Origin of the sequence: Rhodococcus sp. 06-462-5, assembly GCF_002258315.1 — a bacterium.
Classification (GTDB): Bacteria; Actinomycetota; Actinomycetes; order Mycobacteriales; family Mycobacteriaceae; genus Rhodococcoides.
On sequence record NZ_NOYD01000038.1, the window covers coordinates 115343 to 230685 of the forward strand.

Genomic DNA, 115343 nt, shown 5'->3' on the forward strand with positions numbered 1-115343 from the left:
CTGGACGAGATGACCTACGAACACCCGCAGTACACCCCGGAATCGGTTGCAGCGCAGCGTCGACTTCCTGAATTGGATACCGACACAGTGGCCTTCGCCGGTGCCTACCATGGCTGGGGATTTCACGAGGACGGTGCGCTCTCGGGAGCGCGGGCCGCACAGCGGGTGGGTGCCACATGGCTCTGACATCCGTTCTGCCGACCACCCGCGCACACGGGGCGGCGCTGTATCGCACTCGAATCGACCACGTTCGGCGCGCGCCGATTCGAAACACGTTCTCGTACAAGAGTTACAGCTGGTTCGTCGACCTCGACGCGCTCCCCGAGCTGCCCCGGATACTGCGACCGCTGGCCTCGTTCGACCCCCGCGACCACCTCGGTGACCCCGACGCCACCCTTCGCGAGAACGTCGATGCGTTCCTGGCGGAGAACGGTATCGACCTCGGCGGCGGACGAATCACGATGTTGGCCAGCGCGCGGGTGTTCGGGCACACCTTCAACCCACTGAGCGTGTACTGGTGTCACGACCACGACGGAGAGCTCCGCTGCGTCGTCGCGGAGGTGCACAACACCTACGGCGAGCGATACCGATATCTGCTGCACACCGATCATCGCGGCGCGGCCCGCACGCCCAAGCAGTTCTACGTCTCGCCGTTCAACGACGTCGACGGCGAATACTCCATGCTGCTACCCGAGCCGGACGCCGCACTTCGGCTCTCGATCGTCCTCGAGCGTGCCGGTCGGCCCCCGTTCGTGGCGACCGTCGACGGCCGTCGACGAGAGGTGACGACGCGGTCGATTCTTCGCACTGCACTCGAGATCCCGTGTGCGCCGTTGCGGGTGGTGATTCAGATCCGCTGGCAAGGCATTCGGCTCTGGGCGCGCGGTCTGAAGATCGTGCAGAAACCTGCCCCTCCCGGGGCGCGAGAATTCCAGAAGGAAGGGGCCAACCGATGACAACTGTGTCGAAGGCCGATTCTGTGTCGAACCCGTACGGTGGTTCCACTGGCGGTCCGAACCCGCTGGTCGATCCGCAGGTCTGGCCCCAGATCGCCCATGTTCCCGGTGGTATGAAGGTGGCGGCCGCCGCACCCGTTGCCGACTTCCTCTTCCGCCGCGCGGTCGCGCGACTGCAGGTTCGGGTCGCCATGCCCGACGGCGAAGTGATCGGAGCCGGCTCGCCCGACGCACCGTTGATGACCGTCTATCGGCCACACGACTTCGCCGCGCGAGTCGGCGACAGCGGACTCATCGGATTCGGTGAGGCGTACATGGCCGGTGACTGGGATGCCGAGGATCTCACTGCCGTGCTCGAGGTCTTCGCCCGCCGAATGGCGTCCCTGATTCCGAAATCGCTGCAGCGCCTACGAGGGCTCTATATCCCCAAACCTCCACGGAGCGAGCGCAATACGACGAAGAACACTCGATCCAACATCTCTCGCCACTACGACTTGTCGAACGACCTCTTCGAGCTCTTCCTCGACGAGACGATGACCTACTCCAGTGCGTTGTTCGCCGAATCGGGGAGCGGTGACGACAGTGTGGAGCTTGCCGACGCTCAGCGCCGCAAGATCGATCGACTACTCGACCGTGCGGGCGTCGGCGAGGGAACCAGAGTGCTCGAGATCGGTACCGGATGGGGCGAGCTGGCCATCCGTGCGGCCGCTCGTGGTGCGACGGTGCGGTCGGTGACACTGTCGACCGAACAGCAGGAGCTGGCGCGTAAGCGCTGCGCCGCTGCGGGCTACGGAGATCGAGTCCGGATCGATCTCCTCGACTACCGCTTGGTCGACGGCGAGTACGACGCGATCGTGTCGGTCGAGATGATCGAGGCCGTCGGGCATCAGTACTGGGCAACGTATTTCGAGACGATCGACTCACTGCTCGCACCGGGTGGGCGGGTTGCCCTCCAGGCGATCACGATGCCGCACGATCGCATGCTGGCTACCCGGAACACGTACACCTGGGTGCACAAGTACATCTTTCCCGGCGGATTCCTGCCGTCGGTGCGGGCCATCGAGGAGGTGACCGAGCAGAGCACTTCGCTTCGGGTCCGGGAGAGACTGTCCATGGGCGATCACTATGCGCGAACCCTCGCTCTGTGGGACAGGCGCTTCGGTGAATACCGCAGTGAGGCAGAGCAGCTCGGTTTCGACGAGGTGTTCGCACGAATGTGGCACTTCTACCTGTGCTATTCGGAGGCGGGATTCCGATCCGGATACCTCGATGTTCAGCAGATCGTGCTCGACCGAAGGGACAACCGATGACCACCTCGACACTTTCCGCGGGCCGGACCGATCGCAGTGTCGGTGTCGCGCATCGGATTGCCGAGTTGATAGAACCCTTGGTCGGCGGTCCTCTTCCCGTTCGGCTGCAGGCGTGGGATGGATCCGTCGCAGGCGATGCCTCGGCACCGCGAGTGCTGTTGCGGAGCCCGAGCGCCCTTCGTCGATTGCTGTGGAGCCCCGGTGAACTCGGCGCTGCGCAGGCGTACGTCACCGGGGAGCTGGACGTCGAGGGCGATCTCGCCGCGGCTCTCGATCACGTCTGGGGTGTGGTGCGTGAGCGCCGACTCTCGGCGATTCGGCCGGGGCCGGCAGCGCTCCTGCGGTTGGCGAAACTGGCGAAGGATCTCGGAGTGTTCGGTCGCCCGCTACCGCCGCCCGCGTCGCAGGCCTCGGTGAAGGGGCGGCTGCACTCGATGCTCCGTGACCGCGCTGCGATCAGCCACCACTACGACCTGTCGAACGACTTCTACCAATTGGTGCTCGATTCGCACATGGCGTATTCGTCGGCGTACTGGACCTCCGATTCGCCGGACTACACCCTCGACGATGCTCAGCGCGACAAACTCGACCTCGTCTGTCGAAAGATCGGCCTCGACAAGCGCCGAGGGCAACGCTTTCTCGACGTCGGCTGCGGCTGGGGGTCCCTGAGCCTGCACGCGGCTCAGGAGTACGGAGCGCAGGTCGTCGGAGTGACCATCTCGCGCGAACAGAAGGCTTTCATCGACAAGCGAATTGCCGACCGAGGACTGCAGGACAAGGTCGAGATCCGAATTCAGGATTATCGAGAGATCCCGGACGGGCCCTTCGACGCGGTGGCGTCGATCGAGATGGGCGAGCATGTGGGGGAGGCCAACTACCCGACCTACACCGCCGCACTGCGTTCGAACGTCAGGCCGGGTGGGCGCGTGCTGATTCAGCAGATGTCGCGGAGGGAGGGCGACAATCCCGGCGGCGGAGCGTTCATCGAATCGTTCATCGCACCGGACATGTACATGCGCCCGGTCGGGCGGACCGTCGCGATGATCGAGGAGGCCGGACTCGAGGTTCGTGACGTCCACGCCCTTCGGGAGCACTACGTGCGAACCGTGGACGTCTGGACGGAGCGTTTCGAAGCGCGCTTCGACGACGTGGTGGCGATGGTAGGGGAAGAGGTCGCTCGTGTGTGGCGGCTGTACCTGATCGGCGGCGGAATGGCGTTCCGGGACAACAGGATGGGCGTCGACCAAATTCTGGCGGTTCGGTCCGAGAACGGACCGTCCGGGATGGAATCGGTCCGACCGGTGTGGGTGTGCCCGCGGTGAACTGGTCCGACTTCCTGACCGTATCGCTGGCGAGCCTCGGCGGGACCGCTGTTCTGATGATCTCCACCGCCCTCATCGGCGCGCGTATCGGACGCCACAACGTCGTGGACGTGACGTGGGGCGGGGGATTCGTTCTGATCGCGCTGATCTCGGCTGCGACCGGAACAGGTGACTTGTGGCGTCGAGTACTACTGCTCGTCCTCGTCGGTGTGTGGGGGCTTCGTCTTGCCGTGCACGTCTTTCGACGCTCGCGCGGTCACGGTGAGGATCCGCGCTACACCGAGCTGCTCGCCAAGGCCACCGGCAACGAAACCCTGTATGCCCTTCGAAAGATCTACCTGACGCAGGAGGCTGCATTGTGGTTCGTGTCGCTGCCGCTGCAGGTATCCGCTGTCGCACACGGATCCGTTCTGCCGGTGGTCGTACTCGGGGTACTGGTCTGGATTCTCGGATGGACGTTCGAGGCAGTGGGCGATGCGCAGCTGAAAGCCTTCAAGGCCGATGCGTCGAACAAGGGCAGGATCATGGATCGCGGATTGTGGTCGTGGACCAGGCACCCCAACTACTTCGGTGACTCGGCAGTGTGGTGGGGATTGTTCCTCGTGTGCGCCTCGGCGTGGCCCGGGGTGTTCACCGTGCTCTCACCCATCGCGATGACGTACTTCCTGGTGTTCGCCACCGGTGCGCGGTTGCTCGAACGCAGCATGGAGAAGCGGTCCGGCTATCGCGAGTACCAGCAGCGAACCAGCTATTTTCTCCCGCGGCCACCGAAGCAGCACAGCAAGTAGCTCGCGGGTGCGGCGGCGGCGCTAGGGTTGGTCGAGAAGTTCGGTTTCGTCGATCAACGAGGAGGCGCATCGTGGCGCACGAGAGAGCTGGAACCACTGCACTGCCGGAGGATCTGGTGGATCTTTCGCAGCTCGTGACCGCGTACTACTCGCGGGTTCCCGATGTGTCGGAACCGAGTCAGCAGGTGGTGTTCGGCACCTCGGGACATCGAGGGTCCAGTCTGGACTCGGCGTTCAACGAGGCGCACATCGTGGCGACGACGCAGGCGATCGTGGAGTACCGGTCCTCACAGGGCATCACCGGGCCGCTGTTCATCGGTCGGGACACTCACGCACTGTCCGAACCCGCCTGGACGACGGCGTTGGAAGTGTTGGCGGCCAACGATGTCGACGTATTGGTCGACTCGGGCGATCGGTACACGCCCACCCCAGCGGTCAGTCACGCAATTCTTCGCTACAACGAGTCCGGCCCATCGGCGCAGGCCGACGGCATCGTGGTGACTCCGTCGCACAATCCGCCGCGGGACGGCGGATTCAAATACAACCCTCCGCACGGCGGTCCGGCCGACAGTGATGCCACATCGGTCATAGCGGCGCGCGCGAACGAGCTTCTGCGCGATGGTATTTCGGGCATCAAGCGGGTCACTCTCGCACAGGCGCTCGCGGGGAGCGTCTCGCACTACGACTTCCTCGGCACCTACGTGGACGACCTGCCGAACGTGCTCGATCTCGACGCGATTCGTGCGGCCGGAGTGCGTATCGGAGCAGATCCGTTGGGCGGTGCGAGTGTCGATTACTGGGATGCGATCGCCGAGCGGCACAATCTGGACCTGACCGTGGTGAACCCGTTGGTGGACGGCACATTCCGCTTCATGACTCTCGATACCGATGGCAAGATCAGGATGGATTGCTCCTCGCCGAACGCGATGGCGTCGCTCATCGCTGCCCGTGATCGGTTCGACATCTCGACGGGCAACGATGCCGACTCCGACCGACACGGCATCGTCACCCCCGACGGTGGCCTGATGAATCCCAATCACTTCCTCGCCGTCGCCATCGATTATCTGTTCACCCACCGACCCGATTGGTCACCCACCGCGGCAGTGGGCAAGACGCTGGTGAGCTCGTCGATGATCGACCGGGTCGTCGCAGGTTTGGGCCGTCGCCTGCTCGAGGTGCCGGTCGGTTTCAAGTGGTTCGTTCCGGGTCTGCTCGCAGGCGAACTCGGATTCGGCGGCGAGGAGAGCGCAGGTGCGTCGTTCCTCCGACACAACGGCCGAGTCTGGACCACCGACAAGGATGGAATCGTGCTCGCGCTGCTGGCATCGGAGATCACCGCCGTCACCGGATCCACACCATCGCAGCGCTACGGCGAGTTCACCGCGAAGTTCGGCAATCCGACGTATGCCCGCGTCGATGCACCTGCCACTCGCGAGCAGAAGGCGGTACTCGGCAAGCTGTCGCCCGATCAGATCACCGCCACCGAGTTGGCAGGCGAACCGATCACGGCAACGCTGACCGAGGCTCCGGGCAACGGAGCCGCCCTCGGTGGCCTGAAAGTGACGACGGAGAGCGCCTGGTTCGCTGCGCGCCCGTCCGGAACCGAGGACGTGTACAAGATCTACGCGGAGTCTTTCCGGGGCGAGGAGCATCTGGCCCGGGTTCAAGCCGCAGCACGTGAACTGGTGTCCTCTGCACTCGAGAGCTCGTGACCGACTCACTTCCACCCGATCACGACAGTTCGGCTCCCGAGCCCGCATTCCGACCCGGAGGAAAGCTCCCACCGGAGATCTGGGTGCTGGTGTCGGCGGCGTTCGTCATCGCGCTCGGATTCGGTATCGTCGCGCCCGCTCTGCCGCAGTTCGCCCGGGAATTCGGCGTCGGATACACGGCGGCGTCGGCGGTCATCAGTGCCTTCGCGCTCATGCGGTTGCTGTTCGCACCCGCCAGTGGTGCTCTGGTTCAGCGGCTCGGCGAGCGGCCCGTGTACCTGATCGGACTGCTCATCGTCGCGGTGTCCACGGGTGCGTGTGCTCTGGCCCAGACGTACTGGCAACTGCTGGTGTTTCGCGGGCTCGGCGGCATCGGCTCGACGATGTTCTCGGTGTCGGCTCTGGGCTTGCTGATCAGGATCAGTCCTCCGACCAGTCGAGGCCGCATCTCCGGCCTGTATGCGACTGCCTTCCTGTTGGGAACCATCGGCGGCCCGCTCGTCGGCGGCGCACTCGTCGGATTCGGTCTGCGGGTGCCGTTCGTCATCTATGCCGTGGCTCTCGTGATCGCCGCGGCCGTCGTGTACTTCACCCTCGGCAATTCGGACCTGGTCAAGCCGGAGAAAGGCTCGGCACCGCCGACGATGTCGCTGCTCGCCGCGCTGCGGATCCCGTCGTATCAGGCTGCGTTGGCGTCGAATTTCGCCAACGGTTGGGCAGTGTTCGGTGTTCGGGTGGCCTTGGTTCCGTTGTTCGTCGTCGAGGCGATGCAGCGATCCGAGGTGTTCGTCGGTATCGCGCTGACCGTGTTCGCAGCGGGAAATGCCCTGGTGCTCACCAGTGCCGGTCGGCTGTCCGATGTGCGCGGACGCAAGCCCTTCATGGTGGGTGGGCTGGCGGTGTGCGGCCTGGGAACCGTGGTGATGGGGTACGTCCACGATCCTGTGCTGTTCCTCGTGGTGTCTTTGATCGCCGGAATCGGATCGGGTCTGATGAGCCCCGCCCAGCAGGCCTCGGTTGCCGACGTGATCGGCTCGAAGGCGCGCGGTGGTCCCGTGCTGGCCGCGTTCCAGATGGCATCCGATGTCGGCGCGGTCATCGGCCCGATCGTGGCCGGGATGATCGTCGAACAGGTCTCGTTCGGTCCGGCTTTCGCCGTGACGGGGGCGCTGCTTCTCCTGGCAGGACTCTGGTGGTCGCGAGTTCCGGACACTCTCGGGCGCGAGCGCACCTGACGGAACCAACCGTAGTATTCGCTGTGTGAGCCAGAAGAAGATATCGAGTACGAAACACACACCCGAGGCAACCTCCAACACGATGACCTACGTATTGGGCGGCATCGCATTCGTCGTAGTGGTGGTTGTCATCGGAGTGGCGATCATGTGGCAGAGCGGAAGCGATGCTCCACGCAACGACGGCTACGGAGCGGTCAAGAATCCGGCGGTCGAATTGTCGTTGCCGGGTGACGGGGTGGTGCAGCTGTCGCGTCCGGATGCGTCGCGGGTCATCGATGTCTTCGAGGATCCGATGTGCCCGTTCTGCGGCGACCTCGAAGTGAAACACGGCCAGGAGTTGGCTCAGAAAATCGACGACGGTGTCGTCTCGGTGAATTACCACCTCGTCAATTTTCTGGATCCACAGTCGGCGTCGGGTGACTATTCGACGCGTGCGGTCGCGGCGTCGCACTGCGTGGCGGCGACAGAGAACGCGCGGGTCTACTCCGCATTTCATGCTGGGCTGTTCGACCCGGAATTTCGCCCCGAAGAAGGCAGTGACTCCGACCGGAGCGATGCCGAACTCGCAGAACTCGCCCGCTCCGCAGGGGCGAGCGATCTGGCGACGGACTGCATCTCCAGCGGTGCGCAGCGCGACGCAGCAGTAGCGGATGCGAACACCGGACGGGACGCGCTGGCGGCGTCGGGTGCCCGCGGAACACCAGGGGTCCTCGTCGACGGTCAGGTTGTCGATGCGCTCGGTGACTCGGAATGGCTGGCGTCGATCAACTGATCTCGGTGCGTTCGTGCGGCCGGCCATCGAGGATTCGGTACCGGCCGCACCAGGTGATTTGTTGCTGCTGCGACCGATGGTGTAACTTCGTTCGAGCAACCGCATGAGCGGGAGCACGCAGTAACTCGGGGCTATGGCGCAGCTGGTAGCGCACCACACTGGCAGTGTGGGGGTCAGGGGTTCGAGTCCCCTTAGCTCCACCGAGAGACGAGCTCCACCGAGAGACAAGCTCCACCGAGAGACGAGCTCCACCGAGAATCAGAAAAAGCGTCGCCCTCGGGCGACGCTTTTTTGTGTTTCGGTATCACCGACTGCCGAATCGGCATCCGTGCGTAGTGCCCGGAGCCGATTCGGCTGTCGTCGACTCAGTGTGCGGCGTCGAATGCCTGCTCGACCTCGGCGGGGATTCTGCCTCGCGCCGAGATATTGTGGCCGTTCGCCTTGGCCCATTCTCTGATGGCTTTGGTCTGATTGGCGTCGCGCTTGGCACCGGTTGCAGGAGTGCTCGACTTCTTCGTTCGCTTTCCACCGACCTTGGTGGAGTGCTCGATGTAATAGTCGAGCTTGCGGTGAAATTCCTTCGCGTTCTTGTCGCTCAGGTCGATTTCGTAGCTGACTCCGTTGACCGAATAGGTTATGTGTTCGCCACCGGATTCGATCGGTTTTTCGTCGATGTCATCGACTAGTTGCACATAGACTTTTCTGGCCATGCTGAAGCTCTCCAATGATGCAGGGGATGATGCGGGGATGTCCAGATCGAACTGAAGCGACTATACGGCTGAACAATGTGTTTATCCATGCGGGTCGGGGGATTGTTACTCGATTCGCAGAATTCCCACAGAAATGACCTCGTCCCTTCGAGGAAACCGACGAGGTGATTGTCGGAAGCATTCTCTCGGCGGTCCTGTTCATCGTTATCCGTGAGAAAGACGAACTGTCCGGTTTGAATACGCATTGCCGTCCCCGCGTCGGTTCGAGTTCGATCGAATGGCAATCTGCCGGTATCGGATCGGTGCGCTCCGGCAACGAATCGGTCACGAAACGCAATCGTTTCACTAACGAAAGATCACTCGGTACGTGTCGAACGCGATATCTGCTTCACTTGAGGCGCAAGTGCCTGTTGTGACGTCTGGTGTCCCGTGATGCGGCGACCCGTTCGGATCAGCGGTGTCCGAGGGGCCGAGAGGGGAGTTGCGCAGCGAGTTCCACCGCCTGCGCCAGACGATATGAAATCTGCACCGATGACCAGGTCGGCATTGACGGCGCTGATGTGTGCCGGAATTCTCGGTGCCGGGGTGCTCGTGTCTGCGCCGGCCATCGCCGCACCGGCCGGCACGGCACCCGCCACAGGTACCGAATTGTCCGGCAAGACGGTCTTCCTCGATCCGGGCCACCAGGGCACCGGGCATTCGGAGAATCTGCAGCGTCAGGTGAACGACGGGCGGGGCGGCACCAAGGACTGCCAGACCACCGGCATGACCACCCTGGACGGCGTGCCCGAGCACACCATCAACTGGAAAGTCAGCGAACTCGTCCGATCCAGCCTGGAGAGTCTGGGTGCAACGGTGAAGACGAGTCGAGCAGACGACACCGGCTGGGGCGGATGCGTGGACGACAGGGCGCGGGCCGCCAGCGAGTCCGGGGCCGACGTGGCAGTGAGTATCCACGCGGACTCCACGAGTACGACCTCCGACGCCGACAAGCACGGGTTCCATCTGATCGTGCCCACGCTGCCGATTCCGAGCGCGGCGGCCGATGCTGCCCAGTCCGAGGGGGGACGTTCGGCATCGACGCTGATGCGGGACTCCTACGTGCGCGCAGGCTTCGAGCCTGCCAACTACGCAGGAGTCGAGGACGGGATACAGGAGCGATCCGATGTCGCCGGGCCTGCACTGACCACGGTTCCCCTCGTGTTCGTCGAAATGGGCAACGGATCGAACCCCGACGATGCAGCGCTCCTCGAGAGCCCGGACGGTCAGCTGAAGCATGCGATCGCCATCTCGACGGGGCTCATCGACTACCTCCTCGGGGCCGAAACCCCGTCCACGACAGCGGACACCGCCACCACGCCTGCCGCCACCACGCCTGCCGCCGCCGCCACGGCCTCGGTTAACCCCGACCCGACTGCGCCGACCGGCACCGCCGCCCCCGCAGCGACGGCACCCAGCGGCGCAGGCCCCGCCGCCGAGGGGCGTAGCGCATTGTCCAGGTTGCTCGAGAGCGTCTCCCCGTACGTGAACGCCCTCGGCGTCGACGGCCTGAAAGGACTCGTGACACCGGACAACGTGAGCAGTGTGTCGACGTTCGCTCGAGGCCTGCTGAAGCAGATTCTCGCCGACCGGTAGTCTCGGACGCCGTGGCGCGTCGACGAATTCCGGTGGTGATAGTTGCGGGCTTTCTCGGCGCGGGCAAGACCACGCTCCTGAACCACCTGCTGCGCAACGATTCCGGCATCCGAATAGGGGTTGTGGTCAACGACTTCGGGGCGATCAACATCGACTCGATGCTCGTGGCGGGCCAGGTCGATTCGATGGTCTCTCTCGGTAACGGCTGTATCTGTTGCGCCGTCGACATCAGCGATATGGACGCGATGTTCGACGCCCTCGCGCACCGCCGGTCCGCGATCGACGTGATCGTGGTGGAGGCCAGCGGTCTGGCCGAACCCCGCAATCTCATCAGAATGGTCCGGGGTAGCGAGAACGAATTCATCGTCTACGGCGGGCTCGTCGGGGTCGTCGACGCGGTCGAGTTCCCGCAGACCCGCGCGCGGCATCCCGAGATCGACCAGCACCTGCAATTGGCCGATCTGGTGGTGCTGAACAAGTCCGATGCGGTGAGCGAGTCCGAACGCTCCTCGGTGCGCTCGACGGTGCAGTCCGTCGTAGCAGATGTGCCCGTCGTGCCGGTGGCTTTCGGTCGCGTCGACCCGCTGCTGCTGTTCGATCGGCGCGAGGATCGGTCGGTGGATTCGGCAATGGCGGTGCAGCTGTCGTTCGACGAACTACTCCGGGAGAACCACGATCACGATCACGATCATCACCTGCACGCGCAGTACTCGCACACCGAGTTCGTCAGTACGGATCCCGTCGAACCCCGACGACTGATCGAGTTCTTGGAAAATCCTTCCGGCAATCTCTACCGCATCAAGGGATTCGTACACTTCGGCATCGCCGGCCACACCCAGAAGTTCGTCCTGCACACGGTGGGGCGCCACATCCGATTCGAGGCCGCGTCGTGGGCCAGGGGTGAGCCCGTGCAGACCTCACTGGTGCTGATCGGTACCGAGCTCGATGCACCGGCCGTCGAGCAGCGGTTGCGTGCCTGTGTACGAGGACCGGACGACGCCGACGACGCCTCCGCCATGCTTCCGGTCCATCGCTACCTCGAGACCGGTTAGTTCTCTAGAGCCCGACCCACTCGGTGCGTCCGCCCTCGAATCCCTGACGCTTCCAGATCGGGACCTCGGCCTTGATGCGCTCGACGAGTCGCGCGCAGGCCTCGAACGCCTCGGCGCGATGAGCGGAGCCGACGGCGGCCACGAGTGCAAGGTCCCCGACCCGCAGATCGCCGACGCGATGCACCGCGGCCACCGCCAATCCGGTCTCTGCCGAAACCTCCGAGCAGCACCGGCTCAGGAAGCGTTCCGCGTCGGGGTGTGCGCGGTATTCCAGTGTCTCCACGGCATGTCCGCCGTCGTGATCGCGTACGATTCCGCTGAACAGTACGACGGCACCGTGACGCGAATCCTGTACTGCTGCTTCCACTTCGGCAGTGCTCAACGGTTCGTTCGAGATGCGGGCGACGAGCTCACTCATCGTGGGGGCCTCCTCCGGCGATCTGGGCCAGCACATGGTCGAGGAGCGGGTCGAGAACGGAGAGTCCGTCCTTCACGCCACCCGGCGAGCCCGGCAGGTTGACTACGAGCGTGCGTCCGATCAGACCCGAGACACCGCGGCTGAGCACCGCATGAGGCGTCGCCGATGTTCCGCGGGTTCGGATCGCATCGGCTATCCCCGGCATGTCGATGTCGAGTAGTGCTGCTGTCGCCTCGGGGGTCGCGTCGGTGGGGGACACACCGGTGCCACCGGTGCTGACGATCAGCGACGGTTCGCCGCGTAGGGCGTCCTGCAACCCCGCAGCGATGTCGGCATCGGCGTACACCAGCGGGCCGCGCACGGCGAAGCTTCGATCGGTCAACCACGACGCGATGGTGGGGCCGGTGGTGTCCGGTCGAGTTCCGTTCGCGCCGCCGGTCGAGGCCACCAGAACCACTGCGGACCGTGAGGAGTCGAATATCGGTGCGGCCGAGGCCTCGGCGGACACCTCGGCGTCGTCCCGTTGCCAGTGCCCGTGCTTGCCACCGTCTTTGGTGAGCAACCGGACACCGTTCATGGTGGCACCGGGGTCGACGGCCTTGACCATGTCGTGCAGGGTCAAGCCGGCGACGGCGACGGCGGTCAGGGCTTCCATCTCCACGCCGGTGCGTCCGGTGGTGCGGGCGGTCGCCTCGACCGTGATGGACGACTCGGTGAACCCGAACGAGATCTTCACCGAGGAGAGGGCGAGCTGATGACACAGCGGAATCAGTTCCGACGTCCGCTTCGCCGCCGAGATGCCGGCGATGCGGGCGGTGGCGAGAACGTCGGCTTTGGGCATGTCGTCGGCGCGCACGAGCGCGATGACCTCGGCAGTGGTGACGAACTCACCGGCGGCGACGGCCGTGCGCGAGGTTTCCTTCTTGTGCGCCACATCGACCATGCGGGCGCGGCCCTGATCGTCGAGATGGGACAGCTGGGCATCGGTGGTCACAGCGGCCACACCTCCACGTCGGATCCTGCAGCGAGTTCGGTTGTCTCGGAATCGATGTCGATCAACACATCGGCCCATGCCAGTGCGGCGACCAGGTGCGAGCCCGGGCCCGCGACGAGCTCGACCCGACCGTCCTCGCGCACTCGGCCACGGAGCAGCTGTCTTCTCCCGGGCGGAGACACGATCGATTCGTGCAGGGCTGCGGTGGTCGAGAGCACCGGAGGCAGACCGGCCGCTCGTCGAACGATGTTGCGCGCGAACATGATGTACGAGACGACCGTACTGACGGGATTGCCGGGAAAGCTGAGCACGGGAACACCGTCGAACATCGTGATGCCCTGCGGTCCGCCCGGCTGCATCCGAACCGATCCGAATTTGCCACCGAGCGGCCGGAGCACGTCCTTGACCACCTCGAAATCGCCCATCGAAACGCCGCCGGACGTGATGATCAGCTCGGCCGATTCCGCTGCCGCGTCGAGGATCTCGCGAAAGCGGCTCGGCTCGTCGGAGCTGCGCGAGACGGAGACCACCTCGGCGCCGCTGGCGCGCAAGTGCGCGGCGAGGGTGATGCCGTTCGAGTCGTAGATCTGACCGGGCGTCAACGTCGAGCCGGCGTCGGCCAGTTCTGCGCCGGTGGTCACGACGGCCACGCGAGGACGTGAGCGTACCTCCAGCTCGCCCAAGCCGACGGCAGCCAGCACGGAGATGTGGCGGGGTTCGAGCACCCGGCCCGACTCGACCAGGACTGTTCCGACGCGTACGTCGCTGCCCTGTTCGCGTACGAATTCACCTGCTGCGCGGCTTCTTTCGATGGTCACCGATCCGGCCGCAGGTACGGAGGTGTCTTCGACGGGGACGATGGCGTCCGCTCCGTCCGGAATGGGGGCACCGGTCATGATCTTGGCGGCGCTGCCCGAGGCGAGAACTGCCGACTCCGTCGGGCCTGCGGCGATGATCGTCGAGACCGGAAGCGTCACGGGGGTCGTGGCCACGGATCGAGAATCCACGGCGTAACCGTCCATCTGCGAGTTGCGGAACAGCGGCAGATCGACCGGCGATCGCACGTCGTGGAACGACACGCGTCCCAGCGCGTCGTCGAGAGGAATTCGCTGAGCAGTTCTCGTGGTCAGTGTCGCCAGCAGAGTCTCGACCGCGGCGGCATGTTCCTCGACCGATACAGCGGTCACCGTGCGGATCCAGTGATCGCGTGCGTGTGCTCAACCGTCATGGGTGCCAATCCTAAGCACGCCGATCCGGCCACTCGGTGTGGGCTGCGGCATAATGGGTAGACACACTTACGACAGACGTGATTTTCGACGGAGACGAGGTACGAGGTGACGGTGGACAGTGTCACCTCGCTCGGCATTCCCAGGTTCGGCACCACCCCGGGTTCGATGGCAGGCAGTACGAACTCGGTGTCCGACCGGCCGGACGTGCCGCACCTGATCGATCGTTTCGGCCGAGTGGCCCGTGACCTGCGTATCTCGATCACCGAGAAGTGCTCGTTGCGCTGCACCTACTGCATGCCGGAGGAGGGGCTTCCTGCCATTCCTGCGTCGAACCTGCTCACGCCGGCCGAGATCGCGCGAGTGGTGTCGGTGTCGGTACGTCTGCTGGGCATTCGGGACGTGCGCTTCACCGGAGGCGAGCCGCTGATGCGCCGCGATCTCGACGACATTCTGCGGCTGTGCGCCGAGGTGGCCGAGGGTGTTCCCCTGTCGATGACCACCAATGCCGTCGGTCTCGAACACCGGGCGCAGTCCTTGGCCGACGCCGGGTTGACCCGAGTGAACGTCTCGCTCGACTCCGTCGACCGCGAGGATTTCGCGCGCTTGACCCGACGCGATCGGCTGCCGTCCGTGCTCGCCGGAATCAGGGCGGCGCAGCGAGCCGGGATCGGACCGGTCAAGGTCAACGCCGTTCTGATGCGCGACACACTGTCCGGTGCCGTCGATCTGCTGCGCTGGTGTCTCGACGAAGGCGTGGCTCTGCGCTTCATCGAGCAGATGCCGCTCGATGCCGACCACGAATGGGCTCGCGCGAACATGATCGATGCCCAGACCTTGCTCGACGAACTGTCCACCGAGTTCGACCTGCGTGAGGTGGGGCGCGTCGATCCGTCCGCCCCCGCCGAGGAATGGAGCGTCGACGGTACCGACGCCACCGTCGGCATCATCGCGTCGGTGACGCGCTCGTTCTGCGGTGATTGCGACCGAACCAGGATCACGGCCGAAGGAACGATTCGGTCCTGTCTGTTCAGCGACGACGAGACCGATCTGCGGGCAGCCCTGCGCGGCGGTGCCACCGACGACGAACTGGCAGCGGTGTGGCGTGGGGCGATGTGGAACAAGTGGGCGGGTCACGGCATCGACGCCGACGGTTTCGTACCTCCCACCCGCAGCATGGGAGCCATCGGTGGGTGAGACCCAGGTGGAGGTGCGGTACTTCGCTGCAGCGGTCGACGCGTCGCACTGCGAGTCCGAGTTCCTGGCCGTGCCGGTCGGAGCCACCCTTGCCGATCTGCGAGAGCTGATCCTGTCCAAGCACGGCGCGCCGATGGAGCCGATTCTCAGGGTGTCGGCGTACCTGGTGGGAGAGGATCTGACCCGCGACCTCGGACGCGTGATCGGCGGCAGGGTCGATGTGCTGCCTCCCTTCGCCGGCGGCTGAGCGCACCCGGTTCGACGCGCCGCCACCGACAGGGGGGGGGGGGGCTGCCGAAGGTTCAGCTGCTCCTCTTCCACCAATCGTCGAACGGCGTCACGGGCACCGTGCGCTTGTGCCGAGTTGCGAGGAACATCTTCTCCAGCTTGTCGGCGATCTCCTCGGTAACGTCCTTGCCCTCCAGGTAATCGTCGATCTGTTCGTACGTCACTCCGAGCGCTTCCTCGTCGGGTAGCGCAGGTCGGTCGTCTTCGAGATCGGCGGTGGGAACCTTGCGCCAGGTGCTCTCGGGGGCTCCCAGCTCGCGCAGCAGCGCCGCACCCTGACGCTTGCTCAAGCCGGTGAGCGGAGTCAGATCGACCCCGCCGTCACCGAACTTGGTGAAGAAGCCGGTGATCGCCTCGGCGGCGTGGTCGGTGCCCACGACGACGTAGCCGAGTTCACCGGCGAGGGCGTATTGCGCGACCATCCGCTGGCGAGCCTTGATGTTGCCGCGGACGAAGTCTCGGATCTCGGCACTACCGAGTGCTTCCGCCGTCGCGGCCGCTGCGGCGTCGGCGGCGTCCTTGATGTTCACCGTCACCGTGCGGTCGGGATCGATGAACTTCAGAGCGATCGATGCGTCGTCCTCGTCGGCCTGCACGCCGTAGGGAAGGCGAACGGCGACGAACTCGGCCTCGTGGCCGTCGGCTCGCAGCTCCGTCGCTGCCTGTTGAGCGAGCTTGCCGGTGAGCGTGCTGTCCTGACCGCCACTGATGCCGAGTACGAATCCCGAGGCCGGAGTCGATGCCAAGTAATCCTTGAGGAAGTCCACTCGCCTGCGGACTTCCGTGATCGGGTCGATGGTCGACTGCACGGCCAGCTCGCGCATGATTCCCGTGCGCAATTCCGAGTTGATGTGTCCCATCACGTCATCCTAATGACGAGCGCCGGTGCCGGTCTCTCGCCGTGCGTAGTGTCGGTGGTCGTGAGTGGATCCTCCGATACCTTCGTCAAGCGAAACCCCCAGGCGCATCCCGACTTCTACGCCGCCGAGGCCACCGGGCTTCGATGGCTCGGCGAGGCGGCGGCCCCTGTCGTCGGAGTCCTCGGGCATGGCCGGACGCACATCGAACTCGAACGGCTGGTCGCGACCCGTCCCACGCCGGGCGCAGCCGAACGATTCGGACGCGCACTGGCCGCGATGCACTCCGCCGGAGCCGCCGGCTTCGGTGCGCCACCGGTGGATGCAGACGGCGTCGGCTTCTCGGGTCGGCTGTTCATCGGTGCTCGGCCCATGAGCAGCACCGTCCACGCATCGTGGGGAGCGTTCTACGCGGCCGAACGAGTGTTGCCGTTTCTCCGAATCGCCGTTGACGCGGGCACGGTGACGCCCGGGGAGGCCGCGGCAGTCGAATCGGCGTGCCGACGCATCGCGGACGGCGACTTCGACGACGCGGAGCCGCCGAGCCGTATTCACGGTGATCTCTGGAACGGCAACGTGTTCTGGACCGACGCGGGAGTGGTGCTGATCGACCCGGCAGCACACGGTGGGCACCGCGAGACCGACCTGGCGATGCTGGCGCTGTTCGGCTGCCCCCACCTCGACGCCGTCGTCGACGGCTACGAGACGGTGCGGCCGTTGCGAGCCGGGTGGCGTGAGCGCACACCTCTGCACCAGTTGCACCCGCTCGCCGTTCATGCGGCCGGCCACGGCCGCTCGTACGGCACCGCGCTGCACGCGGCGGCCGCGGCCGTGCTCGGGCTCTGAGCGCCCGAGCTACCGAGTGCGAGTTGCCCGGCGTACCAAGTCTTCCCAGCCGTCGGCAAGTCGATCCATCGGCATCCCCAGATCTCGGTACTGGTGGAGTACCAGGGTGGCTTCGAGAGGGGTGAGCAGCCAGTACGCGAGCAATTCGAGATCCCCGTCCACGCCGGCTGCACGGAGCAGCGACAGGACGTGGGTGAAGTTGACCATGTGCGCCGGGGCGGAATAGCGTGCGTCGTCGGCGCTCTCCGCGGCGCGCAGAACTTCGCCCTGGACGTTGACGAATTCGAGCCGAGCTCGACCGAAGGCGACGAGACGATCGATGGGGTCGGCTCCCGGGCCGAGCGGCGGGTCGCCGAACATGAAGGAGTGCTGCAGTTTCTTCTCGGTGTGGTCGAGCAGCGCACGCATCAGCCCGGCCCGGTTCCCGAAGCGGCGGAAGACTGTGCCCTTGCCCACTCCGGCCTTGGTGGCCACTGCGTCCATGGTGATGGCGTCGGCTCCGACCGTCGCCACCAGATCCGTTGCGGCGTCGAGGAGCAGGCGACGGTTGCGCGCTGCGTCGCACCGTTCGGATTCCTCGCCCGCTATGGGCAGCATCGGGCCGGTCACAGTGGAAGCCTACCTTGCCGGGAACATAAATGGACCACGGTCCGTTTGGATGGTAGGAATTGACACGACGATCACGTCATCCGAACTTGCGAAGGAATAACCTCATGTCAGACGCTCATGTACTCGTTCTCGTCGGAAGCTTGCGCGCCGAGTCGGTGAACAAGCGGATCGCCGAGACTGCTGTCACCGTGGCTCCCGCCGGCGCCGAGGTAGTGGTGTACGACGGACTCGGAGATGTCCCCTTCTACAACGAGGACATCGACGTCGAGGGGTCGGTGCCCGCGTCCGCGCTCGCTCTGCGGGCCGCAGCCGAGAAGGCTTCGGCGTTGTTGCTGGTCACGCCCGAATACAACGGCACCATCCCGGCCGTGTTGAAGAACGCCATCGACTGGCTCTCGCGCCCGTACGGTGCGGGTGCCATGGTGGGCAAGCCGGTCGTCGTCATCAGCGCGTCGCCCAGCGGCAACGGAGCCAAGTGGGCGCACGAGGACACCAGTAAGGCCGTGCGCATCGCAGGCGGAACCGTCCTCGAGGATGTCCAGCTCTCCATCGGCGGCACCATCGACAAGTTCGGCTCGGCTCACCCGCGTGAGAACGCCGAGGTCTCCGGTGAGATCGGCCACGTCGTCGCCGAGCTCGTCAAGGCCGCCGACGAACTCGTGAGCGCGTAACTCCCGTCGTTTATGAGAATCGTTTTCATGTAGGATGGCTGCATGAAGGTGAGAAACTCGTTGAAATCGCTCAAGAACAAGCCCGGCGCACAAGTGATACGACGTCACGGCAAGGTGTTCGTGATCAACAAGAAGGAACCTCGATTCAAGGCGCGCCAGCGCTGACGATCGGGTGATCGCCGACAAGGGCCCTCGGAGAAATTCGAGGGTCCTTCGTCGTGCAGGGGGAAGGTCGGCGGTCGTCGGCACCGGTCACCGTCCCGGCCGAGTTCCGTTGTGATGAACAACATGGTGAGTCTGTGACGTGCGACACGCCGATGTTGCCCGATATTTGCGGGTCGACAACGCCGTGACCAGCGAATACCAAGCGTGTTGTTCGCAACATCTCGTGTTCTAGGCAGATGTCGGACACTAGGTGTAGTGTTTGACCGACCGAGAGGCCACAACTCGAAGAACGTGCACAAACGGGTTCGAGCAGGTCGAAGTCGCCCTGAGCGGGAGATGTTCTCGGTGCCACACGCAGAGCACATCGGTCGCGTCGGTGCACCCGATGGCGACAACGGAAAGAGGGACACCATGAGCATCACCGTTTACACCAAGCCCGCCTGCGTTCAGTGCAATGCCACCTACCGCGCCCTCGACAAGGCCGGTATCGAGTACTCCGTCATCGACATCTCGCAGGATCCCGAAGCGCGTGACTACGTCATGGCCCTGGGTTACCTGCAGGCTCCGGTTGTCGTCGCCGGTGACGACCACTGGTCCGGCTTCCGCCCGGACCGCATCAAGACCCTCGCGGCGAACGCTGCTTGAACAGAACGAGAAAGTGAGTGAGCGGTGAGTTCGCAACCGCAGTCCTCCCACTCACTGGTCTATTTCTCCAGCGCGTCCGAGAACACCCATCGCTTCGTTTCGAAGCTGGACATTCCCGCGACACGTATCCCTCTGCGTGATCCGGAAGGCACCTTTCGTGTCGACTCTCCGTACGTTCTCATCGTGCCGACGTACGGGGGAGGAACCACCTACTCCGGGCGCGACACCAACTACGTCCCCAAGCGCGTGATCAAGTTTCTCAACGACGAGCACAATCGTTCGCTGATACGAGCTGTCATCGCTGCCGGAAACACGAACTTCGGTGACTCGTTCTGCTTTGCGGGAGATGTCATCTCGCAGAAATGCGCAGTTCCGTACCTGTACCGATTCGAATTGATGGGCACCCCCGAGGACGTAGTGCGGGTCCGCGAGGGGCTGGAGGACTTCTGGGAACGTGAAGTCCGACGCGCCGCCCACACGCACTAATGCACCACACACCACATACCCAGTAGGAGCATCGCCGTGGCACCGACCATCACCGACGCAGGACCCGTACCCACCACCGTCCGCGGCGATGGCGACATGGACTACCACGCGCTCAACGCGATGCTCAATCTGTACGGCCCCAACGGTGAGATCCAGTTCGAGAAGGATCGCGAGGCTGCCAATCAGTACTTCCTGCAGCACGTCAATCAGAACACCGTGTTCTTCCACGATCTGGACGAGAAGCTGGACTACCTGGTCGAGGAGAACTACTACGAGCCCGAGGTTCTGGACCAGTACTCTCGCGAGTTCGTCAAGTTCCTGATCAACCACGCGTACTCGAAGAAGTTCCGGTTCCCCACGTTCCTCGGCGCGTTCAAGTACTACACCTCGTACACGCTCAAGACGTTCGACGGCAAGCGTTACCTCGAGCGTTTCGAGGACCGGGTGTGCATGGTGGCGCTGACGCTGGCCGCAGGCGACGAGGGGTTGGCCACCGATCTGGTCGACGAGATCATCGCCGGGCGCTTCCAGCCGGCGACGCCCACCTTCCTCAACTCCGGCAAGAAGCAGCGCGGCGAGCCCGTGTCCTGCTTCCTGCTGCGTATCGAAGACAACATGGAGTCCATCGGCCGCTCCATCAACTCGGCCCTGCAGCTGTCCAAGCGCGGTGGCGGAGTTGCGTTGCTGCTGAGCAACATTCGCGAGGCAGGTGCGCCCATCAAGCGCATCGAGAACCAGTCGTCCGGCGTCATCCCGATCATGAAGCTGCTCGAGGACTCGTTCTCGTACGCCAACCAGCTCGGTGCACGTCAGGGCGCAGGCGCGGTGTACCTGCACGCGCATCACCCCGACGTCTACAAGTTCCTCGACACCAAGCGTGAGAACGCGGACGAGAAGATCCGCATCAAGACGCTCTCGCTCGGAATCGTCATCCCGGACATCACGTTCGAGCTCGCGAAGAAGAACGAGGACATGTACCTGTTCTCGCCGTACGACGTCGAGCGCATCTACGGCGTCCCGTTCGCCGACATCGACGTATCCGAGAAGTACTACGAGATGGTCGACGACAAGCGGATCCGCAAGACCAAGATCAAGTCGCGCGAGTTCTTCCAGACTCTCGCCGAGCTGCAGTTCGAGTCCGGCTACCCGTACATCATGTACGAGGACACCGTCAATCGCGCGAACCCGGTGAAGGGCAAGATCACTCACTCGAATCTGTGCTCGGAGATCCTGCAGGTCTCGACGCCGTCGACGTTCAACGACGATCTCTCGTACAGCCACGTCGGCAAGGACATCTCGTGCAACCTCGGCTCGCTGAACATCGCCAAGACGATGGACTCGCCCGATTTCGGTAAGACCATCGCCGTGGCCATCCGCGGCCTCACCGCGGTGTCCGATCAGACGCACATCTTCTCCGTGCCGTCGATCGAGCAGGGCAACAACGATTCTCATGCGATCGGCCTCGGGCAGATGAATCTGCACGGCTACCTGGCGCGCGAGCGGATTCACTACGGTTCGACCGAGGGAATCGACTTCACGAACATCTACTTCTACACCGTGCTGTTCCATGCGCTTCAGGCGTCGAATCAGCTGGCGAAGGATCGCGGGCAGTACTTCAAGGGCTTCCCCGACTCCAAGTACGCGTCGGGTGAATTCTTCGACAAGTACACCGACCAGGTCTGGGAGCCGGCCACGCCCAAGGTTGCGAAGTTGTTCGCCGACTCGGGCGTATCGATTCCCACCCAGGCGGAATGGACGACGTTGAAGGCGTCGGTGCAGGAGTACGGGATCTACAACCAGAACCTGCAGGCCGTTCCACCGACGGGCTCCATCTCGTACATCAACAACTCCACCTCGTCGATTCACCCGGTGGCGTCGAAGATCGAGATCCGCAAGGAAGGCAAGATCGGTCGCGTCTACTACCCGGCACCGTATCTCGACAACGACAACCTGGACTACTACCAGGATGCGTACGAGATCGGCTACGAGAAGATCATCGACACCTACGCTGCCGCAACACAACACGTCGATCAGGGCCTGTCGTTGACGCTGTTCTTCAAGGACACCGCCACCACCCGCGACATCAACCGCGCGCAGATCTACGCATGGCGCAAGGGCATCAAGACGCTGTACTACATCCGCCTGCGCCAGTTGGCTCTCGAAGGCACCGAGGTGGAGGGTTGCGTGTCCTGCATGCTGTAGCCGACTCGGTCGGTCGTCCTGTGGTGAATACCGCGATATCACGGTGCGCCGCGGAGCATAATCGGGCGTGGACACCGACGCGGACGACGAGGTCGAATCCGATATCGATGTGAAGATTGCTCGGAAGGATGCACGTCCTTCCGAGCAATTCTCGCGTGGTCGTCACGCCCGTCGGCGCGTACCCCGCAGTGGGTTGGGCGAATGGGATCCGGTCTCGCGTGGTCACGACGCGCTCGACACGGTGCTCGCGCAGAACATCATTCGGGTGCCGGAGCTGCTGCCGATCCGCTACGCCCGAATGTCCGCGTCGCCGTGGACCTACTTCCGCGGTGCCGCGGCCGTGATGGCAGCCGACCTCGCGTCGACTCCGCACACCGGCATCGAGGTCCAGCTGTGTGGCGACGCCCACGTGTTGAACTTCGGATTGTGGGCCACTCCCGAACGAAACCTGTACTTCGACCTCCGCGACTTCGACGAAACGCTGCCCGGCCCGTTCGAGTGGGATCTCCAACGGCTGGCGACCTCTCTCGTGGTTCTCGGGCGAGAGAACGGGGTCGATGCGCGGCGTTCCGATCGAGCGGTGTCGGCGATGACGGCCGCGTACTGCAGAAAGATGAGGGCATACGCGAACACGCCGGAGATCGACATCTGGTACGACCGCATCGACGTCGCAGGTCTGCTCGGTCACTTCTCGTCGGGCATCGCTCGCCACGCAGAGAAGCTCATCGAAACCAAAGCCGAGCGTCGTACCAGCCGTGGGGCGTCCCGCAAGTTCACCGAGACCAGGGACGGTCGTCGACGGATTCGCGAGGACGCACCCTTTCGCACTCACGTGGGTGATTCCCAGATCGAGCTGGTGCAGGCGGTGATCGCCGGCTACAGCGAATCGGTCGACGACCACATCTGGAGTCTGCTGACCCGGTTCCGAGTTCTCGACGTCGTTCGGCAGGTGGTCGGCGTCGGGAGCGTGGGGATGCGGGTGTATCTGGCCTTGCTGGAAGAGCGGCGAACGTGCGACCCCTTCTTCCTGCAGATCAAGCAGGCAGGGCCGTCGGTGTTCGAGCAATTTCTCGAACCGAGCCGGTACGACAATCACGGTGCCCGCGTGGTCAACGGACAGCGAATGTTGCAGAGTGCGACCGACATGTTCGTGGGATGGACGGCAGTGGGGGACATGAACTTCTACGTTCGGCAGTTCCGTGACATGAAGGTCATTCCCGACGGCGAGATCATCGGGCCGTACCTCACCGAATCCGCTACCGCGTGCGGTGAGGTACTCGCGCGAGCGCACGCTCGTAGTGGTGACGCGGAGGCGATCGCCGACTACCTCGGCCGCGGAGACAACGTCGATCGGGCGATGGTGGCTTTCGCCGACGCCTACGCCGATCAGAACGAGCGTGATCACGCGCAGTTGGTCGCTGCCATCGAGGCCGGAACCGTACCGTGCTCGGTGGGGTGGTGACAGACCGAAGCGCGCACAGGGGTCATCCCTGCAGGCAACACTCCCGGCACACTTTGTAGTGCCTACCGAAGTTGTCGGACACAACGGGTAGTGTTCGTATCAGCGACTTTTCACGTAGCTTCGTCCCCACTTCTCGCTCATCGACCTGTAGGTAGGCACCCATGGTAAAGCTCATCGATCGTGTCTCCGCGATCAACTGGAATCGGGTCCAGGACGACAAGGACTCCGAAGTCTGGGAGCGCCTCACCAGCAACTTCTGGCTGCCCGAGAAGGTGCCGGTATCCAACGACATCCCGTCGTGGGCAACACTGACTGCCGTCGAGAAGCAGCTGACGATGCGTGTGTTCACCGGGTTGACGCTGCTCGACACCATCCAGGGCACGGTCGGCGCTGTCAGCCTCATCCCGGATGCCATCACTCCCCACGAGGAAGCGGTGTACACCAACATCGCGTTCATGGAGTCGGTGCACGCGAAGAGCTACAGTTCCATCTTCTCCACCCTCAGCTCCACCCGCGACATCGACGATGCATTCCGCTGGTCCGAGGAGAACGTCAACCTCCAGCGCAAAGCCGAGATCGTCCTGAACTTCTACCACGGTGACGATCCGCTCAAGCGCAAGGTCGCGTCGACGCTGCTCGAGTCCTTCCTGTTCTACTCCGGCTTCTACCTGCCGATGTACTGGTCCTCGCGGGCCAAGCTCACCAACACCGCGGACCTGATCCGGCTGATCATCCGCGACGAGGCCGTGCACGGGTACTACATCGGCTACAAGTACCAGAAGGGTCTCGAGAAGGTCAGCGAGGCGCAGCGCGAGGAGCTCAAGAACTACACGTTCGAGTTGCTGTTCGAGTTGTACGACAACGAGGTCGAGTACACCCAGGACCTCTACGACGAGATCGGCCTGACCGAGGACGTCAAGAAGTTCCTGCGCTACAACGCCAACAAAGCACTGAACAATCTCGGCTACGAGGGCCTGTTCCCCAAGGACGAGACGGACGTCAACCCTGCGATCCTGTCGGCCCTCTCACCCAACGCCGACGAGAACCACGACTTCTTCTCCGGCTCGGGTTCCTCGTACGTCATCGGCAAGGCCGTCAACACCGAAGACGAGGACTGGGACTTCTGAGCCCATTCGTGCCGTTCCGGGACGCTCACGAATTCGGTGGGCGTCCCGGCGGGCGAATGTCCTCGGCGTCCTTGGGCATTCGACCCTTCTCGCTCAGAGCGCGGCGCAACAGGAACTCGATCTGAGCGTTGGTGCTCCGCAATTCGTCGGAGGCCCAGCGGGCGAGGGCGTCGTGCACCGCTGGGTCCAACCGCAGCAGAATCTTCTTACGTTCGACGGCCATGGCTCACTGATACAGCGATCCGGTGTTGACGACAGGTTGTGTGTCGCGATCGCTGCACAGCACCACGAGCAGATTCGACACCATCGTGGCCTTGCGCTCCTCGTCGAGCTCGACGACATGCTTCTCCTCGAGCTTCCCGAGCGCCATCTCCACCATTCCGACGGCGCCTTCGACGATCTGCTGACGGGCAGCGATGACCGCACCGGCCTGCTGACGCCGCAACATGGCCTGGGCGATCTCCGGGGCATAGGCCAGCCGGTTGATTCGAGTTTCGATCACTTCGACACCGGCCGAACGCACCCGTGCGTGCACCTCCTCCGACATGGCGGCGGTGATCTCGTCGGCGTTCTCCCGCAACGACATTCGCCCTTCGGCGTCGTACGGGTAGCTGCCGGCGATGTGCCGGACGGCCGACTCGGTCTGGACGGCGACGAACTCCTCGTAGTCGTCGACCTGGAACGATGCCAGTGCGGTATCGGCAACCTGCCAGACCACGATGGCGGAGATCTCGATCGGATTGCCGTCGGCGTCGTTGACCTTCGATTGGCCGGTCTCGTGGTTGCGGATTCGCGTCGAGATGGCCCGGCGGTAGGTCAACGGATTGGTCCAGCGCAGCCCCGGTGTCCGCAGGGTGCCGCTGTACGAACTCCCCAGCAGCTGAAGAACTCGAGCCTGATTCGGTTGCACCAGCGTCAGACCCATGAGCGCAGGCAGGGAGAGGACGAACAGGACGACCCCGGTGACGACGAGCCCGACGACGGCGAACACGAGTCCGAATGCGAACGCGGCGATTCCGCCGAGGAACAGCGCGAGTCCGATGCCGAGCATCGACCAGCCGGGCAGATCCCAACCCGGGCGCTCGGCGATGGTGGTCGTCGGGGTACCCGTCGGCTTCTCGGCGACGGTTGCAGGTGCGGACATGGGAACCTCCCTCTCGATGGTGATATTAAAGTGATATCACATTCAGCGTCGACGAGTGCTGCATCGGAGGAATCCGTCACTGTCGTTCGGCGGGTGAGTCAGCGCCGGAACCACGCCGACGGTTCGTCGGCGATGGCCTTCTCGATTCGCAATCGCGAAGTGGCCGTGAGGTTTTCCGGCAGCGCGTCGAGTGCGAACCAGGCGACGTCGAGATTCTCGTCGTCGGCCACATGAGGAGTGCCGCCGACGTACCGAGCAAGAAACGTGATGTCGAGATACTGCGCGACGTCGCCGTTGGGATACGTGATCGGCTCCGTCACGTCGACGCTCGTCAGCCGCACGATCGAGGCGTCGACTCCGGTTTCCTCGCCGATCTCACGCAGGGCGGCCGGGGCGGGTTCCTCGCCCGGTTCGAGAATTCCGGAGACCACGGCCCAGGTGTTGTTGTCCGCTCGCAGGGTCAGCAGTACGCGCCGGTCGTCGTCGAGAACGACAGCGCTGACACCGGACAACCACAGCGGCGACGTACCGACGACACTGCGCAGGGCGCGGACGAACTCGGGAATCGGCATCGCGTCAGGAGACGTAGGCGTTGAGGGAAGCGGACAGATCGCCCAGAACGGCCCGCGCCGCGACGACGCCGCTGCCCGACCACACCGTGTCGTTCACGGCGAAGACCCGACCGTCGGTGACCGAACCGAGGGCGTGCCACGCGTCACTGTCCATCACCTCGCGGCCGAACGTCTCGCCGTCGGGGCCGGCGAATCGCACGTAGACGATGTCTCCCTCGACCGGCGACAGATCGTCCGCCTCGACCGAGAAATCGGCGTCGCGCTGGCTCTGTGGCCTGCCGACACCGACTTCGCTGAGCACTTGGCCCGCGAACGAATCGGGTCCGTCCACCTCGATGGAGTCCGCATCGAATCGAACGACGGACGCCTGGGTCTGGGTGGCATCGATCTCGCGACCGACCCGCTCGGCATCCGCGGAGAACGACGCGAGTGCCTCGAATCCTGCTTGGCCGCGGCCGAGCGCCGCCGCGGACTGGAGGAAGGTGTCCTTCCAGCCCTGCCCGGTGGCGGTGAAGACGGTCGGGGCGATGGCCGTCAGTTCGTCGTAGGTGTTCGATCCGAGTGAATCTGCACCCAGGATCAGATCGGGATCGAGGGCGGCGATGGCATCGATGTCGGGCGAGCCCACCGGGCCGACGGACGGGACGGACGCCAATCCGGTGCCCAGATACAGCGGTTGATCGCCGTCACCGCGGAAATCGGGGTCGATCGTGGCCGCCCCGACGACCCGCTCCCAGATTCCGACCGCGCAGCTCGCGTCCAGGCCTGCGGCATCGAGCACGACGATGCGCTGCGGGTCGGCCGGAAGGGCGCTGATTCCCTCGGCATGTCCCACGGGTCGGGTGTCACCCTCGATTCCGGTCGGGTCGAGTGGTGCGAGCGCGGGGCACAGGCCCACGGTGTCCCGGTTGTTTCCGACCACTCCGGCACCGGCGATGTTCGTGGTGGTGCGGATGATGGTGGATGCGTCGTCCTGCACCTCGGAATCGGAGCAGCCGGTCAGCGCCATGGCGGCGGCAAGGCACACGGCGGCGACGGCGCCGGTCCTGCGCGGCGCACACGAACGGGGGAGTCGTGGGTGGAGTGGCAACGCGGGACTTCCTTCGACGGGTCGGGTGGTCTCACACAGTATCGGAAGGCGGCCGTCGCAGAACACCCGAACGGACGCCGTCGAGCGTCCGGAATCGGTGACTCTCGCGGCGTTCCGGACTGCGTCGGAAAGGCCGACAGCGCAGGCAGATCGCGCGATGCGGGCATGCTCGATTCGGCCCAATACGACACACGGTAGGACCGGTTCGGCAAGCGTCGGTCCGACGGTCTACGATTCGAGGAGCGCACGACTAGATGACGTCGCCTCGTGGTTCGAGGTCCGACGCGCAATCAGGAGGATCTGTGACTGCCCTAGCGCCTAGGCCCGCTCCCGCGGTGGATGCTGCTCGGCCGTTCCCGCCGCGGACGGGACCGAAGGGGTCGTTCCTGCACAAAGCGGTGACGACCACCGATCCCAAGGTGTTGGGAATCATGTACATCGCGACATCGTTCGCGTTCTTCCTGATCGGTGGACTCATGGCGCTGCTGATGCGCGCCGAGTTGGCCATTCCGGGAATGCAGTTCCTGTCCAACGAGCAGTACAACCAGCTCTTCACCATGCACGGCACCATCATGCTGCTGCTGTACGCGACGCCGATCGTGTTCGGATTCGCGAACTACATCCTTCCGCTGCAGATCGGCGCTCCCGACGTCGCGTTCCCGCGGTTGAACGCCTTCTCGTACTGGCTCTACCTGTTCGGTGCGTTGATCGCGACGGCCGGATTCATCACCCCCGGCGGTGCGGCCGACTTCGGATGGACCGCGTACACCCCACTCACCTCGGCCCTGCACTCGCCCGGTGTCGGTGCGGACCTGTGGATCATGGGCCTGGCCGTCGGTGGTCTCGGTACCATCCTCGGTGGCGTCAACATGATCACCACCGTGATCTGCCTGCGCGCTCCCGGCATGACGATGTTCCGTATGCCGATCTTCACCTGGAACATCCTGGTGACGTCCATCCTGATTCTGCTGGCGTTCCCGCTGCTGACAGCTGCGTTGCTCGGCCTGGCGGCCGACCGACATCTGGGGGCGCACCTGTTCGACCCGGCGACCGGCGGAGTGCTGTTGTGGCAGCACCTGTTCTGGTTCTTCGGCCACCCCGAGGTCTACATCATCGCGCTGCCGTTCTTCGGAATCGTCTCCGAGGTGTTCCCCGTCTTCTCTCGTAAGCCGATCTTCGGCTACTCGGGTCTGATCTACGCAACCATCGCGATCGCAGCCCTCTCCATCGCTGTGTGGGCGCACCACATGTACGCCACGGGCGCAGTGTTGCTGCCGTTCTTCTCCTTCATGACGTTCCTGATCGCGGTGCCGACGGGTGTGAAGATCTTCAACTGGGTCGGCACGATGTGGCGAGGCCAGGTCACACTGGAAACACCGATGCTGTTCTCCATCGGGTTCCTGATCACCTTCGTCTTCGGCGGACTGACCGGTGTTCTGCTGGCATCGCCGCCCATCGACTTCCAGGTCACCGACACGTACTTCGTGGTCGCTCACTTCCACTACGTGGTGTTCGGCACCGTGGTGTTCGCGACGTACGCCGGCATCTACTTCTGGTTCCCGAAGATGACGGGCCGGATGATGGACGAGGCGCTGGGCAAGTGGCACTTCTGGCTGACGTTCTTCGGATTCCACGCCACGTTCCTGGTGCAGCACTGGCTCGGAAACGAGGGCATGCCGCGTCGCTACGCCGACTACCTGCCCTCGGACGGGTTCACCGAGTTGAACATCATCTCCACGATCGGTGCCTTCATCCTGGGTGCCTCGACACTGCCGTTCGTGTGGAACGTGTTCAAGTCCTACCGATACGGCGAGGTCGTCACGGTCGACGACCCGTGGGGCTACGGCAACTCGTTGGAGTGGGCCACTTCTTGCCCGCCGCCGCGACACAACTTCACCGAACTGCCTCGGATCCGTTCCGAGCGTCCGGCCTTCGAGTTGCACTACCCGCACATGGTCGAACGGATGCGCGCGGAAGCGCACGTCGGGCCGGGAGCGCACGGCGGTAAGACCACCGCGGTCCTCGAACAGGCCCGCCGGGCTCCGATCGCCACCAGCGATCACGAAGGATCCGGAGACCCGGACCCCAAGTAGTCCACAGCAGCAGCGAGAGCCCCTCCCGGCTACCGGGTGGGGCTCTTCGCTTGCGACAATCTCGTGGCGTGTTCGAGCTTGCTCGTCCACGACAGGTGACACGAAGACCCAACCGGCCGCTGGCCGTGCGCGAAAGGGAGATCCGGTGACTTCGAGCGACACCGCAGTGCTGGTGACGGTGACGGGACCAGACAAGCCGGGCGTCACATCGGTGCTGTTCGCGGCACTGTCACGGCACAACGTCAGCCTTCTCGACGTCGAGCAGGTGGTCATTCGCGGCAGACTGACTCTCGGCGTTCTCCTGTCCTGCCCTCGCGACCCCGAGGCGCTCCAGGAAGAACTCGAGGACGCGATGGCGACGGTCGGCGTTCACGTCGACGTCGAGATCGACACCGCGCGTAGCGGCGGTCAGAGCTTGGCCACCCACGTCGTCGTCGTTCTGGGTCGACCCGTGACGGCTCGCGCTTTCAGCACCATCTCCCGTGAACTCGCCCGACAGGGCGCGAACATCGATTCCATTCGCGGTATTGCCGACTATCCCGTCACGGGCCTGGAACTGCAGGTGACCGCGACCGACACCTCGGGGGATGCCGACCTGCAACTGCGGACCGGCCTCGCGGCCATCGCAGCCGGAATCGGTGTCGACATCGCCGTGCAACGCGGCGGCATCGCGCGGCGATCCAAGCGACTGATCGTGTTCGACGTCGACTCCACCCTCGTTCAGGGCGAGGTCATCGAGATGTTGGCCGCCCGCGCCGGGCGCGAGGACGAGGTACGTGCGGTCACCGAAGCTGCCATGCGCGGAGAGATCGACTTCGCGGAGTCGCTCGAACAGCGGGTCGCCGTGTTGGCCGGACTCGACGAATCCGTCATCGACGAAGTGGGCGAAAGCCTGGAACTGACGGCAGGGGCCAGGACCACCATCCGCACCCTCCGACGGCTCGGGTTCGCCTGTGGCGTAGTATCCGGTGGATTCCGCCAGGTCATCGAGGGTCTTGCTCACGAACTCGAACTCGACTACGTCAAGGCCAACACCCTCGAGATCGTCGACGGCAAGCTCACCGGCCGGGTGATCGGGGAAGTGGTCGATCGTGCTGCGAAAGCGACCGCACTGCGTGAGTTCGCGGCCCAGTCGGGAGTGCCGATGGAGCAGACCGTCGCCGTCGGCGACGGAGCGAACGACATCGACATGCTGACGGCCGCGGGCCTCGGGGTCGCGTTCAACGCCAAGCCTGCGTTGCGAGAGATCGCCGACACGGCCATCTCGCATCCGTATCTGGATGCGGTTCTGTTCATCCTCGGCGTCACCCGCAACGAGATCGAAGCTGCGGACGCAGTCGACGGCGGAGTCCGCCGCGTCCCGATCCCATGACCGGCGACCACATGACCGGCGATGACATGATCGACGGTCCCATCTTCGGCGAAGCACCGGATGACGTGGCCGCTGCGACTGCGGCCGAGGAATTCTCACCGGACAACACGTTCGCCTCGCGCCACGCCGAGCTCGCTCGCGGGTACGGCGGAGCGGAGGACCCGGAAGATCCGTCACAGGTTCTGGCCATGCCGTTGGTGCTGCACATCCCCAAGGTCGATCCGCCCCTCCGTAGCGAGTTGCTCGAGGCAGCTGCCAGAGCAACCGTGGCGCTGTGCCTGGACCAACGAGTGGGCGTCGGCGCGTCGTGGAACGAGGCCTTCACCGAGTGGACGTCGGCTCGCATCCGGAAAGTTGCCCGACGTGCACGTGGTGCACAGTGGCACGCGGCGCAGGAGGTTCCGGGTGTGACGGTCGACGTCGGGGGAGCGTCGGCACGCGCTTTCGTGCCCGGTCGGGTCGGAGATCTGGATCCGCGGATCAAGCGGCTGCAGATCGGTGGGACCGACGTGTCGGCCGAGGACGAACCTGCGGTCTCGGCCGGCCCTGTGCTGTGGATCGACGCCTCCCTGTCGATGACGGTGGGCAAGGCAGCCGCTCAGGTGGGGCATGCGTCGATGCTGCTGGCCGGTGCGATGAGCACAGCGCAGTGCCGCGAGTGGGCTGCGTCGGGTTTCGCATGTTCGGTCCGATCCGCGAACCCTGAACAATGGACGCGCGCGTCGGACGAGGTTCGCGCCGGACGTGCCGTCGCGGTGCGGGATGCAGGCTTCACCGAAGTGGCACCCGGTTCGACGACCGTGATTGCTGTTCCCTAGATCTGGGGTCCACTGTCGCGTAAGTGGCTATGCCGAACATATCCAGTAGCCCCGAGACTGGAAACATGTTCATCTCACCACGTCGTGTTGTCGCCGGTCGCCGGCTTCCTTCTCGGTTGGCCGCCCTCTACGTGGGGCTGTGGCTGTACGGGGCGTCGATGTCGTTGATGATCGCCGGTGGACTGGGCGTCAACCCATGGGACGTCTTTCATCAGGGTCTCGAGAGTCACCTCTCGCTCAGCTTCGGAACCATCACCGCGATCACCGGCGTGGCCGTACTGCTGATGTGGATCCCGTTGCGACAACGTCCCGGCCTGGGCACCGTGAGCAACGTGGTGGTGATCGCCGTTGCGGTGGACGCGACGTCGGCGGTGTTGCCGCATCTCGACGGGCTCCTGCTCAGGACCCTGGCCATGGTGTCGGGCATCGTGGTCAACGCGTTCGCCACCGCGCTGTACATCGGTGCCGGGATGGGGCCGGGGCCACGAGACGGACTGATGACCGGTCTGGTGGCCAGGACCGGATGGTCGATTCGCCTCACCCGCACCGGAATCGAGTTGACGGTGGTGCTCACCGGTTGGTTGCTCGGCGGGACGCTCGGCGTCGGGACGGTTCTCTATGCGCTCGGAGTCGGTCCGCTCGTGCAATTGTTCATGACTCACCTGCCTGCGCTGCGCAGTACCAGGACTGTCGATCCGGTCACCGATATCGTCGAACCCGGTTCCAGCGCAGTGGTATCCGCGGGTACTCCGTCCACACACGAGGAATCGAGGACCGGAACGAACCGCGACGACGACCAACTCGGACACGCCAGAGTGATCTCGGCTGGACCGCCGGAATGGAGGACGAGGAGCGAGCTGGCGTCGTCGACCTGCCCGCCGTCGGAGGCGTAGGAGCGGACGTCGGAGCCGTCCACCCAGGCCTGAATGGTGCGCACCGAGTCGTCGTTCCATCGTTCCGTGTCGAATTCGATTCCGGCGGAATCGAACCAGACCAGATCGGGTCGGCCGGTCGGTGTCGCGCGGCCGGTGAAGAACTCCTGCTGACGTAGTGTCGGAGCGCTCGCTCGGACGCGGAGCAGTCGGCCCACGAAGCGAATCATGTTCTGATCCGCACCGTCCCAGTCGATGGCCCAGGCGTCGGCCGCCGGTGCATCCTCGGCGACGCAGTACGCGTTGTTGTTGCCTCCCTGACCGTGTCCCAGTTCGTCGCCGGCCAGCAGCATCGGTGTACCGGTGGAGAGCGTCAGGGTGGCCAGCAGGGCTCGGACATGTCGTCCCCGGGCCTCGACGACGGACGGATCGTCACTCGGCCCCTCGACGCCGTGGTTGACCGACGAGTTGTTGTCGGTACCGTCCCTGTTCTCTTCGCCGTTGGCCTCGTTGTGCTTCCGCTCGTAGGACACCAGATCTCGGGCGGTGAACCCGTCGTGCGCGGTGACGAAGTTGATCGACGCCCAAGGAAGGCGTCCGCCGCCCGCGAAGAGGTCTTCCGAACCGGCCAGGCGCGAGGCCAGTTCGCGGACGCCGTGCTGGCCCGCCCAGAAGCGTCGCACCGTGTCGCGGTAGCGATCGTTCCATTCCGACCACGCCACTCCGAAGTTGCCGACCTGATAGCCGGCACCGGTGGCGTCCCACGGCTCGGCGATCAATTTGACCCGAGTCAGGACCGGGTCCGTGGCAATGGCCGTCAACAACGGTGCGCGAGAATCGAATCGCCAACCGCCGGGCCGGCCGAGAGTGCTGGCGAGGTCGAATCGGAACCCGTCCACACCCATGTCCTCGACCCAGTACCGAAGGCTGTCGCACACCATCCGCACGACCGCGGGCGACGCGGAATCGAGAGTGTTGCCGCAGCCGGTCAGATCGACGTCCGATCCACGTCCGTCCAGCAGGTAGTAGCCGGGCGCATCGAGCCCACGCCAGCTGATCGAGGGGCCGTCGACCGCGGATTCGCACGTGTGGTTGTAGACGACGTCGAGGATCACCTCGATCCCGGCAGCGTGCAGCGCGTCGACCATGGTGCGAAATTCGTCCACCTCGGCACCGGGAACAGCGGCGAAGCGTGGATCCGGTGCGAAGTACGCACCCGTCGAGTACCCCCAGTGGTTTCGCATGCCCCGGGCGCGGACGCCGGGTTCGGTGAAGGTGGTGTGTACGGGCAACAATTCGACCGACGTGATGCCGATGCGTGCGAGGTGTTCGAGGACCGCCGGCTCGGCGAGCCCGAGGTATGTACCCCGAAGATGCTCGGGGACAGCAGGATTGCGGGCCGTGAACGATCCCACGTGCAGCTCGTAGAGAACGGTTCGGTCCCAGGGCACCTCGGGGCGCGCGGGGCGGCCGACGCGATCGGCAGTTGCGCGGACGACGCCGAGCGGGAGGTGCCCGAGCGAGTCACGAGAACTGGGCGCCCCGAACGGGTCGTCCTCGTAGGCGAGCAACGCCGATGGGTCTCCGAATGCTCCGGCCACCTGACGCGCCGCGGGATCGAGCAGAATCTTCGCGCCGTTGAACCGTCGTCCGGAGTGCGGATCCCACGTCCCGTGGGCACGGAAGCCGTATCGGTCACCGGGCCGCACTCCCGGAACGAAGGCATGTCGAACTCCGAACGTGTGGGTGGTCAGTTCCACCCGACGTTCATCGCCGTCCGGATCGATCAGACATACCTCGACCCCATCGGCCTCGGGTGCATGGACTGCAAATTGAGTGCCAGTCGACAGTGCAGTGGCACCCAGCGGGAACGGTGATCCGGGTGGGTTCGATCCGGATTCCCGGTCCGCGGTCCGGTGGGAGGTGCGAGGTAGATCGTCATTGGGCGACACGCGTGCACATCCTGCCGTGAATGCACGGTCGATGTGCGGGAAGATAGGCGTCGTGTCTGAACCGGATCCCGACCTGCTCGTAGATTTCACCGACGTCGTCGTCCGCCGCGGCGGTGCGACCCTGGTGGGACCCGTCACCTGGAAGGTGGAACTGGACGAACGGTGGGTCGTCCTCGGCCCGAACGGTGCCGGGAAGACGTCCCTGCTGCGTGTCGCTGCGGCCGAGATCCATCCCACGTTGGGTGTCGCCCATGTTCTCGGCGAGGTCATGGGTAAGGCCGACGTCTCCGAACTCCGACCGCGGATCGGCCTGTCCTCCTCCTCGTTGGCGCAGCGCATTCCGGCCGACGAACTCGTGTCCGATCTGGTGGTGTCCGCCGGTTACTCGGTACTGGGCCGCTGGCGAGAGAAATACGACGCGGTCGACACCGAGCGCGCAGTCGAAATGCTAGAGAGCCTCGGTGCCGAACATCTCGCCACCCGCACGTACGGCACTCTCTCCGAGGGAGAGCGGAAGCGGGTTCTCATCGCACGCGCCCTGATGACCGATCCCGAACTGCTGCTGCTGGACGAGCCGGCGGCAGGCCTCGACCTCGGTGGACGCGAGGAACTGGTCGCACGCCTGACCGACCTCGCGGCCGATCCCGACGCCCCCGCCACCGTGCTGATCACCCATCACGTGGAAGAGATTCCGCCTGGCTTCAGTCACGCGCTGTTGCTCAAGGAAGGCGGGGTGGTCGCCCAGGGACTGGTGGACGACGTCATCACCGCGGAGAACCTGACCGAGGCATTCAGTCAGTCGATCGCGCTCGATCGCGTCGACGGTCGGTTCTTCGCGCGGCGGACCCGTGCTGCCGGGGCACACCGCCGATAGAGCGGACCGACCGACTGAGCGGTGCAGCACAGCGGTACGTTCCCTGTCATGAGCTCGAACAGTGCTGCCGATCACGTGCAGGCGCGGGACGCCTCGACGGTCATCTTGATTCGTGACGGTTCGTCGCGGCCCGATATCGAGGTGTTCCTGCTCGAACGCGTCGGTGGCATGGCGTTCGCGGGTGGCATGACGGTGTTTCCCGGTGGCGGCGTCGACCCCTCGGACGCGGCAGCGGATGTTCGCTGGGCAGGTCCGCCGCCGTCGTGGTGGGCCGAGCGCTTCGGAACCGACGAGGGCAAGGCGCAGGCCCTGGTGTGTGCTGCGGCGCGCGAGACGTTCGAGGAGTGCGGCGTGCTGTTGGCCGGCTCGACGCCGGATTCGATCGTTGCCGATACCGCTCCGTTCGCGGCGGAGCGGGGTCGGCTCGAGCGCCGTGAGGTGTCGTTCGCCGAATTCCTCACCGCCCACGACCTCGTGCTGCGATCGGATCTGCTTCGGCCATGGTCGCACTGGATCACCCCGGTGGGCGAAGCGCGACGGTACGACACGCGGTTTTTCGTCGCAGTGCTGCCCGAGGGCCAGAACGCGGACGGCGAGACCAGCGAGGCAGCATCGGTGAGTTGGCGCTCGACCGGTGACGCACTGGCGGACTGGCGGTCGGGAAACACCATCCTCCTGCCGCCGACCTGGAGCCAACTGGACGCACTGTCTCGGTTCGACACCGTCGCCCAGGTGGTCGATCACGACCGCGAGATCGCCCCGGTCCTACCGATTCTCACCCGCGACGACGGGACGGTTCGGGTGCTCTTCGACGGCGACGATGCGTACTACGCCGGAACGCGACATCCCTGGTCGGATCGTTAGTTCTCTGCCCCGGTAGCCTTTCGGCCCATGGCTGAGTTCGTGAATCTCGAAGTATCCGACGGTATCGGCACCATCCGCCTGGATCGTCCGCCGATGAATGCGCTCGACCGGCAGATGCAGGAGGAAATCCGAGCGGCCGCCCGCGAGGCCACGGTGAATGCCGACGTCAAGGCCGTCGTCGTCTACGGCGGTGAGAAGGTCTTCGCCGCCGGTGCCGACATCAAGGAGATGGTGGCGTTGTCCGCGGCCGAGATGGCCGAGATCGCCGGAGATCTGCAGTCCGCGCTCGGCTCGCTCAGCACCATTCCCAAGCCAGTGGTTGCGGCCGTGACCGGATACGCACTCGGTGGTGGGCTCGAGGTCGCACTGGGCGCGGACCGCCGGATCGCAGGCGACAACGCGAAGTTCGGTGTCCCCGAGGTGCTGCTCGGTGTCATTCCCGGCGGCGGCGGCACACAGCGGCTGGCGCGGCTGATCGGACCGAGCCGTGCGAAGGACATGGTCTTCACCGGCCGCTTCGTTGGCGCCGAGGAAGCGCTGCGAATCGGATTGGTGGACGAGGTGGTGGCACCGGACGAGGTGTACAACGCCGCCCGCGCCTGGGCCAAGCAGTTCACCTCGGGTGCATCGCGAGCGCTCGCAGCGGCCAAGGCGTCGATCGATCAGGGGCTCGACGTGGATCTCACCACCGGTCTGCGAATCGAGGCTCAGCAGTTCGCGGCCCTGTTCGCAACCGAGGATCGCACCATCGGCATGACGTCGTTCGTGGCCGACGGCCCTGGGAAAGCGACCTTCACCGGGCGGTGAAGCAACGGTCCCACCGAGACGAGTTGTTCCACAGCTACCGGATAGTAGGCTCGCCTGATGACTGCAAGCCCCCACAACGGTGTCAATCGATCGATCTCGAACGCGATGCCGTCGGCGTCGTCCGAGACCGATGACCGCCAGGTCGATCCAGCCCCGAATCCGCACGCCACTGCCGAGCAGGTCGAGGCTGCACGCTCGGACACCAAACTGGCGCAGGTGCTCTATCACGACTGGGAAGCCGAGACCTACGACGACAAGTGGTCGATCTCCTACGACGAGCGCTGCATCGACTACGCACGCGGCAGGTTCGATCAGGCGGTCTCCGGTGACGCGTCGGCGCAATCCGCACTGCCCTACGGCCGCGCGCTCGAACTGGGCTGCGGTACCGGGTTCTTCCTGCTCAACCTGATGCAGGCCGGCATCGCAGACAAGGGCTCGGTCACCGACCTCTCGCCCGGCATGGTCAAGGTCGCACTGCGCAACGCCGAGCACCTCGGCCTGGACGTCGACGGCCGCGTCGCCGACGCGGAGACGATTCCGTACGACGACGACACGTTCGATCTCGTCGTCGGGCACGCCGTCCTGCACCACATCCCGGACGTCGAACAGTCCCTGCGTGAGGTGCTGCGGGTGCTCAAGCCGGGCGGCCGCTTCGTCTTCGCGGGCGAACCCACCACGGTCGGCAACTTCTACGCGCGCTGGCTCGGACGCATCACGTGGGAGGCGACCACCCGCGCAACCAAGCTCCCGTTCCTGGCGAGCTGGCGCAAGCCACAGGAAGAGCTGGACGAGTCCTCGCGTGCAGCGGCACTCGAAGCCGTCGTCGACCTGCACACGTTCGATCCGACCGATCTCGAGCACATCGCGCTCTCGGCCGGTGCGGAGTCCGTGCAGGCGAACACCGAGGAGTTCGCCGCCGCTCTGCTCGGTTGGCCGGTGCGGACCTTCGAGGCCGCAGTACCCGCGGGCAAGCTCGGGTGGAACTGGGCCAAATTCGCCTTCGGTGGTTGGAAGACACTGAGCTGGGTCGACGAGAACGTGCTGCAGCACGTGGTACCGCGCGGGCTGTTCTACAACGTGATGATCACCGGCACCAAGCCTGCACCTCGCGATTGACAGGCATTGACGCCGTAGGTCTCGGTTTCGGGGCCTGCCGTGGGGTATGACTTCACCGGTGCCGACCTCGATTTCCTGCACTCCGAGGTCGGCATCGAGGCACTCGACGTCGCGGACGGCCTCGAGTTCGGTACGAGAACAGCGGTGCGAGACATCTCCTCGATGCGGGAGCGTTTTCCCGCCCACGCGAGTGCACTGATCGAAACCGTCACCGTCCGCCGCAAAGCACGCGTGAAGCTGCTCGACTCCGACCGATGGTGGGTCACCGACGAGGCGGTGCAGCAGGCAACACCGACGCTCGTCGCGCGCAGGCGGGCCGCTCGACTCGCCGGACGACGAGTGCACGATGTCACGTGTTCGATCGGCGGTGAACTGTCCGTCCTGATCGGGACGGCGGAGTTGGTGGTGGGCAGCGATCTCGACCCGATTCGGCTTCGGATGGCCGCACACAACGTGCCGGACGCCACCGTGCTGCGCGCCGACGCGCTGACCCCGACGACGCGTGAGACCGTCGTGATCGCCGATCCCGGCCGCCGAGCAGGTGGACGGCGACGCCACGACCCGGCGGCGTTGCAACCACCGCTACCGGACCTGTTCGACGCCTATCGCGGCCGAGACCTGGTCGTCAAGTGCGCGCCCGGCCTGGATTTCGACGCTGTCGACTGGGCCGGCGAGATCGAGGTGGTCTCGCTCGACGGGGGAGTGCGAGAAGCATGCCTCTGGTCGGAAGGGTTGAGCGAGAACGGTGTTCGGCGTCGCGCCGCGGTTCTTCGATCCGATGGCACTGTGCTGGAATTCACCGATGCAGAATCCGACGACATTCCGGTTCGGCCCCCCGGCAGCTACCTCGTCGATCCCGACGGGGCGGTGGTCAGGGCCGGTTTGGTTCGGCACTACGGTGCCAGATTCGGTCTGTGGCAACTCGATCCGAGAATCGCGTATCTGACCGGCGACACGGTTCCGGCCGGGGTGCGCGGGTTTCGGATTCTGGAGCAGTCCAAGTTCTCGGAGAAAGTGCTTCGGCAACAGCTGAATCGGATGGACTGCGGCTCGGTGGAAATTCTCGTCCGTGGAGTCGACGTGGATCCGGCGCTACTGCGGCCCAAGCTCAAACTTCGCGGATCCGTTGCACTGTCGGTGGTGATCGCCCGAGTCGATCGGTCCGCAGTGGCGTTCGTCTGCGCGCCAGGGGCTGTCGGTCAGCCTGTGTAGGTGAAGATCTCGCCGAGGTAGCTCGCGGTGACGACCTGGCCGTCCGGGCCGATCGACGTTCCGACGGTGGTGCCGACGACGTCGGGAACGGGCTGCACATCCACCGTCTCACCGGTGGCCGCGTCGAACGTGAGCAGCGCCAGTCCATCGTCCTCACGAACGACGGTATGGCCGCGTCCGTCTGCGGATTGGGCTGCGCTGCCTGCCTGTTCGACGTCGTCGCGGACCCAGACTCGCTCGGCCGAATCTCCGTTGTCGCGCACGCCGACGAGGGTGCCGTCGCCGCCCGACGGCACGATCGTGCCGTCCGAGGCGATCGAGGGACTGGCGCCGACACCGAGCCCGGTGCCCTCGGTCCACTTCTGTCGCCCGTCGGCGGTGTCGAACGCGGTCAGCCTGCCGTCGACATCGGCCAGGTAGACCGTCGATCCGTCCTCGGACAGCACCGGACTGGACGCGACACCGGCCGGCAGCAGGTCCGAGGACCAACGCTCGACGAGACCGGGCGTGCCATCGCGCTCGTACTGCAGTGAAACCAGTTGCGGTGCAATCGAACCCGGACGCCACAGGGTCAGGTAGATCGCCCCTGTCGCGGTGTCGACCGCGGGTGAGGCGGGCACGGGGCACTCGGATCCGCCCGAGCTGCACCGGTCGAGTCCGGTGTCGACCGGCAGAAAATCCGAATTCGGATCGGTCAGGAAATTCGGCGTCGGAACCAGGTCCAGAATCGGTACTCGAAGTTGCCCGTTCTGCGAATCGAGAACGCTGACCTGCCCCATCTGGGTGATCGAGAGCACGCTGCCGTCCCCGAGGAACTGCGCGGACTTGGGCACTCCGTACACCGGTGTGCGCCACCGCAGTTGGCCGTGGTCGTTGTACGAGTTCATGCCGCCGTCGTCGCCGATGTAGACGTTGATCGCCGAATCGACGGTCGGCGTCGCAGTGACGACGGACGGTCCGACGCGATTGCACCAGCGCTTGCGTGCGGAGTCGATCTCGAACGAGAAGAGGTTGCAGCCGGATTCGGTGGCGGCGGTGACGAACATCTGACCGGTCGATCCGATGGACACCGGGGAGGTCACCGTGCCGCCGGTGGGGCGCGTCCAGTCCAAGGACAGAGGGGTCGACACCGACACTGCGGTGGCACCGCTGTTGTGGGAGTTCGCGTGCGCTGCAGGCCATGAATCGGGAGAGAGCGGTTCTATGGCCGACGTCTCGGTGCCACAGCCGCTCACGGCCACCAGCGCCAGCGCTGCTGCGACCGCAGTGACCTTTCTGCCGGTCCTGCCCTTGGCCGTGACGCCGCGCATCGATCGCTCCCCATGACTCGAGTCCGTGCCCGACATGGTGCCGGGGCGTCTGTGTTCGTTCCGCCGACGAGCAACAGTCGACAGACAACCCTAGCCCGCGCGAGGGTGGCGGCAGAGAGCGGGCGAACGAGAAACTAGGGTGAACGTCCATGACGAGTATGTGGAACGCGCCGCTGCGGACACGCTGGCGCGGGTCGAGACGACGCGATACCGAACAGGCGCGGTTCCTCACGCGTGCGTCCCTCGACTGGGTGCTCGCCAACAAGGCGTACACACCGTGGTACCTGGTGCGCTACTACCGTCTCGCGAAGTTCAAGCTGGCCAATCCGCACGTGATCCTGCGGGGCATGGTGTTTCTCGGCAAGAACGTCGAGATTCACTCCACTCCCGAGCTCTCGCGCCTCGAGATCGGACGCTGGGTACACATCGGCGACGGCAATGCCATTCGCTGCCACGAGGGCTTGCTGCGGATCGGCGACAAGGTGGTGTTCGGCAAGGACAATGTCGTCAACACCTACCTCGACATCGAGATCGGCGCGTCGACGCTGGTGGCCGACTGGTGCTACATCTGCGATTTCGATCATCGGATGGACGATGTGAACATGCCGATCAAGGACCAGGGAATCGTGAAGGGGCCGGTGAGAATCGGTCCGGACACCTGGATCGCGGCCAAGGTGACGATCCTGCGCGAGACCCGGATCGGCCGGGGCTGCGTGCTCGGGGCCCACGCGGTGGTCAAGGGTGAGATCCCGGATTACAGCATCGCGGTCGGTGCCCCGGCCAAGGTCGTCCGCAATCGGAAGGTCGCCTGGGAGGCCGGTGCCGCCGAACGCGCGAAATACATTGCTGCGCTGGAGGATATCGCCCGCAAGAAGGCGCTCGGACAGGCCGAGGCGGCGCGGGAGATCTGATCCTGCTGTTCTCAGGTACGGCCGGGAAGCGCGCGCTCGGCGATGTGCGGGCGGGCCAGCGGATGCCGAACTTTGCGTTTGGCTTCCAGATAGACCTCCGCGGTCGATTCGGCGACGTGTTTCCAGTCGAAATCCACGGTGAGGCGTTCGCGGGCGGCCACGGCCCGTTCCTGCGCGGCGTCGGCGTTGTCGAGAACGCGCCGTACCGCGGCGGCCAACCCGCCGACGTCGCCGGGCTCGAAGGACAGTCCGGTGACGCCGTCGACGATTGCTTCACCCAGACCGCCTGCCGTGGACGCGACCAGCGGGGTGCCCGCGGCCGCGGCCTCGAGCGCGATGATGCCGAAAGGTTCGTACCGACTCGGCAGGACGATGGCGTCGGCTCCGTGCAGCCAGCCGAGTAGTTCGGTGTGGTCGAGATTGCCCAGAAACGACACCGCGCGAGCAACCCGGTGCGTGCGCGCCAGACCGGCCAACCAGGCGAACTGTGTTCCTTCGCCGGCGATGTGCAGGGTGGTTCCCGGATGGCTTCGTCGGAGGCGGGGCAGAGCTGCGATGGCATCCTGGATGCCCTTCTCGTACTCGAGGCGGCCGACGTAGAGCAACTTGGCCGGCTCCGATCGAGGCTCTCGTCGCCGAAAGTGCCAGGTGGAGCGGTCGATTCCGTTGCGAATCACCTTCACCGCCGACTCCGGTACTCCGAACAGGGTGGTGACCTCGTCCCTCATCGATGCCGAGCAGGTGATCACCGCATCGGAATCGTTGGCGAGCCACCACTCGACGGAGTGCACCTGGCGGTTGACGGGCCCGGATATCCAACCGCTGTGGCGTCCGGCCTCGGTGGCGTGGATGGTCGAGACGAGCGGTACGTCGTAGAACTCGGCGAGTGCGATCGATGGATGCGCAACGAGCCAGTCGTGAGCGTGAACGACGTCGGGTTGCCAGCCGTCGCCCAGGCCCGGCTTTCCCAGTGCGACGCCGGCACGCACCATCGCGTGCCCCATCGCGAGCGTCCACGCGAGCATGTCCTCCCCGAAGACGAAGTGAGCCGGGTCCTCGGCGACGGCGACGACGAGCACCCCGTCCTCGATGTGGTGAGACGTCGGGTGGGTCGCTGCGTCGGTTCCGGTGGGGCGACGCGACAGAACCACGACCTCGTGCCCGCATCGAACCAGTTCGGTTGCCAGGTGATGCACGTGCCGACCGAGCCCGCCGACCACCACCGGTGGGTACTCCCACGACACCATCAGAATCTTCATCGACGCCCCCCTGCATCTTCTCGCTCGCGGCCACCGCGTGGGCCGGGCAGCCGGCGCGCATCCAACGCAGGAAACAGTCCGTCCGCACGGTTCCACTGCCGAGCCAAGTCGTGCGCTCGGTCGGGTGACCCACCTGCCGCCGCGGCCACGATCTCGCGCAGCGCATGTGCGTGGACGTGCGCCCGCTCCCGCGCGTAACCTGCGGCGGAATCCTTGCTGACCATGAATGCCCAGTCGCTGGCCACGGCCATCAGTGTCTCACGCAGTATCTGATCGTTGACCCGATTGCGTAGTTCGGGTCCACCGGCGCGACGCTGTGTGTCCCGGGCGGTATCGACGGCGTCGAGAGCGGTCCGAGACACCTCGGAGTTGAGCGCGACCAGGTCGGCGACGTCGTCGCCCGCCCACACGCGCCAGTCCTTGCCCGATCCCCACGACGAATCCTGCAGTTCGAGTGGCGCCCCGACGTAACCCTGCTCGCGGGCGTCGCCGAGCGTGCCGACGGTGATGCCTGCGGCGGGTAGCGCGCGCATCAGCTTGCCGAGCCACTGTGGGCCCTCGTGCCACCAGTGTCCGAACAGCTCGGTGTCGAATGCCGCGACGACCAGGGCGTCGCGACCGATCCGCTCGGATTCGGAGATCAGGCGCCTGCGAACCACATCGACGAAGTCGGCGACGTGACGGTCCACCGTTGCCGCGGCCCGCACGGGATCGTAGGGAGCCTTGTCGTTCGAGGCGACCGAGCGGCCGGTGACCCGGGCCGGTTTGAGACCGGTGGCGTGATCGTAGGTGTGGAAATCCCGATAGGAACCGTGCCCGGGATAGCCGGACTTCGGTGACCAGACGCGGTAGCTGACCGGGAGATCGCGTCCGAACGCGACGACGTCGGAGTCCCACACCGGCCTGCCGAGGGAGGTGTCTCCGCGCATGGCAGGGCCGTCGACCATGAAGTGCGAGACCCCGGCCGCGGCGTATTCGGTTTCCATGCCCGGGGTGAATCCGCATTCGGGTGCCCAGATGCCTCGAGGCGTGGTGCCCCACCGGGCGCGGGCGTCGAGCAGACCTTCGCGGAGCGAGAATTCGCGCAGTCGGGGATCGAGCAGGGGCTGAAACGGGTGGGCCAACGGTCCACCCAGTAGTTCGACGGTTCCGGTTTCGAGCAGTGGCCGGAGTACCGCGGACCCACCGTGCCGCCACCGTGACTCGAATCGATCGAGCGCTGCGGCCGAACCTCGGTGTTCACGAACGGACAGGTCGCGGTCTGTCGCCTCGTGGGCTCTGAGCTGCCAGTTCCCGAGCCAGTGGTGCATTCCGGACAGGCAGTGCGGATCGTCGAGTTGAGCAGCCAGTACCGGGGTGATCCCCAGCGACAGCACGTTGCTGTGGCCGTCGTCGGCCAATTGCTCGAGCGCCGCGGTGAGCGGTAGATAGCAGTCGGCCCAGGACTGATACAGCCATTCTTCGCCTACCGGCCAGCGTCCGTGATTGGCCAACCACGGCAGGTGGGAGTGCAGAACGAGAGAGAACATGCCCGGCACGGTGGCACCGGATGTCACCCGATCACCGTGCTCGAGCTCTTGCGGGCAACGGCGACCAGGTCGAGGCTGTCGTCGATGCGGTCGGCGGCGATGTCGAAGTCCTCGATCGAGATGGCCGCGACGTCCTCGGTGAGTTCGGCCGGCCAGGGCTCACCGGCGAGGGCTCGTTCGATCTGCGCGTCGATGAACGAACCGCCGTGCTTGGCGTCGAGCGCGGCCAGCGTGCGTCCGTGCCGGACTCCGGTGAGTTCGTCGACCTCGAGCCGAGCGTCCACGAGCAGCTCGGTGAGTTCGGCCGCGTCGAGTTCGCGGGTGTGGAAGGGGTTGAGCGGGGTGTCGCGTCCGGGCGAGAACGTGATCCGGTTCGGCGTACTGATCAACAGAATGCCCCCTGGCGCGAGCACCCGATGCACTTCTGCGAGGAATGCACCCTGATCCCAGAGGTGCTCGATCACCTGGAAATTGACGACGACGTCGACCGAGGAATCGGCGACGGGAAGGCGATCGAGGTTGCCGCGCAGCATCGTCACCCTGGGGTAGCGGGCGTGCACGTGCGCGGCGGCCGACGCGTCGTAGTCGAGACCGAGGACGGTCGTTGCGACATCGGCAATCATGTTGGCTCCGTAGCCTTCTCCCGATCCCGCTTCGAGCACGGTTCGGTCGCGGCAGCGCTCGACGAGTGCGCGGTAGACCACCTCGTGGCGGCGGAACCAGTAGTTCTCCTCGGCGATGCCGGGCACGGTGCGCTCCCCGGTGAGGGGGAGTGGTTCCGGTGCCGGTGCCTGAGCCGATGAATCGTTCACCGACGAAAGGTTAGTGGAGGCGCAGGAGAGGTAAGCCAACGTGGTCTCCATAACAGTCGGGGTACAGATGTATGGTCGGACAGGCAGGGAGGTAAGTTACCCACGAGTAACTACGGTGAGGTAACCTCGTCCCAGACCGTAGAACTGCACGAACCGTTAGAACACTCACGATCAGCAGAACATGACCAGGAGGTCGACGCAGACCCATGACGAACATCGTTGTTTTGATCAAGCAGGTTCCAGACACGTGGTCCGAGCGCAAGCTCACCGACGGTGACTACACCCTCGATCGCGAGGCTGCCGACGCCGTCCTCGACGAGATCAACGAGCGGGCCGTCGAAGAAGCACTGCTCATCAAGGAAGCCCAGGGCGGTGAGGTCAAGGTTCTGTCCGCAGGCCCCGATCGCGCCACCGATGCCATCCGCAAGGCCCTGTCGATGGGTGCAGACAGCGCAGTGCACCTCAACGACCCGACCCTGCACGGCTCCGACGCGATCCAGACCGGATACGCGCTGGCCGCAGCACTCGGCAACGTCGCGTTCGAGAACGACGAGCCGGCCGATCTCATCATCGCAGGCAACGAGGCCACCGACGGCCGCACCGGTGCCGTTCCGGCGATCATCGCCGAGTACCTGCAGATCCCGGCCCTGACGCAGCTGCGCAAGCTCACCGTCGCGGACGGAAAGGTCACCGGCGAGCGGGAGACCGACGAAGGCATCTTCGGCCTCGAAGCCGCGTTGCCGGCCATCGTGAGCGTCACCGAGAAGATCAACGAACCGCGCTTCCCGTCCTTCAAGGGCATCATGGCCGCCAAGAAGAAGACGGTGCAGACCATCACGCTGGCCGACATCGGTGTCGAGGACGGCATCGTCGGCGTCGACAACGCGGGAACGACCGTCACCTCGTCCACCCCCAAGCCTCCCAAGACTGCAGGCGAGCGGCTCACCGACGAGGGCGACGGCGGCGACAAGATCGCCACCTACCTCGTCGGCCAGAAGATCATCTGATCCCGCCCCACCGAGCAATCGAAGACAAACGAGGAGCAAGTCATGGCAGAAGTACTCGTGCTCGTGGAGCACGTCGAGGGAACACTGAAGAAGGTCAGCACCGAGCTGATCACAGCCGCTCGTGCGCTGGGTGAGCCGTCCGCGGTCGTCACCGGCCCGGTCGGCACCACCGACAAGGTCGCCGACGCGCTGACCGAAGCCGGTGCCGAGAAGATCTACGCCGCCGAATCCGACGCAGTCGACGGATTCCTCGTCACCCCGAAGGTCGACGTGCTGTCGGCACTCGCGGAGTCGGTCTCGCCTGCAGCGATCATCACCGCAGCCACGATCGAGGGCAAGGAAGTTGCGGGTCGACTCGCAGCACGCCTGGGCTCGGGCTACCACAACGACGTCGTCGCACTGAACGGCGACGGCAGTGCCGTCTACTCCATCTTCGGTGGCGCGTTCACCGTCGAGGCCAAGGCCAACGGCGACGTTCCGGTCATCTCGCTGCGCCCCGGTGCAGTCGAGGCCGAGCCGAAGGCCGGAGCGGGCACCCGCGAAACCGTCGAGGTTCCCGCGCAGGAAGAAGGGGCCGTCAAGGTCACCTCGCGTGACCCGATCGTCGGCGGCGACCGTCCGGAGCTCACCGAGGCATCGGTCGTCGTCTCCGGTGGACGTGGTGTCGGCAGTGCCGACAAGTTCTCCGTCGTCGAGGAGCTGGCCGACTCGCTCGGTGCCGCAGTCGGTGCCTCCCGCGCCGCTGTCGACTCCGGCTACTACCCCGGCCAGTTCCAGGTGGGTCAGACGGGCAAGACCGTCTCCCCGCAGCTGTACGTCGCACTGGGTATCTCCGGAGCCATCCAGCACCGTGCGGGCATGCAGACCTCGAAGACGATCGTCGCGGTCAACAAGGACGAGGAAGCGCCCATCTTCGAGATCGCCGATTACGGCATCGTCGGTGACCTCTTCAACGTCGCACCGCAGCTGACCGAGGCAGTCAAGAAGCACAAGGGATAGCTTCGAGCGCTGTTCCCACACAGGCCCTCACCGCCCGCGCGGTGGGGGCCTGTCGTGTCGATCGGCGCAACCTTGTTCACGCAAACTCTTCCGACACGTTTCCCCGACGATGCCCGGTGGCCTTCCCCGCTCGTTAGACACACCTCATGACCACTTCCGTCATGAGCTCGACTGCATCGATCGTCCCGGCCACCGACCGCTACTCGCTGGTGTTGTCCACCGACCCGGAGCACCGACTCGCCGCGCAGCGTCTGCGCTACGAGGTGTTCGCATCCGAGCCCGGGTTCTCCATCCCCACCGACACCGACGGCCTCGACGCCGATCGGTTCGACGAATTCTGTGATCACCTGCTCGTTCGTGACCAGTGGACCGACACGTTCGTCGGCTGCTACCGCATGTTGCCGCCGCAGGCCGCCGTGTCCGCGGGTGGGTACTACACGGCAACCGAATTCGATATCTCCGCACTCGACCCCGTCGGCATGAACATCGTCGAAATGGGAAGAGCTGCAGTGCATCCCGATCATAGGTCCGGGTCCGTGCTCGGGCTGATGTGGGCCGGAATCCTGCACTACCTCGATGTGACGGGATACGAGTGGGTGATGGGCTGCGTGTCGGTGCCCATGCAGTCGGTACCAGGGGACCCCGTCGGGGCCAACGTTCGCAGTGTTCGAGATCGCCTGTTGGGCAAGCACGCTACGCCCCTCGACCGCCGGGTCCGGCCGTACTCTCCGGTCGTCGTCGACGGGGTCGATCTGATCGACATCGAACCCGCGAAGCGAACGTCGATGCCGCCGTTGATGAACGGCTACCTTCGACTCGGTGCCTCCATCTGTGGTGAGCCGGCGCACGATCCCGAATTCGGAGTCGCGGATTTCGTCGCGTTGCTGGGCCTGCACGAGGCCAACACTCGCTATCTCGACCGCTTGCGTTCGGCAGCAACGACGTTCGAGTCGGGTGTCCGGTGACAACACCGATCGTGCACGCGTGGATGCCGTCGTCGCCGTGCGGTGACGGTTGTCTACCGAAGAACCCGCCGACGGTGGGCCGAATCGTCCTCGCGCTCCGAATCGTACTGGCGTTGGCGGCGTTCGGGTTGCTGCCGGTGCTGGTCGTCCTCGGGGTGCCGTTCCCGCGGGTTCGCCGTTCGCTGACGCGGATCGGTGCTCGCACCCTGCTGTTCGCCATCGGGATCGACCTGACCGTGCTCGACGCGCGTTCGGAGCGGGAACGCTCCCGAACCGCCGCAGGTGCACTGCACGTCGCCGGTCACATCTCCTGGACCGACGTCGTCGTGCTCACTGCGGTACAGCCGTCGACCTTCGTCGCGCGCGCCGACCTGATCGACTGGCCGGTGCTCGGTCGCCTCGCGCGAGCCATGAAGGTACTTCCGATAGATCGGGCTCGACTGCATCAGCTCCCCGGCGTCGTCGATCAGGTGGCCGATCGTGTCCGCGCCGGCGGATCGGTCGTCGTCTTCCCCGAGGCCACCACCTGGTGTGGTCGCGCATACGGCTCGCTACGGCCTGCTCTGCTTCAGGCCGCGATCGACTCCGAGACCTGGGTGCAGCCGATTCGACTGCGCTACCTCGACCGGACCGGCGAGCAGACCACCGCCACGTGCTTCGTGGGAGACGAGACGATCGGCGCATCCATCGGCCGGATCTTCCGCCTGCGAGGACTGCGTGCCGAGGTGGAGTTCACGGCCCCCGAGGCACCCGGCGGCGATCGACGCGACCTGGCTCGACGTTGCGAGGTGGCGATTCGACGCGATGACGTCTACGACCCCACTGTGCACGAGGTGATGGCCGAGGCCGAACGCAGCCCGATGCCGCCGACGGTTGCGGCGGCCTGACCGAACATCGATCACCGTGACCGCGGACCCACCTCGCGCAGGTAGGTCCGCGGTCACGGCAGCGGGTATCGTCTAGCCTGTTATGCCTTCTGTGCGCAGTACGACTGCTCCCGTCCCGCCGCGGCCACCGGTGTACCTCGATCACGCAGCGACGACCCCGATGCTGCCGAGCGCGATCGAGGCGATGACCGCTGTGTTCGCCACGGTGGGCAACGCGTCCTCGCTCCACACCTCCGGTCGGTCCGCTCGGCGTCGGGTGGAGGAATCTCGCGAGTCGATAGCCGCGGACCTGGGCGCGCGCCCGTCCGAGGTGATCTTCACCTCCGGCGGCACCGAGAGTGACAACCTCGCCGTCAAGGGCATCTTCGCGGCCCGTCGTGATTCCGACCCCGCACTGACCAGGATCATCGCCAGTTCGGTGGAGCATCACGCGGTGCTCGACGCAGTCGAGTGGCTCGTCGCACACGACGGTGCGAGTGTCACCTGGCTCCCGGTCGACTCCCAGGGGCGGGTCACCCCCGATGCGCTGCGCGCCGAGCTGGCGCTGCATGCCGACGAGACTGCGCTCGTCACCGTGATGTGGGCCAACAACGAGATCGGCACCGTCATGCCGATCGCCGAGCTCGCAGCCGTGGCCGCCGAATACGGGGTCCCGATGCACAGTGATGCGATCCAGGCGGTGCCGCATCTGCCCGTCGCGTTCTCCGAGAGCGGTCTGTCCGCGCTCAGCATCGCAGCACACAAGTTCGGCGGACCGCAGGGCGTCGGAGCGCTGCTGCTCGGCCGCCAGGTGCCGTGTGTTCCGCTCTTCCACGGCGGGGGCCACGAGCGAGACGTTCGATCGGGCACCCCGGACACTGCAGGCGTCGTCGCCATGGCCGCTGCGCTGCGTTCGACCGTCGAGAACTCGGCGCGGCACCGTGCGGAACTGAGAGCACTGCGCGATCGGTTGATCGCCGGTATCAGAGATGCCGTTCCCGACGCCGTCCTCAACGGGCCGGAAGGCGACGACCGGCTGGCGGGCAACGTGCACTTCACCTTTCCCGGGTGCGAGGGTGATTCGCTGTTGATGCTGCTCGACGCGGCAGGGATAGAATGCTCCACGGGCTCGGCGTGCACCGCAGGTGTGGCCAGCGCCAGTCATGTACTGATTGCGCTCGGATGCGATCCGGCCGTCGCCCGCGGATCACTGCGGTTCTCGCTGGGAACCGGCTCGTCCGAATCGGACGTCACCACTGTGCTTGCGGCTCTGCCGCAGGTCGTCGAACGCGCTCGTGCCGCCGGTCTTCCCGGCGTCGGAGCTCGAGGAGGAAATCGCTGATGCGTGTTCTGGCTGCTATGAGCGGGGGAGTCGACTCGGCCGTTGCCGCGGCCCGTGCCGTGGACGAGGGCCACGACGTCGTCGGCGTACACCTGGCTCTGTCGACCGCTCCCGGTGCCCTGCGCACCGGTTCGCGGGGTTGCTGCTCCAAGGAAGACGCCGGTGACGCCCGTCGAGCGGCCGACGTACTCGGAATCCCTTTCTACGTATGGGATTTCGCCGACCGTTTCAAAGAGGACGTCATCGACGATTTCGTCGCGTCCTACGCCGCCGGTGAGACCCCGAACCCGTGCCTGCGCTGCAACGAGAAGATCAAGTTCTCCGCTCTGGCGGACCGCGCACTCGCGCTGGGCTTCGATGCCGTGGCGACCGGGCACTACGCGCAACTGCACGACGGAGTGCTGCGGCGCGCCGTGGACGCGGACAAGGACCAGTCGTACGTGTTGGCAGTGCTGACCCAGGCGCAGCTCTCGCGTGCGATGTTCCCGATCGGGGACACCCCGAAGTCCGAGATTCGTGAGGAGGCTGCCGAGCGTGGGTTGGCCGTCGCCGACAAGCCGGACAGCCACGACATCTGCTTCATCCCCTCGGGCGACACTCGCGCATTCCTCGGCGCGCGGATCGGCGTGCGCCCGGGCAAGGTCGTCGATTCCGAGACCGGAGCCGAACTGGCCGATCACGAAGGCGTGCACGGGTTCACCATCGGGCAACGGAAGGGCCTCGGCGTGGAAGGACCGGCCGCGGACGGCCGTCCCCGCTACGTGACGTCGATCGAACCCGACAGTGGCACGGTCATGGTCGGCTCGGCGCAGAAGCTCGACGTCTGGGCGATCAGCGGAGACCGCGCGGTATGGACCGAAGGTACCGCCCCGACCGGCCCCATCGAGTGCGTCGTCCAGGTTCGCGCACACGGCGGACTGACCGAGGCGGTCGCCGAGGCAGCGGGCGACGGCATGGAGATCCAACTGCGAGCTCCGTTGACCGGAGTGGCCAAGGGCCAGGCAGCGGTGCTGTACCGCAAGGACATTCACGGAGACATCGTCATCGGCAGCTCGACCATCTCGGGCACTCGATCCGAGCGCGAGTGACCCCGGGCGTCTTCGCTGGACTGGCGACCGGCATCGGTTCGTGGCCGGGTACCGACATCCGTGAGGCCGCGGCGGTCGTCGTCGGAGAGTTCACCGAGCTCCCACACGTCGTCGAACTCCCGGCTCGCGGCCTGGGTGCGGACATGATCGGTCGCACCGGAGCCATCATGGTCGACGTCGAGCTCGACGTGCGCACCTCCGGCTATCGCGTCGTGCCACGTCCGATGCTCGCCGGTCGCCGGGCGACCGATTTCCTGGCCGAGGATCTCGACGTGCTCGAGGAACTGTGGGAGGTGTCGGGGCTTCGCGGCAGCGGCCGCACCATCAAGGTGCAGGCCGCCGGTCCGTTCACGATGGCGGCGCAGGTCGAACTTCGGCACGGGCATCGTGCCCTGACCGATCGTGGGGCACTGCGGCATTTCGCCGAGTCCCTCGGCGAGGGACTCCGCCTGCACTGCGCGGAATTGACGCGTCGGCTCGGAGTCGAGGTTCTCGTTCAGCTCGACGAGCCCAGTCTCGCAGCCGTTCTGGCCGGCAGCCTGACGGGCATCACCGGGCTCGATTCGGTGCGCGCAGTCCCGGAACCCGATGTTCTCGACCTGCTCGATTCGTTGGTCGAGACGATCGATCTTCCCGTCGCGGTGCATTGTTGCGCCGGCGACGTTCCGTTCGATCTGCTTCGCCGTTCGCGTGCGGTCGCAGTCGCCGTCGACGCGACTGCGCTGCGCCGCAGCGATTTCGACGGAGTCGGCGAGCTGCTGCAATCCGGCAAGACGCTGATGCTCGGGTTGATTCCGTCCGAAACCCCCGAGCGGCCGCCCCATTGGCGCGAACTGGCCGAGCCGGGCGTCACGTTGATCGACCGACTCGGTTTCGACAGGTCGGTACTCGCCTCCCGTATCTCCGTGACGCCTGCATGTGGATTGGCCGGCAGCACACCGGAGTGGGCCCGTCGCGCAACAGGACTCGCCCGCGACGTGGCTGCCGCGTTCGGAGATTCACCCGATTCGTTGTGACGTAACACAGCCGGTCGGAGTGAAACGCCGCAGACTTCGGGTCGATCGAGCCCACTACTATTGGGACGCCGAACAGGTGTGACACTATTCACATGGCCGTTGGGGGTCTGTTGAATACGTGGGAGTTCGGAAATGGCATCAGGTGGTCGCGACTTCGACGAGGTTGCCTCCCTCCGGCGTTCCGGCAGGCACCGTCGAGGTCTCGTGGCGAAACTGGCCGCGGCCACCTCCGACTGGTATCGAGCGCCGCACGATTTCGAGTGGATCCTCAATCACAGATCGACCCGTCCGCTGACCGGCATCATCCGTGCAGTGTTCGGCACCGCCACCGTCATGTACGCCGTCACCTCGATACTGATGTTGTTCAGCGACCTCGGGCCTCAGGGACGTGTGGCCATCGGCTGGGTTCTCTTCGTTCTGGTCACGCAGGTGTTCGTCGCCGCCCGGTGCGTGCTCGGGCCGATCCCGGGGAAGAAGTTCTTCGTCGCGTTTCTGGCCTTCGGGGACATTCTCACGACCTCGGTGTTGATTCTGTACGCACCTGTGGCGTCGCTGATCGGAACGGTGCTGTTCGCAGTCACTGGCGCGTTCTGCACCTACTTCCTCAGTCCGCGACTGCTGGTGGCGCACCTGGTGTGGACTGCGACGTTCATCATCGGGTTCGGCATTCGCACCTTCCTGTCGGTGATGGACGGCGAGGTGGACTACATCGACGGACCGTCTGTCGCCACCGCGACGGTGGTTCTGCTTCTGGCGACGGTGGGAGTACCCGCGTTCGCTCAGGTCGCCTGGACGACGCTGTCCAACGACGCCAAGCGGTCGGTTCTCGATCCGTTGACCGGGGTGTACAACCGGCGCGGCATCGACAGCGAACTGCTGGACCTGTGGCATCAAGCCAGCAAGCGCGGCATGTCCATGGCTTTCCTGGTTGTCGACATCGACAAGTTCAAGGCCGTCAACGACCGATTCGGGCACAGTCGCGGCGACGAAGTGATCGTGCGGGTCGCCGATCGGCTGCGCCGCCTGGCCCGGCATCAGGGCGGAGTGCTGGCCCGAACCGGCGGCGAGGAGTTCCTCGTCGCCATGGTCGGTGATGCGCGGGGGATGGTCGATCTCGGCTTCGACATGGTTCGGGTGCTCTGTGACCGCCGCGACGACATCCCCGTCACCGTCAGTGTGGGAATGGCGTTGTTGCGCGAGGACTCGGCTCTGTGGGACGTGGGCAAGTCCGTGGTCGGCAGAGCAGCCCGAACGGCGGACGCGGCGATGTACCGGTCCAAACAGTCCGGTGGAAACAGCTTGGTCATCGACGAGATCTGATGCCTCGAACCGATGTCGCTCGATGCGCCGGTGTGCTCGGGTGCGACCTCTGCGATGATCGTGCGATGTATCGGCTATCGGATGCCCAGCGACGTGGACTACCTGCCGCAGTGCTGTTGTCGGTGATGGCCTCCGTGCTCGGCGGCATCTACGCCGACTCCTTCGTGACCGGCTTCGCGTTGACCGCCGGTATCTGCGCGGTGGCGATCGTCGCCGCCACGCTGCTGCTGGGTCTGATGGGGCGTTAGTCGCTGCGCTGCAGCCGGTGCTTCTGTGTCGGTGGGTTCGGATAATCTTCGACACGTGCCCGAATCGATCGAACCGCCCGCAGGAACCGACGAGATCGCAGAAAACGACGAGACCCGAGGGGCCGTCGGTGTCGAACTCGATGCCGCGTCGTCGGCCGATCGCGAGCGATGGCAGATGCTGGCCGAGGAAGTACGCGGGCACCAGTTCCGCTACTACGTCCGGGATTCCCCGATCGTGTCCGACGGGGAGTTCGATGCTCTGCTGCGCGAGCTGAACGAGCTGGAGGAGGCGCACCCGGATCTGCGCACGGCGGATTCACCGACCCAACTCGTCGGGGGTGGGTTCGCCACGGAATTCACCGCTGTGGACCATCTGGAACGAATGTTGAGCTTGGACAACGTGTTCGATCACGACGAGCTTCGGGCCTGGGCCAAGCGGGTCGAGACCGAAGCAGGGCCGGATCTGGAGTATCTGTGCGAGGTCAAGATCGACGGCGTTGCACTGAATCTGGTGTACGAGAACGGCACGCTCGTGCGCGGTGCCACCCGAGGTGACGGACGTACCGGTGAGGACGTGACGCTCAACGCACGCACGATCGACGACATCCCGGACACTCTGACGGGTAGCGAGCAGTACCCCGTGCCCGAGCTGTTGGAAGTGCGCGGTGAGGTTTTCTTCCGGCTGGAGGACTTCCAGGCGCTCAACGCCGCACTCGTGGCGGAAGGCAAGCCCCCGTTCGCCAATCCACGGAATTCGGCGGCGGGGTCGCTGCGACAGAAGAATCCGGCGGTCACCTCCAAGCGGCGTCTGGGAATGATCTGCCACGGCTTCGGTCGCATGGTGGGTTTCACCCCCGAGTCGCAGTGGCACGCCTACGAGGCGCTTCGAGCCTGGGGTCTGCCCATTTCCACCCACACGACCCGGGTGCAGGGCGTCGACGCCGTCATCGAGAAAGTCGTCTTCTGGGACCAGCACCGACACGACGTCGAACACGAGATCGACGGCCTGGTCGTCAAGATCGACGACATGTCGCTGCATCGTCGACTGGGGACGACGTCTCGCGCACCGCGGTGGGCCATCGCGTACAAGTACCCACCCGAGGAAGTGGCCACGACGCTGCTCGACATCCGCGTCAGCGTGGGCCGGACGGGCAGAGTGACGCCGTTCGCGTACATGACGCCGGTGCTCGTGGCCGGCTCGACGGTGTCGCTGGCGACGCTGCACAACGGTTCGGAGGTCAAGCGCAAGGGCGTTCTGATCGGTGACACCGTGACCATTCGCAAAGCGGGAGAGGTCATTCCGGAGGTTCTCGGTCCCGTCGTCGACGCCAGGACCGGTGACGAGACCGAGTTCGTCATGCCCACCGAGTGCCCGGAGTGCTCGACGCCCCTGGCTCCGGCCAAGGAGGGTGACGCCGACCTACGCTGCCCCAACTCGCAGTTCTGCCCGGCGCAACGTCGCGAGCGGGTGTTCTTCGTGGCCGAGCGGCAGCGATTCGACATCGAGGGCCTCGGCTACGAGGCCGCATCCGATCTGTTGGCCACCGGCGCCATCGAGGACGAAGGTGATCTGTTCTCGCTCACCGAGGACGATCTGATGAAGACGGCGATCTTTCGCACCAAGTCCGGGGCGTTGTCCGCTACCGGTCGAAAGTTGCTCGACAACCTGGCCACCGCACGGAACCAGCCGCTGTGGCGGGTGCTGGTCAGTCTGTCCATTCGGCACGTCGGACCGTCGGCGGCCCGCGCATTGGCAGGGGAGTTCGGCAGCCTCGACCGGATCCGGGCAGCGTCGGTCGAGGAACTCTCGGCGGTCGACGGGGTGGGCGGCACCATCGCGGCCGCAGTCTCCGAGTGGTTCGAGGTCGACTGGCACCGCGCCATCGTCGACAAGTGGCAGGCCGCGGGCGTGCGGATGGAAGACGAGCGCGACGCGTCGATCGAGCGCAATCTCGAAGGGCTGTCGATCGTGGTCACCGGGTCGCTCACGTCGTACTCACGTGACGAGGCCAAGGAAGCGATTCTGCTGCGAGGTGGCAAGGCTGCAGGTTCGGTATCCAAGAAGACGGCGTTCGTGGTCGTCGGCGAAGCTCCGGGTTCCAAGCACGACAAGGCAATCGAGCTCGGCGTGCCGGTGCTCGACGAAGCGGGATTCACCCTGCTGCTGACCGAGGGGCCCGATGCCGTGGCTCCGACCGAAGCAGAACCCGAATCCTCGGACTGATCGGGCCGGGGACGCGTCGGTTCGGTCGCGTCAGTTCAGAACCGTCGCGACGATGCCGGCGAGATACCCGAGTCGGGCGACCTCCGAGGGTCTGAACTCCGGGCCACCCGGCCTGCCCAGCATCAGCACGGTGCCGGTGGTGCCGAGGGGAGCCGCGGCAATCTTGGTATCCATGTCGCGCCATACCTGGGGCACCCAGTCGGCGTCCGAATCCAGAGCCGCTGGAGCGTGCAGCGGGAACCACGGCAGCTCGGCGGCGTGAGTCTCGGGAGCCCCCGAGCTGCCCACCAGACGGAACGGGCCGTGCGCGTTGGTGGCGACGACGGTGCTCCACCCCACTCGAAGGACGCGGGGGGCTCCGTCGACGAGCACCTGAAGTCGATCGTCGGACGCCGCGGCGACCCGATCGATCAATTCCAGTTCCCGGTGCGTATCGAGGACGCCGGTGTACGGGCGGATGGAATCGACCCGTACATCGGTGAGGTTCTCGGCAGCTGTGATGAGAGTGTCCGGAAGCGAACCCGGAGCAACGTCGACCACCAGATCGTCGACTGCGTAACCGTCACCGCGTTCGATGACGTCGAGGGAGAGAATGTCCGCCCCGACCGAACCGAGCGCGACGGCCAACGATCCGAGGCTGCCCGGCCGGTCCGGCAGTTGGACGCGGAGCAGGTAGGACATGTCACGCTCCCTTTCGACTTCTGGCGTACTTCGGCCACCCCAGCGTCATCGGTCGTTGCTGGCAGCTGGAAGGGAACACTGTGCACCCCGGCGCGAGCAATCCTTGCATCTTCGACCCGTCCGGTACGTTGCGCAACGCGGGCCGTGACAATTCCGACACTCCACGCGGCCGCGAGGCGTGAGTGAAGTTCGCGTAATGCTGCGCACTAGGCTGGACCGCGTTCGCGAACCCGTGAGGTTCGCTCTGTACGAATACGGGGCCGCTTCTGCAGGCTCCGCTCCTACCGTCTGAAAGGGGTCTACGCGGTGCCAGACATCTCCCGCGACGAGGTCGCTCACCTCGCCCGGCTGTCGCGCTTGGCTCTCAGCGACGCCGAACTCGACGAGTTCGCCGGCCAGTTGGACTCGATTCTTCATCACGTCAAGGCAGTGGCCGAGGTGGCGACGGACGACGTTCCGCCGACGGCCAACCCCAGCGACATCGTGAATGTGACGCGTCCCGACGTGATCGTTCCCGGCCTGACGCCGGAGCAATCGCTCTCCGGCGCACCGAACGCCGAGGAGGGCCGTTTCGCGGTGCCGCAGATTCTGGGAGAGAGCGAATGACCGACCTGACGAAGCTCGACGCGTCCGAGCTCGCCACCCGTATCCACGCCCGTGAGGTCAGCGCCGTCGAGGTGACCCAGGCGCATCTCGACCGGATCTCCGAGGTCGATGGTGACCTGCACGCCTTTCTGCATGTCGCAGCGGCCGAGGCACTCGCAGCGGCAACCGACGTCGATGCGGGATTGTCTGCGGGACACGCACCTGCCTCGGCTCTGGCCGGCGTGCCGCTGGCCCTCAAGGACGTGTTCACCACGACCGACATGCCGACGACGGCCGGTTCGAAGATTCTCGACGGGTGGATGTCGCCGTACGACGCGACACTGACCACGAAGCTGCGGGCCGCGGGCATTCCGGTGCTGGGCAAGACCAACATGGACGAGTTCGCGATGGGTTCGTCCACCGAGAACTCGGCCTACGGACCGACCAAGAATCCCTGGGACACCACCCGCATCCCCGGTGGCTCGGGCGGCGGCAGCGCTGCGGCGCTCGCGTCGTACCAGGCCCCGCTGGCCATCGGCACCGACACCGGTGGATCCATCCGCCAGCCGGCGGCACTGACCGGCACGGTGGGAACCAAGCCGACCTACGGCAGCGTCTCGCGCTACGGACTGATCGCCTGTGCTTCCTCTCTCGATCAGGGCGGCCCGTGCGGTCGAACCGTGCTCGATACCGCATTGCTGCACGAGGTCATCGCCGGTTACGACGCGCGCGACTCCACGTCGGTGGAGACGGCGGTTCGACCGGTGGTGGCAGCGGCACGAGAGGGTGCTCGCGGTGACCTGACGGGCGTGCGCGTCGGTGTCGTGAAGGAATTGCACTCGGACAAGTATCAGCCCGGTGTGATCTCGTCCTTCGATGCCGCGGTGGCGACACTGACCGAACTCGGCGCAGAGGTGGTCGAGGTGTCGTGCCCCAACTTCGTGCACGCATTGGCCGCCTACTACCTGATCCTTCCGTCGGAGGTGTCGTCGAACCTGGCTCGATTCGACGGCATGCGGTACGGATTGCGGGCGGGTGACGACGGCAAGCACAGCGCGGAGCAGGTCATGGCCACCACGCGCGCGCAAGGGTTCGGACCGGAAGTCAAGCGTCGCATCATGATCGGGACGTATGCCCTCTCCGCGGGATACTACGACGCCTACTACGGCTCTGCCTTGAAGGTGCGCACGTTGATCGCTCGTGACTTCGATGCCGCATACGAGAAGGTCGACGTGTTGGTCTCGCCGACGACCCCGACGACGGCATTCCCGTTGGGAGACAAGGTCGACGATCCGATGGCGATGTACCTCAACGACCTGTGCACGCTGCCGACGAACCTCGCGGGTCACTGCGCGATGTCGGTACCGTCGGGTCTGGCCTCCGAGGACGGACTGCCCGTGGGTCTGCAGATCATGGCTCCGGCGTTCGCGGACGAGAGGCTCTACCGAGTCGGTGCCGCATACGAGGCCGCTCGCGGCGATCTGAGGTAGTTCGAGGTGCTGCATCGGTGGGCTGCCGATCTGGCTCATCGGCCACTGCTGTCCGGTGCAGTGCCCGCGGTCGCGTTGACTGCGACCGCCCTCGTGACGGCTGTCCTGGTGGTCGCAGTCGTCCGAAGGGTACGGCGAGGCCGAGCACTGGGAACGGTGTTCGGCCCGCTGAGTGCTCTCGGTCTCGTGGCCTCGCTTCTGGTGGCGGCGACGGTACTGACCAATCTGACCGTCACTCGATACCCGACGGTGGCGGTGGCGCTGGGCCACCGACCGGCCGTCCAGACCGAGGGCACCGGCAGGTTGATCGACGTGGACGTGCCCGGCACGATGTCGCACTTCGCCGCGCGGCCCGCGACCGTCTACCTTCCGGCGTCGTACGACGCCGGAGCGAGCGACCTACCGGTGCTGGTGCTGCTCACGGGCCAACCCGGCCATGTCGTCGACTGGATCGAGGGTGGTCGTCTGGCCCAGACGATGGACTCCTTCGCAGCACGTCACGGCGGCGCGGCCCCGATCGTCGTCGTGGCCGACGGACTGGGCGACACCGAGGCGAATCCGATGTGCATGGATTCGGACCTCGGAAATGCCGCGACCTACCTTTCCGTCGATGTGCCGCACTGGGTTCGGTCGAATTTCCGGGCGTCCTCGGATCCGCGGGCCTGGGCGGTCGGCGGCTATTCCTACGGAGGCACGTGCGCGCTGCAGCTGGCGGTGACGGCACCGTCGGTGTACCCCACCTTTCTCGACATCTCCGGTGAGGACGAGCAACGCCGCGGGACGAGAAGCGAATCCGTTGCAGCGGCATACGGCACGGACACCCCGGCGAACGAGGCGCGTTTCGACCGCACGACGCCGCTGAACATACTCTCGCGCACCAGCTTCCCCGATTCGGCCGGTGCCTTCGTCGCAGGCACCGACGACGAGGAATTCCGGCCGCAGACCGAGCGAACGTACAGGGCAGCAGAGGCTGCGGGTCTCGACGTGCACTACAGCGAGCTGCCCGGTGGTCACTCGATGCAGGTCTGGGCTCCGGCGTTGGAGCAGGAAATGGACTGGCTCGGTGGACGATTGGGGCTGCTCGACTGAACGCCTGGCTCAGCCGTCACCGACACCGCGGCATACTCGTACCCTGGTCGGTTCCGTACCGATGGCCGTGACCGGCACCGACATCGAGAGCGGACGCAAGATCGACGGACGTCTGGACGAAGCTCACCACGGGCAGCCACATCGGCATCGGCGCGTCGGGTCGGGTGGTCGACGTGCTCGGCGGTGACCACAGTAGGTCGGCCGACCATCGAACGACGGGGTCCGAGGAATTGGCGAGTACCGTTGCGCCGTCGGTGTTCACCGCCCCGGCGGGTGGACCTGCCCATACGGCACCGCAGATGCGCGAATCCGTATGCCGAAGAGCCAGATACGCGTCGCTGCCCGCCACCGCACCCAAACTCTGGCCGTACACGATGATGTCGGGCGGTGTCGGTTCCGATGCCGCGCGCTTCGCCACCGCGCGAACCACCGCGTCCGCGGAGCTGCGTGCGTCGTCCTCGGCGAACAGGAATGTCGCCCAACTGGGCGCGCGCGAGTACTGCACCGCCACGATGGCGACGTCACCGCCGAATCTGCTCTCGGCACCGGTGACGGCATTCTCGTCCACCCATCCCGATCCGGTCGGTATCGCGACGACCACGACGCTGCGCTGGAAACCCCCGGCTCGATCCAGGTCCGCGACGGCCAACGCGACTCTCCGATCGAGCGTCGAGGCCGAATCGAGCCCCACGTAGGCCCGCACGCTGCTGGGGTCGAGACCGCCGGAGACGAACTTGCGGCCCTCTGCGCCGAGCGTGCGCCACGGGACGAGCGAGGTGAGAGCTCCTGATCTCGTGTTCGAGTTCGGAGTGGACACCGCGTCGTCCACAACGGAGTTCGAGGCCGAGAACGAGTCCGACACGGCAGACCCGATCGCAGGCGCGGCAACGAAATACGACAGCAGACCGGCGACGGCAACCAGAATCACCGATCGACCACCGCCGAGTGTGCCGCCGATTCGGGTGGCCGCACGGCCGAGTCCGCAGAGAACCGCAGCAACACAGATCGCCCCTGCCGCCACCTCCGCTGCGTACCGCCAGTCCACCGTCTCGACGTCCATGGCGACCCGTAATCGGTTCTGCCACAGAACATTCGCAGTCGACGAACCGATCGATATCGATGTCCCGACACCCGCTGCCCAGGCCTGTATGCGCCGCCGAGCACGCGTGTGTGGGCAGAACACGCGCCGGGCCGACCATGCCGCCGCGAGCGCACTCGCCATAAGCACGCCGGTGAACAATGCCTGGGTGACGGCCGGCCGTGGAAGCAACGAGGGAGCCGACGACACCATCACCGCAACGGTGAGGGCCACCGAGGTACCGACTCGGGGGAGTCGGACACTCGTCTCGGGCGGGGCAGACGGGCGAGCGGTACCGGCAACTTCGGGGCCTGCGACGATCGGCGCGATCATGCGGGCGCGATCGGTCGGGACACCGACTCGGTGGACAGTGCGCGTCGGCGCGCATATCTGCCGGTCGCGGTGACCGACAGCGCAATCAGAACGATCCCCGCGCCGCCCAGGGTGAAAGGCAATGCGGGCTCGGCCACCGGTGCGCCGAAGGACTGTCGCCAGGAGTTGACGTCGACGGCCGCGGCAGCCACCGATGCGGCGGCGTCGCAGACCTGGCGGGGCCCGTCGTCGGCCCGGTCCGTGCATGCGGCGTGCATACGCCCCTCCAACTGAGCATCGATGGATCGGCGCCACTGCGGGTCCACTGTCTTTCCCGTGGCAGCGGCGTACCGAATCAGGTCGTAGCCCAGATCGTGAGCCTTGCATGCGGAATCGAACTCGGCCGGCAGCGGAACGGGCGACGAACAGTCGCCGTGTGGGTTCTCTGCCATGTCGTCCTGCACCCGAGGCCGGTACCCCATCACCGATCCGAAGTCGTCGGGGATGGTCAGGGCGGCGGCGTCCGCCGACTCGGTGACCAGTGCGTGCACCGAGACCGCGACAGGCGAAGTCGAGTCTGCGGCCGGCGGTGTCGATGCCGCGCCGGTCGTTGCCGTCACCGCTAAGATCGCTGCAACCGTGCACATCCCGGCGCGAAAAGTGTTCCTGTTCATGGCTTTCGACGCTAGGGAGTGGCGTACCCATCGAACATCGCACCGAAGTCTCGTTCTGCCGTGCTGCATCGGTCGTTTGCCAGGGTCGACCCGATACTTCGATACTGCACAGAACTGATACCCAGGTATGACGACCTCGTCGGCCCACACTCCCTAGGCTCGGTGAGTGCGAAAGAACAGATCAGGAGACGCCGAGTTCGGAGTGGTTCGGCGTCGAGTGCCGACCCGAATGGGTGGATTCCGCTCGATCGATGTGCTGATCGTTGCGGTCACTGCGCTGCTGTACTCGATTGCGTGGCCGACTCTGCCGGTCACACATCAGGTCTCGGGTCCGCTACTGCCCATCGTCGGCGCACTCGCCGCTTTTCCGTTCGCCTTGATCCGCGTCAATCCTGCACTGGGATGGGCCGTCTCGGCTCTGTTCGCTCTGGTGATCCCGGTGGCGTTCGACCGCGTTCCCGGCTACGACTACCCGTGGCAGGTAGTACACATTCTCGTTCTCCTGGCGTTGTTGTTCGCCGTCGCGGTCCGGTCGCCCATGTCGGTGCTGCTCGTTGCTTGGCCGGCCAGCATGCTGGTGTTCTTCGCCTACATGCCGGGCGCGGACGGGGTCGGCTGGTCGGTGGGTCTGACTGCGGTCGTGGTGTTCGGACTGCTGATCCGCTGGCTCGTTCTCTCCCGTAGGCAGCTCGCGCAGCAAGAGGAAGTCAGTGAGCTCGAGCGCACCCGACGCACCGTTCTCGAGGAGAAGGCCAAGATCGCCCGCGATCTGCACGACGTCGTTGCGCACCACATGTCGATGGTGGTCGTGCAGGCGCAGAGCGCGCAGTATCGACTCGACGATGTATCCGACTCTGCAGCAAAGGAATTCGAGTCGATCGCAGTCACTGCCCGGGAGGCGCTCAACGAGATCCGGGGAATGCTCGGGGTGCTGCGCAGCGACGGACAGCAGTGGCAGGACGCACCGGCACCGAATGCACTCGATCTCGAACGCACTCTGCACGCGAGCCGCAAGGCAGGTATGGACGTGCGGTGGACTGTCACCGGTCGGATCGAATCGATCTCCGACACAACAGGGTTGGCGCTGTACCGAATTCTGCAGGAGTCGCTGTCCAATGCAGCGCGGCACGCCCCCGGGTCCGCGGTGACCGTCGACATCACGGTCGGGCCGAGCACGGTCGTCATGACCGTGCGCAATGCACCGTCACCGAGCGCGAGTGTCGGACGCACCGCTGGAGCCGATACCGGTGGGCACGGGATAGCAGGTATGGGCGATCGTGCGCGCGCGGCGCACGGCTGGCTGCATGCCACCGATCTGCCCGACGGCGGATTCGAGGTCGCCGTGCACGTTCCGAACGGCATGCCGATCTCGACGGCACCGGTTGTTCGGCACGATCTCGCCTAGGCTGTGCGCGTGGCTACAACGGTGTTCATCGCCGACGACCAAGCAATGGTGCGGCAGGGGTTCGGTGCCCTTCTCGGTGCTCAGGCCGACATCTCGGTCGTCGGAGACGCCGACAACGGCAGGACCGCGGTCAGCGAGGTCGCCCGGCTGTTGCCCGACGTGGTGCTGATGGACGTTCGGATGCCCGAGATGAACGGTCTCGATGCCGCTCGCGCAATTCTCTCTGCGTCACTTCCGTCACCGGTGCGCATTCTGATGCTGACGACGTTCGACATCGACGATTACGTCTACGAGGCCCTTGCTCTCGGTGCGAGTGGTTTTCTGCTCAAGGATGCACCGGCCGAGGAGCTGATCAGAGGTGTTCGGGTCGTCGCCGCAGGCGATGCGTTGCTGGCACCGTCGGTGACGAGACGGCTCATCGCCGACGTCACCTCCCGGCGCGGATCGCGGCGACACACGTCTGTGCGTCTGAGCGATCTGACTCCGCGGGAACGCGAGGTTCTCGAACTCGTCGCCACCGGCATGTCCAACTCCGAGATAGCGGGCTCACTGTTCCTGGCCGAGCAGACCGTGAAAACACACGTCGGCAAGGTTCTCGCGAAACTCGGACTGCGCGATCGCGCCCAGGCGGTCGTACTGGCATACGAGACCGGCGTCGTCACGCCGAAGTGACGACCGAACGGTACCGACGCGCGCAGCATCCCACGCCCGATTAGGCTGACGTCCGTCACCGGGTCCGCTTCACGGACCTGCGAGCAGAGAGGCGAAAATCGATGCGCATCGGAGTTCTGACCGGAGGCGGCGATTGCCCAGGGCTCAATGCGGTGATTCGCGCAGTCGTACGCACCGCGGACGCGCGGTACGGCTCCACTGTCGTCGGTTTCCAGGACGGATGGCGCGGGCTTCTCGAAGACCGTCGGGTGCAACTGCGCAACGACGACCGCAACGACCGGTTGCTCACCAAGGGCGGCACGATGCTCGGCACCGCGCGCACCAATCCCGATGTGTTGCGCGCCGGACTCGACCGAGTCAAGCAGACCCTGGAGGACAACGGCATCGACGTGTTGATCCCGATCGGTGGCGAAGGGACCCTCACCGCTGCTGCGTGGTTGTCGGAAGAGGGCGTGCCTGTGGTCGGTGTGCCCAAGACGATCGACAACGACATCGACTGCACCGACGTCACGTTCGGCTTCGACACGGCGTTGACCATCGCCACCGACGCGATCGACCGTCTGCACAGCACCGCCGAATCCCACCAGCGCGTGATGCTCGTCGAGGTGATGGGTCGGCACGCCGGGTGGATCGCTCTGCACGCCGGCCTGGCGTCCGGCTCGCACATGACGCTCATCCCCGAGCAGCCGTTCGACGTCGAAGAGGTGTGCACCTTGGTGCGCAAGCGTTTTCAGCGTGGGGACTCGCATTTCATCTGCGTCGTGGCCGAGGGTGCCAAGCCGATCGAGGGCTCGATGGAGCTTCTCGACGGCGGTATCGACGAGTTCGGCCACGTTCGCTTCACCGGAGTCGCCCACCAGCTCGGTGTCGAGATCGAGCGCCGGATCAACAAGGAAGTACGCACCACGGTGCTCGGCCACGTCCAGCGCGGTGGTACGCCGACGCCGTACGACCGCGTTCTCGCAACACGATTCGGCGTGAACGCGACCGATGCCGCCCATTCGGGAGACTTCGGCAAGATGGTCTCGTTGCGCGGGACCGAGATCGGCCTGGTGTCTCTGGCCGAGGCCACCAAGCAACTCAAGCGGGTACCCCAGACCCGATACGACGACGCCGCCGCATTCTTCGGCTGATCGGGCGGCGGCGTGGGCCGTCAGATGCGACCGGCGGCCTCGTGGATCTCGGCCTCACGTTCCTCGGTCTCGCGGCGTAGTTCGCGCCGTCGCCGCGCGGCCTCGAAACCCTGCGCACCGACCTCGGTGGTCGGCGTCAACTGGGGCAGTGTCTTCGGCTTGCCGTCGTCACCGATCGCCACCATGGTGAAGTAGCAACTGTTGGTGTGGCGTAATTCACCGCGCTGGATGTTCTCGGTTTCCACTCGGATGCCGGCCTCCATGGAGGTGCGGCCGGTGTAGTTGACCGATGCAGAGAACGTGACCAGTTCCCCGACGTGAATGGGTTCGCGAAATACGACGCGATCGACCGACAGAGTGACGACGTAGGCCCCGGCGTAGCGGCTGGCGCAGGCGTACGCCACCTGGTCCAGGAACTTGAGGATCGTGCCGCCGTGGACATTGCCGGAGAAGTTGGCCATGTCGGGTGTCATCAGCACGGTCATGGCCAGTGTCTGTTTCTCTGGGGGAGTCACCCGTGCACGGTAACGAGTGCACGTGGTTACTCGCGCGTCGTACGGGAGTGGAGCCTGCAGGAATGACCCAGGTAGTCGGTGCATAAACTACTGACCATGACTGCTGCAACCGTCGATTTGATCGATTACGACGATGTGCTCGCCAAGTTCGACCCCGTGTTGGGCATGGAGGTCCATGTGGAGTTGGGCACGGCGACCAAGATGTTCTGCGGCTGCCCCACCGAGTTCGGTGCCGAGCCGAACACGCAGGTGTGCCCGGTGTGCCTGAGCCTTCCCGGTGCGCTTCCGGTGGTGAACGCGGCTGCCGTGGAGTCGGCGATTCGGATCGGGCTGGCTCTCAATTGCTCGATCACCCCGTGGGGGCGGTTCGCTCGCAAGAACTATTTCTACCCGGATCAGCCGAAGAACTATCAGATCTCGCAGTACGACGAGCCCATCGCGACCGAGGGCTACCTCGATGTGCTGCTCGACGACGGCAGTACGTTCCGCGTCGAGATCGAGCGTGCGCACATGGAGGAGGACACCGGTAAGTCGACGCACGTCGGCGGGGCGACCGGCCGCATCGAGGGGGCGTCGCATTCGCTGCTCGATTACAACCGTGCCGGTGTGCCGTTGGTGGAGATCGTGACCAAGACCATCACGGGGACCGGTGCGCGTGCGCCCGAGGTCGCACGTGCGTACGTCACCGCGCTGCGTGACCTGTTGAAGTCGCTCAACGTGTCCGATGTGCGGATGGATCAGGGCTCCTTGCGCTGCGACGCCAACGTCTCTCTGATGGAGAAGACGGCCACCGAATTCGGAACCCGCACCGAGACCAAGAACGTCAACTCGCTCAAGAGCGTCGAGGTTGCGGTTCGGTACGAGATGCGGCGTCAGGCAGCGGTTCTCGAATCGGGCGGAGAGGTGACGCAGGAGACTCGGCACTTCCAGGAGTCGGACGGCACCACCACCCCGGGCCGCAAGAAGGAAACCGCGGAGGATTACCGGTACTTCCCCGAGCCCGATCTCGCGCCCGTCGCTCCCGACGCGGCATGGATCGAAGAGCTTCGCGCGACGCTTCCCGAGCTGCCGTGGTTGCGCCGCGGCCGTATCCAGAAGGACTGGGGTGTTTCCGACGAGGAGATGCGTGACCTGGTGAATTCCGGCGCCCTCGAACTCGTCGCGGCCACGGTGGACGCGGGTGCATCGCCGCAGGCTGCGCGGTCCTGGTGGGTGTCGTACCTGTCTCAGCAGGCCAACATTGCCGGAGTCGAGTTGGCCGATCTGTCGATCACCCCGGCCCAGGTCGCGGAAGTGGCCGCGTTGGTCTCCGACGGAAAGTTGAACAACAACGGTGCCCGTCAGGTGGTGGACGGGGTGCTGGCCGGTGAAGGCGAGCCGGCGCAGGTGATGTCTGCGCGAAATCTCGTGCTGGAGAAGGACGACACCAAGTTGCAGGCCGCCGTCGACGAGGCGCTCGCCGCGAATCCCGGTGTGGTCGAGAAGATCCGCAGCGGCAAGGTTCAGGCCGCCGGGGCCATCGTCGGTGCGGTGATGAAGGCGACCCGCGGTCAAGCCGATGCCGCTCGCGTCAAGGAACTCGTACTCGAGGCCTGCGGCCAGCCCTGATCACGACCGAGAACGACTGCGGCCGAGCGCGATACGCGCTCGGCCGCAGTCGTTTCTCGCTCAGTCGAAGCCGCCTCCGCCGCCGCCGGGGAACGGCACCTTGACGACGCGGTCGTCGGTGGGTCCGACGGTCGGCCCGTTCTTGTTGACGGTGCCCACCAGAATCTGCCCATCGGCCGAACTCGTCGCACCGTTCAACTGGCCGTATTCGTCCTGGATGAGCAGTGTCGGTTCGGCCGAGACAGCTCCGGTGTTCGGGTCCGTGGTCAGTGCTGCAACAGCTTTGGCCGTCGTGAGGGCTACGGCCACTCCACCTGCGCCCGCTGCGCATCCGGCGACACCGGGACGGTCCGGCCACGTCCACACCGGGTTGAACACCGCTCCGAGAGTATCGATGCGCTGCAGGCGATCCTCCAGCGCGGTGCGGTCGGTGACGTAGATGTTTCCGGTGCCGTCGGTGCAGACGTCGCCCGCCGTACCGATGCCGCTCAGTGCGATCTGCGGGCGCGGCGGGTTCGTCGTCGGGGACAGCGACGTCACCCTCAACAGCTTGCCGGACAGGGAGTTCGGGCTCGCGGCCGCGGCTGGATCGCCGTTGTCGCCGGTGAGGACCAGTAGTTCGTTCGGCGTGTAGAAGTCGATCGCTCCGCGATTGCCCGTCGCGCCGCGGGGGATGCCGGTCAGGATGTCCTTGGGTACATCGCCCTGAGCGAGTCGGACCACCCTGGTGTCCGCGGATGTGGTGATGAGGGCGTAGAGCAAACCGTCTTCGATGTACGTCGGAGACAGCGCGATGTCGAGAAGGCCGCCGTCACCGGTGCCGTCGACGTCGATTCGAGCGACCTCGACCGGCGTCCGGCCTGCAGCGACCTCCATGATGCGACCGGTGCGACGCTCTGCAACCAGAGCCGACTGTCCGTCGGGGAGCGCGACGAGCCCGCCCGTGGTGTCCAGACATGTCGCGATCACCGCCGAATCCGGGTCGACACACGGGCCGGACGGCGGGGGCGGTGCGTTCGGATCGGACGGCGGCGGCGTCTCACTGGGGGTCGTCGGCTCCAGCTCGGCCGCACCCACCTCCGGCGCAGGAGTGAACGGCGACGCATTCGAGTCGTCGAAACGGGCGCACCCGGCGAGCAGGGCTGCGGTCATCGACAGGGCGACGACGGCAGCGGTTGCAGTTCGTGGCGACGCTCCGACCGGCTTCATACTTCGAACGTTACGGAACGTGGAGGGAGACACGCCACGCGGCCGTGAGCGTGGACATCGGTGAGGAGCGCACATCGGCTCTACTGTGGAGAGGTGACCGATACACCGCGCGACCCCAACCGGCCGGATCAGTCGTACGAACCGGCCGAGAGCCCGTACGACAATCCCACGGAGAAGATTCCACCCTCGCGCTCCACGTCGGCGTCCGACCGCACCGACGCCTCGGGTACGCCGACCACGGCGTTCGGTGCTCAGCGCTCGGACCGACTGCCGCGAACCGACGACGAACTCGACTTTCCGCATTCCTCGTCGTCCGACGCTCGCTCGGCCGACGCACGCTCGGCCGACGCACAGCCCACGGAGAAGATGCAGACCTATCGGCCGTCCGCGTTCGCCGATTCGTCGACCGATCGCCCATCGACTTCCGAGAGCACGTCGTCGAGTGCGTACTCCGATCGCTCCACCGAGTACCTCGGGACAACCGCGGCCGCAGCGCCCGCGGCGGCCGTTGCCCCGGAGCCCGAAGTTCGTACCGAGACCGTCGAGGTTCCCGCACGCCGCGGCAGCACCGACCTGGGTCTGTTCGTCCTCCGTGTCACCATCGGAGCGGTGTTTCTCGGTCATGGACTGCAGAAGCTCGTCGGATTGTGGAACGGCCCGGGCCTCGACGGATTTCAGAACCTGTTGGAGAGTTCGGGATTCCGCTACTCGGAAATTCTCGCGATCGCGGCCGCGGCGGGCGAAACCCTCGGTGGAGCGCTGCTGATCCTGGGTCTGGCGACACCATTGGCGGGCGCGGCCGTGCTGGCCACGATCATCAACGCCTGGTGCTTCAAGCAGGCCGTCGAGCCGGGATTGCAATTCTCCGGCACCGGCGGCGTGGAGTACGAGACGGTCCTCGGCTTCGCTGCAGCCGCGATCATCCTCACCGGCCCGGGACGCATCGCGTTCGACGGCCGACGCGGATGGGCCACCCGCCCGCGGATCGGTTCGTTCCTCGCGCTCGTCGTCGGCATCGCCGCAGGCGTATGCATCTGGATCTTCCTCAACGGGGCCAACCCCGTCGTTCGCTGACCCCGGACACGCACCCGACCACGTGAGCGGAACTTCGTAGCAGGCTACGAAGTTCCGCTCACGTGGTTTTCACCCTCAGGGGACGTAGCGAACAGCACCCTTGTCCGCCGATGTCGCCAAGGCGGCGTAGGCGCGCAGAGCGGTGGTGACCGTGCGCTGGCGATCGACCGGCTGCCACGGACGCTCGGACGCGTTCATCTTCGCGCGTCGCGTCTCGAGGGTCTCGTCGTCGACGAGGATCTCCAGAGTGCGGGTGGCGACGTCGATTCGCACCTGGTCACCGTTCTCGACGAGTCCGATCACACCGCCTGCGGCGGCCTCTGGGGAGATGTGTCCGATGGACAGTCCCGACGTTCCACCGGAGAAGCGTCCGTCGGTGATCAAGGCGCAGACCTTGCCCAGTCCGGCACCCTTGAGGAAGGCCGTCGGGTGCAGCATTTCCTGCATACCCGGACCGCCCTTGGGTCCCTCGTAACGAACGACCAGCACGTCACCGGGCCGAATCTTCTTCTGCAGGATGGCCGAGACGGCTTCTTCCTGCGACTCGACGACCAACGCCGGACCCTGAAACGAGAACAGGTCCTCGTCGATGCCTGCGGTCTTGAGGATCGCACCGTCGACGGCGATGTTGCCGCGGAGTACCACCAGGCCACCCTCGACGGTGTAGGCGTGTTCGAGATCGCGGATGCAGCCGCCTGCGGCGTCCGTGTCGAGCGAGGACCAACGGTTGCTCGTGGAGAAAGGTTCGACGGTGCGGACACCACCCGGGGCGGCGTGGAACAACTCGACGGCCTCGGCGGACGCCTTGCCGGATCGAATGTCCCAGGTGTCGAGCCATTCGTCGAAACTCTTCGTGTGCACGGTCGAGACGTCGGTCTCGAGCAGGTTCGCGCGTCGCAGTTCGCCGAGGAGAGCCGGGATTCCACCGGCACGGTGCACATCTTCCATGTGGTAGTCGGAATTGGGGGAGACCTTCGACAGGCACGGGACCTTGCGGCTGATGGCGTCGATGGAGTCGAGGTCGAAGTCGACCTCGCCTTCCTGCGCGGCAGCGAGGGTGTGCAGCACCGTATTGGTGGATCCGCCCATCGCCACATCGAGAGCCATGGCATTGCGGAACGCGGCCGGAGTGGCGATGTTGCGGGGGAGCACGGATTCGTCCTCGTCGCGGTAGTACTTCAGCGCCGCCTCGACGATGGTGGTGCCTGCCCGCGTGAACAGCGCCCGGCGGGCCTCGTGAGTGGCCAGGGTGGAGCCGTTGCCGGGCAATGCCAGGCCGAGCGCCTCGGTGAGGCAGTTCATCGAGTTGGCCGTGAACATGCCCGAGCAGGACCCGCACGTGGGGCACGCGCTGCGCTCGACCTCGTCGAGGCCCGCCTCGGACACGGCGTCGTTGGCGCTGGCGGAGATCGCGGTGATCAGGTCGGTCGGTGCCTGCGCGACGCCGTCGACCACCACCGCCTTGCCTGCCTCCATCGGTCCACCGGAGACGAAGACGGCCGGGATGTTCAGGCGCATCGCGGCATTGAGCATGCCGGGAGTGATCTTGTCGCAGTTCGAGATGCAGACGAGTGCGTCGGCGGTGTGGGCGTTGGCCATGTACTCGACGGAGTCGGCGATGATCTCGCGGCTGGGCAGCGAGTACAACATGCCGCCATGGCCCATGGCGATCCCGTCGTCGACGGCGATGGTGTGGAACTCCCGGGGAACGCCGCCTGCAGCTCGGACGGCGTCGGCGACGATCTCGCCGACGTTCTTCAGATGCACGTGGCCGGGAACGAACTGGGTGTAGGAGTTCGCGATGGCGACGATGGGTTTTCCGAAGTCCGAATCGGTCATTCCGGTGGCGCGCCACAGCGAGCGTGCGCCCGCGGCATTGCGTCCGACAGTGGTGACCCGTGAGCGTAGCGGCGGCATAGTGCGTTGTCCTCGTTCGTTGCAGCGGTTTCTCGCATCGACGAGATTACTCGCCGTCGACTACTGCTCCTTCGGTGCCTGCTCGCCGTCACCCTCGGCGTCGTCGGCTTCGTCACGGTCTCGATCCTCCGCGGCGGCAGCGGCGGCTGCCGCGGCATAGGGGTCGGTGATGCGGCCGCCGCTGGCCGCGGCGAGTTGAGGGAGTAGATCGAATCGCACCAGCGGCAGTGACTTCTCGCTCTTGTCGGTCAGGACCACACGCGCCCAGCGACGATCGGGGAAGTGCAGACCAGCCACCGATTCCCATGCGATCACGTCCGAACCCACGAACCGTCGAGCCGTGATGGCCTCGGGAGAGATGACCGTGCGCACTCGAAACACCCAGATGCCCGCGACGATGGGCAGGATCAACAGCCATCCCATGGCAATGGGCCAGCTGGCGGCAGTCAGTCCGGTGCCGAACAGCAGTAGTCCGACGCCGAGGAGGGCGAGGCGAGGTACTCGAATGACCTGCACTGTCGATGGTTGCGGTCCCTCGGCACCGTTCGGTGACTCGGGTGCGGTGTGGGATGATGGCCGAGGTGGTTCGGACTGCTGCGAAGACGACACCCATTCATCTTCGCATTGCATCTACGCGATCTCACATAATGGGATTGCGTCGTGACGAGTTTGACTCTTCCCTGTGCGCGCGCCTACCGTCGAGCGCGTGAAGCGGAATTGGATACTCGTAATCGGCCGGCGCGTCAACGCCTGAGCCGGTTGTTCAAACTCGCATCGACGCGCCACCCTCGTACAGCTCACGCTGACGGGGGTTTTTTCTTGCCCAGAGATCGCCCAGCAATTTCACATTCCTGAGGAAGCAATCAGTGAGCGCACCAACCGCACGCCCAGGGCCCACGACCCGTAAGTCGGGGACAGCGTCCAGCCCGTCGACCAGCCCGTCCGCAGAAGCGGCGACCAACGGATCGCGACGCCACGTCGCGCCGGAGAAGGTCACCGGCGCACAGTCGGTCGTTCGGGCCCTCGAAGAACTCGACGTCGACACCGTATTCGGCATTCCCGGAGGCGCGGTTCTCCCGGTCTACGACCCGCTCTTCGACTCCGTGAAGGTGCGCCACATTCTGGTGCGCCACGAGCAGGGTGCGGGCCACGCCGCGACCGGCTACGCCCAGGCGACCGGCAAGGTCGGCGTCTGCATGGCAACGTCCGGTCCCGGCGCGACCAACCTCGTGACCCCGCTCGCCGACGCTCAGATGGATTCGGTTCCCGTCGTCGCGATCACCGGTCAGGTCGCCCGCAGCCTGATCGGGACGGACGGCTTCCAGGAAGCCGACATCTCGGGCATCACGATGCCGGTCACCAAGCACAACTTCCTCATCACCGACGGTGCCGACATCCCGCGCATCATGGCCGAGGCGTTCTACATCGCCTCCTCGGGCCGTCCCGGTGCCGTGCTCGTAGACATCCCCAAGGACGTGCTGCAGGCGCAGACCACGTTCTCGTGGCCGCCGGAGATGCGTCTGCCCGGCTACCGTCCGGTCACCAAGCCGCACGGCAAGCAGGTCCGCGAAGCAGCCCGCTACATCGCCGACGCCAAGCAGCCGGTGCTGTACGTCGGCGGCGGCGTCATCAAGGCCAACGCCTCGGCAGAGCTGCTCGAGCTCGCCGAACTGACCGGAATTCCCGTCGTCACCACTCTGATGGCTCGCGGTGTGTTTCCCGACTCGCACAATCAGAACCTCGGAATGCCGGGCATGCACGGCACCGTCGCCGCAGTCGCCGCGCTGCAGCGCAGCGACCTGCTGATCACGCTCGGGGCCCGGTTCGACGACCGCGTCACCGGCCAGCTCTCGTCGTTCGCGCCGAACGCCAAGGTCATCCACGCCGATATCGACCCGGCCGAGATCGGCAAGAACCGGTACGCGGACGTGCCGATCGTGGGCGACTGCCGTGAGGTCATCACCGAGCTCATCGAGGCGCTGCGGGCGGACCGGGCGACCGGAACCACGCTCGATCTCGAGCAGTGGTGGGTCTACCTGAACGGCATCCGCAAGACCTACCCGCTGAGCTACGACCGACCGGCCGACGGATCGATGTCACCGGAGTTCGTCATCAGCTCGGTCGGCAAGTTCGCCGGACCCGACGCGATCTACTGCGCAGGCGTCGGTCAGCACCAGATGTGGGCAGCGCAGTTCATCAACTACGAGAAGCCGCGTACGTGGCTCAACTCGGGTGGCCTGGGCACGATGGGGTACGCGGTCCCGGCCGCGATGGGTGCCAAGAGGGGCCTCCCCGACGCCGAGGTGTGGGCCATCGACGGCGATGGATGCTTCCAGATGACCAACCAGGAACTGGCGACCTGCGCGGTCGAGGGAATCCCGATCAAGGTCGCGCTCATCAACAACGGCAACCTCGGCATGGTCCGCCAGTGGCAGACCCTGTTCTACGAGGAGCGCTACTCCAACACCAATCTCGGTACCCACGGTGCCGTCCGCATCCCCGATTTCGTGAAGCTCGCCGAGGCCCTGGGTTGCGTCGGGCTGCGGTGCGAGCGAGAAGAGGACGTCGATGCGGTGATCGCGCAGGCCCGAGCGATCAACGATCGTCCGGTCGTCATCGACTTCATCGTCGGAGCCGACGCGCAGGTGTGGCCGATGGTCGCTGCCGGAACCGGCAACGACGAGATCATGGCCGCCCGCGGAATCCGTCCGCTGTTCGACGAGGACGAGACCGTGGGAAGCGAGCCCGGCCTCGACGAGGCCATGGAGCGCGAGCAGGCCCCGCACCCGCAGATCGACGACGTGAAAGGCACCGACAAGTGAGCACGAGCCATACCCTCAGCGTCCTCGTCGAGGACAAGCCAGGTGTGCTGGCCCGCGTCGCCGCGCTGTTCTCGCGCCGTGGATTCAACATCTCCTCGCTTGCCGTCGGTGGCACCGAGATTCCCGAGATCTCGCGGATGACGATCGTGGTCACCGTCGACGAATTCCCGCTCGAGCAGGTGACCAAGCAGCTCAACAAGCTCATCAACGTCATCAAGATCGTCGAGCAGGACGACGACTCCTCGGTGGCTCGCGAGTTGGTGCTGATCAAGGTCCGCGCCGATGCCAGTGTGCGCAGTGAGGTCATCGAAACGGTGAACCTGTTCCGCGCCAAGGTGATCGACGTGTCTCCCGAGGCCGTGACGGTCGAGGCGACGGGCACCCGCTCGAAGCTCGATGCGTTGTTGAAGATGTTGGACCCCTATGGAATTCGAGAAATAGTTCAGTCGGGAGTCGTTGCCGTCGGACGTGGACCGAAATCGATCACAGCGTCGCGCTGAGCGACGGACGTGATTTTCAGCGAAATCGAAGAGGAAAGGTTACAAACAGTGGCAGTCGAGATGTTCTACGACGACGATGCTGATCTGTCGATCATCCAGGGCCGCAAGGTCGCTGTGATCGGTTACGGAAGCCAGGGCCACGCGCACTCGCTGAGCCTGCGCGATTCCGGTGTCGATGTGCGCATCGGCCTGGCAGCGGGCTCGAAGTCCCGCGCCAAGGCGGAGGAGCAGGGCCTGAAGGTCGGCACTCCCGCCGAGGTGTCCGAATGGGCCGACGTGATCATGGTGCTCGCACCCGACACCGCGCAGGCCAAGATCTTCTCCGAGGAGATCGAGCCCAACCTGAAGGACGGCGACGCGCTGTTCTTCGGCCACGGACTCAACATCCACTTCGACCTGATCAAGGCTCCGGAGTTCGTCACCGTCGGCATGGTCGCACCCAAGGGCCCCGGCCACCTCGTGCGTCGCCAGTTCGTCGACGGCAAGGGTGTTCCCGCGCTCATCGCCATCGACCAGGACCCCAAGGGTGAAGGCCAGGCACTTGCCCTGTCCTGGGCCAAGGGCATCGGTGGAACGCGCGCAGGCGTCATCAAGACCACGTTCAAGGAAGAGACCGAGACCGACCTCTTCGGCGAGCAGGCCGTGCTGTGCGGTGGCACCGAGGAGCTCGTCAAGACGGGCTTCGAGGTCATGGTCGAGGCCGGATACGCGCCCGAGATGGCGTACTTCGAGGTGCTGCACGAGCTCAAGCTCATCGTCGACCTCATGTACGAGGGCGGCATCGCTCGGATGAACTACTCGGTGTCCGACACCGCGGAGTTCGGTGGCTACCTCTCGGGCCCGCGCGTGATCGATGCAGGCACCAAGGAGCGCATGAAGGCGATCCTGGCCGACATCCAGTCGGGTGAGTTCACCCGTCGCCTGGTCGCCAACGTCGAGAACGGCAACACCGAGCTCGAGGGCCTGCGCAAGGCCAACGCCGAGCACCCCATCGAGGTCACCGGCAAGAAGCTGCGCGACCTGATGAGCTGGGTCGATCGCCCGATCACCGAAACGGCCTGATTCTCATCGAATCACGTTCTCACGCATGCTGATCGAAGGGCACCCCTGCATCCGTAGGGGTGCCCTTCGGTGCGTGAACCAGGTGGCGTCACAGTTCGACGTCTCCGGCCTCTAAACTGTTTCTGCTGCACCAGCTCCGAATTTTCACCGACAACAGTCTCGAACCGACATAGGGAGTTTTTCACGTGAGCCAGCCAGGCCGTCCTGTCGTTCTGATCGCCGACAAACTTGCGCCGTCCACCGTCGAGGCATTGGGCGACGGCGTCGAGGTCCGTTGGGTCGACGGCCCGGATCGCCCCGCGCTGCTCGCCGCGGTTCCCGAGGCCGACGCGATCCTGGTGCGTTCCGCGACCACGGTCGACGCCGAGGTTCTCGCTGCCGGAACCAACCTCAAGATCGTCGCTCGCGCCGGTGTCGGCCTGGACAACGTCGACGTACCTGCAGCCACCGAGCGCGGTGTCCTCGTCGTCAACGCACCGACGTCCAACATTCACACGGCGGCCGAGCATGCAGTGACGCTGCTGCTGTCGGCCGCGCGCCAGATCCCCGCTGCCGACGCCACTCTGCGTCAGCACGAGTGGAAGCGCAGCAAGTTCAACGGTGTCGAGATCTTCGGCAAGACCGTCGGCGTCGTCGGACTCGGCCGCATCGGTCAGCTGTTCGCACAGCGTCTCGCTGCGTTCGAGACCCACATCATCGCCTACGACCCCTACGTCTCGGCTGCGCGTGCCGCCCAGCTCGGCATCGAACTGGTGAGCCTGGACGAGCTGCTCGAGCGCGCCGACATGTTCTCGGTTCACCTGCCGAAGACCCCGGAGACCAAGGGAATCATCGGCAAGGAAGCCCTGGCCAAGACCAAGCCCGGTGTCATCGTCGTCAACGCCGCTCGCGGTGGACTGGTCGACGAGCAGGCCCTGGCCGACGCCATCACCAGTGGCCACGTCTTCGCCGCCGGAATCGACGTCTACGCCTCCGAGCCGTGCACCGACAGCCCCCTGTTCGAGCTGCCGCAGGTCGTCGTCACCCCGCACCTCGGTGCATCGACGACCGAGGCCCAGGACCGCGCGGGCACCGACGTCGCCAAGTCGGTTCTGCTCGCTCTCGCAGGCGAATTCGTGCCCGACGCGGTCAACGTCAAGGGTGGCGCAGTGGGCGAGGAGGTGTCGCCGTGGCTCGAGATCGTGCGTAAGCAGGGTGTGCTGCTCGGCGCTCTGTCCACCGAACTTCCCACGTCGCTGTCGGTCGACGTGCGCGGCGAACTCGCCGCCGAGGACGTCGAGATCCTCAAGCTCTCGGCGTTGCGCGGACTGTTCTCCGCCGTCATCGAGGACTCGGTCACGTTCGTCAACGCCCCGTCGCTCGCCGAGGAGCGTGGCGTCACCGCCGAGGTCACCACGGCGTCCGAGAGCGAGAACCACCGCAGTGTGGTCGACATCCGCGCCGTCTACGGCGACGGTTCGGTGCTCAACGTCGCAGGCACTCTGACCGGCACCACTCAGGTCGAGAAGATCGTCAACATCAACGGTCGCAACTTCGACCTTCGTGCCGAGGGCAAGAACCTCATCGTCAACTACGCGGATCAGCCCGGCAGCCTCGGCCGGATCGGCACCCTGCTCGGCGATGCAGGCATCGACATCCAGGCCGCCGCGCTGAGCCAGGACTCCGAGGGCGACGGTGCGACGATCCTGCTGCGCGTCGACAAGGACGTCCCGGAGGAACTGAGCGCGAGCATCGCCACCGCGGTCGGCGCGTCCACCATCGAACTGGTCGACCTGTCCTGAGCATCGCTCGCAGTCGATCGAACGAAGTCGAAGAATCACGAGGAGTGAGATGAAGCTGGCCGTCATCGCCGGGGACGGAATCGGACCCGAGGTCGTCACCGAGGCGCTCGCCGTGCTCGACGTGGTTGCACCCGGTGCCGAGAAGACCGAGTACGACCTCGGTGCGCGTCGCTACAACGCCACCGGAGAACTGCTGCCGGACTCGGTGTTGGCCGAACTGCGTGAGCACGACGCAATCCTGTTGGGAGCCATCGGTGATCCGTCGGTGCCCAGCGGCGTGCTCGAGCGTGGACTGTTGTTGCGAGCTCGGTTCGAGCTCGATCACCACATCAATCTGCGCCCGGCCAAGCTGTATCCCGGAGTGGTCGGCCCGCTGGCCGGTGACAAGCAGATCGACGTCGTCGTCGTGCGCGAGGGCACCGAGGGTCCGTACACCGGCAACGGTGGAGCGCTTCGCGTCGGAACATCGCACGAGGTGGCCACCGAGGTCAGTGTCAACACCCGCTACGGCGTCGAACGGGTGGTGCGCAACGGTTTCGAGCGGGCTCTGACTCGGCGCAAGCATCTGACGCTGCTGCACAAGACCAATGTGCTCACGTTCGCCGGCAGCCTCTGGGCGCGCACGGTGGACGAGGTCGCGGCCGAGTTCCCGGACGTCGAGGTCGCGTACCAGCACATCGATGCCGCGATGATTCACCTCGTGACCGACCCGGGCCGGTTCGATGTGATCGTCACCGACAATCTGTTCGGAGACATCGTGACAGACCTTTCGGCGGCGGTGACCGGCGGAATCGGTTTGGCCGCAAGCGGAAACATCGATGCGACAGGTACCAATCCGAGCATGTTCGAGCCCGTGCACGGCAGTGCTCCCGACATCGCAGGGCAGCAGAAGGCCGATCCGACGGCCGCGATTCTGTCGGTGTCGTTGTTGCTCGATCATCTCGGTGATGCGGCAGGAGCGGCGCGAGTGGAAGCCGCTGTCGCAGCGGATCTCGCCGAGCGAGGAACGACCACCGCGTCGACGAAGGACATCGGCGCGAGAATCGCAGCGCGTCTGTAGCCGACCCGTCACGACATGCCACGGTGGGCCGACTGCCCACCGTGGCATGTCGTGTTTCTCGGGCATCCCCGCAGTTCCGAATCAGCCGGCGCTGTCGGAATTCTCGTCGGGAATCTCAGGACGTGGATCGTCGGGGACGATCGGCACGGAGAGTGCAGGGAAGATCGCCGACACCAGGAATGCGATGGGAAAGCTGACCGTGGCAAGCGCCCCGAACATCGGCGGTACGGCCGATGCGAACACGTATTGACTCGTGTTCTGCACGCCGAGGGCGCGTCCGCTCCAATACGGTCCCGATATCTCTGCAACAGCGGTGAAGGCGAGACCGTTCGGGGCAACGGTGGCGACGGACGCGACGACGAGCAGGACGATCGCGGCGGGGGAGTCGAACCAGTCGGCGATGCCGAGCCCCAGCATGCTGACGGTGGCGGTAGCCGCAACCCACCGTAGGGGCCGCATGCGGCTACCGACACGATCGGACAGCGCTCCGACGCTCATCCGGCCCAGTGCACCGAGGATCTGGGTGACGGTGACGAGCACGCCTGCGGCCGCAGCAGTCCATCCCCGGTCGGTCATCAGCCACACGAGTGCAAACGTCCAGACCACGTACTGCGGAACCACCAACAGGATGGACGTGGCATGAATGCGCCACAGTTGGCTGCTGCCTCGGTACGGATTGTCGAGCAGACCCTGCGCCGCCGCATCGATACGATTCGGACGGGGCGGGTCGACGACCGCCAGGCACAGCAGGGCGCTCGCCGCGCACACGGCAGCGGGTACGAGCAGTGCCGCTCCGACGCCGTGGTCACGGGCGATGGGTGGGATGGTCAGTGCGGCAAGGGCAACGCCGAGGGGCACCGACATCTGCCTGATACCCATTGCCAGTCCACGGCGGTGCGGCGGGAACCACCCCACCACCACGCGTCCGCTCGCGCTGTTCGCACTGGCCGCTGCCATACCGCCGACCAACAGCAGGACGGCGAGCACCGGGATGGAGGTGCTGACCACTGCGGCGAGACTCGCTGCGGCCGTGAGCCCGAGACCGATCACCAGAACCAGACGTTCGCCGATGCGGTCGACGAGGACGCCCCACGCGATGAGGGTCGACATGATGCCGACGGTGGGCATGGCAACCACGAAACCTGCAGTCGCAAGGCCGAGTCCCCGGTCGTCGTGCAGGGCGGGAATGAGAAATGCAGCACCGTTGATGAAGACGGCGCCCGCAGTCTGCGCGAGCATCCCGAGCACGAGCATGAACCACCGTCGCGTCTCGCCGATGCTGGACAACTGCTTCGTGGCACTCATTCCGGCCTTCCGTCTCACATTATGAACATGCGATCTTGCTATGTGGATCAATTGTGAACATTACACCGGCGAAAGATCTGCGGATCGGACGGCGTCGACGTGCGGAGAAGGACGGTCGATAGACTTCCGGCATGCGTCTCGGTCGAATTGCAAGTCCTGATGGTGTGGCATTCGTGAGTATCGAAGGTGAGGGTGACTCGCAGACTGCGAAGGAAATCGCCGAACATCCCTTCGGCACACCTACATTCACGGGTCGGTCGTGGCCTCTGGCCGATGTGCGACTGCTCGCCCCCATCCTCGCCAGCAAGGTCATCGCCATCGGTAAGAACTACGCCGCGCACGTGGCCGAGATGGGCGGGGAGGCACCGAAGGACCCCGTGATCTTCATCAAGCCGAACACCTCCATCGTCGGCCCCGGTGCGGCCATCGTGCTGCCACCGTCCTCGAATGAGGTGCACTTCGAGGGTGAACTGGCGATCGTCATCGGCCGTCCTTGCAAGGACGTCCCCGCATCGAAGGCGTACGAGGTGGTGCTCGGATACACCGTCGCCAACGACGTCTCGGCCCGCGACCACCAGAAGCACGACGGACAGTGGACACGCGCCAAGGGACACGACACCTTCTGCCCACTCGGGCCGTGGATCGAGACCTCGCTCGACCCGACCGATCTCGAGATCAAGACCGAGGTCGACGGCGTGGTCAAGCAGCAGAGTCGCACTTCGCTTCTGCTGCACGACATTCCGAAGATCATCGAGTGGGTTTCCGCGGTGATGACACTGCTCCCCGGAGACGTCATTCTCACCGGAACCCCCGAGGGAGTCGGCCCCATCACCGACGGAGACAGCGTGTCGATCACCGTCGAGGGCATCGGTACCCTGACCAACCCCGTCGCAGCGAAGAAGTAGGGCGAGCATGACCACAGCAACAGATGTCCGCGTTCGGTTCTGCCCGTCGCCCACCGGTACCCCGCACGTCGGTCTGGTCCGAACCGCACTGTTCAACTGGGCGTTCGCAAGGCATCACGGCGGCACCTTCGTCTTTCGTATCGAGGACACCGACGCCGCACGCGACTCCGAGGAGTCCTACGCCGCCCTGCTCGACGCGTTGCGCTGGCTCGGCCTCGAGTGGGACGAGGGCCCCGAGGTGGGCGGCCCGTACGAGCCCTACCGTCAGTCGTTGCGTCGCGACCAGCACATCGCCGTCGTGCAGCAGTTGCTCGACGCAGGCGAGGCGTACGAGTCCTTCTCCACGCCCGAGGAAGTGGAAGCCCGTCACAAGGCAGCCGGACGCGACCCCAAACTCGGCTACGACAATTTCGACCGCGACCTGACGCCGGAGCAGCGACAGGGCTTTCGGGACGAGGGGCGCGGGGCCGTCGTGCGACTGCGGATGCCCGATCACGATCTGACGTGGAACGACCTGGTGCGCGGGGAGACCACGTTCAAGGCGGGGACCGTACCGGATTTCGCCTTGACCCGCGGCAACGGAGTTCCCCTGTACACGTTGGTCAATCCGGTCGACGACGCTCTGATGAAGATCACCCACGTGCTGCGCGGCGAGGACCTGCTGTCGTCGACGCCTCGTCAGCTCGCTCTCTACGAGGCACTGATCCGGATCGGTGTCGCAGAACGCACCCCCGAGTTCGGGCACCTGCCGTTCGTCATGGGCCAGGGCAACAAGAAGCTGTCCAAGCGTGACCCCGAATCGAATCTGTTCATCCACCGTGATCGTGGGTTCGTGCCGGAAGGCCTACTGAACTACCTCGCTCTTCTCGGGTGGGGCATCTCGGACGATCACGACGTCTTCTCGCTCGACGAGATGGTGGCGGCGTTCGAGATCTCGTCGGTCAATTCCAATCCGGCACGCTTCGACCAGAAGAAGGCCGACGCGATCAACGCCGAGCACATCAGGATGCTGGCGGCAGACGATTTCGCGGCGCGACTGCGCGAATACCTGGTCGCACAGGGCCATCTCACCGAGCCGATCGACGAGAAGATCTTCGCCGTCGCGGCCGATCTGGTGCAAACCCGCATCGTCGTCCTGTCGGACGCCTGGGGACTGCTGAAGTTCCTGTTCGTCGACGAGGCGGACTTCGAGATCGACCCTGCAGCCGCGGCGAAGAACCTCGGTGCCGATGCCGCACCCGTTCTCGACGCCACGATCGAGGCACTGACGGCGTTGCCGACCTGGACGACGGCCGACCTGGAGGCGACTCTCAAGGACGCGTTGATCGAGAAGCTCGAGCTCAAGCCGCGCAAGGCTTTCGCTCCGATTCGGGTGGGAGTGACCGGGTCGCACATCAGCCCGCCGCTGTACGAGTCCATGGAACTGCTCGGGCGCGAGAAGACCTTGGCGCGCCTGGCTGCAGCGCGCGCCCAGGTGGCGTGACGGCGCACGGTCGCCGGCGCATCCCGCTCCTCGGGGACAGCCTCGAATGAGTGTCTCCGATCGACTGGATCGACTCCAGCGCAGGCGGCCGGTTCTCGGGTTTCCCATTGCGGTGGTGTACAAGTTCGTCGACGATCAGGGCGGCTACCTCGCCGCCCTGATCACCTATTACGCCTTCGTCTCGCTGTTTCCTGCACTGTTGCTGTTCTCGACGGTGCTGGGCATCGTGTTGGCCGGTAGTCCGGAACTGCAGCAACAGATCCTCAACTCGGCGCTCGGTCAGATCCCGGTGATCGGCGACGAACTGGGCCGCCCCGAACGCATCGGTGGCGGCACCGTCGGTCTGGTGGTGGGTGTTCTCGGCTCCCTGTACGGCGGACTGGGGGTGGCCGTGGCGCTGCAGAACGCGATGAACACTGCGTGGACGGTGCCGAAGAACCTACGGCCCGATCCCATTCGGGCCCGGGTGCGCGGACTGGGTCTGTTGAGCACGGTCGGTCTTGCCGTCCTGGCCATCACGGCACTCAATGTGCTCAGCGCCGCAGGATATTTCGGTCCGGAATCCGGCCTCGTGGTGTTCGTGGTCGGCACGTTCTTCTACGTCGGCGTGTTCGTCGTGGCGTTCCGGCTCGCCACGGCGAGACCGGTGTCGATCCCCGAGGTTCTTCCCGGAGCCGTCGTCGCCGGGCTGATCTGGCAGCTGCTGCAGACTTTCGGCAGCGTCTACGTGAAGTACGTCGTCAGCAACGCGACCGTCACCAACGGTGTGTTCGCCGTCGTCCTGGGTCTGCTGGCGTTTCTGTACGTGACGTCGGTGTCGATCGTGATGTGCATCGAGATCAACGTGGTTCGCGTCGATCGGCTCTTTCCGCGAGCGTTGCTGGCACCGTTCACCGACGACGCCGAACTGACCGAGGGTGACAAGCTCACCTACACCGGACAGGCCGAAGCGCAACGCAGCAAGCCGTTCGAGGACATCGACGTGACGTTCGTCGACCCGCAGCGAACTCAATCCGAATCCGGCTCCGAACCGGCAGCCGAAACGCCGTAGAAGCGATCGATTCTCGTCTCCATCGGAAACCGGACGGCCGTATCGCCGAACATCAGCCGAGTTGCCGCCAACGCCGATTCTGCAATCGCCTCGGCGGCATACTCGGAATCGGCGACGGGACAGTGCACCACCACTTCGTCGTGCTGAAAGAACACCAACTCGCTGTGGGTCCGGGAGTCCTGGTCGCTCCTGCGGGCTCCGCTCCCGGAACTATGCTCGCTCCTGCGGGCTCCGCTCCCGGCCAACCGACCACGGAGATCGGCCAGCAAGCACAGCGCCCACTCGGCGGCGGTGGCCTGCACGACGAAGTTGCGAGTGAACCGGCCCCGCGCGTGCGCATCACCGGCCGACCACCACTGCGGCGTGGGTGGTGGGCAGGCCCGTCCGAGCCACGAACGAACGACCTCGCCCCGTTCACCGGCGCGGGCGGCTTCCTCCACCAAAGCGACGGCGCCGGGGAACGAGGCCCGTAGTCGCGTCAGCAGACCGCGCGCCTCGCCCGAGGTCGCGCCGTACAGCACCCCGAGAACGGCGACCTTGGCGTGGCTGCGATCGCCGCCGAAGGATGCTGCCGCCACCGGTGCATACAGATCTGCGGTGCCTGCAGCGGCGACCATACCGGGATCGCCGGACATCGCAGCGAGGATTCGTGGTTCGAGCTGACCGGCGTCGGCGGCCACGAAGGTGTAGCCCGGATCCGCTATCACACTGGCGCGCAAAGGTTTCGGAATCTGAAGGCCGCCTCCGCCGCGACTGGCCCACCGGCCCGACACCACAGCGCCGGGAACATAGACCGGACGGAAACGATCGTCGCGAACCCACGTGTCGAGCCATGCCCACCCGTTCGCGGCGTGCAGCTTCGAGAGATCGCGGTGGCGCAACAGCAGCGGAACCGCCGGGTGGTCGATGTCGCGGATGACGTGCGCGCGAGTCGATGTCAGTTCGATACCGACGCGCGCGAACGCGGCAACCAGCTCCACGGGCGAGGCGGGGTTGACGCGCCTGCCGAACGCCGAGGAGATCTGGTTCTCGAGCTCTACGAGAGCCGGGGGAGGAGAACCGTCGAGCGGCCGCGCACCGAGCATCGTGTCGAGATGGCGGCGATGCGCCGACGCCGAGAACGGCAACCCGTCGAAGGTCATCTCCGCTGCGGCCAGACCTCCGGCCGACTCGGCCGCCGCCAGCAGGTGCAGGGCGCGATCGTCACCGATGTCCCGAAGCTGACGCCGATACTCGGCGAGCACCGCCGCGGGATCGGAGTTCGGGTTCGCGTCGAACAGACCCGGTCGGAGGTCGGCGGGAGCCGACGGGACAGTCGCCGAGCCGGCCCGCATCGCCAGAATCGCACCGACCAGTGCGAGGTCGTGACAGCGGCGTACGCGTACCCCTCGTTCGAGCAACCGAGGGTAGATCCGGCTCGTGTCTTCCCATACCCACCTCGGCCGTTCGTCTCGCTCGAGCTCGGCAACGGCGGCGACCGGATCCTCGGCCACTGTGGGATCGCCCTGCGTCGAGCCGTCGTCGGCGAGGTACGTCAGCACGGCCTGCTCGTCCTGAGGGACGAGCAGAACCCTCATCGGACTCGGCCGGGTCTGCGATCGGTCACGGAGAACAAGTCTGCTCCACTTGTCGGAAATGGCGTCGAGGGGGCTCGCGGGCCCCCACGGGAGAGCGACTCAGGCCGCTCCCGACGCGTCCCCGGCGCGGTTTCGGTGGCTCTGAGCAGCCGATTTGGAGAATGGGTAGTCACCTTTGATAGTCTCTATCCCGGCTCGAAACGCAGTGCACATCGATCGTGATGTGCAATTCGATTCAAGTCCATTGGGGTATGGTGTAATTGGCAACACAGCGGTTTCTGGTACCGCCATTCTAGGTTCGAGTCCTGGTACCCCAGCGAGCAGGTGACGGCGATTTTGTCGCCGAGGCCGAGGCAGTTAAGCTGGCTCAGCGTTACAAGCTCGAACAACAATGCAGGTGAAGTTCCTGGCCCCGTCGTCTAGCGGCCTAGGACGCCGCCCTCTCAAGGCGGTAGCGCGGGTTCGAATCCCGTCGGGGCTACAACAGACAACACCCTCTCGATCCGCGGATCGAGAGGGTGTTGTCGTTTCGGTGCGGGCGTCTCAGACGCTCTTGCGGCGGAACATCTTCTGATGATCGGCCGGACCGTGGGCGTTGTTGACCTTCGGCCCACCGTCCTTGTGTTCGACGGAATTGTGGGACTTGCTGTTCTTCTGTTCCAGAACCTCGCGGAACTTCTTCTTCAGTTCTTCACTGCCGGATTCGGGCATGGGTGACTCCTCGCAGTCGACGACCGGCCGGGTAGGCCGCTCGAGACGAAGGTACCCCACTCTCGCAGCTCGATCAGCTCGTTTTCCTCGGGCCGAGAGGCCTGCGGCTTCGCCTCAGAGTCGCTTGTGCAGTGCGTCCGCTGCCGCCAGGAGATCTGCGGCCCAGCGCGCTCCGGGCTTGCGTCCGATCCGATCGATCGGTCCGGACACCGAGATCGCCGCCACCACAGAGTCGTTGCTGTCACGCACCGGCGCGGCGACGCTCGCGACGCCCGGTTCGCGCTCGCCCGCACTCTGTGCCCAACCGCGCCGCCGAACTTCGAGGAGAACACGCTCGCCGAATTCCGCATCGGGCAGAACTGTCCGTTGAGTCTGCGAATCCGCCCATGCAAGAAGGACTTTGGCACCCGATCCTGCCGTCATCGGCAGACGTGCGCCGACCAGCACGGTGTCTCGAAGTCCGGTCGGCGGCTCCATGGACGCCACACACACCCGCACCGTCCCTTCGCGACGATAGATCTGCACACTCTCGCCGGTGATTTCGCGCAGGCGTGGAAGCACCGAGGCGGCAGCGTCGAGAAGCGCGTCCGATGCGCTCGCCGCAAGCTCGCCCAGTCCCGGCCCGGTACGCCACAGGCCGTCGGCATCTCGAGTCAGAAGCCGGTGGGTCTCCAGGCCGACCGCGAGGCGGTGAGCGGTGGCCCGTGGCAGGCTCGTTCGAGCGCACAGATCGTTGAGATTGCAGGGCTTCTCGGCCACCGCGTGCAGCACAGTCATCGCCTTGTCGAGGACACCGATACCGCTCGATTTGTCGACGAGGCCATTGGGGCTATGCTGTCTCATAGAACGATATTAGCCTCCCGAATGCTGAGATTGCACAACTACGTGATCTTCGGTGCGCGTCAGGGGCATGATGTCGAGACGATCACGCGAGGTGGACCGGCCCGTTCACCGGCGCGACGACGAGACGGAAAGACGAGGTCCGCGACAGCGATGTCCGAAACACCGAAGACTTTGGCGGAGAAGGTATGGGACCAGCACGTGGTGGTCCGAGGCGGCGGAGAAGGCGGAGCGCGTGAGCCGGACCTGATCTACATCGACCTCCATCTGGTGCACGAGGTGACGAGCCCGCAGGCATTCGACGGACTTCGCCTGGCCGGCCGCGGACTCCGGCGTCCCGATCTGACGATCGCGACCGAGGACCACAACGTCCCGACGGCCGACATCTTCGCGCCCATCGCCGATCTGGTCTCGCGGACACAGGTCGACACACTTCGACGCAACTGCGAGGAATTCGGTGTCCGGCTCTACCCGATGGGCGATCTCGATCAGGGCATCGTGCACATCATCGGCCCGCAGCTGGGTCTCACCCAGCCCGGCATGACCGTGGTGTGCGGAGACAGTCACACCTCGACGCACGGTGCCTTCGGCTCGATCGCAATGGGCATCGGCACCAGCGAGGTCGAGCACGTCATGGCCACGCAGACCTTGTCGTTGCGTCCTTTCAAGACCATGGCGATCACCGTCGACGGTGAGCTCGCCCCCGGTGTGACGAGCAAGGACCTCATCCTTGCCGTCATCGCACAGATCGGCACCGGCGGCGGTCAGGGCTACGTCCTCGAGTACCGCGGTGAGGCCATTCGCAAGCTGTCGATGGAAGCGCGAATGACCATCTGCAACATGTCGATCGAGGCCGGAGCGCGGGCAGGCATGATCGCACCCGACGAGGTCACCTACGAGTACCTGAAGGGACGCCCGCACGCTCCCCAGGGAGCCGACTGGGACGCGGCGGTGGCCGCGTGGGACGAACTGGCGACCGACCCGGATGCGGTGTTCGACAACGAGGTCCACATCGACGCCGACACGTTGACGCCGTTCGTCACGTGGGGAACGAATCCGGGTCAGGGTGCGCCACTTGGCGATACGGTGCCCGATCCGGAGGCGATGGTCGACGAGAGCGAGCGGGTGGCAGCCCAGAAGGCTCTGCAGTACATGGGTCTCGAAGCGGGCACACCCATCCGCGAGATCGCCGTCGACACCGTGTTCGTGGGCTCGTGCACCAACGGTCGAATCGAGGATCTGCGAGCCGTCGCGTCCGTTCTCGAAGGGCACCGGGTTGCCGACGGAGTGCGAATGCTGGTGGTACCCGGTTCCATGCGGGTGCGAGCGCAGGCAGAAGAGGAAGGTCTGGGCGAGATATTCACGGCCGCAGGAGCGGAGTGGCGTCAGGCCGGTTGCTCGATGTGCCTGGGAATGAATCCGGACCAACTGGCGTCGGGCGAGCGATCGGCGTCGACGTCCAACCGGAATTTCGAGGGTAGGCAGGGCAAGGGCGGTCGCACTCATCTCGTGTCACCGTTGGTAGCAGCGGCAACGGCAATCCGCGGAACCCTGTCCTCTCCGGCGGATCTCGCGTAAACGCGTCTTCGCTCGGATCGATCGAACTCAGAGGAGCACATTCGATGGAAGCTTTCACTAGACACACCGGTATCGGAGTTCCGCTCCGGCGGTCCAACGTCGACACCGACCAGATAATCCCCGCGGTCTACCTCAAGCGCGTCACGCGCACGGGATTCGAGGACGGGTTGTTCGCCGCCTGGCGCTCGGACCCGAACTTCATCTTGAACCTCGAGCCCTACAACCGAGGCTCGGTGCTCGTCGCCGGGCCTGATTTCGGTACGGGATCGTCACGCGAGCATGCCGTCTGGGCACTCTCGGACTTCGGATTTCGGGTTGTGATCGCCTCCCGTTTCGCCGATATCTTTCGCGGAAACTCGGGCAAAGCCGGGCTGCTGGCCGCCGAAGTGGATCAGTCGGACGTCGAATTGCTGTGGAAAGCCTTAGAAGAACAGCCCGGTCTGGAAATAATTGTCGACCTCGTCGACAAGACCGTAACGGCTGGAACGTTGGTGGTGCGCTTCGCGATTGACGACTACACGCGGTGGCGGCTGCTGGAGGGTCTGGACGACATCGGATTGACATTACGCCAGGTAGAGGCCATTACGGAGTACGAAAAGTCAAGGCCTTCATACAAACCCCTGACCCTTCCGGCGCGGATCGAGACACCCGCCGAAAGCTGACCGGGCAGCGGTCCGACACGCTTTGCGGCCGTGAATCATTCCGCGACACCGGAATGAAAATTGGCGTGGCGCATAGACTCTTGACGACTTGGGGTTTACCGTTGTAGTAGTCGGTCCGACGATGGGCCACCATATAGCGGAGGAAATCCATGAACAAGGCAGAGCTGATTGACGCCCTGACCGAGAAGTTGGGGTCTGATAGGCGGAGCGCCACAGAGGCTGTCGAGAACATCGTCGACACCATCGTGCGCGCAGTACACCGCGGCGAGAGTGTCACGATCACGGGCTTCGGCGTGTTCGAGCAGCGTCGTCGCGCAGCCCGCGTTGCCCGTAACCCCCGCACCGGTGAGACCGTTCGCGTGAAGCCGACCAACGTTCCGGCATTCCGTCCGGGTGCACAGTTCAAGGCCGTCATCGCAGGCGGACAGAAGTTGCCCGCCACCGGTCCTGCCGTCAAGCGCGGTGCGGCTGCGGCTCCGGCCAAGAAGACTGCAGCGGCGAAGAAGACGGCGGCAAAGAAGGCTGCCGTGAAGACGACCGCCCGCAAGGCAACCACCGCTGCCGCCAAGAAGGCAGCACCGGCCAAGACCACGGCTCGCAAGGCAGCGGCTCCCGCAAAGACCGCAGCCAAGAAGGCAGCTCCCGCGAAGACCACCGCGCGCAAGACCGTTGCGAAGAAGGCTCCGGCCAAGACGACTGCGCGCAAGGCCGCAACGACTGCTGCTCCCGCCAAGAAGGCTCCGGCCAAGACAGCGGCCAAGAAGACCGTAGCCAAGAAGGCTCCGGCCAAGAAGGCTCCGGCCAAGAAGGCTCCCGCGAAGCGCGCAGCGAAGAAGTAGAGCCTGCATGCTTCACGTGTGACCGCGTGAACACCGCAGAAGGCCCCCGACTCGGAGATCGAGTCGGGGGCCTTCTGTCGTTCGTGTTACGCCGCTCAGCTGTCTGCGGTGAGGGTGGGCAATGGACTGGCGATGTGGTCGGCAGCGATGAGCCTGCCGTCACGGCGTGAGAGCACCCATACGCTGCCCTTGCGGTTTCTGTTGGCGGGCAACGTGATTCCGTCCTTCTCGGCCCACCAACGCATCAAGTCGGGAATCACTTTTCCCTGGCTGCAGACAACGGGGGTGCCGGGCAGTTCGGCAATGTCGCGAGCGCGATGGCGTCCCTTGCGAGGGTCGTCGGCGTACCCTTCCTCGGACAGCAGGTGCTCGGGAGTGATGTCCACCCCCAACGATTCGGCGAACGGAGCAACTGTCTGGACGCATCGAGCGCGGTCGGCGGCATACACGGCATCGCCGCCGAAGGCCCGAAGCAACGAGACCAACGACTCTGCCTGTCGTCGTCCGGTCCTGTCGAGTGGACGGTCCACGTCGTTCCCCTTGAACCGCGAGCGCGACCCGGCACTGCCGTGCCGAACCAACAGCACCGTGGAGGTGTCGGCAGGCTTGGCCACGAACCGACGAAGGATCTTGTGGTCCATGGGATACGAGAGTTCGCGGCCGACGTCCTCCGGTGCCACCCAGCGCAGTTCGTCCACCTCGGCATTGGGGACGAACTCACCCCCGGTGACCTCTGCTGCCCAGTACAGCACCTTCTTGACCCGACGGTGCCCCGGAATCGGGTAGGTGACGTAGGACAGCGACCGTCCCAGTCGTGAGTCGAATCCGGTCTCCTCCTTGACCTCTCGGACCGCTGCGTCCACAGCTGTTTCACCGGGATCGAGCTTTCCCTTGGGGAACGACCAGTCGTCGTACTTGGGCCTGTGCACCAGGGCGACCTCGACTCCCGAGTCGCCGCTCGGCGAACGACGCCACAGGATCGAGCCGGCCGCGAAGATGTTGGCGCGGGGAGAACCGTCGGAAGTGCCCATCAGGACGCCTGATTCCTCCGACTGCGCATCAGGTCGACCTGATGTTCACGAACCTTCTCGCCCCGAGCCGGTGACGCGACCCAGCCGCCGTCCGGTCCCAACTCCCAGCACCGAGTGGTGGGGTCGAGGGCAGAATCGAAGATGTCGCTCAGCTGGTTCGCAAGTCGCGGATCCTTGACTTGAGCCATCACCTCGACTCGGCGATCGAGGTTGCGGTGCATCATGTCTGCGCTGCCGATCCAGAACTCGTCCGCACCCTGGAAGTGCAGAACTCGCGAGTGTTCGAGGAATCGGCCGAGGATGGAGCGAACTTCGATGTTCTCCGACAGACCGGGAACTCCTGGCTTGAGTGCACAGATTCCGCGCACCACCACCTTCACCGGGACTCCCGCCATCGATGCTCGGTAGAGCGCGTCGATGACCTGTTCGTCGACCAGGGCGTTGGCCTTGAGGCGGATTCCGGCCGCTCGGCCCTCCTTGAGGTGTTCGACCTCCGCTTCGATTCGCTCGACGATGCCGCGCCGCACCCCGTACGGGGCGACGAGAAGGTTGCGGTACTTGGACTTTCGCGAGTATCCGGTCAGCGAGTTGAACAGATCGGTGAGGTCGGCTCCGATTTCGGGCGACGAGGTCAGCAGGCCCACGTCCTCGTAGATACGTGCTGTCTTGGGGTTGTAGTTGCCGGTACCGATGTGGCAGTACCGGCGAATGACGGACCCCTCTCGGCGCACGACCAGGCAGGTCTTGCAGTGCGTCTTGAGGCCGACGAGGCCGTACACCACGTGCACGCCCGCCTTTTCGAGCTTGCGCGCCCACTCGATGTTGGCCTGTTCGTCGAAGCGCGCCTTGATCTCGACCAGTGCAACGACCTGCTTGCCCGCTCCGGCGGCATCGACGAGCGCGTTGACGATCGGGGAATCTCCCGAGGTCCGATAGAGCGTCTGCTTGATGGCGAGCACCTGCGGGTCGGCCGCGGCCTGCTCGATGAAGCGCTGAACGCTGGTGGAGAAGGAATCGTACGGATGATGTACCAGGACATCGCCGTCGCGCAGAGTGGAGAAGACACTCTTGGGGGTCTCGCGCTCACCGAATGCCGGGTGGGTGGCCGGGACGAAAGGGGCATCCTTGAGGTTGGGACGGTCGACGCTGTAGACCTGCCACAGGCACGACAGATCTAGCAGTCCGGGGACCTGAATGACGTCGCCTGGATCGACATCGAGTTCGCGAAGCAGCAATTCGAGCATGTGCTCGGTCATGTCGTCGGCGATCTCGAGACGGACCGGCGAGCCGAAGCGTCTGCGGGCGAGCTCTCGCTCCAGTGCCTGCAGGAGGTCCTCGTCGCGGTCTTCCTCGACCTCGAAATCGGCATTGCGCGTGATTCGGAACGCGTGGGACTCGACGACCTCCATGCCGGGGAAGAGGACGTGGAGGTGAGCCGAGATCAATTCCTCCATCGACAGGAAGGCGTCGATGCGGTGAGTGCCCTCGCCGCGCTTGACCCGCACGAAGCGATCCACGTTGTCGGGAACCTTCACGCGGGCGAAGTGCTCACCGGTCGTGGAGTAGTCCTTCACTGTCACAGCGAGATTGAGGCTCAGGCCGCTGATGTACGGGAAGGGGTGAGCCGGGTCGACGGCCAGCGGCGTGAGAACCGGAAAGACCTGCTCGGTGAAGTACTCCGACAGCCGTTCGCGTTCGTCGCTGTCCAGATCGGACCACCGGATGATCGCGATGCCCTCGGCGGTGAGCTCGGGCAGGATCGAATCGAGCAGCACTCGGGCATGTTTGAGCGCGAGCTCCTGGGTGCGCTGCCCGATCACCGCGAGTTGCTCGCGCGGAGTCATACCATCCGCGGAGCGAACCGACAGACCGGTTTCGTCGCGACGCTTGAGGCCGGCGACCCGGACCATGTAGAACTCGTCGAGATTCGATGCGTAGATCGCGAGGAACTTCGCCCGCTCGAGCAAGGGGAGCGAGGAGTCCTGCGCGAGCGCGAGAACACGCGAGTTGAAGTCGAGCCAGCTCAATTCCCGGTTCAGGTAGCGATTTTCGGGAAGAACGGTGGCAGCGTCCACCGATTCCGGTGTGGCGGCCGGTAGTGCGGACGGGATGCTCGGCATCGTCGACGCGATCGGAGCGCTCCACGCCGGCTCCGAACCGTTGGCCTTCCCGGTCTCGATCGGCGGATCCTGGTTCGCTGGCTGCACGTCGTCTTTGCTCACCGCACGATCATCCCCCATACCCGGCGTCGGTGAAACTCCGATGGCCGAACTCGGGTCGGCGATCACTCGACTGCCGTGGCGGCACGCACCGTCATGCAGTCGTCGCAGATGCCTCGTCACTCCACCCGAGCGAGTGGAGGACGGCCGCCGTCGCCGGTCCGACTCCGAGACGGTGCGCTCGACGGACGTCGTCGGCGGTGTCGACGTCCAGACGAAGACCGGGCCACGCGCCGTCGAGTTCCTGTGCGCCCGAATCGGTGTGGCGGCGTGCGGAGCCTCGTCCGAACAGTGGCTCCAGCTCGTCGGGGGAGTCCTTGAGGATGAGGGCCGCGGTTCCCGTGCCGTGATGGTCGACCACGACCGATCTGCCTCCACGTCGAGCGTAGCTGTAGGCCTGGGCGAGTTCTGCCGAACGCATCGCCGGAAGGTCTGCTTGCAACGCGATGATGTCGACGCGGCCCGCGGTGACGGTCTCGCCCCCACGGACGTCCGCGCCTACCTGGCCGTGACGCAGTACGTGCGCCGCGGATGCGAACGCGTGATTGAGGCGTTCGTCCGGTCGCAGTGCAGGATCGCGGACCGGTTCGTCGAAGACTCGTGCACCGATTCTGCGGGCGGTCTCCGCGACCAGAGGATCCGGGGTGACCACCGTGACCGAATCGACCACCGACACCGCGTCTGCGGCCGCCACGGTGTCGCTGAGCATCGCGAGAACCAATCGCGTCCGGTCGGGTGCCGAGAACTCCGCAGCCAAGCGCGACTTCGCCGCGGTGAGATCCTTCACCGCGATGAGAACCCTGACGTCGCGGTGGGCAGGGCTCGGCGCTGCGCCCGCCCGGTCGACGTCGTCGTCTCGTGATGCACCCATGGTGCTCGATCCTGCCAGCGCCTTCGGATCTGTGCCGACTCCGACCGCCCGAGCAGGTCTGCGAGTTAGGGTGATGCGCGCGTGGACAGGGCATCGGCGAAGTAGGCGAGGGGTTGGCGGAATGAGCAGAGCAGCGGTATTGGGGTCGGGTTCGTGGGGGACCGCATTCGCCAAGGTGTTGGCCGATGCCGGAACGGACGTCACCATGTGGGCCCGCCGCGAGGAACTCGCTGCTTCCATCACCGACGACCACGAGAACAAGGACTACCTTTCGGGAATCGAACTGCCGTCGTCGATCCGCGCGACGAGTGACCCCGTCCGTGCACTCGACGGAGCCGACATCGTGGTGCTGGCCGTGCCGTCGCAGAGTCTGCGGGCCAATCTGGGGGCGTGGACCGACTCCATCCCGCCCCACGCGACGTTGCTCTCCCTGGCGAAGGGAATCGAGACCGGAACACTCATGCGGATGAGCCAGGTGATCGCTCAGGTCACCGGTGCGGATCCCAGCCGGGTCGCGTGCCTGTCCGGGCCCAACCTTGCCCGCCCGATCGCCGAGGGTCAGCCCGCCGCGACCGTCATCGCGTGCTCCGACTCCCAGCGGGCCCTCGAGATTCAGAAGTCCTGTGCCACCGGATATTTCCGGCCCTACACCAACAGTGATGTCATCGGTGCCGAGATCGGTGGTGCCTGCAAGAACGTCATCGCGCTCGCCTGCGGGATGGCCGCAGGCGTCGGCTACGGCGAGAACACCCTCGCGTCGATCATGACCAGGGGTCTGGCCGAGATCATCCGCCTCGGAGTAGCCCTCGGTGCCAAGCCGTCGACGCTGTCGGGCCTGGCCGGCGTGGGCGACCTGGTCGCCACCTGCTCGTCACCCCTCTCGCGCAATCGCACCTTCGGAGAACGCCTGGGTTCGGGAGGCTCCCTCGAGAGTGCGCAGGAAGCAGCGCACGGGCAGGTTGCCGAGGGCGTCAAGTCCTGTACCTCGGTGCGTGCGCTCGCCGAGAGCTACGACGTCGAGATGCCGCTGACCGACGCCGTGCATCGCGTCTGTCACGGCGGCATGTCCGTACCGGATGCGGTCGGGCACCTGCTGGGACGTCGTATCAAGCCCGAGTGAGGCAGTGATCGCGGTCTCGCGACGAACAGGGCGAATCCGCGTTCGACGACCCGCGGCGGTACGGTTTCTCATCGTGAGTACTCCCCGCATCAAAGTTGCCGTCGTCTTCGGGGGCCGCAGCAGCGAGCACGCTGTGTCCTGTGTATCGGCAGGTAGCGTGCTGCAGAACCTCGATCCGGCCAAGTACGAGGTGGTCCCGGTGGGAATCACCGCGGACGGTGCCTGGGTACTCGGCTCCTCCGACATCGACGCGCTGACGATTCACGATCGGATACTGCCGACCGTGGACAAGACCGGCCCAGCGCTTGCTCTCAGTACGAACCCGGGCCATGCCGGCGCTCTACTCGCCCTCGGCGAGGGGGAAGGCGGGAAGGTGCTCGCATCCGTCGACGTCGTGTTCCCGGTTCTGCACGGACCGTACGGCGAGGACGGCACCCTGCAGGGACTGCTCGAGATGGCAGGTGTTCCGTACGTCGGGCCGGGTGTGCTGGCCAGCGCTGCGGGGATGGACAAGGAATTCACCAAGAAGTTGCTCGGTGCCGAAGGATTGCCGATCGGTCGTCAGGTGGTACTCCGACGCGCCGTCGACGACCTGACGGCCGCCGAGCGTGACCGAATCGGCCTGCCCGCATTCGTCAAACCGGCCCGAGGCGGATCGTCCATCGGAATCTCGCGCATCACCGCGTGGGACCAACTCCCCACCGCGATCGCCGTCGCACGCGAACACGACCCCAAGGTCATCGTCGAAGGCATGATCCACGGCCGCGAGGTCGAGTGCGGAGTGCTCGAATTTCCCGACGGCACCGTCCGCGCGAGCGCCATCGCCGAGATCCGAATTCCCGACGCGGACATCGACGATCATGCCTTCTACGACTTCGACACCAAGTACCTCGACGATGTCAGTGAGTTCGACATCCCGGCTGCCCTCGACGACGCCACGAGCGACCGCATTCGGGAACTCGCCGTCGCCGCCTTCCGCGCGTTGGACTGCCAGGGTCTGGCGCGAGTGGATTTCTTCGTCACCGAGCACGGTCCGGTCATCAACGAGATCAACACGATGCCCGGGTTCACGTCGATCTCGATGTACCCCAAGATGTGGGCGGAATCCGGCGTCGACTACCCGAGTCTCATCGCCACCCTGATCGACACCGCTCTCGCCCGCGGTACCGGTTTGCGTTAGAGCTGTTGCGCCCCAGCGCTACTGCAACGGAGCCGGATCGAGAGGCTGTTGGGGCAGCGCGTCGGACACGGCCGAGGACGCGTCCTGCAACGGGGTGGGGCCCGAGTCGCCCGGAATCGTCAGGGCAACGTACACGCCGCGATCGACGACGAACCACGTGCTGGCGTCGATCCCGTCGTCTGCACCGGAGACCTCGAACCATTGAACGCCGTTGATCACCTGTAGCGGCGCAGCCACATCGAACCCGATCGGCCGGGGCAGTCCGCAGCGCAACACGACCGGCTCGGCGTTCTCCTCGGCCGAGACCCACGCGCGGACTCCGGCCGGGGCCGGGTCGGCCAGCTCGGCTCTCGTGTAATCGCCGAGGTTCTCGGGCAAGGCGTCGAGCAGGGACGTGCACTGCGCACTCGCGGCATCGGGGGAGTCGACCGGGCCAAGCGCCACCGGATCCTGGACGGGTGAGCGGTTGACCGCGATGGCGGCCACCAGAACTCCGACCACCAGCGCGACCGGTAGCGCGATCGCGGTGGCGATGACCGCGGGATGGCGCTGCTCGCGAGTGGCCTCGGTCTCGGCCGAGATGTCTTCGGTGCCGGCGTCGTTGCCGGTGTCGGGTGAACTCACGAGCTATCCGACGGACGTCGTCGACTGCGGGGCCACCGGGCAGGTGAGGGTGCGAGTGATGGCATCGACCTTCTGGATGCGGGCGACGATCTCGGCGATCTGGGCGTCGGAGGCACCGTCGGCGCGCGCGATCACGTCGTAGGGCCCGACCACTGCCTCCGCCGACACGACACCGTCGACGGCCTCGATCTGCTGTGCGACGGCCGTCGCACGGCCGACCTCGGTCTGAACGAGAACGAATGCTTGCACCATCGGTGGTCCCTTTCCCCTGCCGGACTTCTCGACTGTAGGTTGAGTCGACTACGTTCTCTTCGCACGTAACCTGCTGCATCGGTGCTGTCCCGACCGCCGCTAAAAGGTACCGCAGGCGCGGCGCTCGCTCCGCGTGAGACCGTCGCGCACGCACCGCGTTCTCAGGGAGGAACATCATCGACGACACCGTCATCGACTCGGCCACCGGCGGCGAGCGCACCGTCGCGCAGGTCGGCGAATTCGACGTGATCGCCCGCGCCATCGCAGACCGCGAGCAGCCACCGTCGACCATCGTCGGGCCGGGCGACGACGCAGCCGTCGTCGCCGCGTCCGACGGTCGAATCGCCGCGTCCACCGACATGTTGGTGCACGGCAGGCACTTTCGGCTGGACTGGTCGAGTCCGATACAGATCGGCCGCAAGGCGATCGCGCAGAACGGCGCGGACATCGCCGCAATGGGTGCCCAGTGCTCGGGCTTTCTCGTCTCTCTCGGATGCCCGGCCGACACGCCGGTGAGCGTGACCGACGGTCTCAACGAGGGCATGTGGCTCGAGGCAGTTGCTGCCGGATCGGCCGTCGTCGGCGGCGATGTGGTGCAATCGCCGGAGCTGGTGATCTCGATCACCGCGCTCGGCGATCTTCAGGGTCGGGCCCCGGTTCTTCGATCGGGAGCGTGTGCAGGCGATGTGATCGCGTACGCGGGACGGCTCGGCTGGTCCGCGGCCGGACTGGCCCTCCTGCTCGGTGACAGGGACAGAACCGGACACGACGCCGTGCTGGACGCGCACCGAGTGCCTGTCCCTCCGTATTGCGCCGGCATCGACGCCGCAGAGGCGGGAGCGACCTCGCTCACCGACGTCTCCGACGGGCTCCTGGCCGATCTCGGCCACATCGCCGACGCATCGGGCGTGCTGCTGGATGTCGACCCCGACCTGTTGGACATCCCCCTCGAAGTGCGGTCGGCAGCAACGCTGATGGGGCACGATCCGCTGGACTGGGTCCTCACCGGAGGGGAGGATCACGCTCTCGTCGGCACGTTCCCCGACGCCGCCGCCGTTCCCCGGGGATGGACGGTGATCGGCCGCGTCGAGCGCGAAGACGGTGAGCAGGCGGGTCGCGTGACGGTCGGCGGAGAAGTCCACGCGGGTAGATCGGGATGGTCGAGTTTCGAGAGCGAGTGAACGCGGGGCGGGTCGATCGAGTCGGCTAAGTTGCAGAGATGGCTATCTATGCGCTCGGTGATCGCGAACCCGACATCCACCCCGACGCCTACGTCCATCCCGACGCCGTCGTCATCGGAGCGGTGACCTTGGCTGCCGGATCGTCGGTGTGGCCCACTGCAGTCTTGCGGGCCGACTACGGCACCATCTCGATCGGCGAGGGCACCAACGTGCAGGACGGAACCGTGGTGCACTGCACCCCGATCGACGCAACGGTCATCGGATCCGGGTGCGTACTGGGCCACAATGCGCACGTCGAGGGTGCGACCATCGGGGACAACTGCCTCATCGCGTCGGGCTCGGTCGTACTGAACGGATCGAAGATCGGGGCGGGCTCGATCGTCGGCGCGGGCGCGGTGGTGCCGTTCAAATTCGTCGTTCCCGAACGTTCCATGGCGCTCGGCGTACCCGCCAAGATCCGCGAGGGCTACCAGGTTCCCGAGGGGCATGTCGACATCAACGTGCAGATGTACTCGGCCAACGCCGCGTACTACCGTGACGCGCTGCGCCGGATCGATCGGTGACGCCTCGGCCGCTCTCCGAGAGCGTCGAGTCGGGCTGGGCGGCTGCCCTCGCTCCGGTCGAGACGAATGTCGCTGCGATGGGCGACTTCCTGCGAGCCGAGCTCGCCGCGGGACGACACTACCTGCCCGCGGGTGAGAACGTGCTGCGTGCTTTTCGCTACCCCTTCGATCGGGTTCGCGTGCTCATCGTCGGTCAGGATCCGTATCCCACGCCGGGACATGCAGTGGGCCTGAGCTTTTCGGTCGCGCCCGACGTGCGACCCGTACCGCGGAGTCTGAGCAACATCTTCAAGGAGTACTCGGACGACCTGGGCCTGCCCACGCCGAGCACCGGCGATCTCACGCCCTGGTCGGAGCAAGGGGTGATGCTGCTCAACAGGGTGCTCACCGTCGAACCGTCGCAGGCGGCGTCACACCGTAAGAAGGGGTGGGAAGCGGTGACGGAGCAGGCGATTCGGGCACTGGTCGCCCGAGCGGAGAACCCCGATGCGCCCGGACTGGTGGCAGTTCTCTGGGGACGTGACGCGGCAACCCTGAAGCCGATGCTCGGATCGGTGCCCTTCATCGAATCCGCTCATCCGTCACCGCTGTCCGCCTCACGCGGGTTCTTCGGATCCAAGCCCTTCAGCCGCGTCAACGAACTATTGGTCGAGGGCGGAGACGAACCGATCGACTGGACGCTGCCGTGACCGGTTCAGGAGAAGTCGGGACGACGCTTCTCGACGAACGCGTCGACGCCTTCACGTCCGGCAGGTGACGACGCAGCGGCCGATATCGAGGCAGCTTCGGCGTCCAATTGTTCTGTCAGAGTGGCTGATTCGGAGGTTCCGAGCAGTCTCTTGATGCCCTGGTACGCAGATGTCGGTCCGTTGGCAAGGGTTCGAGCGAGGCGCTCGGCCTCACTGTCGACGATATCGTCGCCCACCAGCCGGCTGAGGATTCCGAGGCGAACGGCGTCCTCTCCGTTGATGATCGAGTCACCCAGAAGAATGTCCATCGCGCGGCCCGAACCGACGATGCGGGGGAGTGTCCAGGACATTCCCCCGTCCGGAGTGAATCCGATCGAGGGGTACGCGGGGCGCAGTTTGGTCGACGGTCCGCCGATGGCGATGTCGGTGAGACAGACCAGACTCATGCCTGCCCCGGCCGCCCAGCCGTGAACACCGGCGACGACCGGGACGGTGACGGCGGCCAGTTCGCGGACGAATGCATGGAACGTGTCGGCGACCGATCCGACGAATGCGCCGCGGTCTTCGGCTCCGGCGAAGTCACGGACGTTTCCGCCTGCGCAGAAGTTGGGACCGCGGCCGATGAGGAGCACGCTTCCGATAGCGGTGGTGCCGGCGTTGACGGATCGCAGTGCCGCCGTGCCGCCGTCGATGCCGTCGAGGTCGAGCGAGGCACCGCCGGCCTCGGTGGCTACGACGATGCGCAATACGCCGTCCTCGATGCTGACCTTGCTGGGGCTGTAATCATCCGAATCGCTCACGCTCGGAACTCTAATGGACGTCCAAGTGTTCGACTGCACCGACGACTGTGCCCCGCCTCCGAGTACGGGGGCGGGGCACAGATCTCGCACGCGAGGAACGCCGTGGAGGAAAACGAAGAGCGAGGCCGAAATCAGCCCCGGACCACCTTGCCTGCCTTCAAGCAGGAGGTGCACACGTTCATGCGCTTGGAGTTACCAGGCGCAACCTGAGCGTGAACGGTCTGGATATTCGGGTTCCAACGACGGTTGGTCCGTCGGTGCGAGTGCGAGACCGACTTACCGAAGCCGGGCCCCTTGGCGCATACGTCGCAGACGGCAGCCATAGTCGCGAACTCCTTGATAGATGTTGATCGATACATGTGGTCGAAGACATCGAAACGAACTACGAGCAGATGCAAGGATTGCAATGCGTGAAGATCGCCTCGAGGCAACCCTGCAAGAATAGCGGCGCCGCACGCAATCACCAAACCGCCACGGCAGACGCTGCGTGAGGGCTCACGGAGGGCGCACCACCGATCATGCCCGACTAAGCTTCGGGCACTGTCCGCGAGGGAGTTCGGACGAGGCGGATGCGACGCGGGGGGAGGCTGGCCGAGGTGGTCGACGTTCTCGAATCGATCGATGCCGCGGCCCTGCGACGGTGGGCCTACCACTGCGTCGATTCCCTCACCGCGCGGTGCGACGAGATCAATGCACTCAACGTGTTCCCCATTCCCGACTCGGACACCGGCACCAACCTCATGTTCACCTTCCGCGCCGCGGTGGAATCGATGCGCGCGGCGGGGCCCACTGCGGACGCCCGCACCATCGGGCGGGCACTGGCCGTGGGGGCGGTCGCGGGTGCGCGAGGCAACTCGGGAGTGATCGTGTCCCAGCTGTTGCGCGCCGTAGCCGAGGCCGCAGCGGACGGCCCCCTGGACACGGTGTCGATTCAGGCGATGTTGCGTCGAGCGAGAGTCCTGGTCGCGGGCGCGGTCAGCGTTCCCGTCGAGGGCACGATGCTCACCGTTCTGGCCGCCGCCGATCGCGAGGCCTCGGCCCACGATGCCAATGTCAGCCTTTCCTCGCTGGTGGTCGACATCGCCGAGGCCACCGCTCGCGCTGTCGACAGCACGACGGACCAACTCGCCGAACTCCGGGAAGCGGGTGTCGTGGACGCAGGAGCTCTCGGTCTCTCGGTGATCGTCGATGCGTTCGTGGAGGTGGTGATCGGCCGCACTCCGCCGCGTCGGCGATACCGTCGCCCACACGAGCACGAACGCCGGACGGTCGGCGATGCGTCGACCGTCTCGTCGGACTGCGGCGGTGCACCCGAGTCGGTGTCGGGATACGGGTCACCTCGCCCCCTCGGGTACGAGGTGGTCTACGTCGTGCACGGCATGGACGACGCGGGGGCGGCGGAGCTTCGCCGGGCCCTTGCCGACATCGGAGATTCGGTCGTGGTCGCCGGTGACGGTTCCGGGGCCTGGTCCGCGCACGTACACACCACCGACCCCGGTGGTGCCGTCGATCGCGGGATCGCTGCCGGAGATGTTCGCGGAGTGCGTATCTCGTGTTTCGGTCTGGCCGAGCTCGCCGGATCCGTGCGCCCCGAAGAGCACGACGCAGCAGCGTTGTCGGTGGGTCGCGATATTTTGGCGCTGGTGGCCGGTGACGGTGCTGCGGATCTCTACGTTCAGGAAGGCGCGACGGTGGTGCGGTGCGACGAGGCGATCGACTCATCGGTGCTGCATCGAGCGATCGTCGGGATGAAGCATCGCGAGGTGTTGGTGCTGCCGAACGGCGCGTTGTCGGCGCAGGAACTCGTTGCCGTCGGCGCAGCTGCCCGAGCGGACGGCAAAGACGTGGTCATGTTGCCGTGCTCGGCGATGGTGCAGGGTTTGGCCGCGCTCGCGGTGCACGATGCCGCCCGGGCCGCAGTCGACGACGCGTTCACGATGTCCGAGGCCGCGGCGGGAACGAGGTGGGGTTCTCTGCGTATCGCACAGGAGCGATCGCTGACGTGGGTCGGTACGTGCGAGCCTGGCGACTGCATCGGGCTCGCAGGGCAGGAGGTGGTGATCGTCGCCGCTCGTCCGCTCGATGCCGGGTGTCGGTTGCTCGATCAGCTCCTGGCCACCGGAGGGGAGCTGGTGACGGTGCTCGTCGGGGCCCAGGCGTCGGATGACTTCGGTGATCGGTTGGCGGAGTACGTGTCGGGCGCACATCCCGGAGTCGACGTGGTGGTCTATACAGGTGGGCAGCCGGGGGATCTCGTGCAATTCGGAGTGGAATAGGGAATCTCGGACAATGGCAACGCTGGTGGACCGGCTCGATGACGTCCTCGGAGCCGCGGCGGCGACGCCGCTGGCGGACGTCTTCGGTATTCACACCGTCGAGGAACTGCTTCGGCACTATCCGCACCGTTACATGACGCACGGTTCGGAGCTGGGGGAGAAGGAGCCGCCCGAGGGCGAGCACATCACCATCGTCGCCACGGTCGAGTCCGCGACGCTGCGTTCGATGAAGAACCGCAACGGGCAGTTCCTCGCAGTGACACTCGCCGCCGACGGACAGCGGATCGACGCCACCTTCTTCAGTCCGCACAAGCTCAAGCACGTCCTGGTACCCGGTCGCCGAGGAATGTTCTCGGGGAAGGTCAAGTACTTCGGCAAGCGCTGGAATCTCACCCACCCCAGCTACGTGATTCTCGGCGGAGACGACAACGACGGTGCCGTCGTGCCCGCAGGAAGAATCGTCGGCGGCGGCACCCTGGCCGGACTCGCCCGTGGCTCGGTCGATTCTTCGGGAGCCGTCGACATGTCGGTGTTCGATCGTGCGTTCGTGCCCATCTACCCGGCCGCGAAGGACGTCGAGAGCTGGACCTTCATGCGCTGCGTTCGGCAGGTGCTCGACCGACTCGACGACGTGGTCGATCCGCTGCCCGAGTCGGTACGAGCGCAGCGCGGTCTCGTCGACATCGACACCGCGCTGCGGTCGGTCCATTTCCCGGATACCGCACAGGACAAGGACTCCGCGCGCGAGCGGTTGAAGTTCGACGAGGCGCTCGCCGTTCAGCTCGTCCTCGCCGACCGCCGACGAGACGCGTCCACCCGGTTGGCAGCGCGATGCCCACCGATCACCGACGGTATCGCCGCGGAGTTCGATCGACGTCTGCCGTTCGAGTTGACGGCCGGCCAGCACCAGGTCGCAGCCGAGATCGCCCACGATCTGTCGGCACCGCATCCGATGTCGCGGCTGTTGCAGGGTGAGGTCGGCTCGGGCAAGACGATCGTTGCGCTGCGGGCGATGCTGCAGGTGATCGATGCCGGGCATCAGTGTGCGTTGCTCGCACCGACGGAGGTTCTCGCCTCACAGCACGCGCGCTCGATTCGGTCGATGCTCGGGAGCCTCGCGGCCGGCGGCGAGCTCGGATCGCACGAGCTGGCGACCAAGGTCGCCCTGTTGACCGGCTCGATGTCCACCGCGGCAAAGCGGTCCGCGCTGCTCGATGCCGTCACCGGTGACGCGGGCATCCTGATCGGTACCCACGCCCTGATCGAGGACCGCGTCGAATTCCTCGATCTCGCGATGGTCGTCGTCGACGAACAGCACAGGTTCGGCGTCGAGCAGCGAGATGCGTTGCGCGCCAAGGCTCGCGACAACACCAGTCCGCACCTGCTGGTGATGACCGCGACTCCTATTCCGCGGACCATCGCGATGTCGACCCTCGGCGACCTCGAGACGTCGGTGCTGACCGAACTTCCCCGCGGTCGATCGCCCATCGTCAGCAACGTGGTGCCTGCCAGGAGCAAACCGGGCTGGGTGGACCGAGCGTGGCAGCGTATTCACGAAGAAGTGGCAGCCGGTCGCCAGGCCTACGTGGTGTGCTCCCGCATCGGCGACGACGAGGACACGGAGACCGGGAAGAAGAGCGCTGCGAAGAAGAAGAGCGCGAGCTCGGAGGACGGCCCCGAGACGACGGCTGCGGTGGACCTGTACGAGACGCTCTCCACCGGACCGATGCACGATCTGCGCGTGGGGCTGCTGCACGGACGACTGTCGGGAGACGACAAGGACATCACCATGTCCGAGTTCAACTCCGGCGAGATCGACGTCCTGGTCTGCACCACGGTGGTCGAAGTGGGAGTGGACGTTCCCAACGCGACGGTCATGGTCATCATGGATGCGGACCGTTTCGGGGTGAGCCAACTGCATCAGTTGCGAGGCCGGATCGGCCGAGGCGGGCACCAGGGCCTGTGCATCATGATCAGCTATCTCAGCCCCGCCGGCGGCTCCTTCGCCCGGCTCGAGGCGGTGGCCGCGACCAACGACGGTTTCGAGTTGGCCAAGCTGGATCTGGCGACTCGTCGCGAGGGCGACGTTCTCGGTGCTGCACAGTCGGGCACCGTCAGCGGCTTGCGGCTGCTCTCGTTCATCGACGACGAGGACATCATCGCCGACGCGCAGGACTGCGCACGGTCACTGTTCGCGCGGGACCCGTCGCTGGCGAACGATCCCGGCATCGCGTCGATGATGCGTTCGGCTTGGCGATCGGATCGAGTCGATTATTTGCAGAAGTCCTGACGTAGGGACTCACTGCACCGTTTCAGTGGAGGAAATCGAGCACATCGTCCCGCATGATGAGATCAGTACGCCTCGGTGGCCGACGCTGCCGGGTAAGTTGAGCCAATGTTCTCCAAAGTTTTGGTTGCCAACCGCGGTGAAATCGCTATTCGCGCCTTCCGCGCCTCCTACGAACTCGGGGCCTCGACCGTTGCCGTGTTCCCGTTCGAGGACCGGAACTCGGTGCACCGGACGAAGGCCGACGAGGCGTATCAGATCGGGGAGAAGGGCCATCCCGTTCGCGCCTATCTCTCGGTCGACGAGATCGTCGCCGCTGCCAAGCGCAGCGGTGCGGACGCGGTATACCCCGGGTACGGATTCCTTTCCGAGAACCCGGATCTGGCCGCAGCGTGCGCCGAGGCAGGCATCACCTTCGTCGGCCCGTCCGCCGATGTGCTCGAACTGACCGGCAACAAGGCCCGCGCGATCGCGGCAGCCAAGGCGGCAGGACTTCCGGTGCTGGCGTCGTCGGAACCGTCGTCCGATGTGGACGCGCTCGTCGCCGAGTCCGAGTCGATGACGTTCCCGCTGTTCGTCAAGGCCGTCGCCGGCGGTGGCGGTCGCGGTATGCGCCGAGTGGCCGAGCCCGAGCAGCTGCGTGAATCCATCGAAGCTGCTGCGCGCGAGGCGGAGTCGGCCTTCGGTGATCCGACCGTGTTCCTCGAGCAAGCTGTGATCGATCCCCGGCACATCGAGGTTCAGATTCTCGCCGACGGCCAGGGCAACGTGGTGCACCTGTTCGAGCGAGACTGCAGCGTGCAGCGTCGGCATCAGAAGGTCATCGAGCTCGCTCCGGCTCCGAATCTGCCCGAGGGGTTGCGGGAGAAGATCTGCGCCGACGCCGTGGCGTTCGCGAAGCAGATCGGCTATTCGTGTGCCGGTACCGTCGAGTTCCTGCTCGACACCCGTGGCAATCACGTGTTCATCGAGATGAATCCGCGAATCCAGGTGGAGCACACCGTCACCGAAGAGGTGACCGATGTGGATCTGGTGCAGTCCCAGCTGCGGATCGCCTCGGGGGAGACGCTCGCGGATCTGGGTCTGCAGCAGGAGAACATCGTGCTGCGCGGTGCGGCCCTGCAGTGCCGCATCACCACCGAGGATCCGGCGAACGGATTCCGGCCGGACGTCGGACGCATCACCGCCTACCGCACGCCGGGCGGTGCCGGCGTACGCCTCGACGGCGGAACCACGCTGGGTGCCGAGGTCGGTGCCTACTTCGACTCCATGCTCGTCAAGCTCACCTGCCGCGGCCGTGACTTCGACACCGCCGTGGCTCGTGCCCGACGAGCGTTGGCGGAGTTCAGGATTCGCGGTGTCGCCACGAACATCCCGTTCCTGCAAGCGGTTCTGGTCGATCCCGACTTCACCGCGGGCCGCGTCACCACCTCGTTCATCGAGGAGCGCCCCGAACTGCTCACCTCGCGATCCTCGGGCGACCGCGGCACGAAGATTCTCGCCTACCTGGCCGATGTGACGGTCAACAAGCCGCACGGCGAACGTCCGTCCCCGGTGTACCCGCACGACAAGCTCCCCGCGGTGGACTTCGCAGCTCCGATTCCCGATGGTTCGAGGCAGCGTCTGCTCGCGCTCGGACCCGAAGGCTTCGCCCGCGATCTGCGCAACCAGAAAGCGCTCGGCGTCACCGACACCACGTTCCGCGACGCGCATCAGTCGTTGCTGGCGACGCGCGTGAGGACGAGCGGACTGCTCGGAGTCGCTCCGTACGTAGCGCGCACGACGCCGCAGCTGCTCTCCATCGAGGCGTGGGGCGGCGCCACCTACGACGTGGCACTGCGATTCCTGCACGAGGATCCATGGGAGCGATTGGCCAGCCTGCGAGAGGCCGTGCCCAACATCGCCATTCAGATGTTGTTGCGCGGCAGGAACACCGTCGGCTACACCCCGTACCCGGAGAAGGTGACCCGCAGCTTCGTCGCCGAGGCCACCGACACCGGCATCGACATCTTCCGTATCTTCGACGCGCTCAACAATGTCGATCAGATGCGTCCGGCGATCGATGCCGTGCGCGAGACCGGCACGGCGCTCGCCGAGGTGGCACTGAGCTACACGGGAGATCTGTCGAACCCGAACGAGAACCTCTACACCCTCGACTACTACCTGAAGTTGGCCGAGCAGATAGTCGACGCAGGCGCGCACGTGCTCGCCATCAAGGACATGGCAGGACTGCTCCGTGCACCCGCAGCCAAGACGCTGGTGACGGCACTGCGCTCGAACTTCGATCTGCCCGTGCACGTACACACCCACGACACACCCGGTGGACAGCTCGCGACGTACCTCGCGGCCTGGGAGGCCGGGGCGGACGCGGTCGACGGTGCCAGCGCGGCGATGGCAGGTACCACCAGCCAGCCTGCGTTGTCGGCGATCGTCGCGGCTGCCGCGCACACCGAGCGCGACACCGGTCTGAATCTGCAGGCCGTCTGCGACCTGGAGCCGTACTGGGAAGCCGTACGAAAGGTGTACGCGCCGTTCGAGTCCGGGCTGCCGGCACCGACGGGCCGCGTCTACACCCACGAGATCCCCGGCGGACAGCTCTCGAACCTACGGCAGCAGGCCATTTCGCTCGGGCTCGGTGATCGGTTCGAGACCGTCGAGGCCAATTACGCTGCTGCGGACCGCATGTTGGGCCGTTTGACCAAGGTGACGCCGAGCTCGAAGGTCGTCGGCGACCTGGCTCTGGCGCTGGTCGGTGCAGGCGCGTCCGCCGAGGAATTCGCCGAGAATCCCGGCCGCTACGACATCCCCGATTCGGTGATCGGATTCCTGCGCGGCGATCTGGGCACGCCCGCGGGCGGATGGCCCGAACCGTTGCGGACGAAGTTGCTGGAGGGTCGCGGCGAGGGCAAGCCGGTGACACCGCTCACCGAGGAGGACGAGAAGAACCTCGACGGCACCTCGGCTCAGCGCCGCGAGACTCTCAACCGTCTGCTGTTCCCCGGTCCCACAGCCGAACTCGCTGCTCACCGCGAGAAGTACGGCGATACGACTCGGCTGTCGGCCAATCAGTTCTTCTACGGCCTGCGGCAGGGCGAGGAGCATCGGGTGGCACTGGAGAAGGGCGTCGAACTGTTGATCGGGCTCGAGGCCATCTCCGACCCCGACGAACGTGGCATGCGCACCGTGATGTGCATTCTCAACGGACAGTTGCGGCCGGTGTCGGTGCGCGACCGATCCATCTCGAGCGAGGCCCCCACGGTCGAGAAGGCGGATCGATCGAATTCCGGTCACATCCCGGCACCGTTCGCCGGTGTGGTGACGCTCTCCGTCGAAGAGGGACAGAAGATCTCGGCCGGAGACACCGTCGCCACGATCGAGGCGATGAAGATGGAGGCCGCGATCACCGCTCCTCGCGGCGGCACCGTGACTCGGTTGGCGATCTCGGGTGTGCAGCAGGTGGAGGGCGGCGATCTGCTCGTCGTCATCGGTGGGGGGTCGACGGGCGAAGAGGCCGGCAGCGAATGACGCGGATCGTGGCGGGTGTCGCGGGCGGTCGGCGATTGTCGGTCCCCGGCCAGGGCACCCGGCCCACCTCCGAGCGAGTTCGCGAAGCGCTGTTCAGCTCGCTGGAGAGTCGGATGGAACTCGGTGGTGCCGCGGTGCTGGATCTGTTCGCGGGATCGGGAGCACTGGGGCTGGAGGCGCTCTCGCGTGGAGCGTCGTCGGCGGTGCTGGTCGAATCCGATGCCCGAGCGGCGGCGGTGGTGCGAAAGAACATCGAGTCGGTGGGGTTGCCCGGTGCCTCGGTCCGGTGCGCTCCGGTGGCCTCCGTGCTGGCCGGGGCTGCGGATGCGGCGTACGACCTGGTGTTGGCCGACCCGCCGTACGCCGTCACCGACACTGCTGTTGCCGGTCTGTTGGACAGACTCGTCACCGGGGGATGGCTCACCCCCGATGCGATCGTCGTCCTCGAGCGGTCGTCGCGTTCGCCGGAGACCCGATGGCCGACCGGACTGGTCCCGGAGAAGTCGAAGAAGTACGGCGAGAGTCGGATCGAGATCGCGTCACGAGTAACGAGCGAGCCCGGGATCGGCTGATAGGTTCGCGGACATGACTGGCGCACTCTGCCCTGGATCCTTCGACCCGGTGACCAACGGTCACCTCGACATCTTCGAGCGGGCCGCCGCCGCCTTCGACGAGGTGGTGGTGACGGTGATGGTGAACAAGAGCAAGAAGGGCATGTTCAGCATCGACGAGCGGATCGAGATGCTCGAGGTCGCCACGGAGCATCTGCCCAACGTCAGGATTGGTTCGTGGTACGGACTGTTGGTCGATTACGCTCGGCAAGAAGGCTTTTCGGCGATCGTCAAAGGTCTGCGCAGTGCCAACGACTTCGATTACGAATTGCAAATGGCGCAGATGAACAGAACGTTGACCGGTGTGGACACGCTGTTTCTCCCGGCGAATCCCGCGCACAGCTTTCTGTCGAGTTCGTTGATCAAGGAGGTCGCGACCTTCGGGGGCGACGTCACCGGCATGCTGCCGCCCTTCGTTCAGGACCGCCTGCTGACCCGTATCGCCGAGCGGACGGCAGAGTAGTTCGAGGAGCGACACACCGAGCCGGTATAGCGCAGACGCACGCGTCGGCGGGCAGACTGAACAGCGCAGCACTGCGAGTGAAGACCGCGCAGTGGCAGATTCGACGATTGGGGTAACCGGTGTACCGCGTATTCGAGGCGCTCGACGAGCTCGTCGCCATTGTCGAGGAGGCGCGCGGCGTTCCGATGACTGCCGGGTGCGTCGTCCCTCGCGGCGATGTCCTGGAACTGCTCGACGACGTCCGTGACGCCATCCCCGGCGAGCTGGACGACGCTCAGGACGTACTGGATCATCGCGACAAGCTCGTCGGCGATGCCAGGGCCACTGCGGAGAAGACGGTCGGTACCGCCAATGCCGAGGCCCAGGACACGGTCGAGAACGCCCGGGATTCGGCCGATCGCATTCTCGCCGACGCGAAAGCTCAGGCGGATCGCATGGTGTCCGAGGCGTCGGCGCACGCCGACCAGCTCGTGGCCGATGCCGAGGCGGAGGCCGAGCGAACCGTGCTCGAAGGCCAGCGCGAGTACGAGGCTCTGACCGTTCGGGCCCGCACCGAGGCCGATCGGATGATCGAGTCCGGAACGGCGTCGTACGAACGGTCGGTCGCGGACGGTACAGCCGAGCAGAACCGTCTCGTGTCGGAAACCGAGGTCGTTCAGGCGGCCCACGCCGAGTCGGCTCGGGTGATCGACAGCGCTCACGCCGAATCCGATCGGATGCGCAGCGAATGTGACGTCTACGTCGACACCAAGCTTGCAGAGTTCGAGGAGTTCCTCAGCGGCACGATTCGTTCGGTCGGCCGTGGGCGTCAGCAGCTGCGAACCGGTTCGGGTGTGCCGGAATACGGTAGCGAGCCGTACGGTGAATCCCCGTACGGGAGCCCGGAGCAGGGACGTCGCAGCCGCCACTGAACGGCAGCGATTTGCCCTCGTATGCGCGTATGCGTATCGTTGTGGGGTTGCTTACCGACAGTAGGCATTCCGACAGTAAGGAAGAACAGCCGTGCCCCCGCCCAAGAGAACGACCCGTCCGGAATTGGACGACGGATTCGTTCTGGACATTCTCAACCTCGGTCGTCGACCAGGGTCGACGAAGGCCGTCGAGCGGACGGTTCCGGCTCCTTCCCGAATCGGCCTCGATGCCATAGCCATCGAAGCCGGTGTTCCGGTCTCGCTCGATCTGCAGTTGCAGGCGGTCTCGGAGGGCGTTCTCGTCACCGGCTCCGTACGAGCAGCCACGGCCGGGGAGTGCACACGCTGCCTCGACCCGGTCGCTGGCAACGTCGACGTCTACTTGACCGAGTTGTTCGCTTACCCGAACAGCATCACCGAGGAGACCACCGATGCGGACGAGATTCACCGCATCGTCGACGACCTGATAGATCTCGAACCCGTCATTGTCGACGCGGTCGGTCTGGAGCTTCCACTCCATCCCGTTTGCAGCGACGAGTGCGAGGGATTGTGCCCAGAATGCGGCGTTCGCCTGGCGATTGCTGAATCCGGCCACAGTCACGATACAATTGATCCTCGCTGGGCTGGTCTTGCAGCCAAATTTGGCGTGGATCCAGAACCGAGCACAGAACTTGTGAACAACGAAGCCGAGGAGAAGTAAGTGGCTGTCCCGAAGCGCAAAATGTCGCGTTCCAACACGAGGTCGCGTCGTGCACAGTGGAAAACCACTGCGCCCACCCTCGTGACGTGCCCCAACCGCGGTTGCGGCGAGAAGACTCTGCCCCACATCGCGTGCCCCTCGTGTGGCACCTACAAGGGCCGCCAGGTCGTCGCAGCGGTCTGATTTCCGCTTACGTGACAAACGAAGTAGTGGACCGGCACAACAGCGGTTCGCAGAAGAATAGCTCCACTGCCGCCAGCGGCGGGGACGACCGAGAGTCGCTCCTCGCCGCTATCGGTGTCTCCGTGGCCGAACCGCTGCTGACGTTGGCTCTGACGCACCGGTCGTTCGCGTACGAACACGGTGGGCTGCCCACCAACGAGCGTCTCGAGTTCCTGGGCGATTCCGTCCTCGGTCTTGCGGTGACCGAGCACCTCTATGCGGTGCACCCCACCAAGTCCGAGGGCCAGCTGGCCAAGATCAGGGCGAGCGTGGTGAACATGCATGCCTTGGCGGAGGTCGCACGCGGTCTCGGTGACGGCGGCCTGGGTCGCCACCTGCTGTTGGGCAAAGGCGAGGAACAGACCGGTGGACGCGACAAGCCGAGCATCCTTGCCGACGGCATGGAGTCGCTACTGGGTGCAATCCACCTCCAGCACGGCATCGACGTTGCGCGCACCGTTGTTCTGACGCTGTTCGCAGGCCTTCTCGATCGAGCTCCCAAGCTCGGTGCAGGGCTGGACTGGAAGACGAGCCTGCAGGAACTGACCGCCGAACGTGCACTCGGCGTTCCCGCATACGAGATCTCGTCCACCGGGCCCGATCACGACAAGGAATTCACCGCGACCGTGTTGGTCGGCGGGTTCCCGCGCGGCGTCGGTATCGGTCGGTCGAAGAAAGAAGCCGAACAGAAGGCTGCCAGTCTGGCGTGGAACACGCTGTCGAACAACGACACTGCCATTCCTGCCGAGTCGGCAACCGACGAATCCTGATGCCGGAACTGCCCGAGGTCGAGGTCGTCCGGCTCGGTCTGGAATCTCATGTCGTCGGCAGGACGATGCGGTCGGTGGAAGTGCTGCACCCCCGCGCCGTGCGGCGTCACGATCTCGGTGGCCTCGATCTGATCGGCCAGCTACGCGGTCAGCGTGTTTCCTCGGCTCGGCGGCGCGGTAAGTACCTGTGGCTGGTGATGGAACCAGGCGAATTCGCCACCGTCGTACACCTGGGTATGAGCGGACAGATGCTGGTGCAACCGCCGTCGGCCCCGGACGAGAAGCACCTGCGGATCCGGGCCCGACTCGACGACGGCACCGATCTGCGCTTCGTCGATCAACGCACGTTCGGCGGCTGGGCGCTCGCCCCGATCGTCACCGTGGACGGCACCGAGGTACCCGAACCGGTCGCACACATCGCCCGCGACCCGATCGATCCACTGTTCGACGCCGAATCGGTGGTGAACGTCTTGCGCGGCAAGCACACCGAGATCAAGCGTGCACTGCTCGATCAGACGGTGCTCTCGGGCGTGGGCAACATCTACGCCGACGAGGCGCTGTGGCGCGCGAAGATCCACGGCAATCGAATCGCGGAGACTCTGACGCGGCCGGCGCTGCGGCGCCTTCTCACCGCCGTGCACGCGGTGATGGGCGAGGCACTGGCGCAGGGCGGAACTTCGTTCGACGCGCTGTACGTGAACGTCAACGGACAATCCGGCTACTTCGATCGCTCCCTCGACGCCTACGGTCAGGAGGGCCTGCCCTGCTCGCGATGCGGAGCCCCGATCAGACGCGAGAAGTTCATGAACCGCAGCTCGTTCAGCTGCCCCACCTGCCAGCCGCGACCCCGACACATGCGCGGCTGACAGCGCCAGGTCATTCCGCGGGTTCAACTCCTGAACAGCCCGCCTAGTATTTCCGTCATGGCAGAACAGAGCACGCCGACCAACCTCTGGGTCGAGCGCACAGGCACCCGTCGCTACACCGGCCGCAGCTCCCGAGGAGCCGAAGTACTCATCGGGTCGGAGTCGGTGGAGGGCGTCTTCACCCCCGGCGAGCTGCTGAAAATCGCACTGGCCGCCTGCACCGGCATGAGCTCGGACCTACCCCTCTCACGTCGACTGGGTGACGACTACTCCGCCACCGTCGAGGTGTCCGGGGCCGCCGATCGCGAGAACGAGCGGTATCCGGAATTGAACGAGATTCTCCGAGTCGATCTCAGCGCGATGGATCCCGAAGCGCAGGAGCGTCTGCTCACGGTCGTCGAGCGCGCCATCGACAAGGTGTGCACCGTCGGGCGGACCCTGAAGGCCGGTACGACAATCAACCTGGACATCGACGTGGACGCCTGATGAAAGCCAGGGCAGCCGTCGTCGTCACGGGCCTGCTCCTCGGCGCGGCGACCGCCCTGGCTCCCACGGCGGACGCGTCGAGCAGCTGCACTCCGTGGTCGGTGAGCACGGTGGCGTCGGGATTCGGGATGCTCGAGAATCTCGAGTTCGACGGACGTGGTTCGATGATCGTGTCCGAGACCTCTCCCATCGGGCCAGGCGCGCTGCGTACCGTGGCACCCAACGGTGACCGGGGCACACTCGTAGCCGACGTCGAGTCGCCGGGAGGACTGGTTCGGGACGGAGACACTCTGTTCTTCACGACCGGAAACAGTGCTGCCGCAGGGCTTCTCGATACCCGAACCGGCACCGTCGACACGATCGATCTCGGCACCGGGGTTCGGTCGACGTACGCGTCCGGCCTGGCGATGCCCAACGGGCTGGAGCGATCGGAGACCGGTGATCTGTTCACCACCCGCAATCTGGGCAGCCTCCCGGGCCTGACGCGCGTTGCGGTCGACGGTTCGGTGTCGACGGTGCGTACCGACCTGGGATCGGCCAATGGCATCGGCATCGGCAACGGAAAGATCTACGTGGCCAACACGTTCGATCTCGAGACGACGCTCACCGTGCTCGACGAGGAGAATCCGTCCGGACCGTCCACGCGCATTCGCATCGACGGTGTCGGACCGCTGGCGATGTCGGACGACCTGACCGTCGGCGACGACGGAACGGTCTATCTCGCACAGAATCTCGCCGGCAGAGTGGTCCGTATCGACCCGGAATCCGGCGCGTCGTGCGTGATAGCCACCGCTGTTCCGCTGACGTCGTCGGTCGCCTTCGGCGGGACCGGATTCGACGAGACAGCCTTGTACGCCACCAGTTTCGACGGAACCGTCCGAAAGTTGGCTCGCTCGTGAACGACGAACGGTTGACGGCGTGGGTGCACGGGCTCGTTCAGGGCGTCGGGTTTCGGTGGTGGACTCGCTCGCGCGCACTCGAACTCGGACTCGTCGGTCACGCGACCAATCACGCGGACGGACGAGTTCTGGTGATAGCGGAGGGCCCGCGTGAGCGTCTCGAGGCGCTTCTCGCCCTGCTTCGAGGCGATCGGACCCCGGGCACGGTCACCCTCGTCGTGGAGAGTTGGGACACCGCCCGCGGAGATCTGACGGGCTTCGTCGAACGCTGACCGTCCGTTGCGGGAGGCTCGGCGCACTTTCGGGCAGCGTGCCGGTAAAGTACGGACGCTATGTATCTCAAGAGTCTGACGCTGAAGGGCTTCAAGTCCTTTGCTTCGGCGACGACTCTTCGTTTCGAGCCCGGAATCACCTGTGTCGTCGGCCCCAACGGCTCCGGCAAATCCAATGTCGTCGATGCCCTGACCTGGGTGATGGGCGAGCAGGGCGCCAAGGCTCTGCGCGGCGGCAAGATGGAAGATGTCATCTTCGCTGGTACGTCGGGTCGAGCCCCGCTCGGCCGCGCCGAGGTCACTTTGACCATCGACAACTCCGACGGCGCACTGCCGATCGACTACTCCGAGGTCTCGATCACCCGGCGTATGTTCCGCGACGGCGCAGGCGAGTACGAGATCAACGGCAGTTCGTGCCGGCTGATGGACGTCCAGGAACTGCTCAGCGACTCCGGTATCGGCCGCGAGATGCACGTGATCGTGGGGCAGGGCCGGCTGGCGGCGATCCTCGAGTCGCGACCCGAGGATCGTCGAGCCTTC

Annotated in this window: 110 protein-coding genes and 3 tRNA genes (2 of these 113 running past the window's edge); 80 read left to right on the forward strand and 33 right to left on the reverse strand. The window is 65.5% G+C overall.

Annotated features, from left to right (window positions below; all coding sequences use genetic code 11):
• The 9 genes from CH251_RS17765 to CH251_RS17805 all read left to right on the forward strand — a co-directional run.
• A protein-coding gene (locus CH251_RS17765) for an NAD(P)/FAD-dependent oxidoreductase (RefSeq protein ID WP_373454966.1) crosses the window boundary here: on the forward strand, positions 1–186 show its 3' end. It extends 1104 nt beyond the left edge of the window; only the last 186 of its 1290 coding nucleotides appear in the window; its start codon lies beyond the left edge, outside the window; its stop codon occupies positions 184–186.
• Positions 177–956 carry a DUF1365 domain-containing protein gene (locus CH251_RS17770; RefSeq protein WP_094614301.1) on the forward strand — a complete coding sequence of 260 codons (780 nt, stop codon included), beginning with the start codon at positions 177–179 and terminating at the stop codon, positions 954–956. The genes CH251_RS17765 and CH251_RS17770 overlap by 10 nt, the downstream gene beginning before the upstream one ends.
• Complete coding sequence (locus CH251_RS17775) at positions 953–2266, forward strand: cyclopropane-fatty-acyl-phospholipid synthase family protein (protein WP_094614302.1); 1314 nt, start codon at positions 953–955, stop codon at positions 2264–2266. Before CH251_RS17770 ends, CH251_RS17775 begins: the two co-directional genes overlap by 4 nt.
• Entirely contained in the window at positions 2263–3588 is a 1326-nt protein-coding gene (locus CH251_RS17780) for a cyclopropane-fatty-acyl-phospholipid synthase family protein (RefSeq protein WP_094614303.1), read from the forward strand. The genes CH251_RS17775 and CH251_RS17780 overlap by 4 nt, the downstream gene beginning before the upstream one ends.
• On the forward strand, positions 3576–4376 hold the full coding sequence (locus tag CH251_RS17785) for a DUF1295 domain-containing protein (RefSeq protein WP_094614499.1): 801 nt from the start codon (positions 3576–3578) through the stop codon (positions 4374–4376). Before CH251_RS17780 ends, CH251_RS17785 begins: the two co-directional genes overlap by 13 nt.
• Positions 4377–4447: 71 nt before the next feature.
• The gene (gene pgm / locus CH251_RS17790; RefSeq protein WP_094614304.1) at positions 4448–6088 is read left to right on the forward strand and encodes a phosphoglucomutase (alpha-D-glucose-1,6-bisphosphate-dependent); all 1641 of its coding nucleotides are present in this window, start codon (positions 4448–4450) and stop codon (positions 6086–6088) included.
• A 77-nt stretch (positions 6089–6165) separates the two neighbouring features.
• Positions 6166–7323 carry an MFS transporter gene (locus CH251_RS17795; RefSeq protein WP_094614500.1) on the forward strand — a complete coding sequence of 386 codons (1158 nt, stop codon included), beginning with the start codon at positions 6166–6168 and terminating at the stop codon, positions 7321–7323.
• Between the two features lie 25 nt (positions 7324–7348).
• Complete coding sequence (locus tag CH251_RS17800; RefSeq protein WP_179273392.1) at positions 7349–8095, forward strand: DsbA family protein; 747 nt, start codon at positions 7349–7351, stop codon at positions 8093–8095.
• A gap of 127 nt (positions 8096–8222) precedes the next feature.
• Positions 8223–8295 (forward strand) — tRNA-Ala (locus CH251_RS17805).
• 165 nt (positions 8296–8460) lie between these two features.
• Here the strand turns inward: CH251_RS17805 and CH251_RS17810 are convergent.
• Complete coding sequence (locus tag CH251_RS17810; RefSeq protein WP_037190211.1) at positions 8461–8805, reverse strand: Lsr2 family protein; 345 nt, start codon at positions 8803–8805, stop codon at positions 8461–8463.
• A gap of 531 nt (positions 8806–9336) precedes the next feature.
• On the opposite strand from CH251_RS17810, the gene CH251_RS17820 reads away from it, so the two are divergent.
• Together CH251_RS17820 and CH251_RS17825 are read left to right on the forward strand one after the other, a co-directional pair.
• Positions 9337–10440 (forward strand): N-acetylmuramoyl-L-alanine amidase, encoded by a 1104-nt coding sequence (locus CH251_RS17820; protein ID WP_094614501.1) that lies wholly within the window; start codon positions 9337–9339, stop codon positions 10438–10440.
• An 11-nt stretch (positions 10441–10451) separates the two neighbouring features.
• Positions 10452–11492 (forward strand): GTP-binding protein, encoded by a 1041-nt coding sequence (locus CH251_RS17825; RefSeq protein ID WP_094614307.1) that lies wholly within the window; start codon positions 10452–10454, stop codon positions 11490–11492.
• A gap of 4 nt (positions 11493–11496) precedes the next feature.
• Here the strand turns inward: CH251_RS17825 and CH251_RS17830 are convergent, their stop codons facing one another.
• Genes CH251_RS17830 through glp form a run of 3 tightly spaced genes read right to left on the reverse strand, consistent with a single transcriptional unit; the run spans position 11497 to position 14091 of the window.
• The gene (locus CH251_RS17830; protein WP_068045866.1) at positions 11497–11910 is read right to left on the reverse strand and encodes a molybdenum cofactor biosynthesis protein MoaE; all 414 of its coding nucleotides are present in this window, start codon (positions 11908–11910) and stop codon (positions 11497–11499) included.
• Positions 11903–12853, reverse strand: a complete 951-nt coding sequence (moaCB, locus tag CH251_RS17835) for a bifunctional molybdenum cofactor biosynthesis protein MoaC/MoaB (protein ID WP_373454967.1) — start codon at positions 12851–12853, stop codon at positions 11903–11905. Before moaCB ends, CH251_RS17830 begins: the two co-directional genes overlap by 8 nt.
• A gap of 47 nt (positions 12854–12900) precedes the next feature.
• On the reverse strand, positions 12901–14091 hold the full coding sequence (gene glp, locus CH251_RS17840) for a gephyrin-like molybdotransferase Glp (RefSeq protein ID WP_094614308.1): 1191 nt from the start codon (positions 14089–14091) through the stop codon (positions 12901–12903).
• Between the two features lie 207 nt (positions 14092–14298).
• Between glp and moaA the strand changes: the two genes are divergently transcribed.
• Entirely contained in the window at positions 14299–15327 is a 1029-nt protein-coding gene (gene moaA / locus CH251_RS17845; RefSeq protein WP_094614503.1) for a GTP 3',8-cyclase MoaA, read from the forward strand.
• Complete coding sequence (locus CH251_RS17850; RefSeq protein ID WP_094614309.1) at positions 15320–15574, forward strand: MoaD/ThiS family protein; 255 nt, start codon at positions 15320–15322, stop codon at positions 15572–15574. Before moaA ends, CH251_RS17850 begins: the two co-directional genes overlap by 8 nt.
• 55 nt (positions 15575–15629) lie before the next feature.
• Here the strand turns inward: CH251_RS17850 and nadE are convergent, their stop codons facing one another.
• Positions 15630–16475, reverse strand: coding sequence for an ammonia-dependent NAD(+) synthetase (gene nadE, locus CH251_RS17855; RefSeq protein ID WP_094614310.1), 846 nt, complete (start codon positions 16473–16475; stop codon positions 15630–15632).
• 12 nt (positions 16476–16487) lie between these two features.
• Between nadE and CH251_RS17860 the strand changes: the two genes are divergently transcribed.
• The gene (locus CH251_RS17860; RefSeq protein WP_094614311.1) at positions 16488–17318 is read left to right on the forward strand and encodes a fructosamine kinase family protein; all 831 of its coding nucleotides are present in this window, start codon (positions 16488–16490) and stop codon (positions 17316–17318) included.
• A gap of 9 nt (positions 17319–17327) precedes the next feature.
• Here CH251_RS17860 and CH251_RS17865 read toward each other — a convergent pair whose 3' ends face one another.
• Positions 17328–17927: a TetR/AcrR family transcriptional regulator gene (locus tag CH251_RS17865; RefSeq protein WP_094614312.1), complete on the reverse strand. Its 600-nt coding sequence runs from the start codon at positions 17925–17927 to the stop codon at positions 17328–17330.
• A 104-nt stretch (positions 17928–18031) separates the two neighbouring features.
• Between CH251_RS17865 and CH251_RS17870 the strand changes: the two genes are divergently transcribed.
• The 7 genes from CH251_RS17870 (at position 18032) to nrdF (ending at position 24685) form a co-directional block, all read left to right on the forward strand.
• Positions 18032–18598 (forward strand): NAD(P)H-dependent oxidoreductase, encoded by a 567-nt coding sequence (locus CH251_RS17870; protein WP_094614313.1) that lies wholly within the window; start codon positions 18032–18034, stop codon positions 18596–18598.
• 42 nt (positions 18599–18640) lie between these two features.
• Positions 18641–18763 carry a type B 50S ribosomal protein L36 gene (gene ykgO, locus CH251_RS17875; protein ID WP_094614314.1) on the forward strand — a complete coding sequence of 41 codons (123 nt, stop codon included), beginning with the start codon at positions 18641–18643 and terminating at the stop codon, positions 18761–18763.
• Positions 18764–19174: 411 nt separating this feature from the next.
• Positions 19175–19408, forward strand: a complete 234-nt coding sequence (locus CH251_RS17880) for a redoxin NrdH (protein ID WP_032398330.1) — start codon at positions 19175–19177, stop codon at positions 19406–19408.
• 24 nt (positions 19409–19432) lie between these two features.
• Complete coding sequence (gene nrdI / locus CH251_RS17885; RefSeq protein WP_094614315.1) at positions 19433–19894, forward strand: class Ib ribonucleoside-diphosphate reductase assembly flavoprotein NrdI; 462 nt, start codon at positions 19433–19435, stop codon at positions 19892–19894.
• 36 nt (positions 19895–19930) lie between these two features.
• Positions 19931–22096 (forward strand): class 1b ribonucleoside-diphosphate reductase subunit alpha, encoded by a 2166-nt coding sequence (nrdE, locus tag CH251_RS17890; RefSeq protein ID WP_094614316.1) that lies wholly within the window; start codon positions 19931–19933, stop codon positions 22094–22096.
• Positions 22097–22163: 67 nt separating this feature from the next.
• On the forward strand, positions 22164–23558 hold the full coding sequence (locus tag CH251_RS17895; RefSeq protein ID WP_256979149.1) for a DUF2252 domain-containing protein: 1395 nt from the start codon (positions 22164–22166) through the stop codon (positions 23556–23558).
• 161 nt (positions 23559–23719) lie between these two features.
• A complete protein-coding gene (gene nrdF, locus CH251_RS17900) occupies positions 23720–24685 on the forward strand; it encodes a class 1b ribonucleoside-diphosphate reductase subunit beta (RefSeq protein ID WP_008717549.1) in 966 nt (321 codons plus the stop codon).
• Positions 24686–24710: 25 nt separating this feature from the next.
• On the opposite strand, the gene CH251_RS17905 is transcribed toward nrdF, so the two are convergent.
• The 4 genes from CH251_RS17905 to CH251_RS17920 form a co-directional block, all read right to left on the reverse strand.
• Positions 24711–24908: a hypothetical protein gene (locus tag CH251_RS17905; RefSeq protein WP_037189794.1), complete on the reverse strand. Its 198-nt coding sequence runs from the start codon at positions 24906–24908 to the stop codon at positions 24711–24713.
• Between the two features lie 3 nt (positions 24909–24911).
• Positions 24912–25829: an SPFH domain-containing protein gene (locus tag CH251_RS17910; protein ID WP_179273391.1), complete on the reverse strand. Its 918-nt coding sequence runs from the start codon at positions 25827–25829 to the stop codon at positions 24912–24914.
• Between the two features lie 98 nt (positions 25830–25927).
• Positions 25928–26401 (reverse strand): NUDIX domain-containing protein, encoded by a 474-nt coding sequence (locus CH251_RS17915; RefSeq protein ID WP_094614317.1) that lies wholly within the window; start codon positions 26399–26401, stop codon positions 25928–25930.
• Positions 26402–26405: 4 nt separating this feature from the next.
• Positions 26406–27410 (reverse strand): iron-siderophore ABC transporter substrate-binding protein, encoded by a 1005-nt coding sequence (locus CH251_RS17920; RefSeq protein ID WP_094614318.1) that lies wholly within the window; start codon positions 27408–27410, stop codon positions 26406–26408.
• A gap of 383 nt (positions 27411–27793) precedes the next feature.
• Here CH251_RS17920 and ctaD point away from each other — a divergent pair, with 383 nt between their 5' ends.
• From ctaD to CH251_RS17940, 3 genes are all read left to right on the forward strand, one after another.
• Positions 27794–29584, forward strand: a complete 1791-nt coding sequence (ctaD, locus tag CH251_RS17930) for a cytochrome c oxidase subunit I (protein WP_094614320.1) — start codon at positions 27794–27796, stop codon at positions 29582–29584.
• A gap of 145 nt (positions 29585–29729) precedes the next feature.
• On the forward strand, positions 29730–30956 hold the full coding sequence (gene serB, locus CH251_RS17935) for a phosphoserine phosphatase SerB (protein WP_094614321.1): 1227 nt from the start codon (positions 29730–29732) through the stop codon (positions 30954–30956).
• An 11-nt stretch (positions 30957–30967) separates the two neighbouring features.
• Positions 30968–31774 (forward strand): aminoacyl-tRNA hydrolase, encoded by an 807-nt coding sequence (locus tag CH251_RS17940; RefSeq protein ID WP_179273390.1) that lies wholly within the window; start codon positions 30968–30970, stop codon positions 31772–31774.
• 658 nt (positions 31775–32432) lie between these two features.
• Here the strand turns inward: CH251_RS17940 and glgX are convergent.
• Positions 32433–34511 (reverse strand): glycogen debranching protein GlgX, encoded by a 2079-nt coding sequence (glgX, locus tag CH251_RS17950; protein ID WP_256979167.1) that lies wholly within the window; start codon positions 34509–34511, stop codon positions 32433–32435.
• Between the two features lie 118 nt (positions 34512–34629).
• Between glgX and CH251_RS17955 the strand changes: the two genes are divergently transcribed.
• The 5 genes from CH251_RS17955 to CH251_RS17975 all read left to right on the forward strand — a co-directional run bounded on the left by CH251_RS17955 (position 34630) and on the right by CH251_RS17975 (position 39471).
• Positions 34630–35472 (forward strand): ABC transporter ATP-binding protein, encoded by an 843-nt coding sequence (locus CH251_RS17955; protein ID WP_094614507.1) that lies wholly within the window; start codon positions 34630–34632, stop codon positions 35470–35472.
• A 48-nt stretch (positions 35473–35520) separates the two neighbouring features.
• Positions 35521–36336, forward strand: a complete 816-nt coding sequence (locus CH251_RS17960; protein WP_094614323.1) for an NUDIX domain-containing protein — start codon at positions 35521–35523, stop codon at positions 36334–36336.
• 27 nt (positions 36337–36363) lie between these two features.
• Positions 36364–37143 carry an enoyl-CoA hydratase/isomerase family protein gene (locus tag CH251_RS17965; protein WP_094614324.1) on the forward strand — a complete coding sequence of 260 codons (780 nt, stop codon included), beginning with the start codon at positions 36364–36366 and terminating at the stop codon, positions 37141–37143.
• A gap of 105 nt (positions 37144–37248) precedes the next feature.
• The gene (locus tag CH251_RS17970; RefSeq protein WP_094614508.1) at positions 37249–38259 is read left to right on the forward strand and encodes a class I SAM-dependent methyltransferase; all 1011 of its coding nucleotides are present in this window, start codon (positions 37249–37251) and stop codon (positions 38257–38259) included.
• A gap of 39 nt (positions 38260–38298) precedes the next feature.
• Positions 38299–39471 carry an SAM-dependent methyltransferase gene (locus CH251_RS17975; protein ID WP_094614325.1) on the forward strand — a complete coding sequence of 391 codons (1173 nt, stop codon included), beginning with the start codon at positions 38299–38301 and terminating at the stop codon, positions 39469–39471.
• Here the strand turns inward: CH251_RS17975 and CH251_RS17980 are convergent.
• On the reverse strand, positions 39459–40781 hold the full coding sequence (locus CH251_RS17980; protein WP_094614326.1) for a PQQ-binding-like beta-propeller repeat protein: 1323 nt from the start codon (positions 40779–40781) through the stop codon (positions 39459–39461). The two genes, CH251_RS17975 and CH251_RS17980, sit on opposite strands and share 13 nt — an antisense overlap.
• 149 nt (positions 40782–40930) lie before the next feature.
• On the opposite strand from CH251_RS17980, the gene CH251_RS17985 reads away from it, so the two are divergent.
• Positions 40931–41692: an acyltransferase gene (locus tag CH251_RS17985; protein ID WP_094614327.1), complete on the forward strand. Its 762-nt coding sequence runs from the start codon at positions 40931–40933 to the stop codon at positions 41690–41692.
• A gap of 11 nt (positions 41693–41703) precedes the next feature.
• Here the strand turns inward: CH251_RS17985 and CH251_RS17990 are convergent, their stop codons facing one another.
• The 3 genes from CH251_RS17990 to CH251_RS18000 are packed head-to-tail and all read right to left on the reverse strand — an operon-like array spanning position 41704 to position 45343.
• On the reverse strand, positions 41704–42951 hold the full coding sequence (locus tag CH251_RS17990) for a glycosyltransferase family 4 protein (RefSeq protein WP_094614328.1): 1248 nt from the start codon (positions 42949–42951) through the stop codon (positions 41704–41706).
• Positions 42948–44480 (reverse strand): glycoside hydrolase family 57 protein, encoded by a 1533-nt coding sequence (locus tag CH251_RS17995; protein WP_094614509.1) that lies wholly within the window; start codon positions 44478–44480, stop codon positions 42948–42950. The genes CH251_RS17990 and CH251_RS17995 overlap by 4 nt, the downstream gene beginning before the upstream one ends.
• Positions 44481–44503: 23 nt before the next feature.
• Entirely contained in the window at positions 44504–45343 is an 840-nt protein-coding gene (locus tag CH251_RS18000; RefSeq protein ID WP_094614329.1) for a bifunctional 2-polyprenyl-6-hydroxyphenol methylase/3-demethylubiquinol 3-O-methyltransferase UbiG, read from the reverse strand.
• Between the two features lie 155 nt (positions 45344–45498).
• Between CH251_RS18000 and CH251_RS18005 the strand changes: the two genes are divergently transcribed.
• The 10 genes from CH251_RS18005 (at position 45499) to ligA (ending at position 56367) form a co-directional block, all read left to right on the forward strand.
• Positions 45499–46299, forward strand: coding sequence for an electron transfer flavoprotein subunit beta/FixA family protein (locus CH251_RS18005; RefSeq protein WP_032397738.1), 801 nt, complete (start codon positions 45499–45501; stop codon positions 46297–46299).
• A 42-nt stretch (positions 46300–46341) separates the two neighbouring features.
• Positions 46342–47298: an electron transfer flavoprotein subunit alpha/FixB family protein gene (locus tag CH251_RS18010; RefSeq protein ID WP_032397739.1), complete on the forward strand. Its 957-nt coding sequence runs from the start codon at positions 46342–46344 to the stop codon at positions 47296–47298.
• A gap of 146 nt (positions 47299–47444) precedes the next feature.
• Positions 47445–48263 (forward strand): GNAT family N-acetyltransferase, encoded by an 819-nt coding sequence (locus tag CH251_RS18015; protein ID WP_094614330.1) that lies wholly within the window; start codon positions 47445–47447, stop codon positions 48261–48263.
• Positions 48260–49150: a 1-acyl-sn-glycerol-3-phosphate acyltransferase gene (locus CH251_RS18020; protein WP_256979150.1), complete on the forward strand. Its 891-nt coding sequence runs from the start codon at positions 48260–48262 to the stop codon at positions 49148–49150. The genes CH251_RS18015 and CH251_RS18020 overlap by 4 nt, the downstream gene beginning before the upstream one ends.
• A gap of 82 nt (positions 49151–49232) precedes the next feature.
• Positions 49233–50471, forward strand: coding sequence for a cysteine desulfurase family protein (locus CH251_RS18025; protein WP_094614331.1), 1239 nt, complete (start codon positions 49233–49235; stop codon positions 50469–50471).
• The gene (mnmA, locus tag CH251_RS18030; protein ID WP_094614332.1) at positions 50471–51559 is read left to right on the forward strand and encodes a tRNA 2-thiouridine(34) synthase MnmA; all 1089 of its coding nucleotides are present in this window, start codon (positions 50471–50473) and stop codon (positions 51557–51559) included. Before CH251_RS18025 ends, mnmA begins: the two co-directional genes overlap by 1 nt.
• Entirely contained in the window at positions 51556–52575 is a 1020-nt protein-coding gene (locus CH251_RS18035; RefSeq protein ID WP_094614333.1) for a methionine synthase, read from the forward strand. The genes mnmA and CH251_RS18035 overlap by 4 nt, the downstream gene beginning before the upstream one ends.
• A 132-nt stretch (positions 52576–52707) precedes the next feature.
• Positions 52708–53895, forward strand: coding sequence for a diguanylate cyclase (locus tag CH251_RS18040; RefSeq protein WP_094614334.1), 1188 nt, complete (start codon positions 52708–52710; stop codon positions 53893–53895).
• A gap of 65 nt (positions 53896–53960) precedes the next feature.
• Positions 53961–54143 (forward strand): hypothetical protein, encoded by a 183-nt coding sequence (locus CH251_RS18045; RefSeq protein WP_094614511.1) that lies wholly within the window; start codon positions 53961–53963, stop codon positions 54141–54143.
• A 175-nt stretch (positions 54144–54318) separates the two neighbouring features.
• Positions 54319–56367 (forward strand): NAD-dependent DNA ligase LigA, encoded by a 2049-nt coding sequence (ligA, locus tag CH251_RS18050; protein WP_094614512.1) that lies wholly within the window; start codon positions 54319–54321, stop codon positions 56365–56367.
• 30 nt (positions 56368–56397) lie between these two features.
• Here the strand turns inward: ligA and CH251_RS18055 are convergent, their stop codons facing one another.
• Positions 56398–57048, reverse strand: coding sequence for an amino acid-binding protein (locus CH251_RS18055; RefSeq protein ID WP_094614335.1), 651 nt, complete (start codon positions 57046–57048; stop codon positions 56398–56400).
• A 306-nt stretch (positions 57049–57354) separates the two neighbouring features.
• Here CH251_RS18055 and gatC point away from each other — a divergent pair, with 306 nt between their 5' ends.
• From gatC to CH251_RS18070, 3 genes are read left to right on the forward strand one after another with little or no spacing between them, the layout of a single operon-like run.
• On the forward strand, positions 57355–57654 hold the full coding sequence (gene gatC, locus CH251_RS18060) for an Asp-tRNA(Asn)/Glu-tRNA(Gln) amidotransferase subunit GatC (protein WP_068045762.1): 300 nt from the start codon (positions 57355–57357) through the stop codon (positions 57652–57654).
• Positions 57651–59123 carry an Asp-tRNA(Asn)/Glu-tRNA(Gln) amidotransferase subunit GatA gene (gene gatA, locus CH251_RS18065; RefSeq protein WP_094614336.1) on the forward strand — a complete coding sequence of 491 codons (1473 nt, stop codon included), beginning with the start codon at positions 57651–57653 and terminating at the stop codon, positions 59121–59123. The genes gatC and gatA overlap by 4 nt, the downstream gene beginning before the upstream one ends.
• Positions 59124–59129: 6 nt before the next feature.
• On the forward strand, positions 59130–60212 hold the full coding sequence (locus tag CH251_RS18070) for an esterase family protein (protein ID WP_256979151.1): 1083 nt from the start codon (positions 59130–59132) through the stop codon (positions 60210–60212).
• 16 nt (positions 60213–60228) lie between these two features.
• On the opposite strand, the gene CH251_RS18075 is transcribed toward CH251_RS18070, so the two are convergent.
• Positions 60229–61623 (reverse strand): alpha/beta-hydrolase family protein, encoded by a 1395-nt coding sequence (locus CH251_RS18075; protein ID WP_094614337.1) that lies wholly within the window; start codon positions 61621–61623, stop codon positions 60229–60231.
• The gene (locus CH251_RS18080) at positions 61620–62276 is read right to left on the reverse strand and encodes a hypothetical protein (protein ID WP_256979152.1); all 657 of its coding nucleotides are present in this window, start codon (positions 62274–62276) and stop codon (positions 61620–61622) included. The genes CH251_RS18075 and CH251_RS18080 overlap by 4 nt, the downstream gene beginning before the upstream one ends.
• 229 nt (positions 62277–62505) lie before the next feature.
• Between CH251_RS18080 and CH251_RS18085 the strand changes: the two genes are divergently transcribed.
• From CH251_RS18085 to CH251_RS18095, 3 genes are all read left to right on the forward strand, one after another.
• Positions 62506–63681, forward strand: a complete 1176-nt coding sequence (locus CH251_RS18085; protein WP_094614338.1) for a sensor histidine kinase — start codon at positions 62506–62508, stop codon at positions 63679–63681.
• Between the two features lie 9 nt (positions 63682–63690).
• A complete protein-coding gene (locus tag CH251_RS18090; RefSeq protein ID WP_094614514.1) occupies positions 63691–64353 on the forward strand; it encodes a response regulator transcription factor in 663 nt (220 codons plus the stop codon).
• Positions 64354–64454: 101 nt separating this feature from the next.
• On the forward strand, positions 64455–65486 hold the full coding sequence (locus CH251_RS18095) for an ATP-dependent 6-phosphofructokinase (protein WP_094614339.1): 1032 nt from the start codon (positions 64455–64457) through the stop codon (positions 65484–65486).
• Between the two features lie 20 nt (positions 65487–65506).
• On the opposite strand, the gene CH251_RS18100 is transcribed toward CH251_RS18095, so the two are convergent.
• The gene (locus CH251_RS18100) at positions 65507–65971 is read right to left on the reverse strand and encodes an acyl-CoA thioesterase (protein WP_256979169.1); all 465 of its coding nucleotides are present in this window, start codon (positions 65969–65971) and stop codon (positions 65507–65509) included.
• A 126-nt stretch (positions 65972–66097) separates the two neighbouring features.
• On the opposite strand from CH251_RS18100, the gene gatB reads away from it, so the two are divergent.
• Positions 66098–67609 carry an Asp-tRNA(Asn)/Glu-tRNA(Gln) amidotransferase subunit GatB gene (gene gatB / locus CH251_RS18105; RefSeq protein ID WP_094614341.1) on the forward strand — a complete coding sequence of 504 codons (1512 nt, stop codon included), beginning with the start codon at positions 66098–66100 and terminating at the stop codon, positions 67607–67609.
• A gap of 60 nt (positions 67610–67669) precedes the next feature.
• Here gatB and CH251_RS18110 read toward each other — a convergent pair whose 3' ends face one another.
• Positions 67670–68818: a sorbosone dehydrogenase family protein gene (locus tag CH251_RS18110; RefSeq protein WP_094614342.1), complete on the reverse strand. Its 1149-nt coding sequence runs from the start codon at positions 68816–68818 to the stop codon at positions 67670–67672.
• 93 nt (positions 68819–68911) lie between these two features.
• Between CH251_RS18110 and CH251_RS18115 the strand changes: the two genes are divergently transcribed.
• A complete protein-coding gene (locus CH251_RS18115) occupies positions 68912–69892 on the forward strand; it encodes a DoxX family protein (RefSeq protein ID WP_179273388.1) in 981 nt (326 codons plus the stop codon).
• Positions 69893–69967: 75 nt separating this feature from the next.
• Here the strand turns inward: CH251_RS18115 and ilvD are convergent, their stop codons facing one another.
• Positions 69968–71809, reverse strand: coding sequence for a dihydroxy-acid dehydratase (gene ilvD, locus CH251_RS18120; protein ID WP_094614344.1), 1842 nt, complete (start codon positions 71807–71809; stop codon positions 69968–69970).
• A 60-nt stretch (positions 71810–71869) separates the two neighbouring features.
• Positions 71870–72325 carry a PH domain-containing protein gene (locus CH251_RS18125; RefSeq protein WP_179273387.1) on the reverse strand — a complete coding sequence of 152 codons (456 nt, stop codon included), beginning with the start codon at positions 72323–72325 and terminating at the stop codon, positions 71870–71872.
• A gap of 350 nt (positions 72326–72675) precedes the next feature.
• Between CH251_RS18125 and CH251_RS18130 the strand changes: the two genes are divergently transcribed.
• The 5 genes from CH251_RS18130 to CH251_RS18150 all read left to right on the forward strand — a co-directional run bounded on the left by CH251_RS18130 (position 72676) and on the right by CH251_RS18150 (position 79034).
• The gene (locus CH251_RS18130) at positions 72676–74631 is read left to right on the forward strand and encodes an acetolactate synthase large subunit (protein ID WP_094614345.1); all 1956 of its coding nucleotides are present in this window, start codon (positions 72676–72678) and stop codon (positions 74629–74631) included.
• Complete coding sequence (ilvN, locus tag CH251_RS18135) at positions 74628–75131, forward strand: acetolactate synthase small subunit (protein ID WP_032397758.1); 504 nt, start codon at positions 74628–74630, stop codon at positions 75129–75131. Before CH251_RS18130 ends, ilvN begins: the two co-directional genes overlap by 4 nt.
• A gap of 60 nt (positions 75132–75191) precedes the next feature.
• Positions 75192–76193 (forward strand): ketol-acid reductoisomerase, encoded by a 1002-nt coding sequence (ilvC, locus tag CH251_RS18140; RefSeq protein ID WP_170944858.1) that lies wholly within the window; start codon positions 75192–75194, stop codon positions 76191–76193.
• A gap of 185 nt (positions 76194–76378) precedes the next feature.
• Positions 76379–77974, forward strand: coding sequence for a phosphoglycerate dehydrogenase (serA, locus tag CH251_RS18145; protein ID WP_094614346.1), 1596 nt, complete (start codon positions 76379–76381; stop codon positions 77972–77974).
• 49 nt (positions 77975–78023) lie between these two features.
• Positions 78024–79034 (forward strand): 3-isopropylmalate dehydrogenase, encoded by a 1011-nt coding sequence (locus CH251_RS18150; RefSeq protein WP_094614347.1) that lies wholly within the window; start codon positions 78024–78026, stop codon positions 79032–79034.
• 81 nt (positions 79035–79115) lie between these two features.
• On the opposite strand, the gene CH251_RS18155 is transcribed toward CH251_RS18150, so the two are convergent.
• Positions 79116–80339, reverse strand: coding sequence for an MFS transporter (locus tag CH251_RS18155; RefSeq protein ID WP_094614348.1), 1224 nt, complete (start codon positions 80337–80339; stop codon positions 79116–79118).
• A 131-nt stretch (positions 80340–80470) separates the two neighbouring features.
• Here CH251_RS18155 and CH251_RS18160 point away from each other — a divergent pair, with 131 nt between their 5' ends.
• Genes CH251_RS18160 through CH251_RS18170 form a run of 3 tightly spaced genes read left to right on the forward strand, consistent with a single transcriptional unit; the run spans position 80471 to position 83778 of the window.
• Positions 80471–81244, forward strand: coding sequence for a fumarylacetoacetate hydrolase family protein (locus CH251_RS18160; RefSeq protein WP_094614349.1), 774 nt, complete (start codon positions 80471–80473; stop codon positions 81242–81244).
• 7 nt (positions 81245–81251) lie between these two features.
• Positions 81252–82727 carry a glutamate--tRNA ligase gene (gltX, locus tag CH251_RS18165; RefSeq protein WP_094614350.1) on the forward strand — a complete coding sequence of 492 codons (1476 nt, stop codon included), beginning with the start codon at positions 81252–81254 and terminating at the stop codon, positions 82725–82727.
• Between the two features lie 46 nt (positions 82728–82773).
• The gene (locus tag CH251_RS18170; protein WP_179273386.1) at positions 82774–83778 is read left to right on the forward strand and encodes a YihY/virulence factor BrkB family protein; all 1005 of its coding nucleotides are present in this window, start codon (positions 82774–82776) and stop codon (positions 83776–83778) included.
• On the opposite strand, the gene CH251_RS18175 is transcribed toward CH251_RS18170, so the two are convergent.
• Positions 83736–85355 (reverse strand): bifunctional 3'-5' exonuclease/DNA polymerase, encoded by a 1620-nt coding sequence (locus CH251_RS18175; RefSeq protein WP_094614351.1) that lies wholly within the window; start codon positions 85353–85355, stop codon positions 83736–83738. The genes CH251_RS18170 and CH251_RS18175 overlap by 43 nt on opposite strands.
• Positions 85356–85600: 245 nt before the next feature.
• On the opposite strand from CH251_RS18175, the gene CH251_RS18180 reads away from it, so the two are divergent.
• Together CH251_RS18180 and CH251_RS18185 are read left to right on the forward strand one after the other, a co-directional pair.
• A tRNA-Gln gene (locus CH251_RS18180) sits at positions 85601–85672 on the forward strand.
• A 91-nt stretch (positions 85673–85763) separates the two neighbouring features.
• A tRNA-Glu gene (locus tag CH251_RS18185) sits at positions 85764–85836 on the forward strand.
• 62 nt (positions 85837–85898) lie between these two features.
• Here the strand turns inward: CH251_RS18185 and CH251_RS27580 are convergent.
• Positions 85899–86066 (reverse strand): DUF5302 domain-containing protein, encoded by a 168-nt coding sequence (locus CH251_RS27580; RefSeq protein ID WP_170946045.1) that lies wholly within the window; start codon positions 86064–86066, stop codon positions 85899–85901.
• 114 nt (positions 86067–86180) lie between these two features.
• Positions 86181–86909, reverse strand: coding sequence for an IclR family transcriptional regulator (locus tag CH251_RS18190; protein ID WP_094614352.1), 729 nt, complete (start codon positions 86907–86909; stop codon positions 86181–86183).
• 150 nt (positions 86910–87059) lie between these two features.
• On the opposite strand from CH251_RS18190, the gene leuC reads away from it, so the two are divergent.
• The 3 genes from leuC (at position 87060) to CH251_RS18205 (ending at position 89985) form a co-directional block, all read left to right on the forward strand.
• Positions 87060–88484 carry a 3-isopropylmalate dehydratase large subunit gene (leuC, locus tag CH251_RS18195; RefSeq protein ID WP_094614517.1) on the forward strand — a complete coding sequence of 475 codons (1425 nt, stop codon included), beginning with the start codon at positions 87060–87062 and terminating at the stop codon, positions 88482–88484.
• Positions 88485–88528: 44 nt separating this feature from the next.
• Positions 88529–89146, forward strand: a complete 618-nt coding sequence (gene leuD / locus CH251_RS18200) for a 3-isopropylmalate dehydratase small subunit (RefSeq protein ID WP_094614353.1) — start codon at positions 88529–88531, stop codon at positions 89144–89146.
• Between the two features lie 149 nt (positions 89147–89295).
• On the forward strand, positions 89296–89985 hold the full coding sequence (locus CH251_RS18205) for an HU family DNA-binding protein (protein ID WP_032397768.1): 690 nt from the start codon (positions 89296–89298) through the stop codon (positions 89983–89985).
• A 95-nt stretch (positions 89986–90080) separates the two neighbouring features.
• Here the strand turns inward: CH251_RS18205 and CH251_RS18210 are convergent, their stop codons facing one another.
• The 3 genes from CH251_RS18210 to cofC form a co-directional block, all read right to left on the reverse strand.
• Complete coding sequence (locus CH251_RS18210) at positions 90081–91016, reverse strand: NUDIX hydrolase (protein WP_094614354.1); 936 nt, start codon at positions 91014–91016, stop codon at positions 90081–90083.
• Positions 91016–93196 carry an RNA degradosome polyphosphate kinase gene (locus CH251_RS18215; RefSeq protein WP_373454968.1) on the reverse strand — a complete coding sequence of 727 codons (2181 nt, stop codon included), beginning with the start codon at positions 93194–93196 and terminating at the stop codon, positions 91016–91018. The genes CH251_RS18210 and CH251_RS18215 overlap by 1 nt, the downstream gene beginning before the upstream one ends.
• Before the next feature lie 133 nt (positions 93197–93329).
• On the reverse strand, positions 93330–94124 hold the full coding sequence (gene cofC / locus CH251_RS18220; protein ID WP_373454969.1) for a 2-phospho-L-lactate guanylyltransferase: 795 nt from the start codon (positions 94122–94124) through the stop codon (positions 93330–93332).
• Positions 94125–94227: 103 nt separating this feature from the next.
• On the opposite strand from cofC, the gene CH251_RS18225 reads away from it, so the two are divergent.
• Together CH251_RS18225 and CH251_RS18230 are read left to right on the forward strand one after the other, a co-directional pair.
• Positions 94228–95226 (forward strand): NAD(P)H-dependent glycerol-3-phosphate dehydrogenase, encoded by a 999-nt coding sequence (locus CH251_RS18225; protein WP_094614356.1) that lies wholly within the window; start codon positions 94228–94230, stop codon positions 95224–95226.
• Between the two features lie 73 nt (positions 95227–95299).
• Positions 95300–96406 (forward strand): D-alanine--D-alanine ligase family protein, encoded by a 1107-nt coding sequence (locus tag CH251_RS18230; RefSeq protein ID WP_256979153.1) that lies wholly within the window; start codon positions 95300–95302, stop codon positions 96404–96406.
• A gap of 18 nt (positions 96407–96424) precedes the next feature.
• On the opposite strand, the gene CH251_RS18235 is transcribed toward CH251_RS18230, so the two are convergent.
• Together CH251_RS18235 and CH251_RS18240 are read right to left on the reverse strand one after the other, a co-directional pair.
• Positions 96425–96988 carry a DUF3515 domain-containing protein gene (locus tag CH251_RS18235; RefSeq protein WP_256979172.1) on the reverse strand — a complete coding sequence of 188 codons (564 nt, stop codon included), beginning with the start codon at positions 96986–96988 and terminating at the stop codon, positions 96425–96427.
• Between the two features lie 45 nt (positions 96989–97033).
• Positions 97034–97282: an Lrp/AsnC ligand binding domain-containing protein gene (locus CH251_RS18240; RefSeq protein ID WP_094614359.1), complete on the reverse strand. Its 249-nt coding sequence runs from the start codon at positions 97280–97282 to the stop codon at positions 97034–97036.
• A 191-nt stretch (positions 97283–97473) separates the two neighbouring features.
• Here CH251_RS18240 and CH251_RS18245 point away from each other — a divergent pair, with 191 nt between their 5' ends.
• From CH251_RS18245 to CH251_RS18255, 3 genes are read left to right on the forward strand one after another with little or no spacing between them, the layout of a single operon-like run.
• Positions 97474–98463 (forward strand): thiamine-phosphate kinase, encoded by a 990-nt coding sequence (locus CH251_RS18245; RefSeq protein ID WP_306436849.1) that lies wholly within the window; start codon positions 97474–97476, stop codon positions 98461–98463.
• A gap of 38 nt (positions 98464–98501) precedes the next feature.
• Positions 98502–99026, forward strand: coding sequence for a gamma carbonic anhydrase family protein (locus CH251_RS18250; RefSeq protein WP_045195621.1), 525 nt, complete (start codon positions 98502–98504; stop codon positions 99024–99026).
• A complete protein-coding gene (locus CH251_RS18255; protein ID WP_032397775.1) occupies positions 99023–99715 on the forward strand; it encodes a uracil-DNA glycosylase in 693 nt (230 codons plus the stop codon). Before CH251_RS18250 ends, CH251_RS18255 begins: the two co-directional genes overlap by 4 nt.
• Positions 99716–99720: 5 nt before the next feature.
• Here the strand turns inward: CH251_RS18255 and CH251_RS18260 are convergent, their stop codons facing one another.
• Both CH251_RS18260 and rpmB read right to left on the reverse strand, forming a co-directional pair.
• Positions 99721–100515: an enoyl-CoA hydratase/isomerase family protein gene (locus tag CH251_RS18260; RefSeq protein WP_094614361.1), complete on the reverse strand. Its 795-nt coding sequence runs from the start codon at positions 100513–100515 to the stop codon at positions 99721–99723.
• A gap of 131 nt (positions 100516–100646) precedes the next feature.
• Entirely contained in the window at positions 100647–100838 is a 192-nt protein-coding gene (gene rpmB, locus CH251_RS18265; protein ID WP_008717389.1) for a 50S ribosomal protein L28, read from the reverse strand.
• A 246-nt stretch (positions 100839–101084) separates the two neighbouring features.
• Between rpmB and CH251_RS18270 the strand changes: the two genes are divergently transcribed.
• The 14 genes from CH251_RS18270 to smc all read left to right on the forward strand — a co-directional run.
• On the forward strand, positions 101085–102791 hold the full coding sequence (locus CH251_RS18270; protein ID WP_094614362.1) for a DAK2 domain-containing protein: 1707 nt from the start codon (positions 101085–101087) through the stop codon (positions 102789–102791).
• 13 nt (positions 102792–102804) lie between these two features.
• On the forward strand, positions 102805–105081 hold the full coding sequence (gene recG / locus CH251_RS18275; RefSeq protein ID WP_094614363.1) for an ATP-dependent DNA helicase RecG: 2277 nt from the start codon (positions 102805–102807) through the stop codon (positions 105079–105081).
• A gap of 105 nt (positions 105082–105186) precedes the next feature.
• Entirely contained in the window at positions 105187–108603 is a 3417-nt protein-coding gene (locus CH251_RS18280) for a pyruvate carboxylase (RefSeq protein ID WP_094614364.1), read from the forward strand.
• Positions 108600–109175, forward strand: a complete 576-nt coding sequence (gene rsmD, locus CH251_RS18285; protein ID WP_094614365.1) for a 16S rRNA (guanine(966)-N(2))-methyltransferase RsmD — start codon at positions 108600–108602, stop codon at positions 109173–109175. The genes CH251_RS18280 and rsmD overlap by 4 nt, the downstream gene beginning before the upstream one ends.
• 13 nt (positions 109176–109188) lie before the next feature.
• Complete coding sequence (gene coaD / locus CH251_RS18290; RefSeq protein WP_094614366.1) at positions 109189–109677, forward strand: pantetheine-phosphate adenylyltransferase; 489 nt, start codon at positions 109189–109191, stop codon at positions 109675–109677.
• Between the two features lie 119 nt (positions 109678–109796).
• Positions 109797–110588, forward strand: a complete 792-nt coding sequence (locus tag CH251_RS18295; protein WP_094614367.1) for a DivIVA domain-containing protein — start codon at positions 109797–109799, stop codon at positions 110586–110588.
• A gap of 91 nt (positions 110589–110679) precedes the next feature.
• On the forward strand, positions 110680–111288 hold the full coding sequence (locus CH251_RS18300) for a DUF177 domain-containing protein (protein WP_179273384.1): 609 nt from the start codon (positions 110680–110682) through the stop codon (positions 111286–111288).
• Positions 111289–111471: a 50S ribosomal protein L32 gene (gene rpmF, locus CH251_RS18305; RefSeq protein WP_032397784.1), complete on the forward strand. Its 183-nt coding sequence runs from the start codon at positions 111289–111291 to the stop codon at positions 111469–111471. It begins immediately after the preceding gene.
• 26 nt (positions 111472–111497) lie between these two features.
• Positions 111498–112280, forward strand: coding sequence for a ribonuclease III (gene rnc / locus CH251_RS18310; protein ID WP_094614368.1), 783 nt, complete (start codon positions 111498–111500; stop codon positions 112278–112280).
• On the forward strand, positions 112280–113146 hold the full coding sequence (mutM, locus tag CH251_RS18315) for a bifunctional DNA-formamidopyrimidine glycosylase/DNA-(apurinic or apyrimidinic site) lyase (RefSeq protein WP_094614369.1): 867 nt from the start codon (positions 112280–112282) through the stop codon (positions 113144–113146). The genes rnc and mutM overlap by 1 nt, the downstream gene beginning before the upstream one ends.
• Before the next feature lie 57 nt (positions 113147–113203).
• A complete protein-coding gene (locus CH251_RS18320; protein ID WP_094614370.1) occupies positions 113204–113632 on the forward strand; it encodes an OsmC family protein in 429 nt (142 codons plus the stop codon).
• Positions 113632–114531 carry an SMP-30/gluconolactonase/LRE family protein gene (locus CH251_RS18325; protein ID WP_256979155.1) on the forward strand — a complete coding sequence of 300 codons (900 nt, stop codon included), beginning with the start codon at positions 113632–113634 and terminating at the stop codon, positions 114529–114531. Before CH251_RS18320 ends, CH251_RS18325 begins: the two co-directional genes overlap by 1 nt.
• Positions 114528–114803: an acylphosphatase gene (locus tag CH251_RS18330; protein WP_094614371.1), complete on the forward strand. Its 276-nt coding sequence runs from the start codon at positions 114528–114530 to the stop codon at positions 114801–114803. Before CH251_RS18325 ends, CH251_RS18330 begins: the two co-directional genes overlap by 4 nt.
• 60 nt (positions 114804–114863) lie before the next feature.
• Positions 114864–115343, forward strand: partial view of a chromosome segregation protein SMC gene (gene smc / locus CH251_RS18335; protein ID WP_094614372.1) — the 5' end (the start) only. 3189 nt of this gene lie beyond the right edge of the window; 480 of the gene's 3669 nt are visible here — the first part of the coding sequence; it begins with the start codon at positions 114864–114866; the stop codon falls past the right edge of the window.

What these genes read in the sequence shown, in the direction of transcription:
- CH251_RS18250 (WP_045195621.1), top strand. Translation starts at nt 98,502, where the DNA reads ATGGCTATCTATGCGCTCGGTGATCGCGAACCCGACATCCACCCCGAC.
- rsmD (WP_094614365.1), top strand. Translation starts at nt 108,600, where the DNA reads ATGACGCGGATCGTGGCGGGTGTCGCGGGCGGTCGGCGATTGTCGGTC.
- CH251_RS17955 (WP_094614507.1), top strand. Translation starts at nt 34,630, where the DNA reads ATGTGCGGGAAGATAGGCGTCGTGTCTGAACCGGATCCCGACCTGCTC.
- CH251_RS17920 (WP_094614318.1), bottom strand. Translation starts at nt 27,410, where the DNA reads ATGGCGCTGACCGGCTGCTCCGATTCCGAGGTGCAGGACGACGCATCC.
- nrdF (WP_008717549.1), top strand. Translation starts at nt 23,720, where the DNA reads ATGGTAAAGCTCATCGATCGTGTCTCCGCGATCAACTGGAATCGGGTC.
- CH251_RS18005 (WP_032397738.1), top strand. Translation starts at nt 45,499, where the DNA reads ATGACGAACATCGTTGTTTTGATCAAGCAGGTTCCAGACACGTGGTCC.
- CH251_RS18190 (WP_094614352.1), bottom strand. Translation starts at nt 86,909, where the DNA reads ATGAGACAGCATAGCCCCAATGGCCTCGTCGACAAATCGAGCGGTATC.
- CH251_RS17940 (WP_179273390.1), top strand. Translation starts at nt 30,968, where the DNA reads ATGACCGGCGATGACATGATCGACGGTCCCATCTTCGGCGAAGCACCG.
- CH251_RS18040 (WP_094614334.1), top strand. Translation starts at nt 52,708, where the DNA reads ATGGCATCAGGTGGTCGCGACTTCGACGAGGTTGCCTCCCTCCGGCGT.
- CH251_RS17990 (WP_094614328.1), bottom strand. Translation starts at nt 42,951, where the DNA reads ATGAAGATTCTGATGGTGTCGTGGGAGTACCCACCGGTGGTGGTCGGC.
- CH251_RS18095 (WP_094614339.1), top strand. Translation starts at nt 64,455, where the DNA reads ATGCGCATCGGAGTTCTGACCGGAGGCGGCGATTGCCCAGGGCTCAAT.
- CH251_RS18010 (WP_032397739.1), top strand. Translation starts at nt 46,342, where the DNA reads ATGGCAGAAGTACTCGTGCTCGTGGAGCACGTCGAGGGAACACTGAAG.
- CH251_RS18025 (WP_094614331.1), top strand. Translation starts at nt 49,233, where the DNA reads ATGCCTTCTGTGCGCAGTACGACTGCTCCCGTCCCGCCGCGGCCACCG.
- CH251_RS17905 (WP_037189794.1), bottom strand. Translation starts at nt 24,908, where the DNA reads ATGGCCGTCGAACGTAAGAAGATTCTGCTGCGGTTGGACCCAGCGGTG.
- leuD (WP_094614353.1), top strand. Translation starts at nt 88,529, where the DNA reads ATGGAAGCTTTCACTAGACACACCGGTATCGGAGTTCCGCTCCGGCGG.
- CH251_RS17980 (WP_094614326.1), bottom strand. Translation starts at nt 40,781, where the DNA reads ATGCGCGGCGTCACGGCCAAGGGCAGGACCGGCAGAAAGGTCACTGCG.
- CH251_RS17860 (WP_094614311.1), top strand. Translation starts at nt 16,488, where the DNA reads ATGACGAGCGCCGGTGCCGGTCTCTCGCCGTGCGTAGTGTCGGTGGTC.
- CH251_RS17915 (WP_094614317.1), bottom strand. Translation starts at nt 26,401, where the DNA reads ATGCCGATTCCCGAGTTCGTCCGCGCCCTGCGCAGTGTCGTCGGTACG.
- ilvC (WP_170944858.1), top strand. Translation starts at nt 75,192, where the DNA reads ATGTTCTACGACGACGATGCTGATCTGTCGATCATCCAGGGCCGCAAG.
- CH251_RS18170 (WP_179273386.1), top strand. Translation starts at nt 82,774, where the DNA reads ATGAGTGTCTCCGATCGACTGGATCGACTCCAGCGCAGGCGGCCGGTT.
- CH251_RS17965 (WP_094614324.1), top strand. Translation starts at nt 36,364, where the DNA reads ATGGCTGAGTTCGTGAATCTCGAAGTATCCGACGGTATCGGCACCATC.
- CH251_RS18240 (WP_094614359.1), bottom strand. Translation starts at nt 97,282, where the DNA reads ATGGTGCAAGCATTCGTTCTCGTTCAGACCGAGGTCGGCCGTGCGACG.
- CH251_RS17995 (WP_094614509.1), bottom strand. Translation starts at nt 44,480, where the DNA reads ATGTTCTCTCTCGTTCTGCACTCCCACCTGCCGTGGTTGGCCAATCAC.
- CH251_RS18160 (WP_094614349.1), top strand. Translation starts at nt 80,471, where the DNA reads ATGCGTCTCGGTCGAATTGCAAGTCCTGATGGTGTGGCATTCGTGAGT.
- CH251_RS17880 (WP_032398330.1), top strand. Translation starts at nt 19,175, where the DNA reads ATGAGCATCACCGTTTACACCAAGCCCGCCTGCGTTCAGTGCAATGCC.
- CH251_RS18175 (WP_094614351.1), bottom strand. Translation starts at nt 85,355, where the DNA reads ATGAGGGTTCTGCTCGTCCCTCAGGACGAGCAGGCCGTGCTGACGTAC.
- CH251_RS27580 (WP_170946045.1), bottom strand. Translation starts at nt 86,066, where the DNA reads ATGCCCGAATCCGGCAGTGAAGAACTGAAGAAGAAGTTCCGCGAGGTT.
- CH251_RS18000 (WP_094614329.1), bottom strand. Translation starts at nt 45,343, where the DNA reads ATGGAGACCACGTTGGCTTACCTCTCCTGCGCCTCCACTAACCTTTCG.
- CH251_RS18210 (WP_094614354.1), bottom strand. Translation starts at nt 91,016, where the DNA reads ATGGGCACTTCCGACGGTTCTCCCCGCGCCAACATCTTCGCGGCCGGC.
- moaA (WP_094614503.1), top strand. Translation starts at nt 14,299, where the DNA reads ATGGCAGGCAGTACGAACTCGGTGTCCGACCGGCCGGACGTGCCGCAC.
- moaCB (WP_373454967.1), bottom strand. Translation starts at nt 12,853, where the DNA reads ATGGTCGATGTGGCGCACAAGAAGGAAACCTCGCGCACGGCCGTCGCC.
- ligA (WP_094614512.1), top strand. Translation starts at nt 54,319, where the DNA reads ATGCTGGCCGAGGAAGTACGCGGGCACCAGTTCCGCTACTACGTCCGG.
- gatA (WP_094614336.1), top strand. Translation starts at nt 57,651, where the DNA reads ATGACCGACCTGACGAAGCTCGACGCGTCCGAGCTCGCCACCCGTATC.
- CH251_RS17780 (WP_094614303.1), top strand. Translation starts at nt 2,263, where the DNA reads ATGACCACCTCGACACTTTCCGCGGGCCGGACCGATCGCAGTGTCGGT.
- CH251_RS17870 (WP_094614313.1), top strand. Translation starts at nt 18,032, where the DNA reads ATGTCAGACGCTCATGTACTCGTTCTCGTCGGAAGCTTGCGCGCCGAG.
- leuC (WP_094614517.1), top strand. Translation starts at nt 87,060, where the DNA reads ATGTCCGAAACACCGAAGACTTTGGCGGAGAAGGTATGGGACCAGCAC.
- coaD (WP_094614366.1), top strand. Translation starts at nt 109,189, where the DNA reads ATGACTGGCGCACTCTGCCCTGGATCCTTCGACCCGGTGACCAACGGT.
- CH251_RS17770 (WP_094614301.1), top strand. Translation starts at nt 177, where the DNA reads ATGGCTCTGACATCCGTTCTGCCGACCACCCGCGCACACGGGGCGGCG.
- CH251_RS17810 (WP_037190211.1), bottom strand. Translation starts at nt 8,805, where the DNA reads ATGGCCAGAAAAGTCTATGTGCAACTAGTCGATGACATCGACGAAAAA.
- CH251_RS18270 (WP_094614362.1), top strand. Translation starts at nt 101,085, where the DNA reads ATGCGACGCGGGGGGAGGCTGGCCGAGGTGGTCGACGTTCTCGAATCG.
- CH251_RS17985 (WP_094614327.1), top strand. Translation starts at nt 40,931, where the DNA reads ATGACGAGTATGTGGAACGCGCCGCTGCGGACACGCTGGCGCGGGTCG.
- gltX (WP_094614350.1), top strand. Translation starts at nt 81,252, where the DNA reads ATGACCACAGCAACAGATGTCCGCGTTCGGTTCTGCCCGTCGCCCACC.
- mnmA (WP_094614332.1), top strand. Translation starts at nt 50,471, where the DNA reads ATGCGTGTTCTGGCTGCTATGAGCGGGGGAGTCGACTCGGCCGTTGCC.
- CH251_RS18110 (WP_094614342.1), bottom strand. Translation starts at nt 68,818, where the DNA reads ATGAAGCCGGTCGGAGCGTCGCCACGAACTGCAACCGCTGCCGTCGTC.
- CH251_RS17960 (WP_094614323.1), top strand. Translation starts at nt 35,521, where the DNA reads ATGAGCTCGAACAGTGCTGCCGATCACGTGCAGGCGCGGGACGCCTCG.
- CH251_RS18100 (WP_256979169.1), bottom strand. Translation starts at nt 65,971, where the DNA reads ATGACCGTGCTGATGACACCCGACATGGCCAACTTCTCCGGCAATGTC.
- CH251_RS18225 (WP_094614356.1), top strand. Translation starts at nt 94,228, where the DNA reads ATGAGCAGAGCAGCGGTATTGGGGTCGGGTTCGTGGGGGACCGCATTC.
- CH251_RS17820 (WP_094614501.1), top strand. Translation starts at nt 9,337, where the DNA reads ATGACCAGGTCGGCATTGACGGCGCTGATGTGTGCCGGAATTCTCGGT.
- CH251_RS18075 (WP_094614337.1), bottom strand. Translation starts at nt 61,623, where the DNA reads ATGATCGCGCCGATCGTCGCAGGCCCCGAAGTTGCCGGTACCGCTCGC.
- CH251_RS18320 (WP_094614370.1), top strand. Translation starts at nt 113,204, where the DNA reads ATGGCAGAACAGAGCACGCCGACCAACCTCTGGGTCGAGCGCACAGGC.
- CH251_RS17970 (WP_094614508.1), top strand. Translation starts at nt 37,249, where the DNA reads ATGCCGTCGGCGTCGTCCGAGACCGATGACCGCCAGGTCGATCCAGCC.
- CH251_RS18085 (WP_094614338.1), top strand. Translation starts at nt 62,506, where the DNA reads ATGGGTGGATTCCGCTCGATCGATGTGCTGATCGTTGCGGTCACTGCG.
- CH251_RS18325 (WP_256979155.1), top strand. Translation starts at nt 113,632, where the DNA reads ATGAAAGCCAGGGCAGCCGTCGTCGTCACGGGCCTGCTCCTCGGCGCG.
- CH251_RS17775 (WP_094614302.1), top strand. Translation starts at nt 953, where the DNA reads ATGACAACTGTGTCGAAGGCCGATTCTGTGTCGAACCCGTACGGTGGT.
- CH251_RS18150 (WP_094614347.1), top strand. Translation starts at nt 78,024, where the DNA reads ATGAAGCTGGCCGTCATCGCCGGGGACGGAATCGGACCCGAGGTCGTC.
- mutM (WP_094614369.1), top strand. Translation starts at nt 112,280, where the DNA reads ATGCCGGAACTGCCCGAGGTCGAGGTCGTCCGGCTCGGTCTGGAATCT.
- CH251_RS18055 (WP_094614335.1), bottom strand. Translation starts at nt 57,048, where the DNA reads ATGTCCTACCTGCTCCGCGTCCAACTGCCGGACCGGCCGGGCAGCCTC.
- CH251_RS18015 (WP_094614330.1), top strand. Translation starts at nt 47,445, where the DNA reads ATGACCACTTCCGTCATGAGCTCGACTGCATCGATCGTCCCGGCCACC.
- ykgO (WP_094614314.1), top strand. Translation starts at nt 18,641, where the DNA reads ATGAAGGTGAGAAACTCGTTGAAATCGCTCAAGAACAAGCCCGGCGCA.
- CH251_RS18155 (WP_094614348.1), bottom strand. Translation starts at nt 80,339, where the DNA reads ATGAGTGCCACGAAGCAGTTGTCCAGCATCGGCGAGACGCGACGGTGG.
- CH251_RS17830 (WP_068045866.1), bottom strand. Translation starts at nt 11,910, where the DNA reads ATGAGTGAGCTCGTCGCCCGCATCTCGAACGAACCGTTGAGCACTGCC.
- CH251_RS17910 (WP_179273391.1), bottom strand. Translation starts at nt 25,829, where the DNA reads ATGTCCGCACCTGCAACCGTCGCCGAGAAGCCGACGGGTACCCCGACG.
- nadE (WP_094614310.1), bottom strand. Translation starts at nt 16,475, where the DNA reads ATGGGACACATCAACTCGGAATTGCGCACGGGAATCATGCGCGAGCTG.
- gatB (WP_094614341.1), top strand. Translation starts at nt 66,098, where the DNA reads ATGACTGCTGCAACCGTCGATTTGATCGATTACGACGATGTGCTCGCC.
- CH251_RS18080 (WP_256979152.1), bottom strand. Translation starts at nt 62,276, where the DNA reads ATGAACAGGAACACTTTTCGCGCCGGGATGTGCACGGTTGCAGCGATC.
- recG (WP_094614363.1), top strand. Translation starts at nt 102,805, where the DNA reads ATGGCAACGCTGGTGGACCGGCTCGATGACGTCCTCGGAGCCGCGGCG.
- CH251_RS18280 (WP_094614364.1), top strand. Translation starts at nt 105,187, where the DNA reads ATGTTCTCCAAAGTTTTGGTTGCCAACCGCGGTGAAATCGCTATTCGC.
- ilvD (WP_094614344.1), bottom strand. Translation starts at nt 71,809, where the DNA reads ATGCCGCCGCTACGCTCACGGGTCACCACTGTCGGACGCAATGCCGCG.
- CH251_RS18045 (WP_094614511.1), top strand. Translation starts at nt 53,961, where the DNA reads ATGTATCGGCTATCGGATGCCCAGCGACGTGGACTACCTGCCGCAGTG.
- CH251_RS18205 (WP_032397768.1), top strand. Translation starts at nt 89,296, where the DNA reads ATGAACAAGGCAGAGCTGATTGACGCCCTGACCGAGAAGTTGGGGTCT.
- rpmB (WP_008717389.1), bottom strand. Translation starts at nt 100,838, where the DNA reads ATGGCTGCCGTCTGCGACGTATGCGCCAAGGGGCCCGGCTTCGGTAAG.